Source organism: Sphingopyxis jiangsuensis, from assembly GCF_016734905.1.
Lineage (GTDB): Bacteria > Pseudomonadota > Alphaproteobacteria > Sphingomonadales > Sphingomonadaceae > Sphingopyxis > Sphingopyxis jiangsuensis.
This window is the reverse complement of the sequence record NZ_JAERPO010000002.1, coordinates 846,040-958,455: the sequence shown is the minus strand read 5'-3', so window position 1 is coordinate 958,455 and position 112,416 is coordinate 846,040. Positions and strand designations below refer to the sequence as shown.

General features: G+C 66.2%; 102 protein-coding genes, 2 tRNA genes and 1 pseudogene (2 of these 105 cut by a window edge). 41 read left to right on the top strand and 64 right to left on the bottom strand.

Translation table 11 applies throughout. The features are described 5' to 3' along the window. The 4 genes in view from recJ to JI743_RS11225 are tightly spaced (at most 25 nt apart) and all read right to left on the bottom strand, a layout consistent with a single transcriptional unit that may run on beyond the window. Positions 1-1,176 carry the 5' portion of a single-stranded-DNA-specific exonuclease RecJ gene (gene recJ / locus JI743_RS11235; protein ID WP_201928394.1) on the bottom strand. It extends 594 nt beyond the left edge of the window, so the window shows 1,176 of its 1,770 coding nt (coding positions 1-1,176); it begins with the start codon at positions 1,174-1,176; its stop codon lies beyond the left edge, outside the window. Beyond that, complete coding sequence (locus JI743_RS11230; RefSeq protein ID WP_227340112.1) at positions 1,173-2,702, bottom strand: PH domain-containing protein; 1,530 nt, start codon at positions 2,700-2,702, stop codon at positions 1,173-1,175. Before JI743_RS11230 ends, recJ begins: the two co-directional genes overlap by 4 nt. Then, positions 2,699-3,229 carry a PH domain-containing protein gene (locus JI743_RS15180; RefSeq protein ID WP_227340113.1) on the bottom strand — a complete coding sequence of 177 codons (531 nt, stop codon included), beginning with the start codon at positions 3,227-3,229 and terminating at the stop codon, positions 2,699-2,701. Before JI743_RS15180 ends, JI743_RS11230 begins: the two co-directional genes overlap by 4 nt. A 25-nt stretch (positions 3,230-3,254) precedes the next feature. Next, complete coding sequence (locus JI743_RS11225) at positions 3,255-5,216, bottom strand: alkyl/aryl-sulfatase (RefSeq protein ID WP_201928393.1); 1,962 nt, start codon at positions 5,214-5,216, stop codon at positions 3,255-3,257. A 61-nt stretch (positions 5,217-5,277) separates the two neighbouring features. Here JI743_RS11225 and JI743_RS11220 point away from each other — a divergent pair, with 61 nt between their 5' ends. After that, on the top strand, positions 5,278-5,766 hold the full coding sequence (locus JI743_RS11220) for a flavodoxin family protein (protein WP_201928392.1): 489 nt from the start codon (positions 5,278-5,280) through the stop codon (positions 5,764-5,766). Between the two features lie 63 nt (positions 5,767-5,829). Here the strand turns inward: JI743_RS11220 and JI743_RS11215 are convergent, their stop codons facing one another. Next, the gene (locus JI743_RS11215; RefSeq protein WP_201928391.1) at positions 5,830-6,600 is read right to left on the bottom strand and encodes a hypothetical protein; all 771 of its coding nucleotides are present in this window, start codon (positions 6,598-6,600) and stop codon (positions 5,830-5,832) included. Positions 6,601-6,663: 63 nt separating this feature from the next. Continuing rightward, on the bottom strand, positions 6,664-7,635 hold the full coding sequence (glpX, locus tag JI743_RS11210) for a class II fructose-bisphosphatase (protein ID WP_201928390.1): 972 nt from the start codon (positions 7,633-7,635) through the stop codon (positions 6,664-6,666). A 130-nt stretch (positions 7,636-7,765) separates the two neighbouring features. On the opposite strand from glpX, the gene JI743_RS11205 reads away from it, so the two are divergent. Next, a complete protein-coding gene (locus JI743_RS11205; RefSeq protein WP_227340114.1) occupies positions 7,766-8,146 on the top strand; it encodes a hypothetical protein in 381 nt (126 codons plus the stop codon). On the opposite strand, the gene JI743_RS11200 is transcribed toward JI743_RS11205, so the two are convergent. Both JI743_RS11200 and JI743_RS11195 read right to left on the bottom strand, forming a co-directional pair. After that, a complete protein-coding gene (locus JI743_RS11200) occupies positions 8,143-9,462 on the bottom strand; it encodes a homoserine dehydrogenase (protein WP_201928388.1) in 1,320 nt (439 codons plus the stop codon). The two genes, JI743_RS11205 and JI743_RS11200, sit on opposite strands and share 4 nt — an antisense overlap. A gap of 100 nt (positions 9,463-9,562) precedes the next feature. Beyond that, positions 9,563-10,360, bottom strand: coding sequence for a hypothetical protein (locus tag JI743_RS11195; protein ID WP_330902789.1), 798 nt, complete (start codon positions 10,358-10,360; stop codon positions 9,563-9,565). Between the two features lie 355 nt (positions 10,361-10,715). On the opposite strand from JI743_RS11195, the gene JI743_RS11190 reads away from it, so the two are divergent. The 5 genes from JI743_RS11190 to JI743_RS11170 all read left to right on the top strand — a co-directional run bounded on the left by JI743_RS11190 (position 10,716) and on the right by JI743_RS11170 (position 14,133). Next, on the top strand, positions 10,716-11,372 hold the full coding sequence (locus tag JI743_RS11190; protein ID WP_201928386.1) for an energy transducer TonB: 657 nt from the start codon (positions 10,716-10,718) through the stop codon (positions 11,370-11,372). A gap of 131 nt (positions 11,373-11,503) precedes the next feature. Further along, on the top strand, positions 11,504-12,253 hold the full coding sequence (locus tag JI743_RS11185; RefSeq protein ID WP_227340466.1) for a MotA/TolQ/ExbB proton channel family protein: 750 nt from the start codon (positions 11,504-11,506) through the stop codon (positions 12,251-12,253). A gap of 123 nt (positions 12,254-12,376) precedes the next feature. Continuing rightward, positions 12,377-12,898 carry an ExbD/TolR family protein gene (locus JI743_RS11180; RefSeq protein WP_201928384.1) on the top strand — a complete coding sequence of 174 codons (522 nt, stop codon included), beginning with the start codon at positions 12,377-12,379 and terminating at the stop codon, positions 12,896-12,898. A 35-nt stretch (positions 12,899-12,933) separates the two neighbouring features. Then, positions 12,934-13,359 (top strand): ExbD/TolR family protein, encoded by a 426-nt coding sequence (locus JI743_RS11175; protein ID WP_201928383.1) that lies wholly within the window; start codon positions 12,934-12,936, stop codon positions 13,357-13,359. 198 nt (positions 13,360-13,557) lie between these two features. Beyond that, on the top strand, positions 13,558-14,133 hold the full coding sequence (locus tag JI743_RS11170; protein ID WP_201928382.1) for a superoxide dismutase family protein: 576 nt from the start codon (positions 13,558-13,560) through the stop codon (positions 14,131-14,133). Positions 14,134-14,178: 45 nt separating this feature from the next. On the opposite strand, the gene JI743_RS11165 is transcribed toward JI743_RS11170, so the two are convergent. Beyond that, entirely contained in the window at positions 14,179-15,774 is a 1,596-nt protein-coding gene (locus tag JI743_RS11165; protein ID WP_201928381.1) for a spinster family MFS transporter, read from the bottom strand. 107 nt (positions 15,775-15,881) lie between these two features. Here JI743_RS11165 and JI743_RS11160 point away from each other — a divergent pair, with 107 nt between their 5' ends. Continuing rightward, on the top strand, positions 15,882-16,361 hold the full coding sequence (locus JI743_RS11160; RefSeq protein ID WP_201928380.1) for a low molecular weight protein-tyrosine-phosphatase: 480 nt from the start codon (positions 15,882-15,884) through the stop codon (positions 16,359-16,361). Here JI743_RS11160 and thpR read toward each other — a convergent pair. After that, positions 16,277-16,885 (bottom strand): RNA 2',3'-cyclic phosphodiesterase, encoded by a 609-nt coding sequence (gene thpR, locus JI743_RS11155; RefSeq protein ID WP_201928379.1) that lies wholly within the window; start codon positions 16,883-16,885, stop codon positions 16,277-16,279. The two genes, JI743_RS11160 and thpR, sit on opposite strands and share 85 nt — an antisense overlap. 134 nt (positions 16,886-17,019) lie before the next feature. Here thpR and JI743_RS11150 point away from each other — a divergent pair, with 134 nt between their 5' ends. After that, a complete protein-coding gene (locus tag JI743_RS11150; RefSeq protein WP_201928378.1) occupies positions 17,020-17,751 on the top strand; it encodes a Bax inhibitor-1/YccA family protein in 732 nt (243 codons plus the stop codon). A gap of 68 nt (positions 17,752-17,819) precedes the next feature. Here the strand turns inward: JI743_RS11150 and JI743_RS11145 are convergent, their stop codons facing one another. Then, positions 17,820-18,458, bottom strand: coding sequence for a glutathione S-transferase family protein (locus tag JI743_RS11145; protein ID WP_236659969.1), 639 nt, complete (start codon positions 18,456-18,458; stop codon positions 17,820-17,822). Positions 18,459-18,553: 95 nt separating this feature from the next. Here JI743_RS11145 and JI743_RS11140 point away from each other — a divergent pair, with 95 nt between their 5' ends. Continuing rightward, positions 18,554-19,312, top strand: coding sequence for a competence/damage-inducible protein A (locus JI743_RS11140; protein ID WP_201928376.1), 759 nt, complete (start codon positions 18,554-18,556; stop codon positions 19,310-19,312). Here the strand turns inward: JI743_RS11140 and JI743_RS11135 are convergent. From JI743_RS11135 to JI743_RS11125, 3 genes are all read right to left on the bottom strand, one after another. Continuing rightward, entirely contained in the window at positions 19,285-20,538 is a 1,254-nt protein-coding gene (locus JI743_RS11135; RefSeq protein ID WP_201928375.1) for an MFS transporter, read from the bottom strand. The two genes, JI743_RS11140 and JI743_RS11135, sit on opposite strands and share 28 nt — an antisense overlap. Positions 20,539-20,717: 179 nt before the next feature. Then, a tRNA-Gly gene (locus tag JI743_RS11130) sits at positions 20,718-20,791 on the bottom strand. A 51-nt stretch (positions 20,792-20,842) separates the two neighbouring features. Continuing rightward, entirely contained in the window at positions 20,843-21,793 is a 951-nt protein-coding gene (locus JI743_RS11125) for a tetratricopeptide repeat protein (protein ID WP_201928374.1), read from the bottom strand. A gap of 160 nt (positions 21,794-21,953) precedes the next feature. On the opposite strand from JI743_RS11125, the gene gdhA reads away from it, so the two are divergent. The 5 genes from gdhA (at position 21,954) to JI743_RS11100 (ending at position 33,124) form a co-directional block, all read left to right on the top strand. Then, a complete protein-coding gene (gdhA, locus tag JI743_RS11120) occupies positions 21,954-23,309 on the top strand; it encodes an NADP-specific glutamate dehydrogenase (protein ID WP_201928373.1) in 1,356 nt (451 codons plus the stop codon). 37 nt (positions 23,310-23,346) lie between these two features. Next, complete coding sequence (locus JI743_RS11115) at positions 23,347-24,816, top strand: multiheme c-type cytochrome (protein WP_201928372.1); 1,470 nt, start codon at positions 23,347-23,349, stop codon at positions 24,814-24,816. 5 nt (positions 24,817-24,821) lie between these two features. Next, entirely contained in the window at positions 24,822-26,804 is a 1,983-nt protein-coding gene (locus JI743_RS11110; protein ID WP_201928371.1) for a heme-binding protein, read from the top strand. Between the two features lie 3 nt (positions 26,805-26,807). Further along, positions 26,808-28,739, top strand: a complete 1,932-nt coding sequence (locus JI743_RS11105) for a hypothetical protein (RefSeq protein ID WP_201928370.1) — start codon at positions 26,808-26,810, stop codon at positions 28,737-28,739. 77 nt (positions 28,740-28,816) lie between these two features. Further along, positions 28,817-33,124, top strand: a complete 4,308-nt coding sequence (locus JI743_RS11100; protein WP_201928369.1) for a hypothetical protein — start codon at positions 28,817-28,819, stop codon at positions 33,122-33,124. A gap of 211 nt (positions 33,125-33,335) precedes the next feature. Here JI743_RS11100 and JI743_RS11095 read toward each other — a convergent pair whose 3' ends face one another. Beyond that, a complete protein-coding gene (locus tag JI743_RS11095; RefSeq protein ID WP_201928368.1) occupies positions 33,336-35,429 on the bottom strand; it encodes a RelA/SpoT family protein in 2,094 nt (697 codons plus the stop codon). Positions 35,430-35,597: 168 nt separating this feature from the next. On the opposite strand from JI743_RS11095, the gene JI743_RS11090 reads away from it, so the two are divergent. The 4 genes from JI743_RS11090 (at position 35,598) to JI743_RS11075 (ending at position 39,029) form a co-directional block, all read left to right on the top strand. Then, positions 35,598-36,464: a glycosyltransferase family 2 protein gene (locus JI743_RS11090; RefSeq protein WP_201928367.1), complete on the top strand. Its 867-nt coding sequence runs from the start codon at positions 35,598-35,600 to the stop codon at positions 36,462-36,464. Between the two features lie 69 nt (positions 36,465-36,533). Further along, entirely contained in the window at positions 36,534-37,043 is a 510-nt protein-coding gene (locus JI743_RS11085; protein WP_201928366.1) for a winged helix-turn-helix transcriptional regulator, read from the top strand. Positions 37,044-37,101: 58 nt separating this feature from the next. After that, positions 37,102-38,226, top strand: coding sequence for a sensor histidine kinase (locus JI743_RS11080; RefSeq protein WP_201928365.1), 1,125 nt, complete (start codon positions 37,102-37,104; stop codon positions 38,224-38,226). Continuing rightward, on the top strand, positions 38,223-39,029 hold the full coding sequence (locus tag JI743_RS11075) for a LytR/AlgR family response regulator transcription factor (RefSeq protein ID WP_201928364.1): 807 nt from the start codon (positions 38,223-38,225) through the stop codon (positions 39,027-39,029). Before JI743_RS11080 ends, JI743_RS11075 begins: the two co-directional genes overlap by 4 nt. Before the next feature lie 101 nt (positions 39,030-39,130). Here the strand turns inward: JI743_RS11075 and ribA are convergent, their stop codons facing one another. From ribA to JI743_RS11055, 4 genes are all read right to left on the bottom strand, one after another. After that, positions 39,131-40,198: a GTP cyclohydrolase II gene (gene ribA / locus JI743_RS11070; protein WP_201928363.1), complete on the bottom strand. Its 1,068-nt coding sequence runs from the start codon at positions 40,196-40,198 to the stop codon at positions 39,131-39,133. Next, on the bottom strand, positions 40,195-40,986 hold the full coding sequence (locus tag JI743_RS11065; RefSeq protein WP_201928362.1) for an exodeoxyribonuclease III: 792 nt from the start codon (positions 40,984-40,986) through the stop codon (positions 40,195-40,197). Before JI743_RS11065 ends, ribA begins: the two co-directional genes overlap by 4 nt. Before the next feature lie 372 nt (positions 40,987-41,358). Further along, entirely contained in the window at positions 41,359-42,006 is a 648-nt protein-coding gene (locus JI743_RS11060) for a LolA family protein (RefSeq protein ID WP_201928361.1), read from the bottom strand. Positions 42,007-42,111: 105 nt separating this feature from the next. Then, positions 42,112-44,430, bottom strand: coding sequence for an FtsK/SpoIIIE family DNA translocase (locus tag JI743_RS11055; RefSeq protein WP_201928360.1), 2,319 nt, complete (start codon positions 44,428-44,430; stop codon positions 42,112-42,114). A gap of 126 nt (positions 44,431-44,556) precedes the next feature. Here JI743_RS11055 and JI743_RS11050 point away from each other — a divergent pair, with 126 nt between their 5' ends. Further along, positions 44,557-45,786 (top strand): FAD-dependent monooxygenase, encoded by a 1,230-nt coding sequence (locus tag JI743_RS11050; protein WP_201928359.1) that lies wholly within the window; start codon positions 44,557-44,559, stop codon positions 45,784-45,786. A 97-nt stretch (positions 45,787-45,883) separates the two neighbouring features. Continuing rightward, positions 45,884-46,585 carry a sigma factor gene (locus JI743_RS11045; protein ID WP_201928358.1) on the top strand — a complete coding sequence of 234 codons (702 nt, stop codon included), beginning with the start codon at positions 45,884-45,886 and terminating at the stop codon, positions 46,583-46,585. A gap of 6 nt (positions 46,586-46,591) precedes the next feature. Here the strand turns inward: JI743_RS11045 and JI743_RS11040 are convergent, their stop codons facing one another. Together JI743_RS11040 and JI743_RS11035 are read right to left on the bottom strand one after the other, a co-directional pair. Then, on the bottom strand, positions 46,592-47,242 hold the full coding sequence (locus JI743_RS11040; RefSeq protein ID WP_201928357.1) for an LON peptidase substrate-binding domain-containing protein: 651 nt from the start codon (positions 47,240-47,242) through the stop codon (positions 46,592-46,594). Then, positions 47,242-48,153: a tetratricopeptide repeat protein gene (locus tag JI743_RS11035; protein ID WP_201928356.1), complete on the bottom strand. Its 912-nt coding sequence runs from the start codon at positions 48,151-48,153 to the stop codon at positions 47,242-47,244. The genes JI743_RS11040 and JI743_RS11035 overlap by 1 nt, the downstream gene beginning before the upstream one ends. Before the next feature lie 230 nt (positions 48,154-48,383). Between JI743_RS11035 and JI743_RS11030 the strand changes: the two genes are divergently transcribed. Next, positions 48,384-48,458: transfer RNA gene (locus JI743_RS11030), tRNA-Gly, on the top strand. A 116-nt stretch (positions 48,459-48,574) separates the two neighbouring features. On the opposite strand, the gene JI743_RS11025 is transcribed toward JI743_RS11030, so the two are convergent. The 13 genes from JI743_RS11025 to JI743_RS10965 all read right to left on the bottom strand — a co-directional run bounded on the left by JI743_RS11025 (position 48,575) and on the right by JI743_RS10965 (position 64,768). After that, the gene (locus JI743_RS11025) at positions 48,575-49,807 is read right to left on the bottom strand and encodes a DUF418 domain-containing protein (RefSeq protein WP_201928355.1); all 1,233 of its coding nucleotides are present in this window, start codon (positions 49,805-49,807) and stop codon (positions 48,575-48,577) included. 138 nt (positions 49,808-49,945) lie between these two features. Next, positions 49,946-50,746, bottom strand: coding sequence for a uroporphyrinogen-III C-methyltransferase (gene cobA / locus JI743_RS11020; RefSeq protein ID WP_201928354.1), 801 nt, complete (start codon positions 50,744-50,746; stop codon positions 49,946-49,948). Next, positions 50,736-53,333, bottom strand: a complete 2,598-nt coding sequence (locus JI743_RS11015) for a nitrate reductase (RefSeq protein WP_201928353.1) — start codon at positions 53,331-53,333, stop codon at positions 50,736-50,738. The genes cobA and JI743_RS11015 overlap by 11 nt, the downstream gene beginning before the upstream one ends. Further along, a complete protein-coding gene (gene nirD / locus JI743_RS11010; RefSeq protein WP_201928352.1) occupies positions 53,333-53,677 on the bottom strand; it encodes a nitrite reductase small subunit NirD in 345 nt (114 codons plus the stop codon). The genes JI743_RS11015 and nirD overlap by 1 nt, the downstream gene beginning before the upstream one ends. Beyond that, positions 53,674-56,151, bottom strand: coding sequence for a nitrite reductase large subunit NirB (nirB, locus tag JI743_RS11005; protein ID WP_201928351.1), 2,478 nt, complete (start codon positions 56,149-56,151; stop codon positions 53,674-53,676). The genes nirD and nirB overlap by 4 nt, the downstream gene beginning before the upstream one ends. Further along, positions 56,151-57,353, bottom strand: a complete 1,203-nt coding sequence (locus JI743_RS11000) for a hypothetical protein (RefSeq protein ID WP_201928350.1) — start codon at positions 57,351-57,353, stop codon at positions 56,151-56,153. The genes nirB and JI743_RS11000 overlap by 1 nt, the downstream gene beginning before the upstream one ends. Before the next feature lie 3 nt (positions 57,354-57,356). Beyond that, on the bottom strand, positions 57,357-58,589 hold the full coding sequence (locus tag JI743_RS10995) for a nitrate/nitrite transporter (protein ID WP_201928349.1): 1,233 nt from the start codon (positions 58,587-58,589) through the stop codon (positions 57,357-57,359). 259 nt (positions 58,590-58,848) lie between these two features. After that, a complete protein-coding gene (locus JI743_RS10990; protein WP_201928348.1) occupies positions 58,849-60,057 on the bottom strand; it encodes a CmpA/NrtA family ABC transporter substrate-binding protein in 1,209 nt (402 codons plus the stop codon). Further along, positions 60,054-60,635: an ANTAR domain-containing response regulator gene (locus tag JI743_RS10985; protein ID WP_201928347.1), complete on the bottom strand. Its 582-nt coding sequence runs from the start codon at positions 60,633-60,635 to the stop codon at positions 60,054-60,056. The genes JI743_RS10990 and JI743_RS10985 overlap by 4 nt, the downstream gene beginning before the upstream one ends. Positions 60,636-60,849: 214 nt before the next feature. After that, the gene (locus tag JI743_RS10980; protein ID WP_201928346.1) at positions 60,850-62,316 is read right to left on the bottom strand and encodes a S41 family peptidase; all 1,467 of its coding nucleotides are present in this window, start codon (positions 62,314-62,316) and stop codon (positions 60,850-60,852) included. A gap of 58 nt (positions 62,317-62,374) precedes the next feature. Further along, positions 62,375-63,088 (bottom strand): RlmE family RNA methyltransferase, encoded by a 714-nt coding sequence (locus JI743_RS10975; RefSeq protein ID WP_201928345.1) that lies wholly within the window; start codon positions 63,086-63,088, stop codon positions 62,375-62,377. Beyond that, positions 63,085-64,176: a Ppx/GppA phosphatase family protein gene (locus JI743_RS10970; RefSeq protein ID WP_201928344.1), complete on the bottom strand. Its 1,092-nt coding sequence runs from the start codon at positions 64,174-64,176 to the stop codon at positions 63,085-63,087. Before JI743_RS10970 ends, JI743_RS10975 begins: the two co-directional genes overlap by 4 nt. 190 nt (positions 64,177-64,366) lie before the next feature. Then, positions 64,367-64,768 carry a glycine zipper 2TM domain-containing protein gene (locus tag JI743_RS10965; protein WP_201928343.1) on the bottom strand — a complete coding sequence of 134 codons (402 nt, stop codon included), beginning with the start codon at positions 64,766-64,768 and terminating at the stop codon, positions 64,367-64,369. A gap of 171 nt (positions 64,769-64,939) precedes the next feature. Here JI743_RS10965 and JI743_RS10960 point away from each other — a divergent pair, with 171 nt between their 5' ends. Then, the gene (locus tag JI743_RS10960; protein ID WP_201928342.1) at positions 64,940-65,929 is read left to right on the top strand and encodes an esterase-like activity of phytase family protein; all 990 of its coding nucleotides are present in this window, start codon (positions 64,940-64,942) and stop codon (positions 65,927-65,929) included. 22 nt (positions 65,930-65,951) lie between these two features. Here JI743_RS10960 and rpmB read toward each other — a convergent pair whose 3' ends face one another. Continuing rightward, positions 65,952-66,245 carry a 50S ribosomal protein L28 gene (gene rpmB, locus JI743_RS10955; protein WP_201928341.1) on the bottom strand — a complete coding sequence of 98 codons (294 nt, stop codon included), beginning with the start codon at positions 66,243-66,245 and terminating at the stop codon, positions 65,952-65,954. Between the two features lie 129 nt (positions 66,246-66,374). Between rpmB and tadA the strand changes: the two genes are divergently transcribed. Beyond that, positions 66,375-66,830, top strand: a complete 456-nt coding sequence (gene tadA / locus JI743_RS10950; protein ID WP_201928340.1) for a tRNA adenosine(34) deaminase TadA — start codon at positions 66,375-66,377, stop codon at positions 66,828-66,830. Positions 66,831-66,955: 125 nt separating this feature from the next. Beyond that, positions 66,956-67,801, top strand: coding sequence for an amidohydrolase family protein (locus JI743_RS10945; protein ID WP_330902563.1), 846 nt, complete (start codon positions 66,956-66,958; stop codon positions 67,799-67,801). Positions 67,802-67,938: 137 nt separating this feature from the next. Here JI743_RS10945 and JI743_RS10940 read toward each other — a convergent pair whose 3' ends face one another. Together JI743_RS10940 and purD are read right to left on the bottom strand one after the other, a co-directional pair. Continuing rightward, a complete protein-coding gene (locus JI743_RS10940; RefSeq protein WP_201928338.1) occupies positions 67,939-68,478 on the bottom strand; it encodes a helix-hairpin-helix domain-containing protein in 540 nt (179 codons plus the stop codon). 36 nt (positions 68,479-68,514) lie between these two features. Beyond that, positions 68,515-69,792: a phosphoribosylamine--glycine ligase gene (purD, locus tag JI743_RS10935; RefSeq protein WP_201928337.1), complete on the bottom strand. Its 1,278-nt coding sequence runs from the start codon at positions 69,790-69,792 to the stop codon at positions 68,515-68,517. On the opposite strand from purD, the gene xseA reads away from it, so the two are divergent. The 5 genes from xseA to JI743_RS10910 all read left to right on the top strand — a co-directional run bounded on the left by xseA (position 69,791) and on the right by JI743_RS10910 (position 76,077). Next, entirely contained in the window at positions 69,791-71,227 is a 1,437-nt protein-coding gene (gene xseA, locus JI743_RS10930) for an exodeoxyribonuclease VII large subunit (protein ID WP_201928336.1), read from the top strand. The two genes, purD and xseA, sit on opposite strands and share 2 nt — an antisense overlap. A 76-nt stretch (positions 71,228-71,303) precedes the next feature. Beyond that, a complete protein-coding gene (locus JI743_RS10925) occupies positions 71,304-71,510 on the top strand; it encodes a DUF2093 domain-containing protein (RefSeq protein ID WP_201928335.1) in 207 nt (68 codons plus the stop codon). After that, positions 71,507-72,442, top strand: coding sequence for a M23 family metallopeptidase (locus JI743_RS10920; RefSeq protein WP_201928334.1), 936 nt, complete (start codon positions 71,507-71,509; stop codon positions 72,440-72,442). The genes JI743_RS10925 and JI743_RS10920 overlap by 4 nt, the downstream gene beginning before the upstream one ends. A 271-nt stretch (positions 72,443-72,713) precedes the next feature. Next, entirely contained in the window at positions 72,714-75,707 is a 2,994-nt protein-coding gene (locus tag JI743_RS10915) for a TonB-dependent receptor plug domain-containing protein (RefSeq protein ID WP_201928333.1), read from the top strand. Positions 75,708-75,816: 109 nt separating this feature from the next. Then, positions 75,817-76,077, top strand: coding sequence for a hypothetical protein (locus JI743_RS10910; protein WP_201928332.1), 261 nt, complete (start codon positions 75,817-75,819; stop codon positions 76,075-76,077). Positions 76,078-76,122: 45 nt separating this feature from the next. Here JI743_RS10910 and clpB read toward each other — a convergent pair whose 3' ends face one another. Further along, positions 76,123-78,702, bottom strand: coding sequence for an ATP-dependent chaperone ClpB (gene clpB / locus JI743_RS10905; protein WP_201928331.1), 2,580 nt, complete (start codon positions 78,700-78,702; stop codon positions 76,123-76,125). A gap of 190 nt (positions 78,703-78,892) precedes the next feature. On the opposite strand from clpB, the gene JI743_RS10900 reads away from it, so the two are divergent. The 3 genes from JI743_RS10900 (at position 78,893) to JI743_RS10890 (ending at position 83,332) form a co-directional block, all read left to right on the top strand. Next, the gene (locus tag JI743_RS10900; protein ID WP_201928330.1) at positions 78,893-81,409 is read left to right on the top strand and encodes a penicillin-binding protein 1A; all 2,517 of its coding nucleotides are present in this window, start codon (positions 78,893-78,895) and stop codon (positions 81,407-81,409) included. Between the two features lie 73 nt (positions 81,410-81,482). Continuing rightward, positions 81,483-82,610 carry a peptide chain release factor 2 gene (gene prfB / locus JI743_RS10895; protein WP_201928329.1) on the top strand — a complete coding sequence of 376 codons (1,128 nt, stop codon included), beginning with the start codon at positions 81,483-81,485 and terminating at the stop codon, positions 82,608-82,610. Beyond that, positions 82,610-83,332 carry a class I SAM-dependent methyltransferase gene (locus tag JI743_RS10890; RefSeq protein ID WP_201928328.1) on the top strand — a complete coding sequence of 241 codons (723 nt, stop codon included), beginning with the start codon at positions 82,610-82,612 and terminating at the stop codon, positions 83,330-83,332. The genes prfB and JI743_RS10890 overlap by 1 nt, the downstream gene beginning before the upstream one ends. Before the next feature lie 148 nt (positions 83,333-83,480). Here JI743_RS10890 and JI743_RS10885 read toward each other — a convergent pair whose 3' ends face one another. The 8 genes and pseudogenes from JI743_RS10885 to JI743_RS10850 all read right to left on the bottom strand — a co-directional run bounded on the left by JI743_RS10885 (position 83,481) and on the right by JI743_RS10850 (position 91,091). Then, positions 83,481-83,846, bottom strand: a complete 366-nt coding sequence (locus JI743_RS10885; RefSeq protein WP_201928327.1) for a DsrE family protein — start codon at positions 83,844-83,846, stop codon at positions 83,481-83,483. Next, positions 83,834-84,583 carry a HesA/MoeB/ThiF family protein gene (locus JI743_RS10880; protein WP_201928326.1) on the bottom strand — a complete coding sequence of 250 codons (750 nt, stop codon included), beginning with the start codon at positions 84,581-84,583 and terminating at the stop codon, positions 83,834-83,836. Before JI743_RS10880 ends, JI743_RS10885 begins: the two co-directional genes overlap by 13 nt. Before the next feature lie 101 nt (positions 84,584-84,684). Continuing rightward, a pseudogene (dut, locus tag JI743_RS10875) lies at positions 84,685-85,146 on the bottom strand (dUTP diphosphatase); the annotation flags it as partial. Beyond that, positions 85,109-86,365 (bottom strand): bifunctional phosphopantothenoylcysteine decarboxylase/phosphopantothenate--cysteine ligase CoaBC, encoded by a 1,257-nt coding sequence (gene coaBC, locus JI743_RS10870; RefSeq protein WP_201928324.1) that lies wholly within the window; start codon positions 86,363-86,365, stop codon positions 85,109-85,111. The pseudogene dut and the gene coaBC, both read right to left, overlap by 38 nt. Before the next feature lie 68 nt (positions 86,366-86,433). Next, a complete protein-coding gene (locus JI743_RS10865) occupies positions 86,434-87,555 on the bottom strand; it encodes a hypothetical protein (protein WP_201928323.1) in 1,122 nt (373 codons plus the stop codon). Next, a complete protein-coding gene (locus JI743_RS10860) occupies positions 87,543-88,670 on the bottom strand; it encodes a glycosyltransferase (protein WP_201928322.1) in 1,128 nt (375 codons plus the stop codon). The genes JI743_RS10865 and JI743_RS10860 overlap by 13 nt, the downstream gene beginning before the upstream one ends. Positions 88,671-88,771: 101 nt before the next feature. Beyond that, complete coding sequence (gene ubiB / locus JI743_RS10855; protein ID WP_201928321.1) at positions 88,772-90,316, bottom strand: 2-polyprenylphenol 6-hydroxylase; 1,545 nt, start codon at positions 90,314-90,316, stop codon at positions 88,772-88,774. 37 nt (positions 90,317-90,353) lie between these two features. After that, a complete protein-coding gene (locus JI743_RS10850) occupies positions 90,354-91,091 on the bottom strand; it encodes a class I SAM-dependent methyltransferase (RefSeq protein WP_201928320.1) in 738 nt (245 codons plus the stop codon). A gap of 91 nt (positions 91,092-91,182) precedes the next feature. Here JI743_RS10850 and mutM point away from each other — a divergent pair, with 91 nt between their 5' ends. The 3 genes from mutM to dnaA all read left to right on the top strand — a co-directional run bounded on the left by mutM (position 91,183) and on the right by dnaA (position 94,498). After that, positions 91,183-91,995, top strand: coding sequence for a bifunctional DNA-formamidopyrimidine glycosylase/DNA-(apurinic or apyrimidinic site) lyase (mutM, locus tag JI743_RS10845; RefSeq protein WP_201928751.1), 813 nt, complete (start codon positions 91,183-91,185; stop codon positions 91,993-91,995). Between the two features lie 395 nt (positions 91,996-92,390). Beyond that, a complete protein-coding gene (rpsT, locus tag JI743_RS10840) occupies positions 92,391-92,654 on the top strand; it encodes a 30S ribosomal protein S20 (RefSeq protein ID WP_201928319.1) in 264 nt (87 codons plus the stop codon). A 488-nt stretch (positions 92,655-93,142) separates the two neighbouring features. Then, positions 93,143-94,498, top strand: a complete 1,356-nt coding sequence (gene dnaA / locus JI743_RS10835; RefSeq protein WP_201928318.1) for a chromosomal replication initiator protein DnaA — start codon at positions 93,143-93,145, stop codon at positions 94,496-94,498. A 341-nt stretch (positions 94,499-94,839) separates the two neighbouring features. Here the strand turns inward: dnaA and JI743_RS10830 are convergent, their stop codons facing one another. The 4 genes from JI743_RS10830 to secB all read right to left on the bottom strand — a co-directional run bounded on the left by JI743_RS10830 (position 94,840) and on the right by secB (position 98,802). After that, positions 94,840-95,526, bottom strand: a complete 687-nt coding sequence (locus tag JI743_RS10830; protein WP_390881111.1) for a DUF4136 domain-containing protein — start codon at positions 95,524-95,526, stop codon at positions 94,840-94,842. A 134-nt stretch (positions 95,527-95,660) separates the two neighbouring features. Continuing rightward, positions 95,661-96,659, bottom strand: coding sequence for a tryptophan--tRNA ligase (trpS, locus tag JI743_RS10825; RefSeq protein WP_201928316.1), 999 nt, complete (start codon positions 96,657-96,659; stop codon positions 95,661-95,663). A gap of 22 nt (positions 96,660-96,681) precedes the next feature. Then, complete coding sequence (gene murJ, locus JI743_RS10820; protein ID WP_201928315.1) at positions 96,682-98,259, bottom strand: murein biosynthesis integral membrane protein MurJ; 1,578 nt, start codon at positions 98,257-98,259, stop codon at positions 96,682-96,684. Positions 98,260-98,286: 27 nt separating this feature from the next. Then, entirely contained in the window at positions 98,287-98,802 is a 516-nt protein-coding gene (secB, locus tag JI743_RS10815) for a protein-export chaperone SecB (protein ID WP_201928314.1), read from the bottom strand. A 248-nt stretch (positions 98,803-99,050) separates the two neighbouring features. On the opposite strand from secB, the gene JI743_RS10810 reads away from it, so the two are divergent. From JI743_RS10810 to JI743_RS10800, 3 genes are read left to right on the top strand one after another with little or no spacing between them, the layout of a single operon-like run. Next, positions 99,051-99,719, top strand: coding sequence for a Tim44/TimA family putative adaptor protein (locus tag JI743_RS10810; RefSeq protein ID WP_227340147.1), 669 nt, complete (start codon positions 99,051-99,053; stop codon positions 99,717-99,719). A gap of 5 nt (positions 99,720-99,724) precedes the next feature. Next, the gene (mltA, locus tag JI743_RS10805) at positions 99,725-101,062 is read left to right on the top strand and encodes a murein transglycosylase A (RefSeq protein ID WP_201928312.1); all 1,338 of its coding nucleotides are present in this window, start codon (positions 99,725-99,727) and stop codon (positions 101,060-101,062) included. 10 nt (positions 101,063-101,072) lie between these two features. Further along, positions 101,073-101,642 (top strand): Smr/MutS family protein, encoded by a 570-nt coding sequence (locus tag JI743_RS10800; protein ID WP_201928311.1) that lies wholly within the window; start codon positions 101,073-101,075, stop codon positions 101,640-101,642. Positions 101,643-101,841: 199 nt separating this feature from the next. On the opposite strand, the gene dapE is transcribed toward JI743_RS10800, so the two are convergent. Beyond that, positions 101,842-102,978 carry a succinyl-diaminopimelate desuccinylase gene (gene dapE, locus JI743_RS10795; protein ID WP_201928310.1) on the bottom strand — a complete coding sequence of 379 codons (1,137 nt, stop codon included), beginning with the start codon at positions 102,976-102,978 and terminating at the stop codon, positions 101,842-101,844. A 104-nt stretch (positions 102,979-103,082) separates the two neighbouring features. Here dapE and JI743_RS10790 point away from each other — a divergent pair, with 104 nt between their 5' ends. Further along, on the top strand, positions 103,083-103,553 hold the full coding sequence (locus JI743_RS10790) for a cupin domain-containing protein (RefSeq protein ID WP_201928309.1): 471 nt from the start codon (positions 103,083-103,085) through the stop codon (positions 103,551-103,553). Positions 103,554-103,625: 72 nt separating this feature from the next. Here JI743_RS10790 and JI743_RS10785 read toward each other — a convergent pair whose 3' ends face one another. The 7 genes from JI743_RS10785 to JI743_RS10755 form a co-directional block, all read right to left on the bottom strand. Continuing rightward, positions 103,626-104,297, bottom strand: a complete 672-nt coding sequence (locus tag JI743_RS10785; RefSeq protein WP_201928308.1) for a glutathione S-transferase family protein — start codon at positions 104,295-104,297, stop codon at positions 103,626-103,628. A 114-nt stretch (positions 104,298-104,411) separates the two neighbouring features. Next, the gene (gene yihA, locus JI743_RS10780) at positions 104,412-105,059 is read right to left on the bottom strand and encodes a ribosome biogenesis GTP-binding protein YihA/YsxC (protein ID WP_227340151.1); all 648 of its coding nucleotides are present in this window, start codon (positions 105,057-105,059) and stop codon (positions 104,412-104,414) included. Beyond that, on the bottom strand, positions 105,056-106,813 hold the full coding sequence (yidC, locus tag JI743_RS10775; RefSeq protein WP_201928307.1) for a membrane protein insertase YidC: 1,758 nt from the start codon (positions 106,811-106,813) through the stop codon (positions 105,056-105,058). Before yidC ends, yihA begins: the two co-directional genes overlap by 4 nt. A 42-nt stretch (positions 106,814-106,855) precedes the next feature. Further along, positions 106,856-107,068 (bottom strand): membrane protein insertion efficiency factor YidD, encoded by a 213-nt coding sequence (gene yidD, locus JI743_RS10770; protein WP_201928306.1) that lies wholly within the window; start codon positions 107,066-107,068, stop codon positions 106,856-106,858. Between the two features lie 151 nt (positions 107,069-107,219). Then, positions 107,220-107,558, bottom strand: a complete 339-nt coding sequence (gene rnpA / locus JI743_RS10765) for a ribonuclease P protein component (protein ID WP_201928305.1) — start codon at positions 107,556-107,558, stop codon at positions 107,220-107,222. Between the two features lie 29 nt (positions 107,559-107,587). Further along, positions 107,588-107,722: a 50S ribosomal protein L34 gene (gene rpmH / locus JI743_RS10760; protein ID WP_003046693.1), complete on the bottom strand. Its 135-nt coding sequence runs from the start codon at positions 107,720-107,722 to the stop codon at positions 107,588-107,590. 101 nt (positions 107,723-107,823) lie between these two features. After that, positions 107,824-108,135 (bottom strand): PGPGW domain-containing protein, encoded by a 312-nt coding sequence (locus JI743_RS10755; protein WP_201928304.1) that lies wholly within the window; start codon positions 108,133-108,135, stop codon positions 107,824-107,826. 216 nt (positions 108,136-108,351) lie between these two features. Between JI743_RS10755 and JI743_RS10750 the strand changes: the two genes are divergently transcribed. Beyond that, the gene (locus JI743_RS10750; protein WP_330902536.1) at positions 108,352-108,516 is read left to right on the top strand and encodes an entericidin A/B family lipoprotein; all 165 of its coding nucleotides are present in this window, start codon (positions 108,352-108,354) and stop codon (positions 108,514-108,516) included. Between the two features lie 87 nt (positions 108,517-108,603). Here JI743_RS10750 and JI743_RS10745 read toward each other — a convergent pair whose 3' ends face one another. The 6 genes from JI743_RS10745 to JI743_RS10720 all read right to left on the bottom strand — a co-directional run. Continuing rightward, positions 108,604-109,380, bottom strand: a complete 777-nt coding sequence (locus JI743_RS10745; RefSeq protein WP_201928302.1) for an alpha/beta hydrolase — start codon at positions 109,378-109,380, stop codon at positions 108,604-108,606. Positions 109,381-109,495: 115 nt separating this feature from the next. Continuing rightward, positions 109,496-109,957 carry an SRPBCC domain-containing protein gene (locus JI743_RS10740; protein WP_201928301.1) on the bottom strand — a complete coding sequence of 154 codons (462 nt, stop codon included), beginning with the start codon at positions 109,955-109,957 and terminating at the stop codon, positions 109,496-109,498. A gap of 33 nt (positions 109,958-109,990) precedes the next feature. Next, positions 109,991-110,491: a VOC family protein gene (locus JI743_RS10735; protein ID WP_201928300.1), complete on the bottom strand. Its 501-nt coding sequence runs from the start codon at positions 110,489-110,491 to the stop codon at positions 109,991-109,993. A gap of 48 nt (positions 110,492-110,539) precedes the next feature. After that, positions 110,540-111,340: a VOC family protein gene (locus JI743_RS10730; RefSeq protein WP_201928299.1), complete on the bottom strand. Its 801-nt coding sequence runs from the start codon at positions 111,338-111,340 to the stop codon at positions 110,540-110,542. 20 nt (positions 111,341-111,360) lie between these two features. Next, complete coding sequence (locus tag JI743_RS15395; RefSeq protein WP_201928298.1) at positions 111,361-112,083, bottom strand: DUF1428 domain-containing protein; 723 nt, start codon at positions 112,081-112,083, stop codon at positions 111,361-111,363. A gap of 40 nt (positions 112,084-112,123) precedes the next feature. Next, positions 112,124-112,416: the end of a glutathione S-transferase family protein gene (locus JI743_RS10720; RefSeq protein WP_201928297.1), read on the bottom strand. 376 nt of this gene lie beyond the right edge of the window; 293 of the gene's 669 nt are visible here — the last part of the coding sequence; the start codon falls outside the window, past its right edge — the gene reads right to left on this strand; it ends in the stop codon at positions 112,124-112,126.

The following is a 112,416-nucleotide window of genomic DNA, read 5'->3' as shown; positions in this document are numbered from 1 at the left end:
GGGGCGGTGGAGCCGCTCCTTGAGCCGTCCCGCGACGATACCGATGACGCCGGGATGCCAGCCCGCCCCCGCGACGAGCGCGACGGGCGCGTTGGCGCAGGCGGCGCTTGCGACGATCGCCTCGTCGAGCACGGCGGCCTCTATCGCGCGGCGTTCCTCGTTGAGGCGGTTGAGCTCCTGCGAAATGTCGGCGGCTTCCTGCGGATCGGTCGTCGTCAGCAGGCGCACGCCCAGGTCCGATTTTCCGACGCGCCCGCCCGCGTTGATCCGCGGGCCGAGCGCAAAACCCATGTCGCTCGCGCCGGGCGGCTTGGTCAGCCGTGCGGCGTCCATCAGCGCCGACAGGCCGATGTTGCCGCGGCGCGCCATCACCTTCAGCCCCTGCGTCACCAGCGCGCGGTTGAAACCGGTGAGCCGCGCGACATCGGCGACGGTGCCGAGCGCGACGAGATCGAGCAGGTCGATCAGCGCGGGCTCGTCGCGCTGCGCAAAAAAGCCGCGCGCGCGCAAGGTGCGGAGCAGCGCGGCGCCCAGCAGGAAGGCGACGCCGACTGCCGCCAGATTGCCGTGGATCGCCGCATCGACGGCCTCGTCGAGGCGGTTCGGGTTCACGACAGCAAAGGCCTGGGGCAGCGTCGTCGCGCATTGGTGATGGTCGACGACGATCACCTCGACCCCCGCCGCATTGGCTTCGGCAATCGCGTCGAACGCCTGCGCGCCGCAGTCGACCGTGACGATGAGCCGCGACCCCGCTTCGCCGATCTTGACGAGCGCGGCGCCCGACGGGCCATAACCCTCCATCAGCCGGTCGGGGATATAGGCGTCCACGGGGACGCCCAGCCCGCGCAGCAGGCGGACGAGCAGCGCCGCCGAGGTCGCGCCGTCGACGTCATAATCGCCGAAGATCGTCACCGCCTCCTTCGCCTCGACCGCATCGGCGAGCCGCGCCGCGGCGGCGTCCATGTCGCGAAAGATCGACGGATCGGGCATGAAGCCGCGCAGGGTCGGCGCGCGGTGGCGGTCGAGGTCGGCGCGCTCGACCCCGCGCGCGAGCAGCAGCTGGGTGACGAGATCGTCGGGGGCGAGCGTGTCGCCGCCCATCGCCGCGCTCGTCGCGCGCCAGCGCCACGGCTGGCCGGCGATCGAGCAGGTGATGCCGAGCGCGGCGTCGCTCATGCCCGGCCCCCCGCAGCGAGGATGCGCGCGCGCAGCGCCTGCGCGGTTTCGGCGGGGATCGCGGGAATTTCGTGCGCCGACAGCGCACTGCCGCCGGGGACGCCGAACGCGAGGCTCGCGAGGCCAAGTGGGCGCTGGACGAAATCGGTGCGCAGGTCGACGCTCTGGATCGACGCGAACGGGAGCAAGGTCACGCGCGGTTTCCAGATGCCGCGGCGGATCGCAAGCTGGTCGCCAAGGTCGGTCCAGCGGTGTGTGCGCGCGCCGACGATCGCGCCCGCGGCGATCAACGGGACGGCTGCGAATGCCAGCCATCCGAGCGGTTGGCCGAGCGCGAGCGCGATGATGCCGCCGACTGCCGCAAAGACCGCGCCCGCAAGCCCGCCCAATGCGATGATTCCGTGGCTGCGCTGCCATTCGGCCTGTTCGCCGGGTCGGCGGATCGCGATTTCGGCAAGCACCGGGTCGATTTCGTCATATTGTCCAAATGGCACAACCTGATGATCGGCTTCCTTTCCGCCATCGCTCGCAAGGCTTTGCAGACGCAGCTCGTGCCAGCCGAAGCGGCGGCGGAACCAGCCGGTCATGACTATCGCTGCCTGCACGCGGCGCACCGGGATGGCGACGTCGGTTCGCGTCGTCAGCCCGCGCGTGCGGCGCAGCGCGCGCGGCTCGCGCGTCAGACGGAAACCCCAATTGGCAAAGACCATCGTCACGACGCCGCTCGCAAAGCCGATGAAGATCAGCGACAGCGCCGCGCCCATGCCCGCAACCCAGCGGTGCGCGGCGACCCACGCGTCGAGGCCATAATCCTCGGCAATATCGATCCAGTCGCGCGGGTCAAAGATGTTGAAGTCGAAGGGCAGAAGATCGTCGAAAAACTGCATCGCCGCGCCGAAGACCGCGAGCGCGGCGAGCGAGAAGTTGAACAGCCCCGCGACGAAAAGCCGGCGCGGCCCCATCGCGAAGAGCAGCCGGTCTTCGGTCGCCTCCACGGGGGCGTCTGGCGCGCTGCCGGATACGGTCGGAACAGCGGGCACACTGCGATGCGTGCGGATCGTCGTGCGCAGCGCCTGCGCGGCGTCGAGCGCGATCGAATCGAGGCTGGCGTCATTCTCCTTGCCGCCCGCGCCCGTCTCGAACCCGACCTTGGCGATGCCGAGCGCGCGCGCGACGAGGCCCTGTTCGATGCTGACGTCCTGGATGCGGTCGAAGGGGATGGTGCGGTGTTGGCGCGCAAACACACCGCTTTCGATCACCACCTCGTCGGTGCCGACGTGGAAGCGAAAGCGCAGCCACGCCGCCCAGGCAAAGACGAGCGAGACGAGGAGGAAGACCAGCAACGCCGGAACGACATAGGCCCAGCGCCCCGCGATACCGATGGCGGCGAGTGCGGGAAGGAAGTTGAGCGAGCGCGGCCCGAGCTTGACCACCGCGAGCGCGAGCGTCGCGGCGTGCAGCCGCTGCCACGCCGGCTCGTCGGCGCCCGCATCGACGACGGGCAGCGGAACCGCGCCGTCGGTCATGCGAAATCGGTCTGGATATGCCGCCGAATCGTCTCGCGCATCGCGGCGGCGAGGTCGGCGGGAAGGCCGGGCAAGGTCACCGTGCTGTTGTGCGTCCCCGACGTGTGGACGATCAGGTGCGACAGGCCGAACCAGCGCTCGATCGGCCCCTGCCCGACATCGATGTGCTGGACGCGCACAAAGGGGACGATCGTATCGGTGCGAAACAGCCAGCCGCGCGCGACGCGGAGCTGCCCCTCGCCGATCTTGAACCCCCAGCGCTGCGCGCGCCGCGACGGAAAGACGAGCACTACCGCTGCGGCGACGAGCCAGGCGAGTGTCGTCACCAGCCCATAAGGACCGTCGATGGCGGGCATCAGCAGCCGGTCGGCGACGCTGAGTCCGATAGCAAGCGGCACCATGTTGAGAAGCGCGGTGACGCGCAGGACATGGGTGAAAGCGGGATCGACCGGATCGAGCCCTTCTGCCGCATTGATGGCGGCAGGGTCGAACGGGTCGGTCGGGTGCGCTGCGGCGATGTCGGTCATGGATCTCCGATTACGGGACAGCCTCCTAGGGCACAACAATATTGAAGGCGGGATCGGCGGTCGGGTGGAGTGCGAACCACGTCAGAAAGGCCATGCGGTCGCCGTCGATCCGTATCTTGCCCGCCTGCATCAGCGCAGGGAATTGCGCCGCGCCGAGCATGATGTCGTCGAGCGTCGCGCGGTCGATCGTCACCGTGGCGGTCGGCGCGGCGTCGGTGACGCCAAAGCGCGGAAACTCGACCCCGCCGCCGACGACCACCGCGACTGCCTCCTTGCTGTCGGGCAGGATGAACTGGAAGGTGCCGGTCAGCGCTGCGCCCTTTTCGGCGTCGAAGCGCGTCGCGAGCGCGTCGAAGAAGACCTCGGTCGGGATCGCGCGGACGAAGCTTCGGCTGCGGCCATTGTCGGTGCCTGCGGCGACCGCATTGCCGCGCAGCGTCGCGGCGGCGGCGAGATAATAGTTGCGCCACGCCCCCGATTCGGCCTGATAGCCGATCTGGTCATAGGCCGAGGCGAGCGCGTCGCGTGCCGCCGTGTTATCCGGCTCGGCGAACACCAGCTTGCCCAGAAGTTCGGCGGCCCAGCGATAGTCGCCTGCGGCAATCGCCGCCCTGCCCGCCGCGAGCAGCTTGTCGGCCCCGCCCGCGAGCGCGACATATTTGGGCGCGCTTTTTTCGGGCGGAATGGGATTGAAAGTGGCGGGGTTGCCGTCCCACCAGCCGAAATAGCGCTGATACACCGCCTTCAGATCGTGATTGAGCGTCCCATAATAGCCGCGCGTCGAAAAATCGCGGCTTTGCACCGGCGCTTCGGCTGTCGCCTCGGCGATCTCGTGCAAGGTCGCGCCGCGATTGGCGTGGAACAGTGCGCGGTCGTGGACATAGCGATAGGCGTCGCGCTGGTTCGCGAGCAGTTCGGACACCTCGTCCGCGCCCCAGGTCGGCCAATGGTGCGACGCGAGCGCGACTTCGGCCTTGCCGCCCCATTTGAGCAGCGCGGCGTCGATGACCTTCGACCAGCGCAGCGCGTCGCGGACCTGCGCGCCGCGCAAGGTGAGGACATTGTGGAGGTTGCGCGTCACGACCTCGGTCGTGTGGAGCGCCTTGAAGGCGGGCACGTAAAAGACGAATTCCGACGGCGCTTCGGTCCCGCCCGCGTCGAGAAATTCGAACGCCAGCCCGTCGATGCTCAACGTCGCGTCGGTGGCGGGCACGGTCTCGGTCGGCTCCATATAGCCGATCGTGCCCGCCGACAGCCGCGGCCCCAGCCCCGTATCGACCTGCCCCTGCGGCCCCGGCGGCAGGATCGACCCGAACATATAAAGCGCGCGGCGGCTCATCGCATTGCCCGCGAGGATATTCTCCGACGTTGCTTCCTCCGAAAAGCCGTGCGGCGCGATGATGCGGATCTTTTCGCGCGCAACCTGTTCGGGGGTGACGATGCCGCCCACGCCGCCGAAATGATCGCTGTGACTGTGCGAAAAGAGGATCGCCTTGATCGGGCGTTTGCCATCCTTCACCTCGACGGTGTCGCTGAACAGCTTCCAGCTTGCCGCCGCGGCCTCTTCGGACAGCAGGGGGTCGACGATGATCCAGCCCGACCTGCCGCGGATCACCGTCATCACCGACAGGTCATAGCCGCGCAGCTGCCAGATATGCCCCGGCACCACCTCGAACAGCCCGTGGACGGCGTTGAGCCGCGCCTGCCGCCAGAGCGACGGGTTGACGGTATCGGGCGCCGTTGCGGAATTCAGGAAGGCATAGGGGCGCCGGTCCCAAATGACGCGCCCGTCCCTTGCGACGATGACCCCGTCCGCGATCTCGGCAATCTTGCCGCGCGTCGCGTTCGCCATGTCGCGCGGGTCGTCGAGCGCGAGCCGCGCGGCAATGTCGGCTTGCGCGGCGCGCGTCGCCTCACTGGCGGCGTCCTGCGCGGCGGCGGTGCTGGCAATGCTGGCTGCGAGCAGCAGCGCGGTCAGTCGGTGCATGTCATCCTCCCCGTTTTGCGCGCAGCTTGCGCCGCGCACCCGCGCTTGGCAAGCAGGGGTGATGGAGGACGCGCCGCACCTGTTGATCGTCTGGCACAGCCGCACCGGCGGCAGCCGCGCGCTCGCCGAAGCCGCGGCGGAAGGCGCGGGCGACGCGGGGGGGCTGGTGCCCGCCGACGATGTGACGCCCGGTCTGATGTGCGCAGCGGGTGGCTATCTGTTCGTCGGCCCCGAAAATCTCGCCGCGCTTTCGGGCGCGATGAAGGAGATGTTCGACCGCTGCTATTATCCCTGCCTCGGCCGGATCGAGGGGCGCGCCTATGCGACGATCATCTGCGCGGGCTCCGACGGCGAAAATGCCCAGCGCCAGCTCGACCGCATCGCGACCGGCTGGCGGCTGCGGCGCGTCGCCGATCCGGTGATCGTCAATGTCGCGGCGCAAACGCCCGAGGCGATCCTCGCGCCCAAGACGATTGCGGCGGACCGTCTGGCCGAGGCGCGCGACCTGGGGGCGGCGCTGGCCGAAGGGCTCTCGGCGGGGATTTTCTAGGGGGCTGGGTTCGGACTGGTTGGAAACGATTCCATCTGGCCGCGACCGACTCCGAATTGCCCTTCATTCGGTGGCGGTAGGGCAGCCCTGCCAATGCTCGGCCAGCCGCGCATGCCAGCTCGCCGCGCCGCGCGTGGTGCGGACGAGCGTCAGGTGGAAATCGCGATACTCGCTGTGGTTGGGCAGCGGCAGCTTCGCCTCGACCAGCACCCCCGACCGCGCATCGAACCACATATAGCCCTTGGCATCGCCAAAGGCGGGGCCGGCCGCGCGATAGCGCAGCGCGCGGCGACCCGCGCGCACGACCTCGACCGGCCGGCTGAGCTCAAGCCGCCCGCGATTGGAGAGCGTCGGCTTGCCGTCCGCCATCAGGATCAGCGGCAGGTCGAACGAAAAGGGCGCGCGCTTCGCGATCTCGGCGAGCGGGTGCGCGATCAGGTCGGCGAAGTCGAAATCATAGATATGCCAGGGGCTGTCCACCGCCACCGCGGCCGAGGGCGGCGCGTCGGCCGTGCCCTCGTGAATCGCGATCCGGCCGCCGCCCTCGACGGGGCGCAGCCACAGAAAGGGCGCCTGTTCGGCCTGCGGGGTCAGCCGCCCGCCGACGAGCTCGATCGGCGCGCCGGTATCGGGGTCGAGCCGGCCGGTGACATAGGCGGCGGGCGTGCAGCGGTCGCGCGCCTTCATCACCGACAGCCGCCCTTCGCCCTCGACAAAGACGACGACATCCTCGCCCATCGTGCCGTCGCTGTTGGTGCGCTCATAATGATAGACGGGGCGCGCGTCGGGGGGCTGCGCGGCCGCGATCGCGGCGGCGAGAATCAGGCTGAGCATGGCATCCTCTTGCTGTATTGCCGATATAATACGACAATACAGCAAGACGTCAAGTCGCGCGCGTCAGCCGATGCGGTGCTCGCCCTTCACCCAGCGCACCGTGCCCGACGAGGCGCGCATCACAACGCTTTCGGTGGTCAGCACGCCGCCGCGGCGATGCTTGACGCCGCGCAGCAGCGAGCCGTCGGTGACCCCGGTCGCGGCGAAGATCACGTCGCCCTTGGCCAGGTCCTGAAGGTCATAGATGCGGTCGAGATCGTCGATCCCCCACTTCTTCGCGCGCAGCCGTTCGTCGTCGTTGCGGAAGAGCAGCCGTCCCTTGAACTGCCCGCCGACGCAGCGCAGCGCCGCGGCGGCGAGCACACCCTCGGGTGCGCCGCCCGAACCCATATAGATGTCGATATTGGTTTCGGGGTTGGTCGTTGCGATGACGCCGGCGACGTCGCCGTCGGGGATCAGCGCGACGCCGCAGCCGATCGCGCGCAGTTCGGCAATCTTGGCTTCGTGTCGCGGCCGGTCGAGGACGCAGACGATGATGTCGGAGGGCGCACAGCCCTTTTCGCGCGCTACCGCCTCGACATTCTCGCGCACGCTCTTGTCGAATCCGATGACGTCGGGCGAATATCCAGGGCCGACAGCAAGCTTGTCCATATAGACGTCGGGGGCGTTGAGGAGGCAGCCTTCCTCGGCGATCGCCAACACGGCGAGCGCGTTGGGCCCCGCTTTCGCCGTGATCGTCGTTCCTTCGAGGGGATCGACCGCAATGTCGATCTTCGGGCCCTTGCCGGGCGCATTGCCGACCTTTTCGCCGATATAGAGCATCGGCGCCTCGTCGCGCTCGCCCTCGCCGATCACGATGGTGCCGTCCATATAAAGGGTGTTGAAGGCGTTGCGCATCGCCTCGACCGCGGCGGCGTCGGCGGCCTTTTCGTCGCCGCGCCCGATCAGCTTGGCTGCGGCAATCGCTGCCGCTTCGGTCACGCGCACCATTTCGAGCACGAGGACCCGGTCGAGGTTGCTGCCGCTCGTCATCATTCCCTTATCCTTCCGCCCTTTACTTATATCGCCTTCCCGGCATGGTGGGCGCCATATGGCGCGCCGCACCGCTTGTCGAGGATACATCGCCCGATTCGCGGGCGCTTTCGGCGCTGGCTGTGTCATGGCGATGACCGCGGCGACCGCGCAGGTTCAGGGACCGCCCGCGCCCGACGCCGACAGCGCGATAGAGACCGCGAAGGAACTCGTCGATCCGGTCCGCCGCTGCCGCCCCGCCGACGACGGGTCGATCACCGTCTGCGGCAGCGACACCGACCGCCACCGCCTGTCGCCCGAACTGCGGGCGATAGCCAATGAGGATCGCGTGGCACCCCCCAAGTTGCCGCGCGCCGAGGCAAAGGCGATGAGCCTCGACCGCTTGCCCTATAATTGGGTGTCGATGGGCGGACGCTATCCGCCCGGCCCCGAATATAATCCGCTCTATGAAATGGCGAAGCGCGCGACCGATCCCGATACGGGCGTGCCGCCGCCGCCCGAGCCCGAGGATTAAAGTGCGAGAATCGGCATCAGCATCGGCTTTCCGACCAGATGGTCGGATGCCGAAAGCGCATCGAGCGCGGCGCCGATTGCGCGCGCCGGGCATTCGTGGGTGACGAGTGCGATAACGACATCGTCGCCCTCGTCATTGCCGCGCTGGATGAAACTTTCGATCGACACCGAGGCATCGCGCATTGCGGTCGCGATCTCGGCGAGCACGCCGACGCGGTCTTCGACGACGAGCCGCACATAATATTTGCCGATGCGCGCGCCCGCGTCGGCCGCGGGGGCGGCGTCGAGCGAATCGACCGGCATGGCAAAGGCCGGGCCATACTCGTCGCGGGCGATGTCGATGATGTCGGCGACGATCGCCGACGCGGTCGGCCCCGCGCCCGCGCCCGCGCCCTCAAAGAACAGGCGTCCGACGAAATTGCCCTCGGCAACGACGGCGTTGAGCGCGCCCGGAACATAAGCGAGCGGATGGTCGGCGGGGACGAGGCAGGGCTGCACATGCTGGTACAGCGCCTCTCCGCTACGCTCGGCCATGCCGATCAGACGGACGCGGTGGCCCAGCGCCTCGGCCTCGCGAATGTCGGCAGCGATAAGGTCGCGGATGCCGCTCGCCGTCACTGCGCCGATGTCGAGCCGCGTGCCGAAACAGAGTGCCGCGAGAATTGCCAGCTTGTGCGCCGCGTCGACGCCGTCGACGTCGAAACTCGGGTCGGCCTCGGCATAGCCTTCGGCCTGCGCCGAGGCGAGCGCGGCGGCGAAGCTCGCGCCTTCGCGCTCCATCAGCGTCAGGATATAATTGCAGGTGCCGTTGAGGATGCCATAGACGCGCGCGATCTCGTTCGCCGATGCGCCCTCGCGAATTGCCTTGATGACGGGAATCCCACCGGCGACTGCCGCTTCATATTTCAGCGGCGTGTCCTTCTCCTCGGCAATGCGCGCAAGGTCGAGGCCGTGGTGCGCGATCATCGCCTTGTTGGCGGTGACCAGCGCCTTCCCCGCGCTGAGCGCCTGGCGCGCGAGGGTCAGCGCGGGACCGTCGGCGCCGCCGACCATCTCGACGACGACATCGATGTCGTCGCCCGCGACCAGTGCGCCCATGTCGTCTTCCCAGCGATAGGCGCCGAGGTCCACGCCGCGGTCCTTGTGCCGGTCGCGCGCTGACACCGCGACGATTTCGATCGCGCGGCCCGCACGGCGCGCGATCAGATCGCGGTTCGCCTCGAGCAGCCGGACAACACCGCCGCCGACAACGCCAATACCCGCGAGCGCAACGCGAAGCGGCGGGCGGGCAGTGGACGGCGAAGGATGGGGCGACATGCGGCTACTTTCGTCATGGACGCGGGCAGGCGCCCGCCGATGGCGGTGCCCCTATCGCCTTTTTGTCCGGAAACAAAGCCGCCGCGGCGATATTGCCGACCTATTCAGCGCCGGGTGGCGGCGTCCGCGTCCGCGCGCATTCGCCGAGCGCGCCGAGCACGACGGCATAGTCAGACGCTGCCTTGCGCCGGTCGGTGGCCGTCGTGCCCTTGAGCCGATCAAGCGGCAGGGTGCGTGGCAGTCCGCACGCCAGCCGGTACCAGGCGAGCGTGTTTCGCGCCGGAATGGCGGCCGATTCGTCGACGATCTCGCCAAAGGCGGCCGCCCAGCGGCGCGTGCCGTCGGCGGCAGTCAGGATTGTGAGCGAAACGGGCTCGCCGGTCGCGGTATCGAAGAACAATTGCGTCTCGCCCTCGCCGGGCAAGGTGCCGGGTACATGGAATCCATTTGCGATCCCGGTGATCGCGGGCGGCGCGCCTGGTTTGACGAGTTCGGTCAATATCGCCCGGATGCGCGATTCGGTCTGCGGTTCCCAGTCGATCTGCGCGTCGGGCGCGACGAGTCGGACGCTGCCGGTGTCGGTCGTTCCGGCAGCCGCGCCGGACACCGGACGCGCAAAGAGCAGCACCGGCTGCTTCTTCTTGAGTTTCGGCGCCTTGCCATTTGCATTGAGCGGAAGGTCGACCAGATAGCTTATCCGCGACGCGAGGGGCCCGCCGCCGCGAATCAGGCTGACGACATCGGCCTCGACATAGAATCGGGCATGACCCGCCGCGAGTCCCGGTGCGCGTTCGGGCTTGAGCACGGCCGACGAAGATATTCGTGCATGGATCGTCATCGGCGCCGTCGTCGCCAGATCGGCAAGGTCGGCATAGCTAAAGCGATCGGCCAATGCCACCGGTGTCGCGGGCTGCATTGCGAAAACGCCGCTATTCCCGATAGTTGCTATCGCCAGTGCGGCACAAAGGGCGGGGAAGAGCACGCGCATGTTTGTTCCTCATCATGTTATCAAAGCGCCATACAGGCTGCCAAAGTCCCATCATGGCGCGGGGCACATTAACCGCTGATAAAGGGTTTGCGAACTTGCCGCCACCGCGATAGACGGGCGTGCAAGCGTCCGGCAAAAACAGAACAGGCCGGCTGCAAGACCGCCGGGTCTCCTCGTCGCATCGGAAAACATCCGGGCACAAGGCAACCAACCTGTCGGTTCGGAATTGGTGTCAGGATGATCTAGCAAGGAGCGTCGTCCCTGAATGGCTTATGGTGATAATGTCGACCCTAAAAACAGGGTAGTGGCAATTGTCTTGGTTGGTCTGTTTACAGCGGTTCTGGGTTACGGCCTGGTCAACGGCTTGAACATCAGCATCGTCAAGAAGATTGCCGAAAAACTGGACGTCGTGGACGTCGAAGAACCGCCGCCGCCGGAGGAGCCGCCGCCGCCGCCGCCGCCGGACAATGTCCTGCCGCCGCCTCCGCCGGTCGTGACGCCGCCGTCACCAATCCCGCCGCCGGTGACGACGAACACGGTGCAGTCGGTGCCGAAGGCGCCGCCGACGCCGCCTCCGCCGGTCTATATCCCGCCTGCGCCGCCGGCTCCGCCGCCGACGCCTGACCTCAGCCAGGAAGGTTCGCCGCGCGGCAACCCTGGGCGTTGGGCGACGAACGACGACTATCCGGCACGCGCCATGCGCGAGGATCGTGAAGGTACGACCGGTTTCCGCGTCACCTATGGTGCCGATGGCAAGGTCACGTCGTGCGACATCACGTCGTCGAGCGGTCACGCCGACCTTGATGCCGAAACGTGCAAGCTCATTTCGCGCCGCGCACGCTTTAACCCGGGCAAGGACCGGGCGGGCAATCCAAAGGGCGGAAGCTACAGCAATCGTATCCGCTGGCAGATCCCGCGCTGATCGGCGCGACGATTTCCATGCGGCCCAATGATCTGAATTTTTGATTTCGATTATTTTGAGAGGGAATAACCAACATGTTTAATCTGATCGCAACTGCCGCTGCCGGCGGCGCCAACTCCTGGCATGGCATGATGCCCCCGGGCATGTGCGTGATGGAAGAAGGGACGAACCCCTATGGTCTCGTTCCCGCGCTGTGCGAAGGCGGCATTGTGTCGCAGATGACCTTCCTGGTCCTGCTGATCATGTTCGTCGGCACGCTCTACATCCTTTTCACCAAATTGTTCGAGCAGAACAAGGTCATCAATCAGGGCAAGGCCGTCGACGCCAATTTCTGGCGCGCGCCGACGCTGGCTGACGGCATGAACAAGCTCGAGAAGAACAGCGCCTATCGTCAGGTTGTCGAAGACGGCCTGCGCGCGAACGAAGAGCACACCAAGCTCACCGACCCCGTCGAAGCCCATGACTGGATGCACGGCACGCTCGAGCGTTCGCAGAACCACATCAACTCGAAGCTCAACAGCGGCCTCGCCTTCCTCGCGACCGTCGGTTCGACTGCACCGTTCGTCGGCCTGTTCGGTACCGTCATCGGTATTCTTCGCGCCCTCGTGAAGATCGGTGCGTCGGGCCAGGCCTCGATCGACACCGTCGCCGGTCCGGTCGGTGAAGCGCTGATCATGACCGCCATTGGTCTGATCGTCGCGGTTCCCGCGGTGCTTGCGTTCAACTGGCTGCAGAGCCGCAACAAGGCGATCGCCCGCAGCCTGTCGACCTTCGCCAATGACGTTCTCGGTGCGATGATGTCGGGCGGCCAGGTCAAGCCGACCATCCCGTCGGCTCCGGCGAAAGCCGCTGCTCCGGCTGCGGCGCCGAAGAAGGCCTGATTGGTCTGTGGATTCCCGCTCGCCGCGCTACGGCAGCGAGCGGGGTCCGCTGGACTGGGTGGAACGCCCCCGGCGAACCTCTCCAGGTTCATGACAGAAATTTTGTGACAGGATGCTAATCCGATGGCGATGAGTGTAGGGGATAAGGGCGGCGAAGAAGCCCCAATGTCCGACATCAACACGACCCCGCTCGTGGACATCATGCTCGTGCTTTTGATCATCTTCCTCATCACGGTCCCCGTGGTGCTGGAAACGGTCGATCTCGAGCTTCCCGACGTGGTCTTCGAGCCGACGACGACAAAGCCCGAAAATGTGCTTCTGTCGGTGCGTTCGGCCGATACCGATGGTGACGGCCGGCCCAACGCCGACAGCACCGCATGCGAAGTTTATTGGGGCCAGACCCCCGTCGATTCGCGCGAGCTGCTGACGATGGGCCAGGACAAGCTCGAGAAATTGCTCGAGGATATTGGCGGCCCGGAAAATATCACCGAGGAAAATTTCCCCGAAGTGCACATTCGCGGCGACGTCAACACGCCGTACCAGTGCATCGGCGGCGTGATCTATACGATGCAATTTGCCGGTTTCCAGAAGATCGGATTCATTTCCGAACCTGCTGCGGGATCGGGCACGCTGGGACGCCTGTAAGGACTGCGCCCACATGAGAGTGAAGGAATAATCCTATGTCGATGGCCGTTGGCGATCGGGACGAAAATGAACCGATGATGGACATGAACACGACGCCGTTGATCGACGTCATGCTCGTGCTCCTCATCATGTTCATCATCACCATCCCGGTGCAAACCCACGCAGTGAAGATCGATTTGCCGGTTCCGAGCGACAATGAAAGCAATGTCGATCCGGAAAAGAACAAGGTGATGATCGACCAGGCCGGTACGATCAGCTGGAACGGCACGCCGGTCGACCTAGCGCAGCTCGCGGTTTACCTCGAGCAGACGAAGGCACTGCCCGTCGAGCCCGAACTGCAGGTCCAGCCGGACCCGTTCGCGCGTTATATCGTCGTCGATAATGTGATGGCGGTGGTCAAGCGCAGCGGCGTCGGCAAGCTCGGCTTTGTCGGAAACGAACAATATGCCCGCGTGTTCTGATCGCTGATCGAACCGCAGGACAAGAGGAGGCCGCGAAGCGATTCGCGGCCTCTTTGTTTGCGCGCCGCATGCGCGGGACAATTATCGGGCTTGGATCGCGAAAAACGGTTCGGCAAGGTAGGATGTTGGATCGAAAAGCGACTTTGCGGCGTTCGGTCGGCAGAGCGACGACGAAACAGGGCGAAAGGAATCAACTGCATGACGAAGACATTGCACTTCGGGCGCGTGGCTTTGCCGATTGCGACCGGCGCGGCGCTGCTTGCGATCGGCGGCTGCGCCAATATGGGCGGCAAGCCCGTATCGACGCTGCCCCCCGCCGACGCGCACGCGCAGCTCTATGACGCGCGCGGCGCCGACCGCGGACGCGCCGACATTTATCGCGAGGCGAACGGCCTGCGAATCGAACTCGTCGCGCGCGGCTTCGCTCCCGGCACCTATGGTATGCACGTCCACGCTGTCGGTCAGTGCACTCCGCCCGACTTCGCGAGCGCAGGTCCCCACTGGAACCCGACCGATGCGCAGCATGGCCGCGAAAATCCGATGGGCGCGCACCACGGCGATTTGCCGAACCTCGTGATCGAAGCCGAACAGATCGGCCGCGCTACGGTGACGATGGTCGGGTCGCGCTTCGAGGGCGCGGGCGCGCTGCTCGATGCCGACGGCGCGGCTTTCGTCATTCATGCCAGCCCCGACGACATGCGCACCGATCCCAGCGGCAACAGCGGCGCGCGCGTCGCCTGCGGCGTGGTCGTCAAAGGCAGCGGTGCGGACTGAGGCGGCTGAGGTCGCAAGGCCCTTTAAAAGTAACGCCGCGTCGAATCATGCGCCTTCGCGCGCGGCCCGCGCGCGTTCGACGAGCGTCGCTTCGGCGTGCGGCAGGGCGCGGTAAGCGTAGAACAACAGGATCAGCGCGATCGGTGCGACACCGATGAGCGACAAAATTCCGATGCGCAGATTGCCGACATAGGCTCCGTCGACCATTGTGCCGGTCAGGTCCGAAATCTGTCCGACCATATAGGGGCCGAAGGACAGGCCGACGAGCGTGGTCCCAAGGAAGAAGGCGGCGGTCGCGGTGCCGCGCATTTCGGGGAGCACCAGATCCTGCGTCGTCGCAGCGGCCGCGCCGAGGGCGGCCGCGCCGAAGAGCCCCGCCAGAAAGTTCATGGTATAGAATAGAACGGCGTTTTCGGTCGTGTATCCGATCCAGATCGGAATGATTGGGGCAACGACGCCAAAGATGATCATCCAGATGCGCCCCGCCGGATTGCGCGCGCGCAGGGCGTCGGCGACGCGGCCGCCGATAATCACGCCAACAAAGCCGCTGAGTGCACCGTTGGCGCCGAGGATCGAAGCGAGTTCCTGCTTTGGCAGGCCAAGCACGACTTCGGCATAGGGCGCCGACCAAAAGGCGAGCGCATAGGCCGCAAGGCTGACCAGACCATAGCCGAGCGTCGTGCAGATGAAGGCGGGCGTCCCCCAGATCAGGCGGAAGGTCGCGGGGTCGTTGGCCCGCAAGGTGCTCGCCCAGGAAAAAACCGCATAATAGCCGAACGCGACCGCCGACCATTGTGGGATGTTCCCGGTCAATTCGATCATCCACCAGGCGAATCCGGCGAATCCGGCGGCAGCGCCGATGTTGATTGCCAGCGCAGCCGGTCCGCGCTTCCATGCGCCATAAAGGGTGAAGGGGGGGACAATCATCGACAGGTCGCGGCCGAACTCGCGGAACGGGGTGGGCGAGCTTTTGGCGGGGGTTCCGTCCATCGCCCCGCGCACCGGCTCACGCAGCGATGCGACCCATAGCGCGAGAAGAATTCCGGGCACGCCGACCGCAAGGAACGCCGCCTGCCAGCCGACCAGCCCGAGCGGGCCGCCGCCCGGATAGGCGGCGTTCCATGTTTGGACAATCAACGCGCCGATGAACAGCGAGACACCGCCGCCGAGGTAGAGACCCGATGAATAGATGGCGAGCGCGGTCGCTTTCTGCCGTTTCGGAAAATAGTCGGAGATGAGCGAATAGGCGGTCGGACTCGCCGTCGCCTCGCCGACGCCGACTCCCATGCGCGCAAGCGTCAGGGTCAGCCGGTCATAGGCGAGCCCGGAAAAGGCCGTCATCGCCGACCACAGGGTAAGGCCGATCGACAGCAGCTTCACGCGGCTCCAATTGTCGGCCAGTCGTCCGAGCGGGATTCCGAAAAGCGCATAAAAAACCGCGAACGCAGCGCCGCCGAGGAATCCCATCTGCGAATCGGTGAGGCCGAGATCGGCCTTGATGTCGACTGCAAGGATGCTGATGATCTGACGGTCGATGAAATTCAGGATATAGACGATGACGAGCACGGAGAGGACGTACCAGCTGTACCCCGTGGCTTTCGGTTCCGCTGCCGATGCGCCACTCACATCCTTCTCGGTCATCTGGCAACCCTCTCCCGAACCCGTTATTCATTGGCGGACATGGCTAGCAGAGCGGCGAAGAGGTGCAAGTTGAAAGTCGGTTCAACTTTGAACGGTACGAGGGCCGCATGAGGGGCGACGCTACGGAAACACCCTCGATCCTGTTCCTCTGCCTTGGAAATATCTGTCGTTCTCCATTGGCCGAAGGGGCAGCGCGCGCGGCGTTCGACGCCCGTGGCGTCGCGGCACGGCTTGATTCGGCGGGGACCGGCGACTGGCATGTCGGACGCCCGCCCGACGCACGCGCGCAGGCCGAGGCGCGGCGGCGCGGGATCGACATTTCGGATCTGCGCGCGCGGCAGCTTGTTCCCGAGGATTTCCGCCGTTTCGACCTGATCCTTGCGGCCGACGCGCAGAATTTGCGCGACGCGCGCCGGATCGCGCCGCCCGATGCGACCGCGCGGCTCGCGTTGATGCTCGACATGGTGCCCGGGCGCGCTGGCGAAAGCGTCGCCGATCCCTATTATGGTGAGGAAGATGGTTTCGCGGCGACCTGGTCCGATGTGCGTGCGGTTGCCGAGGCGCTCGTGTCGGACGCGAGCGGATAGCGCGCGACCGGATGGTAGCGCGACCCGCCGTGCGCAAGCTCGCTTTCGTACAGCGTGACATGGTCGAATGTGAATGCCTCGCTCGCGAGGTCGCTGTGCAGCGCGACAAAGGGTGCGACCGGCCCCGACGAGCGGTTGAGCCGCGCGAGCGTGATATGCGGCACGAAGGCCCGCGTTTCGCCCGCGACACCGACCCGCGCGAGCAGCTGATCGACCTTGTGATGGAGAGCAGCAAGCGGCTCGGCGGGCGCGACCCCCGCCCACACCGTGTGCGGCTGCCCGCGCCGCTCGAACATCCCCACCCCGGCAATCCGCGCCGCGACCGACGGCGCATGGAGTGCACCGAGCGCAGCGGCGACATCCTCGGCGCGATGATGGTCGACCTCGCCGATAAAACGGAGCGTGAGATGGAGTTGATCGTCGCTCTGCCAGCGCGCGCCCGAAATCCCGTGCATCGCGGCCGTAAGCTGGGCGCGGATCGGACGCGGTGGCCGCAAAGCGACAAAGAGGCGGTGCGCGGACATGGTACGAAGAACATAGGGCGACCGTGCCCGCGCGCAACAATTTCGCCCCTGTCCGGTTTCGCTTGAATCTATACGGGAAAGACCCGATATTATGGTCACGGCCGGTATGGGCTGGCCGGTGATGGAGAATGACAATGGCGAATTGGAACGACCCCAATATGGCGGCTTCCGGTTTTGGCGCCGGCACGCGTGCAACGGACCAGGCCGTCGATGCCGGCCTGCGGTCGTACATGCTGTCGGTTTACAACTATATGGGCTCGGGCGTGCTGCTTACCGGCATCGTCGCGATGCTCGCCTTTCAGTCGGGCTTCACCGCCTCGATGATCGGCAGCCCGCTGATGTGGGTGGTGATGCTGGCTCCGCTGGCTTTCGTGATGGTGCTGAGCTTTGGCATCAACAAGCTGTCGACGGTCGCGGCGCAGACGATCTTCTGGGTCTATGCCGCCGTGATGGGCCTGTCGATGTCGACGATCTTTCTGGCGTTCACCAGCACGTCGATCGCACAGACCTTTTTCGCGACGGCCGCAGCCTTCCTCGGCCTCAGCCTCTATGGCTACACGACCAAAAAGGATCTGTCGGGTTTCGGCACTTTCCTGATCATGGGCGTCGTCGGCCTGCTCGTCGCGATGCTGCTTAACGCTTTCGTGTTCCAGTCGGGCGCGATGGCGCTGGCGATCAGCGTGATCGGCGTGCTGGTTTTCGCGGGTCTCACCGCCTATGACACGCAGAAGATCAAGAGCATGTATTTCTATGTTCGCGGCACCGATTTCGTCGGCAAGGCCGTGATCATGGGAGCGCTGAACCTCTATCTCGACTTCGTGAACATGTTCACCTTCCTGCTCCACCTGCTTGGAAGCCGCGAATAAGCGAGCGTAACAGGCACAGGTAAAAGGAAGGCCCGGCGGAGCGATTCGCCGGGCCTTCGCTTTAATCTTTACGCGGCAGGCGCCTGCATTTCGGCGATCAACGCATTGTCGATTTGCTTCGCGCGCTGGTAGGCTGCGCGTTCGCGCAGCGGCGCGACATAAGCTTCGAATGCGGGACGCGACGGGATCGACCCGAATTGCAGGCCCCAATCGATATGGCTCCCGACATAGACATCGGCAGCGCTGAAACGCTCGCCCGCGACAAAATTCTTGCCCGCAACCGCTGTTTCGAGCGTGTCGAGCGTTTGGTCGAGCGTTCCGAACCCCGCCATGCGCCGCTGCTCGCCCTCGGGTTCGAGGCCGAGATGCTTCGATACGACGGCTTGCTCGACAGGTCCCGCGGCGAAAAAGAGCCAGCGATAATAATCGGCGCGGTCGGCGGGCGCGGGAGCCAATCCGGCGCCGGCGAAGGCATCGGCGAGATAGGCGCAGATCGCGGCGCATTCGGTGACGACCCGCCCATTGTGGACGATCGCGGGAACCTTGCCCATCGGGTTGATCGCGAGATAATCGGGCGCCTTCATCGCCGTGTCATAGTCAAGAATGTGCGTTTCATAGGGGGCGCCAACCTCTTCGAGCATCCAGCGAACCATCTGTCCGCGCGACATCGGGTTGGTGTAAAAGATAAGATCGTCGGCCACGGTCATGCTCCCTTCGGCTTGAGTCGTCATCGAACATATCAGGAACACGCATCGCCGGCCAGCAGGCTTGTTTTGTCACCACAGGCAGGTAAGGCAGGGGAATGAGCGACGAACGCATCTGGACCGCCGCCGTGCTGGTGATCGGCGACGAAATCCTCTCGGGCCGCACGCAGGACAAGAATGTCGCGCAGATCGCGACCTGGCTCGACGTGCAGGGCATCCGACTGCGCGAGGTGCGGATCGTTCCCGATGTCGAGGAAGAGATTGTCGCGGCGCTGGTCGCACTGCGCGCGCGCTACGATTATCTGTTCACCACCGGTGGCATCGGTCCGACGCACGACGATATCACCGTCGATGCGGTCGCCAAGGCGCTGGGAGTCGATGTCGTCATCCACCCCACGGCGCGCGCAATCCTTGAGCGCTATTACGAAAGCCGCGGCGGACTGACCGAGGCGCGATTGCGCATGGCGCGCGTGCCCGAAGGCGCCGAGCTCATCCCCAACCGCATGTCGGGCGCGCCGGGAATCCGTATCGGCAATCTCTTCGTGATGGCCGGGGTGCCGCACATCACCGCCGGCATGCTCGATGCTCTCACCGGCGAACTCGAGGGCGGGGCGCCGCTCGTCGCGCACACAATCGGCGCATGGGCGGCCGAGAGCGAGGTCGCTGATCTCCTCCGCCAGGGCGAAAAGGATCATCCCGGCGTCGCGATCGGCAGTTATCCCTTTTTCCGCGAGGGCCGCGTCGGCGCCAATTTCGTCGTCCGCTCGACCGACGGCGCGTGCGTCGCCGCGTGCGTCGCCGCGCTTCGCGCTTCGATCGAGGCCGCGGGCTATGCGGTCACCGACGGCGGTATCTGATCGACGCCCTCGTCGTCGCTTCCGCGCGTGACGCGCGGAAGGCGGCGCAGCATCGCCATCGCCGCGAGGCCAAAGGCGGCCGCGACGATGAAGGCTGCGCCGGGAAAACGCGCTGGCGCGTCGTCTGCGGTGAAATAAGCCATCGTCCCGGTGAGCAGGATCGGCGCGGCGAGCGAGCCGAGTCCCATTGCCATCGCCGAAATCCCCTGCACCTCGCCCTGCGATTCGGCGGTCGCACGCCGTGACATCAGCGCCATCAGCGACGGCTGCACCGGCGCCTGGAGTGCGATCGGGACAAGCAGCAGGAAGGCGCCCCAGGTCGTCTCGACAAAGGCATAGCCGATGAAGATCGCGACCGCGACCGCGAGCCCCAGCGTCGCGGCATCGCGTTCTCCGAATCGCCTGACCGCGGGGCCGACAACGAACGTCTGCCCGATCGCGATCATCACGCCGACCGCGGCGAGGCTGGCGCCGATCATCGACGGCGTCCAGCCGAGCTGCGCGATGCAATAGAAGCTCCACGTCAGCGGATAGACGAGGCTCGCAATCTGCCACAGCACGATCACCGTCGCGACGCCGCCCATTCCGGGGAGCGCGCGCATCGCATTGAGCGCGCCGAGCGGGTTCGCGCGGCGCCAATCGAAGGCGCGCCGCCGCTCGGGTGCCAGCGTTTCGGGAAAGATAATCAGGCCATAGAACATGTTCGCCGCCGATAGCAGCGCCGCGGCGACAAAGGGCGCGCGCGGGCCGACCTCGCCCAGGAAACCGCCGATCGCAGGGCCCGCGACAAAGCCGACGCCAAATGCCGCGCCGACGAGGCCGAAGTTGCGCGCGCGCTCTTCGGGCTTCGTCACATCGGCGATCGCCGCCTGCGCTGCGGCATAGCTGCCGCCAAAAATGCCCGACAGCGCGCGGGCGATGAACAGCCATGGCAGCGTATCGACAAAGGTAAGCAGCAGATAGTCGAGCGTCAGCCCGCCGAGCGAAAGCAACAGCACGCGGCGGCGCCCATAGCGATCCGACAGATTGCCGAGCAGCGGCGAGGCAAAGAAGGTCGCCACCGCCATGACGAGTCCGATCCACGCGCCGATCTCGATCGCCTTGGGCAGGTCGACGCGGCCGATCTCCATCACCAGCTGCGGCAGCACCGGCATGATGATGCCGAACCCGACCGCGTCGATGAAGATGGTGACGACGATGAAGGGAATGGTCCGCGCGCGCGTCATGGCCGGTCTTGCGCCTGCAAAGCGCCGTACAGGCTTGGGGCGGCTGCAATCACGGTCGGTCCTTTCCGGTAAACGCCGATAGCCAATATCGATTCGTCGCGCGACGAGACAGTTTCCGTCACCACATAAGGCGGCGCCGTCGGGGCGACGACGTCATCGACGGCTCAGCAGTGTGGGGCTGGAGCGGGTGAAGGGAATCGAACCCTCGTCGTAAGCTTGGGAAGCTTCTGCTCTACCATTGAGCTACACCCGCACGGATTGCGCGATTGGCACAGCCGTGCGGGCGGGTCAATTGCCTTCGCCATCAGGCTCCGGGTACGCCGAGCAACTGCGCCTGCGCGCGGAGCCTTTCCGCCGAGCCCGGGTTCGCGGCGATCGCGTCTTTGAGCGCCTTTGCCGCCTTGGCGGTTTCTCCCAGCGTCATGCGGCTGCGCATCAGCATGATCCAGCGGTCGACATCGGACGGGTTCGCTTTCAGCTTCGCTTCCAGTCCGTCGACCATGCCGGCGATCATCGCGTCCTGTTGACCCTTTGGAAGCTGCGATGCCGCCTCCATGTCGGCGCGGCTCGGGCCGGGAATTGCGCGCGCTGCGACGGGCATTTCCGCGCCCGTCGGCGCGCGCGCCTGTGTTTGCGCCAGGCGCGGCGCGACGTCGATCGAATGGATCTTGCCCACCTGTTCGATCGTGCGCCGCAAATCGGCCTCCCACGGCGCGCCCCGCGGTGTGTCGGCGAGCAGTGCGAACCAGTCGTCGATGGCGCCGCGATGGTCGCCCGCCAGATCCTTTTCGACCGCCTTGAAATAGCGCGCTGGCGGGTCGCGCGGGTCGAGCGCGATCGCGCGATCGAATGCTTCGCGCGCGGCGGGGGGCAGAGGGTCGCGATCGCTGACATAGACGCGTGCCTCGCCGAGCGCCGACCAGAGCGCGGCGGTTTCGCCGTCGAGTGCGACCGCCTTTTCATACGCTGCAATCGCACCCCGATAGTCTTCGAGGTCGAAACGCGCGGCGCCGAGCGCGCGCCAGGCGTCGACGCTGTTCGGCTCGCGCTTCGTTCGCGCTTCGAGGTCGGCGATCTGGTCCGACGGTGCGAACGACTGTTGCATGCCGCCGTCGTTTCCCGCTGACGATGAGTCGCGCCACACCGTGTACCCGATCGCGGCGGCCAACAGGGCGCCTGCGGCGATCAGGACCGCGAGGTTCGTCCGCGTCATGCCGCGTTGCCGCTCGTCCACTATGTCCTTGGTCTCGCTCATCATTGCCCCTTTGTGCGCTCGCAATAAATTCGGTGCGCGCGGCGCGCTGCCCCATTGCCTTTGCCCCGCGATGGTGTAGCCTCGGTGGGGCAAGGTCGGTCAACGATTAATTCGTCAATGGGGTCGCACCGGCTTTCCCGCTATTCCAGGGGAGGGGTGCATGGCAGTATCGGACCACGTCGATTTTCCGACGTTCATGGAGGGCGTGAAGAAGCGCAATCCGGGGCAGGACGAATTTGTTCAGGCGGTGCAGGAAGTCGCCGAGGACATTTTCGACTTCATCGCCGACAAGGAAGAATATCATGCGCAGCAGATATTGCGGCGCATCGCCGAACCCGACCGCGTGGTGTCATTCCGCGTCTGCTGGGAGGACGACAACGGCAATATCCGCGTTCAGCGCGGCTGGCGCGTTCAGAACAACAATGCCATCGGCCCCTATAAGGGCGGCATCCGCTTTCACCCCAGCGTTACCGAAAGCGTGCTCAAATTCCTGGCGTTCGAACAGACGTTCAAGAACGCGCTGACCGGCCTGCCGATGGGCGGCGGCAAGGGCGGGTCGAATTTCAACCCCAAGGGCAAGAGCGTGCGCGAAATCATGCGCTTCTGCCAAAGCTTCATGACCGAGCTTTACCGTCACATCGGCGCCGACGTCGACGTGCCCGCGGGCGACATCGGCGTGGGCGGGCGCGAGATCGGCTTCATGTTCGGCCAGTACAAGCGCATCACCAACGAATTCACCGGCGTGCTCACGGGCAAGGGGCTCGAATGGGGCGGGTCGCTCATCCGTACCGAGGCGACGGGCTATGGCGCGGTCTATTTCCTTCAGAACATGCTTGCGGCCAAGGACATGGACCTTGTGGGGAAGACCGCGGTCATCTCCGGCTCGGGCAATGTCGCGACGCACGCGGCCGAAAAGATCGTCCAGCTCGGCGGCAAGGTGCTCACGCTTTCCGATTCGGGTGGCTTTGTTCACGACCCTGACGGCATCACCCAGGAAAAGATCGATTGGGTGAAGGCGCACAAGACGCACCGCCGCGGGCGAATTGAAGAATATTGCGAGGAGTTCAAATCGGCGACCTTCACCGCGGGCAAAACGCCTTGGGGCGTAAAATGCGACGTCGCGCTGCCCTGCGCGACGCAGAACGAGCTGCTCGGGGCCGATGCGAAGATGCTTGTGAGCAACGGCTGCATCGCGGTCAGCGAGGGCGCGAACATGCCCACCAATCTCGAAGGCGTGCACGTCTTCAAGGATGCCAAGATCATGTTCGCGCCGGGCAAGGCGGCCAATGCGGGCGGCGTCGCGGTTTCGGGGCTCGAAATGAGCCAGAACAGCGAGCGGCGCAGCTGGACCGAGGGTGAATTGCAACAGATGCTGAAGGACATCATGGCGGGTATCCACCAGCGCTGCCTGACCTATGGCGACCAGGGCGGCGGTTATGTCGACTATGTCAAGGGTGCCAATATCGCCGGATTCAAGAAAGTGGCCGACGCAATGCTGGCATTCGGGGTGGTTTAGGCGCTAAGGCGACGAGCGATTCTAAGGGGGTAGTCGGATGACCCACGCGGTATATCGGCGCGGCGGGCGGCTTTGGGCGGTTTTTGTTGCCTTTGTCGTGACGCTTGGCACGCTTGCCATCGCCGCACTGCTTGTCGCTCAACCCGCACGGTCGCAGGGCGAGACAGGCGCGCGCTATACCGGCGTCGCCTCTTGCGCGGGATCGACATGCCACGGCCGGATGGAGGGCGACGGCACCGTCGTCCGCCAGGACGAGCTGATGAAATGGCAGGAACCTTCGACCCCCGGCGGCGCGCACAGCCGCGCCTGGGCGGTGCTTTCGAACAATCGCAGCCGCTTCATTGCGAAAAATCTGGGTATCGGCGATCCGGCGACGGCGCCGATGTGCCTTGGCTGTCATAGCACCGCGGGTGCAGTCGCCGCGCGCGGAGCGATGCGCGGGACGGTGCCGCTTGAGGATGGCGTCGGCTGCGAATCGTGTCACGGCCCTGCGGGAAGCTGGATCGCGAGCCATTATGCGGGTGTCGGCACCAATGCCGACCCGGACGCCGAAATGCGCGAAAAGCATCTGTCGAACCTGCGCGCTGGCCTGTGGAAATTGGAAGATCCGGTGGTGCGCGCGGGCGTCTGCGTCGACTGCCATTTCGGCGCGGCGGGCGAAGGACAATTCGTCACGCACCGCATCATGGCCGCGGGGCATCCGCGCATAGCGTTCGAACTCGATCTTTTCTCCTCGCTCCAGGCGCATCATCAGGAGGATGCCGATTACGGCTGGCGCAAATTCGGCGCCGGACAAGCGCGCACCGACCATGTCCAGATGTGGGCGGTCGGGCAGGCGGCGGCGATTGAGCGCAGCCTGACGCTCTTCCAGTCGCGGCGTGGGGCCGACGGAATGTTTCCCGAATTCTATTTCCTCGACTGCCACAGCTGCCACCGCCGCATCTATGACCAGGCACAGGCGGTGCGCACCGGGGTCGACAATCCGGGCCGGTCGGTCGGGGGTGGCCAAGGCTGGCCCGAAGGCTTGCCGCCCTATAATGACGAGAATCTGATCATGCTGGCGGCGGCCGCGCGCCTCGCCTCGCCCGCGCTCGCCGATCAGCTCGCCGCGCGCACCGCCGCGTTCCACAAGGCGATGGTGACCGACCGCGCCGCCGCGACCGCCGCCGCCGCGCAACTGGCGCAGACGGTGGCGGCGCTCAAGGCGGCCTTTGCCTCGCGCCGCTTTTCGGGTGCCGACGCCTTCGCGATGGTCGATGCGATCGCGGCCAAGACGATCAACGATCGCTTCACCGACTATTCGGGCTCGCAGCAGGCGGTGATGGGTGTCGACACGCTGCTCGGCGCGATGGTCTCGTCGGGGCGCGTGACCGTTGGCGCGGCAGCGGGCATCCGCGCCGACATCGACCGCGCCTATGCCGCGGTCCAAGACCCCAATGCATACAAGCCCGCCGAATTCCAGGCGTCGCTCGGCCGGGCAGTGCGCGCGATCGGAGCGCTGCGATAGGCGCCATGCAGAAACGGTCCCATCTTTTCCGTTCGTCGGTCTGCGTCGCCATCGGCGCGCTGCTCCTCGCCTCGTGCGGCGGCGGGGGCGGTGGCGGAACGCCGACGCCTTCGCCCACCCCGACGCCAGCCCCGCCGCCGCCGCCGCCGGGCGGGCTCTATGCGCCGCCCGCGGCCGAGGCGCTCAGCGTCGCCGATGTGCAAACGATCCTCGCCAACGCAATCGCCGAGGCGCAGGCGCGCAATCTGCCGTCGGTGATTGCGGTGACCGACCGTGTCGGAAACGTGCTCGCCGTCTTTCGCATGACCGGCGCGCGCGCGACCGCAACGACGTCGGCGGCGCCGAACGGCAACAGCATCGACGCGCAGAACGTCACTTTTCCTGCGGAGGGCGGAGCGATCGCGAAGGCGATTACCGGCGCCTATCTGTCGAGCGGCGGCAACGCTTTTTCGACGCGCACGGCGAGCCAGATTGTCCAGGAACATTTCCCGCCCGCGCCGACAACTGTTGGTCTTGAAAGCGGGCCGTTGTTCGGGGTGCAGTTCAGCCAGCTTCCGTGCAGCGACCTTGTGTCGCGTTTCGGCGCTGGTGGCGCGGCGGCACTGATCGGACCGAAGCGCTCGCCGCTCGGCCTCGCGGCCGATCCCGGCGGGCTGCCGCTCTACAAAAATGGCGTGATCGTTGGCGGCATCGGGGTAATGGGCGACGGCGTCTATGGCAGCGACCCCAATATCCTCGACATCGACAACGATCCCGAGGAATTTATCGCGCTCGCCGGGACGCGTGGGTTCGAGCCGCCCTCGACGATCGTTGCCGACCGGATTGCGGTCGACGGCACGACCTTGCGCTTTTCCGACGCGACCTTCGCGGGGGTCATGTCGCCGGGCGGCGCAAGCTTCGCGAGCCTCAACGGCAGCGCGGGCAATCTGGTCGCGGTGACGGGCTATGCCGCCGCAACGGTCATCGCGGGCACTGCCTATGGCAGCGAAGCTTCAGGGATCCGCGCCTCGACCGCCGCTGAATTTTCGAACCGCGATGCTTTCGTGCTCTCCGACGGCAGCGGAGCGAACCGCTTTCCGATCCGCGCCGGAACCGATGGGGCGTCGAACAGCGCGCCGCTCACCGCTGCAGAGGCGCGCGCGGTGCTCGAGGAAGCTTTTGCGGTGATGAGCCGCGCGCGCGCGCAAATCCGCCGCCCGCTCGACAGCCGCGCGCAGGTGACGATCAGCCTCGTCGATACGCACGGGTCGGTGCTCGGCATCGTGCGCTCGCCCGACGCGCCGATTTTCGGTACCGACGTCAGCCTGCAAAAGGCGCGCACCGCCGCCTTTTTCTCGCACCCGCAGGCCGGGGCAGAGCTGTCGGCGAACGCCAGCGCCGACGTCCGCCAATTCGTTCCGGCGACGCGAGCCTTCCTGAACGATCCGGCGGCGCTCACCGGCACCATCGCCTTCGCCGACCGTTCGGGCGGCAATCTCTCGCGCCCCTATTTTCCCGACGGCGAGGTCGGGCGGCCGCACGGCCCGCTGTCGCGTCCGATCGCGCAGTTCAATCCCTTCTCGACCGGGCTCCAGTCAGCGCTGATTATCGGCAATCTCGGCGCGCATCTAGGGTTCGTTTCGGGCGCAAGTCCGACCGACACGCCCGCGCGCTGCACGACCTTGCCCGACGTCGCGCCGGGGCAGAACCGGCTGCAGAACGGTATCCAGATCTTCCCCGGCTCGGTCCCCATCTATCGCGGCAATACGCTCGTCGGCGCGATCGGCGTGTCGGGCGACGGCATTGATCAGGACGATATGATCAGTTTCCTTGGGCTCCATAATGCCGGTGCGCGCGTCGGCGGGATCGGAAATGCGCCGCCCGCGATCCGTGCAGACACCATCGTCGTCACGCTCGCCGACAACCGCACGGTCCGCCTGCGCTATATCAGCTGCCCCTTTGCGCCGTTCCTCGACACGGCGCAGCAGAATGTCTGTCAGGGGCTCTAGGCGATGAGCCTCGTGGGAAGCAGCCTTTTACCGATCGTCGCAAGCCTCGCGGCGCAGGGGGCGCCGGGCAGCGAAGCGCCGCCGCCCACGCCTTCGCCCGAACCCGCGGCAGCCGACCCCCATGCCGAAGCGGCCGCGCCGACCGACGAACTCACCCCACCGCCGCCGCCGGTCGACTGGCAGGATTCGGTTGGCGACGACCTGGTGACCCAGATCATCGAGGGCCGCCGCCGTCCGGGCTATCGCCCCGACCTTCCCGATGCGCTGAGCCAGGACAATGAAGGCGCGCTGCGCCCGCCGCCGCCCCAAGCCTTTCCGGGGATCGAGGACCAGCTTCCCGTTCCCGACCGCTGGCGACTGATTGAAACGCTGGGCGTGGTCAAGGAACGCTGGTTCGACCCTTATCACCAGAACACGCTCAAGGGTGATCGCGCGATCGACCGCAGCAAGGTGAAATGGCTGCCGATCAAGGGCGACGACTGGTTCTTCGTCGCCAATGCGGTGTCCGACACGGTGTTCGAGCCGCGCACCTTTCCGATTCCGGTCGGCGTCCAGACCACCGAGCGGCCGGGCAGCCTCGACGTGTTCGGCAAGAACCGCAGCTTCGTTGCTGCGCAGACCTTCATCGGCGGCGTCGCGCTGATCAAGGGATCGACCGCGTTCAAGCCACCCGATGTCGAATATCGCCTCACCCTCGCCTGGCAGGCCAATTATGTCGACGTGCCCGAGCGCCGCATCCTCGACGTGCGCCCGTCGAAGGCGAGCCATCGCTACGACAGTTTTCTCGGCGTGCAGGAATTGTTCGTCGACAAGCATCTTGGCAACACGTCGGACCGCTACGACTTCTATTCGGTCCGCGCTGGTATCCAGCCGTTCCAGAGCGATTTTCGCGGTTTCCTGTTCAACGACAGCCAGCTCGGCATCCGTCTGTTCGGCAACCGCGACAACAACCGATTCCAATATAATCTCGCGGCCTTCTGGCGGCTCGAAAAGGATACCAACAGCGGCCTCAACGACATCACGCAGACGCCGCGCAGCGACTTCATCTTCACCGGCAACCTTTATCGCCAGGATTTCCCCGTTGTCGGGCTGACCAGCCAGGTCAGTGTGACCTACAATATGAACCGCGAGAAGAACGACGTTCAGATCGACCATAATGGCTTTCCGGTGCGCCCCGCGCTGCTCGGCGATCTGCGCGGACGCGAATATGACGTCGTCTATCTGGGTTACAGCGCCGACGGGCGCATCGGGCGGATCAACCTGACCGCGAGCTTCTATGCCGCGCTCGGCGAGGACCGGAACAGCTTTTTCACCAGCAAGCCCGCGGAAATCCGTGCAGGGTTCGGCGCCGTCGAACTCAGCTACGACTATGACTGGATGCGCTTTCGCCTGTCGGGGCTTTATGCGACCGGCGACGGCGACCCCTATAACAAGACCGAGGGCGGCTTCGACGCGATCTTCGAAAACCCGATCTTCGGCGGCGCCGACACGAGCTACTGGATTCGCCAGACGATCCCCTTTGCCGGCGGCGGTCGCGTCATTTCGGTCAACGGCCGCAACGGCATTCTGAATTCGCTGCGCTCGTCGAAGGAAGAGGGGCAGTCGAATTTCAACAACCCCGGCACCGTCTTCATTGGTGCAGGCGCCGATTTCGACCTGTCGCCGCAGACGCGCGTCAGCGTCAACGCCAACCATCTGTGGTTCGAAAATACCTCGTCGCTGCAGGCGTTGCGCGTCGAAGGCTCGATTCCCAAGGACATCGGCTTCGATCTGTCGGTCGCGGCGATCTGGCGGCCCAAGGCAACGCAGAATATCGTCGGGCGATTGAGCGCCGCAGTGCTGCTCCCCGGCAAAGGGTTCAAGGATTTGTTCGAGAACAGACAGCGCGAAAACGCCTATGCCTCGATCCTCGCCAATGTGATTTTGAGCTTCTGATGCAGTGGACCCTTTGCCCTCTCGAAACCCGTTCGCTCGACGCGAACGGATTGTCTGCCGATGCCGGGGGGCGAACGATGACCCGTAACCTCCTCGCCCTTCTTGCCTTGCTGCTGATGAGCGTCGGCGTCGGCGTGAGCGTGACGCGCGCGGCCGAAGAGGAAAAGCCGCTCAAGATCGAATATCGCTTCACCCCCCCTGCGCCGCGCGAGCAGAGCGAGGCCGCAGTCGCCGAGAAATCGACGGGGTGTTACAGCTGCCACACGCAGACCGACCAGCCGTCGATGCACAAGACGCCCGCGGTGCGGCTCGGCTGCACCGACTGCCACGGCGGCGATTCAACCTCGCCCGCGGCGTTCGGCAGGCCCGAGCTCGGCTATAAGGACCCCTACAACATCGCCGCGATGAAGGTCGCGCACCCGCAGCCGACGCTGCCCGGCGCATGGCACGACAGCTCGGCGAATCCCGTGCGCAGCTATACTTTGCTCAACAAGGAAGCCCCCGAATTCATCCGCTTCGTCAACCCCAGCGACTATCGCGTCGCGCGCGAGGCGTGCGGGGCGTGTCATATGGAGGTGATCGAGGCGACCGAGCGTTCGCTGATGTCGACCGGCGCGATGCTGTGGGGCGGCGCGGCGTATAACAACGGCATCGTCCCCTATAAGAACTACATCTTCGGCGAGGCTTATACGCGCACCGGCGACCCCGCCTGCATCCTCTCGCCCTCGTCGAAGCTGACGCGCGAGGAATATGCCGAGGCGTGCAAGCCGAGTTTCGCGTCCGAAAAAATCCTGACCGACGACGAACGCAAGCGCGGTGCGCTCGCGAAGATGTACCCGCTCCCGCGCTGGAGCGTGATCCCGCCGGGCGACGTGTTCCGCGTGTTCGAACGCGGCGGGCGCAACATCAACACGCAATTCCCCGAAATCGGCCTGCCCAACCCGACGGGGCAGATCCAGCGGCTCGAGGAACCCGGCCGCCCAGACCTCAAACAGTCGAACCGCGGCCCCGGCACCGGCCTTCGCGTCGCGATCCCCGTCCTCAACATCCACAAGACGCGCCTCAACGACCCTTTCATGTGGTTCATGGGGACGAACGACCAGCCGGGCGATTACCGCCATTCGGGCTGCGCGGGCTGCCATGTCATCTATGCCAACGACCGCGAACCGCGCCACAGCCTGACCTATGCCCAATATGGCCGCGACGGCGAGACCGCGACGGTCGACCCGACGATCGCGGAAAAGAAATGGAAGCCCGCGGGCTATGGCGACACGCATGGCGAGGGTCATGCCGGCAAGCCCGACGACGGCCACGGTGCGGGCGGCGGGCATGGTGCGCTGATCGACCCCGAGCATGGCAAGGAAGGCAAGGAAGGTAAGGACGGCAAGCCGCGCCGCGAGGCGGGGCATCCGATCAGTCACGCCTTCACGCGCGCGATCCCGACGTCGCAGTGCATGACCTGTCACATGCACCAGCCGAACATCTTCCTGAACAGCTACCTCGGCTACACGATGTGGGATTATGAATCGGACGCGCCGCAGATGTGGCCCGGACCCGAAAATACCGCGCCGCGTCCGCCGGGGATGAGCGACGCGGATTACCAGAAACTTTTCAAGCAGCAGCGCTACCCGACCGCCGCCGAGGTGCATCAGGTGCTCGAACGCAATCCCGAGGCCGCCGCGCCGCGGGGCCTTTGGGCCGATGTCGAATTTCTGCGCGACGTCTATGACGTCAACGACAGCAACAAGGACACGCAGTTCGCCGACTATCACGGCCACGGCTGGAACTTCCGCGGCATTTTCAAGCGCGACCGCAACGGCAACCTTCTCACCGCCGACGGCAATATGGCGACCTGGGGGACCGACACCGCGCATATGGTCGACCCCGCCGACCCCGAAAAATGGCGTAAAAGCTGCTCGAGCTACAGCGACTCCAAGGAACGCGACCTCTGCCTGACCAGCGCGACCGCCGACGGGCGCGAGGGCAAGTTCGTCCCCGCGGGGCTCAACCCCGGCAAGACCGTCCATATGATGGACATCCACGCCGAAAAGGGGATGCAGTGCGCCGACTGCCACTTCGCGCAGGACGCGCATGGCAATGGCTATATCCAGGGCGAAGTCGCGAATGCCGTCGAGATTTCGTGCAAGGATTGCCACGGCACCGCCGACGCGCTGCCCAACCTCTTGACCTCGAACGTCGCCGCGCGGCCGCAGGGCACCAATCTCGCGCTGCTCCGCAACCCCGACGGACGCCGCCGCTTCGAATTCCAGTATAACGACAATGCCGAGGTGATCGGCCTCATCCAGCGCTCGATCGTCGATCCGAAGCTCGAATGGCAGGTCAGCCTCGTCAAACAGGCGGTGACGCCGGGCGAGCATTTCAACGCCAAGGCGGCGCGCGCCAAGCTGATGGCGCGTTCGGGCTCGGACAGCGGGACCTATGAATGGGGGCCGGGCATCGTAAAGCAGGACCGCGCGCACGGCGACGACAAGATGACCTGTTTCACCTGTCACCTGTCGTGGACGACGAGCTGCGGCGGCTGCCATTTGCCGATCGAGGCGAACTGGAAGACCAAGATGCACCATTTTGAGGGGGAGGAGACGCGCAACTTCGCGACCTACAACCCCCAGGTCGCGCGCGACGAAATGTTCCAGCTCGGCCGCCACCAGCTTACCAAGCCCGGCGAACCCGACGCCGACGGCAACCCGCGCGGCATCATCACTCCGGTGCGTTCGACCTCGGCGCTGATCCTCTCGTCGACCAATATCAACCGCGAGCGCATCTATATCCAGCAACCGCCGATCTCGTCGGCGGGCTATTCGAGCCAGGCCTTCGCGCCGCATTTCCCGCACACGGTCCGCAAACAGGAAACCAAGCAGTGCACCGACTGCCACCTGTCGGCCGCCGACGACAATAATGCGATCATGTCGCAGCTGCTGCTGCTCGGCACCAATTTCGTCAATTTCGTCGGGCTCAATGTCTGGTCGGGAATGGAGGACGGGTTTCAGGCGACGCGCGTCACCGAATGGGACGAGCCGCAGGCGGTGATCGGCTCATACCTCCACCGCTATTCCTACCCCGACTATTGGAAGCTCCACGTCGAACAAAATGGCCGTGAGCTCAAGAATTGGGTGCGCGGCAAGACCTTCGACGCAAAGGGATCGGGCGAGACCAGGGCGCTCGAGGAATTTGCCAATATCGTTCAGGACACCAGCGGCCGGGTGAACTGCCTGCAACAGCGCGGCGAATATATGTTCGTGGCGGAAGGGCGGGGCGGCTTCCGCGTCTATGACGTCGCGTCGATCGGCAACAAGGGCTTTTCCGAACGCATCGTCCGCGCGCCCTTCTCGCCGCTCGGCCATGACACGCATGTGCGGACGAAGAATGCGACCTGCATGGCGCTCGCGACGACGCAGCCGATCAGCGTCAGCCGCAACGAGAATATCGTCAAGAATTTCCCCGAAAATCTCGAACAGGAAATGCATCCCATCTATCGCTATGCGGTGATCACCGACAGCGTCGAGGGTCTGGTGCTCGTCGATGTCGACACGATGGCCGACGGCGAATTTCGCAACAACAAGCTGAAACGCGCGCTGACGTGGAACGAGGGCAATGTGCTGGCGGGCGCGCGGCATGTGACGCTCGCGGGCAGCTTTGCCTATATCACCACCGACGCGGGGCTCGTCGTGCTCGACCTGTCGACGCCGCTCGAACCGAAAGTCACAGCGCAAATCCCGCTCAGCGACGCGCGAGCAAGCGCGGTGCAGTTCCGCTACCTGTGGGTGACCGATGCCGAAGGCGTGAAGCTGTTCGACGTCACCGATATGGCGCACCCGGTCGCGGTGCCGTCGGGCACCGTGCGGCTCGCCGATGCGCGCAAAATCTACCTCGCGCGAACCTATATGTATGTCGCAGCGAAGCAGGACGGGCTCGTCATCGTCGATGTCACGCGCCCCGCCGCGCCGGTCGCATGGCCGGCGCTCACCTTCGACGGCGCGATGCGCGATGCCGAGGATGTGATCGTCGCGTCGACCAACGCGTCGCTCTTTGCCTATGTCGCCGACGGGCGCGGCGGCATCAAGGTGATCCAGCTCACCAGCCCCGACAACCCCGGCCTTTATGGCTTCTCTCCGAAGCCGACGCCGCAGCTTATCGCCTGGGCCAAAACCCCGTCGCCCGCGCTCGCGCTGTCAAAGGGCCTCGACCGCGACCGCGCGGTCGACGAGAGCGGCGGGCAGATGGCGGTCTTCGGCCGCCTCGGATCGCGCCCCTTCACGCGCGCGGAAATGGAGAAGCTGTTCCTGAACGGCAAGGGATTCGTCTACAAGGTGCGCGACGAGGTCGATCAGGCCGCATGGCGCCCGCCGCTGACCTTTGCGAACTGAGGGTAGCGGCGGGTTGCGACCGATTGCGAACATGATTTCCTCCCTGTGCCGGAGGCATGGGGAGGGGGACCGCCGCCGCAGGCGGTGGTGGAGGGGCCGTCACGCTGCACCATAGCCCCTCCGTCAGCGCTTCGCGCTGCCACCTCCCCATCGCTTCGCGACAGGGAGGATTCGAACGGCCGTTCCCCACCCCACAACAGACATCGCGAACCTAAAGCCGCTCTGCCTGCACCACGCTGTCGGACGCGCGCAGCGCCGACAGGATGCGCATCACATGGTGGACGTCGCGCACCTCGACGACGATGTCGTAGGTGTGAAAATCGCCCTCGCGGTTCGACAGCCGCAAATTGGTGATGTTCGCCATATTGGCGGCGAGGATGCCCGACATTTCGGCGAGCGTGCCGGGTTCGTTGAGGATGACGACGCACAGCCGCGCGTTGCCGCCCTCGCTATCCTCCTGCCATCGCAGATCGATCCAGTCGGCATCGACCCCGTCGGCAAGGCTCGGGCAGTCGATGACATGCACCTCTATCCCCTCGCCCTCGCGCGCAAGGCCGACGATGCGGTCGCCGGGGACGGGGTGGCAGCAATCGGCGAGCTTGTAGGCGACGCCGGGGGTCAGCCCCTCGATCGACACCGCCGCGCCTTGGCGCAGCTTGCCCGGTTTTGATTTCATCTCGGCGGTGATGCCGGGGACGAGCGCCTCGAGTAGCTGGTTGTCCGACAGCTGGCGTTTCCCGATCGCTACATAAAGCGCGGCATCGTCATCGAATTTCAGCCGTTCGCGCGCCGCGGCGCGTGCCTTGTCGCCGACCTTGTTCGGCAGCCGCTCGACGATTTCGTCGTACATCTTGCGCCCGAGCGCGGCGAGCTCGACCTTTTCCTTCGACCGCACATGACGCCGGATCGCCGCGCGCGCCTTGCCGGTGACGGCAAAGCCCAGCCACGCGGGCTGCGGCGTCTGTTTGTCCGACGACAATATCTCGACCGTATCGCCATTGGCGAGCTGCGTGCGGAGCGGGACGAGCCGGCCGTTGACCTTCGCGCCTACCGTCCGGTCGCCGAGCCCGGTGTGAACAGCATAGGCGAAATCGATCGGCGTCGCGCCCTTCGGCAGCTGGAACAGGCTGCCCTTTGGCGTGAAGGCAAAGATGCGATCCTGATACATCGCGATGCGCGTGTTTTCGAGCAGCTCGTCGGGATCGTGCGTCTGTTCGAGGATTTCGATGAGGTCGCGGATCCACCCCGCCTGTCCGTCGGGGCCGCTGCCGCCCTGCTTATAGGCCCAGTGCGCGGCGAAGCCGAATTCGGACTGCTGGTGCATCGCCTCGCTGCGGATCTGGATTTCGATCCGCATATTCTGCTGGTGCATGATCGTCGTGTGGAGCGAGCGATATCCGTTGCGCTTGGGCGTCGAGATATAGTCCTTAAACCGACCCGGCACCATTTTCCACTTGCGGTGGATCAGGCCGAGCGCGGCATAGCAATCGGCGTCGGTGGGGGTGACGATGCGAAAGGCGATGATGTCGGTCACCTGCTCGAAGCTGACGTGCCGTTCCTGCATCTTGCGCCAGATCGAATAGGGGTGCTTCTCGCGCCCCGACACGTCGGCCTCGATCCCGCTCTTGGCGAGCAGTTCCTTGAACTCGCGGCTGATCGCGGTGACCTTGTCCTTGCCGCCGGCGGTCAGTTTGGCGAGCCGTCCGGTGATCGTCGCATAGGCCTCGGGCTCAAGCTCGCGAAAGGCGAGCAGCTGCATTTCGCGCATATATTCGTACATGCCGATCCGCTCAGCAAGCGGGGCATAGATTTCCATCGTCTCCTTGGCGATGCGGCGGCGCTTGTCGGGATTCTGGATGAAATGCAGCGTGCGCATGTTGTGCAGCCGGTCGGCGAGCTTGACGAGCAGCACGCGGATATCGTCCGACATGGCGAGCAGGAATTTGCGCAGATTTTCGGCGGCGCGCTCATTTTCCGTCTGCGCCTCGATCTTCGAAAGCTTGGTCACCCCGTCGACGAGCCGTCCGACGTCGCTGCCGAACAGCCGCTCAATCTCTTCGGGGGTCGTCAGCGTATCCTCGAGCGTGTCGTGGAGCAGTGCGGTGACGATGGTTTCGCTGTCGAGGTGCAGGTCGGTCAGGATTCCCGCGACTTCGACCGGATGGCTGAAATAGGGGTCGCCCGATGCGCGCTTCTGGCTGCCGTGCTTCTGGACCGTGAAGACATAGGCGCGATTGAGCAACGCCTCGTCGACGTCGGGATCATAAGCGCGCACGCGCTCGACAAGTTCATATTGCCGCAGCATCGGTCCAATGTCGCCCTTGGCGTCATAATTGCAATGCGAAATTTGTGTGCGTGACCATCCAGACGTCAGCAACAATGGTAAAGCCGATTGGAAGCATTGTTCGCGCACAGTAGGGGCCATGGTCGATGGGGACCGAAGCGCCTGATTCGATGCCGCCGCGCGTATCGGATGCCGCCGCGCGTATCGATGGTGATGCCCGTGCACAATGGTGCGCGCTGGCTGGAAGAGGCGATCGATTCCGTCCTCGGACAGGACTTTGCCGATTTCGAGCTGATCCTCGTCGACGACGCCTCGACCGATGCCTCGACGGCGATCATGGCGGCCGCGGCGGCGCGCGATCCGCGCGTGCCGCTTCACCGGTTCGATACCAATACGGGGCTTCCGGCCGCGCTTAACCACGGCTTTGCCCACGCGCGGGGGGAGTTTCACAGCTGGACGTCGGACGACAATCTGCTGCGCCCTGCGATGCTATCGCGGCTTGTCGCGACGCTCGATGCCGATCCTTCCGCCGATATTGCCCACGCCGACTTCATGCTGGTCGACGAGCAGGGGCGAAATCTCGGCGTATCGCGCGTTGGGCCGACCGACCGGCTGCTCTATGGCAACAATGTCGGCGCCTGCTTCCTCTATCGCGCGCAGGTGACCGCGGCGCTCGGCGGCTATGATCCGCGCTATTTTGGGGTCGAGGATTACGACTTCTGGTTGCGCGCGGCCGGGCGGTTCAATTTCGTCACCGTGCGCGAAGATCTCTATTGCTATCGCAAGCATGGGGACAGCCTGACGAGCAGGCGTGCGCGGCGGATCCAGGCGCTCACCGCCGAGGTCGTCGAACGCGCCCTCCCCGCCGGGGCGCCGGCACGTCTGCGCGCCGAGATACTGCTCGGGCTGGCGCTCAAGAGCCAGTTCGACTGGCGATCCGACCTCGTTCTGCGCGCGGCGCGCGCCGATTCGGCCTATGTCGCCGCGCATCTGCCCGTGCTGGCGCGCTGGTCGCTGGTCGTCGCGCGGAACCGCCTTGCCGGGTGGGCCCGCTAGGTTGCGAAATGCAACGCAGCCTCTATATTTTTTTGGCGCCGACCCGGATTTTACGTTAGGGATTCGCCCATGGGAAAATTACGCGAAAAACTGAACGATCTCGATGGGGGGCAGTGTGCGCTGCCGAACGCGCTCGAGGCGATGGGCGAACGCTGGTCGTTCATGATCCTGCGTGCAGCCTTCAACGGTGTCCATCATTTCGAGGAATTCCAGCAGGAACTCAGCATCGCGCGCAATATATTGTCGAACCGGCTGTCGAAACTCGTCGATCATGGCATCATGGCGCGCGAGGTGATGGCCGAGGACCGGCGCAAGGTGCGCTATCAGCTCACCGACAAGGGCGTCGCGTTGCTCCCCGTGATGATCGCGCTGCGCCAATGGGGCGAAAAATGGGGCGCGGGCGTTCCCTCGACCCCGGTCCTCGTCGATACGCGCGACGAACAGCCGATCGGCCCGGTCGTCATCACCGCGCACGACGGTCGCCCGCTGAGCTACAAGGAACTGGTCTGGAAACATCGCTCCGAATTGCAGCCGCTCGGCCAGGCGCGCGTCCGGTTGGACACGGTCGCCGCCGAATGACCGGCATCGCCGGCGCCCGTCGGCGCATGCTTTGATTATCGCGACGATCTGACCGTACATGCAGCTGTTCGGAATCTCTTCGCCGGGACCATTTTTCAGCAACAAGGTCCGTGCCTTCTGGAATCTCCAGATCTTGGGATGGCTTGCCTGGTTCGGGCTGCGCGCGGTGTCGGGGCTCGCCAACGGGCAACCCTTCACCTTTCTGGTCCCCGTCGTCGTTCAGGCGATTACCGGCTTCTCGCTCTCGCTGATCCTGTCGGTCTGCTATCGCGCGCTGATCAACCGCCGCCCGCTGTTGATGTGGGGCGTCAGTTTCGGCCTCGCCGGTCTCGCGACCGCGCTCTGGGCGTTTATCGATGCCTGGGTGACGCAAATCCTCAACCCGAACAGCGAAGCGAGTTTTTCGAGCCTGCTCCTCGGCGCCATGTATATCGACGCGACTTCGCTCGGTGCCTGGTCGGCGCTCTATTTCGCGATCAACTATTTTCTTCAGCTCGAGGAGCAGAATGATCGCGTGTTGCGGCTCGAGGCGCAGGCCGCGTCGGCGCAGCTTGCGATGCTGCGCTATCAGCTCAACCCGCATTTCCTGTTCAACACGCTGAACAGCATCTCGACGCTCGTGCTCTTGAAACAGACCGAGCCTGCGAACGCGATGCTGTCGCGGCTGTCGGCCTTTTTGCGCTACACGCTTGCCAACGAGCCGACCGCGCAGGTCACGCTGGCGCAGGAGATCGAGACGCTGAAGCTCTATCTCGACATCGAAAAGATGCGTTTCGAGGACCGGCTGCGCCCGCATTTCGCGATTGACCCTGCGGTTGCGCGCGCGCGACTGCCCTCGCTTTTGCTCCAGCCGCTTATCGAAAATGCCATCAAATATGCGGTGACGCCGCAGGAAGAAGGCGCCGACATCACCCTCTCGGCTCAGCTTGCCGGTCAAAATGTTCGGATTACCGTGTCGGACACGGGCGCAGGATTGTCACCCGACGGCGGCGCCCCCACCACAAGGCCTGCAACGGAATCGACGGGCGTGGGTTTAGCCAATATAAGGGACCGCCTCGCGCAGGCCTTTGGCGACCAACACCGGTTCGATGCCCACCGCGGCGCCGATGGCGGCTTCACGGTGGTAATCGAGTTTCCGTTCCAGCCCGACGGGCAAGCAAGAATTGGAACCGACAGCAGATGACGATCAGAACCATCCTCGTGGATGACGAAAAATTGGCGACCCAGGGGCTGCAACTGCGGCTCGAGGCGCACAGCGATGTCGAGGTTGTCGACACCGCCCAGAACGGCCGCGAAGCCATCCGAAAGATCAAGACGCACAAGCCCGACCTTGTTTTCCTCGATATCCAGATGCCGGGATTCGACGGCTTTTCGGTGATCCAGGGGCTGATGGAGGTCGAGCCGCCGCTCGTCGTCTTCGTCACCGCCTATTCGGATCACGCGATCCGCGCGTTCGAGGCGCAGGCGGTCGACTATCTGGTAAAGCCGGTCGAACCCGAACGGCTCGCCGACGCGCTCGACCGGGTGCGCCAGCGGCTCGCAGAAAAGCGCGGTGTCGCCGAGGTCGAGCGGCTGAAGACGGTGCTCGCCGAAGTCGCCCCCGAAGCGGTCGAGGAGCTCGAAAGCGAAACCGCGGCCGAGGCACCCGCCGCCGACCGCTATGAAAAGATGATCAACATCAAGGATCGTGGCCAGATTTTCCGCGTCGACGTCGACAGCATCGAACGCATCGACGCGGCGGGCGACTATATGTGCATCTATACCGCCGACAACAGCCTGATCCTGCGCGAAACGATGAAGGATCTGGAAAAGCGGCTCGATCCGCGCAATTTCCAGCGCGTCCACCGTTCGACCATCGTCAACCTGTCGCAGGTGAAGCAAGTCAAGCCGCACACCAACGGCGAATGCTTCCTCGTGCTCGGCTCGGGCGCGCAGGTGAAGGTCAGCCGCAGCTACCGCGACGTGGTGGCAAGGTTCGTGCACTAAATCCCGCAGGGAAAACCGTCGCCCCCGCGAAAGCGGGGGCCGCTATCGAAGCGGCTCCAGCCTGCCAGCGGCTCCCGCCTCCGCGGGGGGGCGACGCATCTTTATAACTGATGCCCCGTCCGGTCGCGCTTCGTCGCGAGATATTGTTCGTTGTGCGGGTTGGTCGGCAGCGCCAGCGGCAGGCGCTCGACAACCTCGACGCCTTCCTTCTCGAGCCGCGCGACCTTTTCGGGATTGTTGGTCATCAGCCGGATGCGCGGAACGCCGAGCAGGTCCAGCATGCGCGCTGCGATCGCAAAATCGCGCGCCTCGACCGGAAAGCCGAGCCGCAGGTTGGCGTCGACGGTGTCATAGCCCTGGTCCTGCAGCGCATAGGCGCGCAGCTTGTTGACGAGTCCGATTCCGCGTCCCTCCTGCCGCAGATAGAGGAGCACCCCCCATGGGGCATCGGCCATCGCGTGGAGCGCGGCGTGGAGTTGCGGCCCGCAATCGCATTTGAGGCTGCCGAGCACGTCGCCAGTCAGGCATTCGCTGTGCAACCGCACGACTGGCGGTCCCGCATCGCGCTTGCCGATGACCAGCGCAACATGGTCCGACGCCTCCTCGGGCGTGCGAAAGGCGACGATTTCGGCGGTTTCGCTCGCCGCGACGGGAAGCCGCGCGCGCGCCGCGATCGCGAGGCGCGCCGGGTCGAGCAGTGCCGCGACATCGTCCGCCGAACATTCGGTCTCTGCTTCGCCCGCCGCCGCGCGCACGAAAAAGGCCGGGAGCAGCCCCGCGTGGCGCGCCATCGTCATCGCCGCCGCCGCCGCGTCCTCGGCGCCGGTCGCCACGGTGCAAAACGGCCCTTTGAGCGGATTGGCAAGGTCGAGCGCCGGATCGGCGATCGCCAGCGCTGCCGCTACGCTGTCCGCTGCCGCCTCGATCCGCACGGGTCCCGGCGTCGCCGCCGCGCGCTGGTTGGTGAGCTTGAGCGTCACCGCGCGCTCGCCCGAGATCAATATGTCGCCGCCGCCGAACGCCGCCAGCGCCGCGTCGCTGGCGCTTTCGACCGCGAGCAGGTCGAGCGCTCCGCCCGCGCCCGCAATCCGCAGCGGCCAGCCGCGCCGCAGCGCGTCGATCGCGCGCGCTGCATTGCGTGCGCCCCGACCGGCGGGCGCGTCGCTCAAAAGGCGAACTCCGTGACCAGCGGGATATGGTCCGACGGACGCTCCCAACTGCGCGCGGGCTGGACGACGCGGTGCGCCTTCGCGCTCTCCTTGATGTCGGGTGTCACCCACATATGGTCGAGACGGCGACCGCGGTTCGATGCTTCCCAATCCTTCGCGCGATAGCTCCACCAGGTGTAGAGCGGCGTCGGCTCAGGCGTGAATTGGCGCCCGAGGTCGATCCAGTCGGACGCCGCCTGCAACCGCGCCAGCGTTTCGACCTCGACCGGCGTATGGCTGACGACGTCGAGCAGCGCCTTGTGGTTCCACACATCGCTTTCGAGCGGCGCGACGTTGAAATCGCCCGTGAGCACGGTCGCGTCGCGAAGCTCGGCCGACCAGTCGGTCATCCGTCCGAAGAAATCGAGCTTCTGCCCGAATTTGGGATTGAGATCGCGGTCGGGAACGTCGCCGCCTGCGGGAATATAGACATTGTCGAGCCGCACCCCCGATGGCAGCGTCACGCCAATATGACGCGCCTCGCCGTTCGCCTGCCAGTCATATTTGCGCACATCGGCGAGCGGCAGCTTGCTGACGATCGCAACACCGTGGTGCATCCGCTGGCCGTGGGTGACGATATGTTTGTAACCGAGCGCCTCGAACATCGCCTTCGGGAACAGGCCGCATTCGACCTTGATCTCCTGCAGGCACAAAATGTCCGGCGCCTCTTCGCGCAGGAATTTCTCGACGATGCCGATACGGGCGCGGACGCTGTTGATGTTCCACGAAGCAATGCTGGTGCTTGTCATGCCGGAGGCTCTATCGGGGCGCGTCAACGCGTGCAACGGCATGAAGCCGGTTCACATGCGCAAAATACACTAAACCCCCGTCCCAGGGGCGGTGGAACGGGGGTTCAAGGTCAGCGTTCGTCACGCTCTTGAAAGAAGGTGCCTGGCGGTCCGGATGGGGCAACAGGGGGAAACCCAAGTCCGGATGCCTTGGTGGCGCCTTCGAGGGTTGAAATAGCCCTTTTTCCCTGTCGCCAAGCTGAACGAGAAGGGGCTTCTTCGAGGGGCTCCTGTCGTTCGTCGACGTTGGTTGTCGGTTCGCCGGAAAAAGGGTGGCGGCTCCGGCTGTTGCCGAGCCGCCACCCTTTGCGCGACGAAGGAAATGTCGGTGTGTCAGCGGCGCTTGCGCGGGCGCGGATCGGTCCAGCGGAACGTCGAATCGGCGACCGCGACGTTGAACTTCTGGTTCGACAGGTCGATTCGCGTGCGATTATTCTGCGAATCGAGCGCGACCCAGCCGCGCAGTCGCAGCCCGCCCGGCGCGCCGCCATCGCGGACGAAAACCATCGTGATCGTCCCATATTCGGGGCGCTTCGCGTCCTTCACCTCGACGCTCAACACATCCTTGTTCCCGGTCGGGACGAGCTTTGCATATTTGGACAGATCGCGGTCGGGGTCCAGCAATGCTCCGAGCGGCGAATTCTTCACCGGCCAGCTTTGCACCTGCTTGACCTCATAATCGATCATCGTCAGGCGGCTGCCGTCGCCGACGATCAGCAACGGGACATCCTTCTGATATTGGAAGCGAATCTTGCCCGGCCGCTTGAGCGTCAGCTTCCCGGACAGGCGCTGGCCATTGCGATCGGTCTGCACGAAATCGGCGACCATCGAGTTCGTCGATTTAAGGTGCTGCTGGACGGCGGATAGCGTGCCCGAGGTTTGCGCAATTGCCGGGACCGTCAGCGCAAGGCCGCCGGCCGCGACGGGCGCAAGCGCCCAAGTTGCGGCGCGAAGGGGGAATCGAAAGCGTTTCGGTTTCATCAAATTCTCGTTCTGCATGGGGCGGAAATGCCATGTGGCGATTGAATAGGCGGTGAACCCGCCGGTTCGCCAGCGTTCAACTTTTGGAGTGCCGCCCGGGTTGCATCAACGCGGCTGGCCATATTGGTCGGTCAGCACGTCGCGCCGCCCGACATGGTTGGGCGGACTCACCAGCCCTTCCTCCTCCATCCGCTCGATCAGCCGCGCCGCGCTGTTGTACCCGATGCGCAATTGGCGCTGGAGCCAGCTCGTCGACGCCTTCTGGCTTTCGACAACGATCTGGCACGCCTTGGCATACATGCGGTCCTCGGCGCTGTCGCCGCCGGCGGGCGCGCCCTCCATCGCAAAGCCGCCGTCCTCGGGGTCTTCGGTGACGCTTTCGACATAGTCGGGGCGCCCCTGCCCGCGCCAATGATCGGCGACCTTGCGCACCTCGTCGTCCGACACGAACGGTCCGTGGATACGCGTGATCTGCTTGCCGCCGGGGACATAGAGCATGTCGCCCTTGCCGAGCAGTTGTTCGGCGCCCGCCTCGCCCAAAATCGTGCGACTGTCGATTTTCGACGTGACGTTGAAGCTGATGCGCGTCGGGAGGTTCGCCTTGATGACGCCGGTGATGACATCGACCGACGGCCGCTGCGTCGCAAGGATCAGGTGAATGCCCGCGGCGCGCGCCTTTTGCGCGAGCCGCTGGATCAGGAACTCGACTTCCTTGCCCGCGGTCATCATCAGATCGGCGAGCTCGTCGACGACGATCACGATCTGCGGCAGCGGCGCATAGTCGAGCGTCTCTTCCTCATAGACCGGCTGGCCGGTCTCGGGGTCGTATCCGGTCTGGACGCGGCGGCCCAAGGATTTGCCCTTGGCGAGCGCCGCGCGCACCTTGTCGTTGTAGGACGCAAGGTTGCGCACCGACAGCGACGACATCATGCGATAGCGGTCCTCCATCTGCTCGACCGCCCATTTGAGCGCGCGGATCGCCTTTTTCGGCTCGGTCACTACCGGTGCGAGCAGGTGAGGGATGTCGTCATAGACGCTGAGCTCGAGCATCTTCGGGTCGATCATGATCAGCTTCACCTGATCGGGACCGAGCCGATAGAGCAGCGACAGGATCATCGCGTTGAGACCCACCGACTTGCCCGACCCGGTCGTGCCCGCGATCAGCAGGTGCGGCATCGGCGCGAGATCGGCGATTACCGCGTCGCCGCTTATATTCTTGCCGAGGATGATCGGCAGCGCACCGCTTTGATCGTGAAACAGGCTGCTGCCGATAATCTCGTGCAGCACCACCGCTTCGCGCTTCGCATTGGGCAGCTCGATGCCGATGACCGTGCGTCCGGGGATCGGCGCGATACGCGCCGACAGCGCCGACATGTTGCGCGCGATGTCGTCGGCCAGGTTCGACACGCGGCTCGCTTTGGTGCCCGGTGCGGGCTCGAGCTCGTACATGGTGACGACGGGGCCGGGGCGTACCGCGGTGATCACGCCCTTGACCTGGAAATCCTCGAGCACCGATTCGAGCAGCCGCGCATTGCGTTCGAGCGCCGCCTTGTCGATCTGCCCCGCCGGGCGCTCGGGCGCGGGGGCGAGCAGGTCGATCGACGGCAGCTGGTAATTGGCGAACAATTCGCTTTGCGGTTTGGACTTGGGCTTCGACGGCGCCGAGCGTTCGACGGGGTCGGCGATCTCGGGCGGTGCGCGGTCGCTCGGTTCGGCGCGCGGGCGCGGGCGGATGACGCGCTCCATCAAATTGGGCGCGCGCGGCGTATCATCGGCGGCTGCGGGCGCGGCCGGTTCGACGACGCGGCTGGCCTCGGCGGCGGGCAGGCGGAGCCGCTGCGCCCACCCTTTTTCGAGGCGCAATGCGCGCCACGCGAGCCAGAATCCGATACCGGCCAGCGCGAGAATCGTACCGATGCGGATCAACGCCGCCGCCGGATCGCCTGCACGTTCGAACAAGGGAGTGATCGCGCCGCCGACGATCAGCGCGATGATGCCGCCCCATCCCGCAGGCATCGCGGCGGTACTCGCCGGCGCCCACAGTTCGGCGCCGAGCCCGATGAGCAAGATGCCGGCGAGGCTATAGGCAAGCTGACGCTTCCAATAGGGCTGCGGATCCCCCTTCCAAAGTCGCCACGCGAGAATGCCGAGCAGCGGCAGAAGCAGCACGACCGGCGCCCCTGCGATCGACAGGCCTAGGTCGGCGAACCACGCCCCCGCGCGCCCCATCCAATTGGCGGCATCGCCGCCCGCTGCGGTGTTGAGCGCCGAATCGGTGCTGTCATAGGTGACGAGGGCGAGTGTCAGGAACAGCGTGAAGGCGCCGAGAAGGGCGGCAGCCGCGATCACCAGCGACCGGGCGATGCTCGCCTTGAAAACGGAGCGCCAATCGGCCTTGGTCGAAGCGGCCCTGCGGCTAGCCATGCGTATTGCGGTCCCGAAAAAGAAGAGGTGCGACGATATGCGCACGCGGCGGAGTCGCCGTCAAGCACGCGCCCAAGAACGTCGCTGCGACTTTCCAATCACGCCGCCGCGGGCTAGGGCAAGGCCATGAGCGAAACCTTGCGCAGCGATGTCCTGATTTCGGGCGGCGGACTTGTCGGCCAGACGCTCGCGCTCGCGCTCGCGCATCATGGGCTGACGTCGCGGATTGTCGACCCCGCCGATCCGCTCGCGACGATCGCGCCCGGCTTCGATGGCCGCGCTTCGGCAATCGCCAGCGCTACATGGCAGATGTTCGGCGTGCTCGGTCTCGCCGACCGGCTCGCGGGGCATGGCTGCCCGATCCACGCGATCAAGGTCAGCGATGGTGGACAGAAGGGCGAGCTCGACTTCGTGACCGTGCCGGAGGATCGCGCGCTCGGGACGATGATCGAGAATCGCCAGCTTCGGCTTGCGCTCGCCGATGCCATCGCCGACGCGTCGCTCGTCTCGCGCCACATGCCGGCAAAGGTGACGCGGCGCGACATCGACGGTCATGGCGTCACGCTCACGCTTGCCGACGGCACGCGGCTCGCCGCGCCGCTGTTGATTGTTGCCGAGGGACGACGCTCGCCGACGCGCGACGCGACTGGCTTCAGCATCGCCAACTGGTCCTACCACCATCATGCGATGATCGGCGCGGTCGCGCACGAAAAGCCGCATGGCGGCGTCGCGCACGAAATCTTCTTCCCGTCGGGGCCGTTCGCGCTGTTGCCGCTCGTCGACGACGCCGAAGGGCGTCACCGCTCTGCCTTCGTCTGGACCGTGGCGGAAAAGGATGGCCCCGGTTTCGCCAAGCTCGGCGACCGCGGCTTTACCGCCGAACTCGAAAAGCGCGCAGGGGGGCTGCTCGGGTCGATGGAGCTTGTCGCGCCGCGCATGACCTATCCGCTCGGTTTCCACCACAGCGCCCGGATTGTCGGCGATCGCGTGGTGCTCGTCGGCGATGCCGCTCACGGTATTCATCCGATCGCGGGGCAGGGGCTCAACCTCGGCCTGCGCGACGCTGCGGCGCTTGCCGAAGTGCTCGTCGATGGCGCGCGCCTGGGTCTCGACCTTGGCGATGCAGCGCTGCTCGCGCGCTACCAGCGCTGGCGCGGGCTCGACAGCCTGATGGTCAGCCTCGCGACCGACGGGCTGACGCGGCTGTTCGGTATTCCGGGACGCACCGCATCGGCCGTCCGGCGGGCCGGCCTCGGCGCTGTGCAGCGGCTGCCCGCGCTCAAGCGTTTCTTTATGGACGAAGCGCGCGGCGAGGCCGGCGATCTGCCGCGCCTGCTCGCCGGGACCGAAATCTAGGTATTTCTACGTAAGCGCCACGAAAGCTGGCGCCAAGCATCCTTGCCTATCCCTGTCCGCGCGGCACCGACGCCGCGAAGCGATGGGGACCGAAGCCATGCCCTCCAAGAACGAAGCTCTCGAGAACGCTGTGAACGAACTGCTACAGGCGCGCACCGCGATCGACGCCGCGCCCGGACTGCGCGCGCAGGTCCGTGCCGACCGCTGTTTCGCGCGGCTCGCTGCACTGCTCGCCCCGCGCGTCCGTTATTTCACGCGGCGCTATGGTCTGTCCGATGTCGCCGAAGATGCCGAACAGGCGTGCGCGATCGCGCTCCACCGCGCCGTCGGCCAATATGATCCTTGCCGCGCGCGCTTTACCACCTTCATCGACTGGCAGATTCGCGCCGAGCTTCAGGCCTTGCGCACGCGGCTCTACGGCGACAGGCGCTCGGCGGGGCGCCGTCGTGTCGGCGCCTGGCTCTCGCTCGATGCATTGCGCGCCGACGGCGCCGACGACTGGCTGGCCGATGAAGAGGCCGAGGACGCGACCGAGGCCGCGGCGAGCGACTGCCTGGCGCAATGCGTGACCGATCGCCTCGTCGACGATTGGGCGCGCCGCCGCCATGCTGCCCTTTCGCGCGGAACGGGGCGCGGGGCTGCGCAGGTCGAGGCGCGCGTCGCTGCCGAACGCGCGCTGGTGCTACGCCGCCTGAGTGACAGCGAGGCCGCAAGCGAGCGCCTGCGCGAAAGCGACCGCCATATCGTCCGCCGCGCGGTCGCCGACATCATTCGGCATACGCGGTCGAAGCCGCACTAGAGGAATTTACTGGAGCGTTGCGCGTCCGTCGTCGCCGTCGAAGCGTCCGAAAAACTGCATCATCTGCACGACCAGTTCGGCGCGGGCGTCGATCGAGGCGGTTTCGAGCAGCGCCTGTTTCGCCGCCGCGTCGAAGGGTGCGACCTGCGCGATGCCGTTGACCAATGTCGCATCGTCGAGCTGGCCGACCGAATCCCAGTCGACGACATAGCCTTGCCGCGCCGCGAAGCGTTTGGCTTCGCGCTCGAGGCTCGCGCGCTCGATGCTCGACAGTACCGCGCCGTCTTCGGCCTCGATCTCGAGCTCGGCCTCGACCTGGCGAAAGGGCGTCGTGACGTCGAGTTCGCGGCGCACGCGGAACCGCGCGACGCCTTCGAGGACGAGGTTGAAGCGCCCTTCGTCGAGCGCCTCGACATCGACGACACGCCCGACGCAGCCGACGTCATAGAGCGCCGGCGGCTCGCGATCCTCCTCGCCGGGCAATTGGCGCGGCTGGATCATCCCGATCTGACGGTCGCGTGCGAGCACTTCGTGCACCATCGCCTTGTAGCGCGGTTCGAAGATATGGAGCGGCAGGTGCAGCCCCGGAAACAGCACCGCGCCGGGAAGCGGAAAGATTGCGATCCGCTGGATGGTCAAGGGCGCTGCTTCGGACATCAGCCGAACAGGATCAGCGAGAGGCGGCGGCGCTGCGCCGATACCCACGGATCTTCGAGGCCGACGGCTTCGAACAGTTCGAGCAGTTTGGCGCGCGCCGCACCCTCGTTCCATTCGCGGTCGGCCTCGACGATGTGGAGCAGATTGTCGGCAGCGGCGTCGCGCTGGCCCGCGCCGATCTGCGCGGTGGCCAGGTCGAAGCGCACCTGATGATCGTCGGGGTTCGCCGCAACTGCATCCTCGAACGCCTTGAGCTCGCCCGCGTCGGGGGCGTCCGCAGCGAGCGCGAGCGCGCTTTTGGCCTGCGCAATCGCCGCGTCATTCGCAATGTCGGCAGGTACTGCGTCGAGCGCCGCCTGCGCGGCTTCGGTGTCGCCGACCAAAATGAGCGCGCGGACAAGGCCGCCGTGCGCGGCGGCGCTGTCGGGTGCCATTTCGACGATCTGGCCGAAAATCCCGGCAGCGCGTGCTCCGTCGCCCTCGGCGAGCACCGATTCGCCCATTTCGATGAGCGGCGCGATCTCGACCGCGCGGTCCTTCGCCTCGCTTTCGATGGGAAGCTGACCGAGCAGCTGGTCGAGAATCGCCTTGAGCTGGCTTTCGCTACGCGCGTTGGTCAGGTTGGCGACCGGCTGGCCCTGGAAAATCGCATAGACGGTCGGGATCGACTGCACCTGGAACTGCGACGCGATGAACTTGTTCGCATCGACATCGACCTTGGCGAGCACCACGCCCTTGTCGGCATAATCGGCCGCGACCTTTTCGAGCACGGGGGTAAGCTGCTTGCACGGGCCGCACCATTCGGCCCAGAAATCGAGGATGACGAGTTTCGACATCGACGGTTCGACGACGTCACGGCGGAAATCCTCGACGGCTTGCTTGTCGGCGGGGTTCAGTCCCAGGGTGGCCACGGGCGATTGCTCCTTCAATTGTCGCTGTTGCGCCGGACGGCGGCGCAAGCCGGAACCGCTTCCGCGCCGGCGGGACAGACTCATCGGACGCTTATGTGGGAATTGACGGCGATATGCCAACCCTTCGGGATGCTTCGACAGGAAAAGCACAAACAGGGCTTGCCGACTCCAAAAGCCGGTGCTAATCGCGCGCCTCACCCGCTGGCACCACCCGGTCGCCAGCCGCCAGAGCGGGCGTAGCTCAGGGGTAGAGCACAACCTTGCCAAGGTTGGGGTCGAGGGTTCGAATCCCTTCGCCCGCTCCATCGTCGTTCATTCGACAGACCTTTCGAAACTAATCGCTCTTATGGTTGGCATCGGCCAGCTGTCGCCGGCCATTTCGACGTCGTCGAGGTGCCCTCGGTCATTTGCGATAGAATGGTCAGCCGACAGTAACCGTTCCGGGAGGGTCAATATTCGCGGAGCGCGCAGGATAGGTCAGCCGCCGCCACAGCCATTCCAACGGTCCCTGACGATGCGAGCCCAGCCACCAGCGGCTCCAAGCCAACATCAGCGCGAAGAAGGCGAGTCCAATCGCATAGGTTTCGGGCACGCGAAGCGTACCCATCATCCCCAACCCGATCCCGTAAAACAGAAAGCTCATCACCACGCTGGTCGCAACATAGTTTGTTAGCGCCATTCTCCCCGCGTCCGCCAGTGCGCGCTCGACCCGCGGCAAACGGGAGATCGCCAGGAGAAAGGTCGCCGCATATGCGAGCCCCAACGGCGCGGTTCCGGCGAGCGAAGACCAGTGGGATTGCTGGTGGGGCATCTGTTGCGCGTAAACGATCGCGCACGGAACCCCGATGACGGCCCCGCCAAGCGCGACCTGCCAAAGCAGGCGACGATTGCCGATCAGTTGCCCGCGCAGGAGCAGCCGACCCGCCCACATGCCGAGGAGCATCGTCCCCAACACCTTGATAAAGCGCCAGTCCTCGATCCGGGATATGATCCCGAACGCCCACTCGGATGCCGCACGCGGCACGAACTCGGCGAAGCCTCCGGTGGCGAGGTCGTTGAAATAGGCATCGTTCGAGGTAGCGGTGCCGCCGGCGCCGACATAGATCGCCATGGCGGCGTCCCACATCGGTTTCGTCCAGTCCGGATGCGGCACGGTGACCAGCCATACCAGCAGTGCGGGTACCACGAAAATTAGGAGTGCCGATACAAGCAGCAACGCCCGGTCCGACAAGCGTCGGAAGAGGGGCAGGGTAAATCCCATGAGCGCGTAGAGCATCAGGATATCGCCCGGCCAGATCAGGCAGATATGGATCAGACCGAACATGAGCAGGACCGCCATTCGGCGACGGAAGATACGGATGCCTTTGGCGCCACGCGCTTCCAGCCGCTCGAGCTGCAAGGAAAAGCCGAGCCCGAAGAGCGCGGAAAAGATCGTGTAAAATTTGCCGTCGAGCAATCCGTTGAAGACAGCGGCAAACTGCTGCAGCGTAATGCCTCCCAACAGATCGGCGGTACGATCACCGGCGAACGGGATTCCGATCCACACGGGCAGATTTGCGAGCAGGATGCCGAAAAGGGCAAAGCCGCGCAAAGCATCGATCTCGGTAAATCGATCGCCGGGGTCCGCCGGGGCAATGAGACTCGCGGTCTTCATCTCGCGTGATGCCTTTTTGGATCGGTTGACCCTAACAGGCTATCGTCATCCGTCCAGTCGCCATCGACATCCGCATGAGTTCTGAGAATCTAGGACGGACATCGCTGACCGGAATCGGGCCAACTGATCGTCTGCGTCCTATGGCGGTTCCGATTGTCCGACAATTGGCGTGGCATGACGCATTGTCGCCCCGATTCGGTCGCTCCCGGCCTGCACCGCTTCGCCTACCAAGATCAGGGTTGGCGCCGTTGCGGCGAGCGCGCGGGTCGCCAGTCCGAGAAGGTCGAGGCGCGTCGACAATATCATTTCGTGCGGCAGGCTGACATTGCAGGCGATGAGGACCGGCGTGCCGCCCGGCATGCCGTTGGCGATCAATTGCCGGGAAATTTCGGACGCCGCGTCGCGTCCCATATAGAAGGCGAGCGTGGCGCCTGCGCGCGCGAGATCGTGCCAGTCGAGATCGAGCGCCGCGCCCCTGCGGCTGTGCGCGGTGACAAACCGGACTTCGCGTGCCACGCCGCGCAGCGACAGCGAAACGCCTGCGGAAGCCGCCGCCGCGCTTGCGGCCGTGACGCCGGGGCAGACATGGACCGCGCATCGCGCCGTGCGGAGAGCTTCCATTTCCTCGTTCGAGCGGCCGAACAGCGAAGGATCGCCGCCCTTGAGCCGGACGACGCGTCGGCCCGCGGTCGCGGCGGCGACGAGCATCGCGTCGATCGTCCGCTGGTCCTGCGAATGGCGGCCCGAACGTTTGCCGACCGGGACGCGTTCCGTTCCGGCTGGAATGAGGTTGAGGATCTCGGGCCCCACGAGCGCGTCGTAAAAGACGATGTCGGCGCGTTCGATCAGCCGCACCGCCTTCATCGTCAGATATTCGGGATCGCCCGGCCCCGCACCGACGAGCCATACCGTGCCGGGGGCGAAGTCGTCAGGCTGCATGGCTGGTCTCCTCGGTCAGGATGCGGGCGAGCGCGGGGCGGCACGAGCCGCAGTTGGTTCCCGCGCCGATGGCGTTGCCGATAGCGGCGACATCGGCGAGGCCTTGATCGCGGATCGCCGCGACGATCGTCTTCAATCCCACATCGAAGCAGCTGCAGATGATCGGCCCGCGGTCGGCCTGCACGCCCGGCGCGCGCCCCGCGAGCAGCGTCGGCGCAACCTGTGGCGACGAAAGTTGCGCGATCAGCCAGTCGCGGGGCGGCAATTCGCCGCTTTCGGTCAGGAACAGCGCGGCGGCCAGCCGGTCGTTGGCGATCACTGCGACGCGGCGCGTCCCGCGACCCGCATCGACCGCTTCGATGCGCTGTCCTGCAGGAAGCAGCGTTTCGAGCCGCTTGGGATCGCCATTGCCCGCGACCTCCCACATCACCCCCGACGGCACGGCGACACGCGTCGCCCACAGGCACGGCGGGCGTTCGGCAAGTTCGTCCCTCGACAGGATGAAGCCGCGCCAGCGCACCGCGACCGGCTCGATTGCTGCGGGCGTCCGCTTGAACCCCGGCTGGCCCGAGATGGGATCGACGAGCGGGCGGGGGAGAAGGCCGGTGCGCCCGCCGCTCGACGTGCGATCGGTCCAATGGATCGGCACGAAGAGTTCGCCGCGGCGCTGGCCATCGTGGAGTGCGACGCGAAAGATGCTGTCGCCTTGCGGCGTCGAAACGCGCGCGAGGCCGCCGTCTGCAAGGCCGAGCCGCTCCGCATCGGCGGGATGCACCTCGACCAGCGGTTCCTCGCGATGGCGCGCGAGCTTGGGCGCAAGGCCGGTACGCGTCATCGTGTGCCACTGGTCGCGGTAGCGCCCGGTGTTGAGCGTGAGCGGCCATTTTTCGAGCGGTTCGGGCAGCGGCTTTTGCGCAACCGCGATCAGGCGCGCGCGTCCGTCCTCGGTTGGATAGCGGCCGTCGGCAAACATCTGCTCGCCGCCCCAGCGAAAGGGTTCCATTGCATCATAGGCGGCGTTGCCGCCATGCGCTGCGCCGGGGAGGGCGAAAAAGCGCGCGCCGTCATTCTCATAGGTCGAAAGGCGGCAATGCTCGCGCCAGATGTCGGCTGGGCGGTCATAGGCGAAGGCGTTCTTCCACCCCATCCGCCGTGCGACTTCCTTGACGATCCACCAGTCGGGCATCGCTTCGCCGGGCAGGGGGAAGAGCGCGCGCTGGCGGCTCACCGTGCGGTCGCTGTTGGTGACCGTTCCGTCCTTTTCGCCCCATGCGGCGGCGGGCAGGCGGACATGGGCGAAGGCGCCCGTGTCGGTTTCCTCGATCACATCGCTGACGACGACGAAGGGGCAGGCGGCGAGCGCCTCGCGCACGCGGCCCGCGTCGGGCATCGATACGGCGGGATTGGTCGCCATCACCCACAGTGCCTTGATGCGGCCCTCGCCGATGCTGCGAAACAGGTCGACCGCCTTCAGCCCCGGCTTTTCGGCCACCGCGGGCGCAGCCCAGAAGCGCGCGATGCGTTCGCGATTGTCGTCCGCGAAATCCATATGCGCGGCGAGCGTCGAGGCGAGCCCGCCAACCTCGCGCCCGCCCATCGCATTGGGCTGGCCCGTGATTGAAAAAGGCGCGGCACCGGGCTTGCCGATGCGCCCCGTCGCGAGATGCAGGTTGAGGATGGCATTGCCCTGATCGGTGCCGCTTGTCGACTGGTTCACCCCTTGGCTGAACAGGGTGATGGTGCGCGGCGTCGCGGCGAACAGCTCATAGAAATGCCTGAGGTCGGCGACGGGCACGTCGCAAGTGCGCGCGACCGACCACAGGTCATTCCCCTCTCCAAGCTGATCCCAGAAATCTTGCGGAACGGCTACATGCGCGGCGAGATAAGCGTCGTCGACCACACCCGCCTCGCGGCAATGCTGGAGCAACCCGTTCATCAACGCGACGTCGCTGCCGGGGCGGAGCGCAAGATGCAGGTCGGCCTCTTCGGCGGTCTCGGTGCGGCGCGGGTCGATGACGACAAGCTTCGCGCCCGCATCGCAACGTGCGCGGATGCGCTGATAGACGATCGGGTGGCACCAGGCGGTGTTGCTGCCGACGAGAACGATCAGGTCGGCGGCATCAAGGTCGTCATAGGTCGCAGGGACGATGTCTTCGCCGAATGCGCGCGTGTGCGCGGCGACGGCGCTCGACATGCAAAGGCGCGAATTGGTGTCGATGTTCGCCGAGCCGATGAAACCCTTCATCAGCTTGTTGGCGACATAATAATCCTCGGTCAGCAACTGCCCCGACACGTAAAAGGCAACGCTGTTCGGGCCGTGGCGCGCGATGGTGTCGCGAAACTTCTTCGCGACGAGGTCGAGCGCCTTGTCCCAGCTCGCGCGCTTCTTGCCGATCATCGGATGGAGCAGGCGGCCTTCGAGTCCGACTGTCTCGCCGAGATGCGTGCCTTTGGAACAGAGCCGGCCGTGGTTCGCGGGGTGGTCGGGTTCTCCCGCGATTTCCAGCGAGCGCTCGCCCGTCACCGTCGCGCGAATGCCGCAGCCGACGCCGCAATAGGCGCAGGTGGTGCGGATGGCATCGGCCATCAGGCAGCGGCCTTCAGCGTGCTGGCGCGGCATATCAGCACGCGCCCGCCGTCGATCTTGACCGGCACCGTCGGCGTGCAGCCCTTGTCATCGCCGAGCGCCTCGCCGGTCGACAGGCTGATCCGCCAATTGTGCAGCGGACAGGCGACCGCCCCGCCATGGACGATGCCCTGCGACAGGCGGCCGTGCTTGTGCGGACAGCGGTCGAGCAGCGCGAAGACCTTGCCCTCCGCCGTGCGGAAGACGGCGATGTCGTCGCCGCCCTCGACCTGCACCGTGCGGCTGCCGCGAACGGGGATCTGGTCGACCCAGCCGATGTCGAGCCATTCTGCGGTCGTCGTCATGCGATTTCCTTTTGGGGCGTGAATCGCGCCATCGGCGCATGATGTTCGGCCTCGGCGCCCTCGGCACGCTGTGCCCATGGGTCGTCCTGGCTGAAGCTTTGCGAGTAGAGGAAGCGCGCGCGCAGCGCCTCGCGGCCTGCCTCGTCGTCGACGATGCGCGCCTTGATATGCTCGAGCCCAACGCGCTCGATCCACGGCGCGGTCCGCTCGAGATAGCGCGCTTCCTCGCGATAGAGCTGGATGAAGGCAGCGCAATGGTCCATCGCTTCCTGCTCGGTCGCAACCTTGCAGAGCAGGTCGGTCGCGCGGACATGGATGCCGCCATTGCCGCCAACATGCAGTTCATAGCCGCTGTCGACGCAGACGACCCCGAAGTCCTTGATCGTCGCCTCGGCGCAGTTGCGCGGACAGCCCGACACCGCGATCTTGAACTTGTGCGGCATCCAGCTGCCCCAGCTCATCCGTTCGAGCTTGACGCCGAGCCCGGTCGAATCCTGCGTGCCGAAGCGGCACCATTCGGACCCGACGCAGGTCTTCACGGTGCGCAGCGCCTTGCCATAGGCGTGGCCCGAGACCATCCCCGCGGCATTGAGGTCGGCCCATACCGCGGGCAGGTCTTCCTTCTTGATCCCGAAGATGTCGAGCCGCTGGCCGCCGGTCACCTTGACCATCGGCGCTTCATATTTCTCGACGACATCGGCGATCGCGCGCAACTCCCTGGGGTTGGTGAGCCCGCCCCACATGCGCGGGACGACCGAGTAAGTGCCATCCTTCTGGATATTGGCGTGGAGCCGCTCGTTGACGAAGCGGCTTTGCTGGTCGTCGACATATTCGCCGGGCAGCGCGCAGAGCAGATAATAATTGAGTGCGGGGCGGCACGCGGAACAGCCATCGGGGGTCGACCAGTGGAGCTTCTGCATCACCTCGGGGATCGAGCGCATATCTTGCGCGACAATCTCGCGGCGGACGTCGTCGTGGCCGAAGCTCGTGCATTTGCACATCGTCTTGGGGCCGCTCTGCACATCGTCGCCCAGCGTCAGCGCGAGGAGATTTTCGACGAGGCCGGTGCAGCTTCCGCAGCTTGCCGAGGCCTTGCAGCTGCCGCGCACGGCGTCGAGGCTGTGCGCGCCCTTGGCGATGCACGAGACGACCTGGCCCTTGGAGACGCCGTTGCAGCCGCAGATTTCCGCATCGTCGGAAAGCGCCGCAACGGCCGCCTTAGGGTCCGCCTGCCCACCCCCGGAGGCGAAGGCCTGGCCAAAGATCAGCACGTCGCGCAGGTCGGACACGTCCTCCTGCTTCTTGAGCAGATCGAAATACCAATTGCCGTCGGCGGTATCGCCATAGAGCACCGCGCCGACGATGCGGTCGTCCTTGACGATGACGCGCTTGTAGACGCCGCGGCTGGCGTCGCGCAGGACGATATCCTCGCACCCGTCGCCGCCCGAAAAATCGCCCGCCGAAAAGACATCGATACCCGACACCTTGAGCTTGGTCGAGGTGACCGAGCCGCGATAGCCCGTCGGCGTTTCGACCAGCCCGTCGGCGAGGCTGCGGCACATATCCCACAAGGGTGCGACGAGGCCATAAACCTGCCCGTCATGCTCGACGCATTCGCCGACGGCGAGGATATCGGCATCGCTCGTCACCATATGATCGTCGACCTGGATGCCGCGCCCGATCGCGAGCCCCGCTTCGCGCGCAAGCGCGGTCGAGGGGCGGATGCCGACCGCCATGACGACGATGTCGGCGGGGATCAGCGTTCCATCCTTGAGCTTCACGCCTTCGACCTTGCCGTTGCCAATAATCTCGGCGGTGTCGGCGCCGGTCAGGATCGTTTGGCCGCGTGCTTCGAGCGCCTGTTTGAGCAGCCATCCCGCCGCCTCGTCGAGCTGGCGTTCCATCAAGGTCGGCATCAGGTGCAGCACCGTGACCTTCATGCCGCGCAGGGAGAGGCCGTGCGCGGCTTCGAGTCCCAGCAGGCCGCCGCCGATCACCACCGCGCTGCCTCCCCTTTCGGCGGCACTCAGCATCGCGCCGACATCGTCCATGTCGCGAAAGGCAATGACGCCGGGCAGGTCCTTGCCGGGGACGGGGATGATGAAGGGGTCGGAGCCGGTCGCGATGAGCAGCTTGTCATAGCTCTCGCTGACCCCGCCGCGCGTCGTCACCGTCTTCGCTTCGCGATCGATCGTGACCACCGGGTCGCCCGCGACGAGCGCTATGCCGTTTGCCGCATACCAGTCGGCATCGTTGATCACGATATCGTCGAAGCATTTTTCCCCTGCGAGCACGGGGGAGAGCATGATGCGGTTGTAATTGACGCGCGGTTCGGCGCCGAAAATCGTCACGCGGTAGCGCGCCGCGTCGCGCGCAAGCAGTTCCTCGACCGCGCGGCAGCCGGCCATGCCGTTGCCGATGACGACGAGGTGCTCGCGCGTGTCGCTTTCGGCCTTGATCGGGCGATGTTCCATCAAAGTATCCAGTCCAGTTGAAGCCAGAATTTGTCGGTGTCGGTCGCGAAGCCGTCGGCACGGTAGCGGGCATAGCGCGCCGAACCCGTCACCTTGCCAAGCTTGCCGCTCGCGAGCAGGTCGATTTCGTCGCCATAGGCGCGGTGCGCGCGGTCGCTGCGATAGTCGTGATAGACGGCCTGCAGTGTCACGGCCTTGAGCGGGCCGACCGCCTTCCAGCTCCAGCCCGCGGTCGCATAGAGGTCGCGCACTCCATCGGGCGGGGTGACGAGGAATTTGTCGGCCCAGCCCTGGAATTTGAACCCGGTCGCGAGCGGAGTCTGGAAGCTGGTCAGCGCGGCCCCGTTGTCGGCGCCGAGTATTTCATACCCGACGCCGACCCGGGGTCCGCCGAGGTCGAGAGCGACGTCGGCGATCCAATAGTCGGAAGAATAGTTGTTCGGATTGCGGTCCCAATCGGACTGGCGCGCATAGCTGAATTGATAGGCGATTTTCGCTTTGCCGATGGGCTGGTTGCCATCGAGCCGCAGGCCATAGCTTTGGCTCGACAGCCGAAAACCCTGAACCGCTGCTTCGTCCTGATCGACGAGATAGGCGAAGGCCGTGACTTTTCCGACGGGCGTCTGCGTGCTCAGATTGGCAAGGACATTGTCCCCCGACACCGCCTGCTGCCGCGTACCCGCGCCGTCGATGCCCCAGATGGTGCGCACGCTCCACGCATAGGCGATGTCGGCCTTCACGCCCTGCGCGGGCACGATTTCGGCACGCACCGCGTCGTAACTCTGGCCATTCTGGCGAAAGCCGACACCGCCAACGAAGCGTTCGTCGTCAAAGCCCAGCTTTTGCCGCCCGGCGGTGATCGCAAAGCCCGGCGAAGCATAGCGGAGCTGCGCGCGGGCAAGGGCGATATTCTGGGGATCGGCGACCAGCGGCAGCGTTGCCGGGCCGTGGAGGCCATCGAAATAGTCGTCGACGATCGCGAGGTTCCCCTGGCCCTCGACGAGGGCCGACCAGCGCCCCGCCTTTGCCTCGACCCCGGCGCGGACGCGCAGGGTCAGCGCGTCGGCGTCGGCGGCGACTCCGTCCTGATCGACGGTTTCATAGCGCAGCCGCGCCTCGCCGAGCGGCTTCAGCCCGATGGCCTGGGCGTGAGCCGCCCCGGCCGGCGCGAGCGCCAGCAGCAGGATGAGCGTGCGGTTCATGGGTCAGATCCGCACGCCTTCGGCCGCGCCCCAGGTGCGACGCCATTGGCCCTTGACGAGCGTCAGCGCGACGAGCGCCGCGACCGCGAGTCCGGCGAAGATATAAAATCCGGGTGCGAAGCTGCCCGTCCACTGCTTGGCGAAGCCGAGCGAGGAGGCGAGATAGAAGCCGCCGACCCCGCCCGCCATGCCGACGAGTCCTGTCATCACGCCGATCTCTGCCGAAAAGCGCTGCGGAACGAGCTGGAACACCGAGCCATTGCCCGTGCCGAGCGCGAGCATCGCGACCACGAACAGTCCGAGCGCGGCCGGCAGGCTGTCCGCCTGCGGCACCCCGGCGAGCGCCAGTGCCGCGACGACGAACACCATCATCAGCGCCTTGACCCCGCCAATGCGGTCGGCGAGCGCGCCGCCGAAGGGGCGCACGAGCGACCCGGCAAATACGCAGCCCGCAGTGCAATAGCCCGCAAGCACCGGCGTCAAATCGAACTGGTCGGTGAAATAGATGGTGAGCGATGCGGCGAGGCCGACGAAGCCGCCGAAAGTCACCGAATAAAAGGCCATCAGCCACCAGGCATCGGCGCTTTTGAGCGGCTGGAAATAGTCGACCAGCTTCTTGGGCGCGGGCGCATTCGGCGCATCCTTCGCCATGAAGAGATAGAGGACGAAGACGATCGACAGCGGGATGCAGGCGAGGCCGAGCACGGCATTCCAGCCGAACAGCTTGGCGAGACCCGGAGCGAAGAGCGCGGCGAGCACCGTGCCCGAATTGCCCATGCCGGCAAGCCCCATCGCCTTGCCCTGATGTTCGGGCGGATACCAGCGGCTCGCGAGCGGCAGCGCGATCGCGAAACTCGCCCCGGCAAAGCCGAGGATAACGCCCAGCGCGAGTGTGCCCTCGAAGCTGTTCACGCCGGCGACCCATGCGGTGAACAGGCCAGCTATGACGATCGCCTGACTGATCGCGCCCGAACGCTTCGGCCCGATGCGATCGACAAGCAGGCCGTTGACGACGCGCAGCAGCGCCCCCGCGAGCGTGGGAACTGCGACCATCAGCCCCTTTTGCGCCGGGGTCAGCCCCAATGTTTCGGAAATTTGCGGCGCGAGCGGGCCGAGCACCACCCACACCATGAAGGCGAGATCGAAATAGAGAAAGGCGGCAATCAGCGTGGGCAAATGCCCGCTCGACCAAAAGCTCGTCTTTCCACCCGCTGCACTATCACCCGTGTTTGCCATCGTCCGTCCCCTTGTGTGACGGGCAATAAAAAAGCCGCCAGGACGGCGGCCATGCGGGCGCATCCTGACGGCTTCATTGCCTGTGGGATAACGGGGAAAAGGCTCCCCGTCCGCCTGCGGTCCGGCCCCGGCGCTGGAGCCTCTTCCGCCTTATCCTGCCCCGGCAGCCCTGCCGAGTGCGATTAACCTGCCTGATTCGCGTGTTCGCCGCAAGCGGTTATTTCGCAGGTGCAGCATAAAATTCGAGACGGGGAATTTGTCAGGGCAATTCCGAAAGATAGCTTTCGATATCGTCCGGATCGAAGGCGCGGCCGTCGAAAAAGCGGTCGCTGCCGAGCATCAACCGCCCCTGCACCGACCCCGCACCGGTGGGGCCTTCGAGGCCTCCTTCGAGCTTCGAACTCGCACCCGGAAGCGGCGCGGCGGAGCCCGCAAGCGCGGCGCGATAAAGGTCGGGCCGGAACACGTCGGTCGCCGTCGCGGCGTCGCGCGGCGAATAGGAAAGCCCGTCCCAGCGCGTCATCTGCGAGTAGAGCCAGGCCGCCTGGCTGCGCCAGGGGAAGTTCGCCGCCTCGCGGTACTGGAACATGAAATCGGGATAGTGAAGGGGATTGCCGCCGGGAACGATGCGGATACGGTCGGTGATCGCGCGCAGCACCGCGTCCTTCGGCGCGTCGAGATATTCGCTCCGTGCGAGGATCGCGGCGCATTCCTCGGCGGCCTCGGGATCGACGAAATGCGCCGCCGCCTTGTGGAGCGCGCGGATCAGCGCGAGCACGGCATCGCGGCGATCGTCGGCGATCGCCGTCCGCATCGCGAGCACCTTTTCGACGCCGCGCCGCCAGATTTGCGCAGTGGCGAGTGCAATATGGCCGACACCGCGGTCGACAGCGATCGAGTTCCACGGCTCGCCGACGCAGATGCCGTCGACCTCGCCCGCCGCGAGTGCGTCGGCGGCAAAGGGCGGGCTGGTGACGACGATCTCGACATCCTCATCGGGACGGATGCCGACGCCCGCGAGCCAATAGCGCAGCATATAATTATGGCTCGAATAGCGGTGGACGACGCCGAAGCGCAGCGGCCGCGCCGGCTTTCTCGCGACGGCGATCGAGCGCAGCGCGGCACCGATCGCCGCCGGGTCGCCCAACGTGGCTCCCAGTCCGACTTCCTTTGCCAGCGTGGTCGAAAAGGTCACGGCATTGCCATTGAGTCCGAGGACAAAGGGGACGGCGAGCTCGACCGGCGGCCGATCGCGGCCCAAGGCTGTCGCTATGGCGAGCGGTGCAATCAGATGCGCTGCGTCGGTGTGACCATAGAGCAGCCGGTCGCGCACCGTCGCCCATGTCATATCGCGCACCGGCTGGACCTCGACACCTGCTTCGGCTGCAAAGCCCAGCTCGTGCGCAAGGATTGGCAGCGCTGCATCGACGAGCGGAAGGAAGCCGATACGGAAAGTTTCGCGGCTCACGGCTGGTCCCCCATCAATTCTTCGCTCGTGATGATCGCCTCGGCGATTTCGGCGATCCGGCGGTTTGTGCGCATCGCCTGCCCGCGCAGCAGCGCATAGGCCGCCGGCTCGTCGATCTGGCGGCGCTTCATCAAAATGGCCTTGGCGCGGTCGATCGCCGTACGGTCGGCGAGCGCGCCCTTTGCCTCGTCCAGCTCGCGCTGAAGGCGCGAAAAGGCCTGAAAACGGCGCACCGCCAGATCGACGACGGGCTTGATCCGTTGCTTCGACAGCCCGTCGACGACATAGGCCGACACGCCCGCATCGATCGCTGCGCCGGTCGCCTCGGCATCGCTCTGATCGACGAACATCGCGATCGGCTTTGCGAGCGCGCGCGACACGGTAAAGAAATCCTCGAGTTGGTCGCGGCTTGGATTTTCGAGATTGATCAGCACGACCTCGGGGGCTGCCGCTTCGATCTGTGCGGCGAGGGGGCCTGCGGGCTCGATGATCACCAGATCGTCGAGCCCCGCTTCGCGCAGGCCGTCGGATATGACGGCTGCTCGTCCTGCGCTGGTGTCGATAATCGCGATCCTCATGATCGGGCCTTTACGCTGCAGCGCACAAATCGACCAGTAGGTTTCTCTCCAAAGTGCCGGTTCAAGAGCGAATGCATGATGTTGCGTAATTATCTTACGCGTTGGGGCGCAGAGAATGCGGCTGTGCGTTCGTCAGCCCCGCGTTCCGTCAGCCTTGCATCACAGGTCGCGCGGCGACTTGGCGTCCGATTGGCTTCGGCTGCCTGTTCGCGCGTCAGAAGAGCCCGGGAAGCTCGCGCTGGGCGACGCTGGGTTTTTCCGGAACCAACATTTCGGGTTGGCGCACGGGCGTCGCAGAGCGTGCCGACGCGGCTCCCGCCTCGGCTCCTGCAATCCGCGCCGCGCACCCGCGACCGGCGAGGAAGTCGATCGCCGTGCTTACCGACGCTTCGCGCGGGTCGCCGAGCGGGAACGACATATCGTCGGCTGCGGCGCAGTTGTTCGCAATCTTGGGCGCCAGCCCGTCATAATAGTCGCCCTGACCGGCCCCGTTCGCGGTCGCAAAAGCGACGACGCGCATCCGGTCGTCGCACTCGGCCTTGTCGAGCGCAATCTGCCCAACCGGCTTGCCATAGGTATTGGCGCCGACCAGCGTCATGTTGGTGCCCAGCCACGGCAGCATCCCGTTGATGACGAGTTCGCTCGCCGACGCGGTCGAACCGGTACCGATGAAGGCGATGCGTGTCGGCGCGATCGATTCGGGCTGCACGGTAAAGAAGTGCCGATCATTCTCCGCCGATTTCGACGAGCGGAAGACCGTTTGCGAGAAAATCTCGGACGATGTGCGGTTGCGGCCGATCAAATCGCCCATCAGTTCGGCGGTCGAAACCAGCCCGCCGCCATTATAGCGGAAATCGATGATGACGTCGGTCACGCCCTGCGCGCGGAAATCGGCAAAGGCGGTGCGAAGCTGCGCATTGGCCGAGGTGATAAAGGTGCGCAGGTTGAGATAGCCGTAGTTGCGTCCGCCATCGCTGATGATCTTGGCGCCATAGCGGTCGGAAACGGGGTCGAGCGAATAGTTGGCCTTGGTCACCGTCACGTCGCGCGTGCCGCTTGCGTCGCTGATGCGCAACACGCGCGCGACGCCGGGGTCGCTCGGGCCGAGCGCGGCGGTGATGCCGGCGGTGCCTTCGGTTGCGACGATGTTGGCGATCGTGCGCAAATTGCTGCTGTTCGTCCCGATCGCGAGGATGCGCGTGCCGCGGTCGATCCCTGCGGCAAAGGCGGGGGCGTTTTCGTAAGCTTCGGCGATGACCACCTGCTGCGTGCCCGCATCATAGGAGAGGCGCACGCCAAAACCGGCGCTCGATCCGCTCGCATAATAGGCATTTTCTTCGGCGATAGAGGTAATGTAGGTGAAATAGCGGTCCTTGCCCAATGCGCGCGCGGGCGCGACGAGCGCGTCGATATAGGCCTGGACATTGGCGTAGCTCGCCGGATTGACGCTGCTCGCGACATCGCCGGGGAACAGATACCATTCGTCGATTACCGCCTTGGCAAAGCTCTGGCGCGCCGAAAGCGAGCAATTGGCAGTCGGCGTGGGCGTCGGTGTTGGCGTCGGTGCGGCGCCGATCGGGCCGCTGCCGCCGCCTCCATTGCCGCCTCCCCCGCACGATGCGAGCATCAGCGCCGCAAGCGAAACGGCCGTCACCGATTGCCTGTATCGATTCAAAGGCATTCTCCCGGTTCCCCCCAACATACGCGAGCCGACATAAATCGGCGATGAATTGCGCGCGTCACCGTTCGCCGTCCTCGGGCGTGCCGCGTCCCTTGAAGCCTTGCGCAATCACATAAAGCTCGGGCGATCCCTTGCGGCTCGCCGGCGGCTTCGCATGTTTGACGGTCGCGAAATTCGTCTTGAGCAACGCCAGCAGTTCGCGGTCGGCGCCGCCCGCGAAGACCTTGGCGACAAAGGCGCCGCCGGGCTGCAGCGTCTGCACCGCGAAATCGGCGGCGGTTTCGGCGAGCGCAATCGTGCGGAGGTGGTCGGTTTGCGGGTGGCCGACCGTGTTCGCCGCCATGTCCGATACGACAAGGTCGGGCGCGCTGCCGAGCGCATCGATCAGCGCATCCGGGGCCGCATCGTCCATGAAATCCATTTCGAGGATCGCGACCCCCTCGATCGGCTCGCATGCCAGCAGGTCGATACCGGCGACGCGGGCGCGCGGGTTGGTCTTGCGCACGACCTGCGACCAGCCGCCGGGCGTGATGCCAAGGTCGACGACCGCTCGCGCCTTTTTCAGAAAGCCGAATTTCTCGTCGAGTTCGATCAGCTTGTACGCGGCGCGCGAGCGATAGCCTTCGGCCTGCGCGCGTCGCACATAGGGATCGTTGAGCTGGCGTTGCAGCCAGCGCGTCGACGATGCGGTGCGTCGCCGCGCGGTCTTGACGCGCTCGTGCAGACCACCGCGACCGCTGGCGCCGCCACTTCCCCCTTTGCGCTGACTCATTTGCGGAACTCGCGCCGCGTCACGGGGATGTCGCGGCCCTGTCGCGCGAGCGTGCGCAAGATGCCTTCGCGAATGCCGCGGTCGGCAACGCCGACGCGCGCCGCGGGCCACAGGTCGATGATGCTTTCGAGGATCGCGCAGCCCGCGACGACCAGATCGGCGCGTTCGCGTCCGATGCATGCGATCTCGGCGCGGTCGGCAAGGCTCGCCTCGGCCAGACGGCGGCTGATCCCGCGCATCGCTTCGGCGGGAACCGCGAGGCCATCGACCGCGCGGCGGTCGTAGCGCGGCAGGTCGAGGAAAACGCTGGCAAGCGTCGTCACCGTCCCGCTGGTGCCCAGGAGGCGCAGCGGTTGCCCGGCAAAGCGTTCGGCGCGCCCGGCGAAATCGGCAAAGGCGCTGCGCGTCACCTCCCGCATCCGGGCATAGCTTGCCTGCCGTGCGGCGAGGCTGTCTTCGGTCAGCGGGCTATATTCGGTCAGCGAAACGACGCCCCACGGGACGCTGATCCAGTCGCGGATGTCGACATCATTGTCGGAAATATCGACGTGCATCAATTCGGTCGATCCCCCGCCAATGTCGAAAATCAGCGCCGGGCCGTCTCCGGGCTCCATCAGATTGTGGCAGCCGAGCGCCGCGAGGCGCGCTTCCTCGGCCGCCGAGATGATGTCGAGCGCGATTCCCGTCTCGCGCTTGACGCGTTCGGCAAGTTCGGCGCCGTTCGACGCGCGGCGGCACGCTTCGGTCGCAACCGCGCGCGACAGGGTAACGTGGCGGCGACGCAACTTGTCGGCGCAGATCGACAGCGCGGCGACCGTGCGATCCATCGCTGCTTCGCTGATTCGGCCGCTATGGTGCAATCCCTCGCCCAGGCGCACGATACGCGAAAAAGCATCGATGACGACAAGTTCGCCGTCCTGCGGTCGGGCGATGAGGAGGCGGCAATTGTTGGTGCCGAGATCGATGGCGGCATAGGTCCGCGGCCGGTCGAAAGGCAGGGGGCGCGTGCCCGCACCCGTCCTGATCCGTCCTTTTGCCGCCGACCCGGGCCGCGGCGGTCGCCCCGATGGCGCTGCCATTTGCCGCATGGCTATTCTAACCTGTCCAATCACGCGCCCGCGCGAAGCCGCGAGCGTGCACTTGCCGCCAGCCTAGGCCTCGCCGCGCGCGAAGGCAAGCCCGGCTCCCGGCGGGCCGAAGCGACGCAAAAACCCCGCCCGGTGCGGGACCGGACGGGGGCAAGGGACTACAGAAATTTATTGGGGGTCGGGTCTGCGCTTAGCGGCGGCAGCCGTCATTCCCCTTGTCGATCGCGCGGCCCGCGATGGCGCCGACGGCGCCGCCGATGATCGTGCCGACGGTCTTGTCGCCGCGGCCTGCGATCTCGTGACCGGCAAGGCCGCCCGCGATCGCGCCGATGATGGTGCCGCCCGTGCCATTGTCGCACTGGCGATAGTGGCGGCGGTCGCCACGATAATAGCGACGGTCGCTCCGGTAATCGCGGCGGTCATAGCGGCGATTGTCGCGACGGTCATAGCGACGGTCGTCGCGGTCGTAGCCGCTGTAATAGGTGTCATAGCCGCCGTTGTAATAGCCGTGCTGGGCTGCGGCAGGGGTTGCGACGCCGAGTGCCGAAACCGACATCAGGGCGGCGAGGGGGAGGGTCAGTTTCTTGATCATTGTCATACTCCAGCTTCGTCGGTGTGCCCTTTATGGGGCGGGGTTGGGTCGTTGATGGTCTTTTGCCCGATTCGTTTTGAGCGAACCCTGAACGCCGCGGTTGGCTGGCGTTCAGATTGGCGTGCGCTTGCGACTTGCGCAGCGGGGGCATCGCGCCCTATCGCGGCGCCGATGCGCCGCATTCTGCTCGCCGCCCTCCTTTTCCTTCTCCTCGGCCCCGTCCCGTGGAGCGCGCAGCGTCGGGTCCAGATGATCGAGAGCGATTTGGCGAAGGCCGTACCGCTTGCCGCCCCGCGCGCTGCGGCCGGCGCTCTCCGCTATGTCCGCGGCTGGCGCCTCGAAAGCCGCGACAGCCGCTTCGGCGGCTTTTCGGCGTTGGCCGAAGTGGCGCCGCGGCAGTTTCTGGCGGTCGCCGACAATGGCCGCTGGGTGCGGATCGATCTGCGCGGCGACAAGCCGCGCCTGGACCTTGGCGGCCTTCCCGACATGGGTGACGAACGACGCAGCAAGGGGCTCCGCGATGTCGAGGCGATGGCAACCGATCCTTACGGCGACCGGGTCTGGCTCGCGCTCGAAGGCGATCATCAGCTATGGCGGCTCGACAAGGGGCTTGGCCGCATCGCGGCGCGGCGTCGGCTTCCGTCGGAAAACTGGGGCGCAAATCGCGGCGCCGAGGCGATGGCGCGGCTTCCCGACGGACGCTTCATAATATTTGCCGAGAGCCGCGCAGGCGGCGGAGCGACCGAGGCGCTGCTTTATGCGGGCGATCCCGTCGAAGGCGGTATGCCGCTACGCTTTCGATACGATGCCGAAGGCAAGGGCGCGGTCGCCGATGCCGCCGCGCTTCCCGACGGGCGAATCCTGCTCGTTCACCGCAAGCTCGGCTGGAACCCCGTGTTCACGACGATCGTCGCGGTCGCCGACCCCGCCGCAATCCGAGCCGACAGCATCTTGCGCTCGCGCGCGGTCGGAACGGTCCCGGCGGCGATTGCCGACAATTATGAAGGCGCCGCCGTCACCGAGGCGTCGGGGCGCACCTATCTGTGGCTTGTGTCCGACGATAATTTCCAGCGCTGGCAACGCAGCCTGCTCGTGCAGTTCGAACTCGTCGGCCTGTCATCCGGACAGCAAAAAGGCGGCGCCGTTTCCGGGCCGCCTTGATGCAGTTCAGCGGAGGCTGGGCTTAGGCGGCCTTTTCGGCCAGCTTCTTTGCCACTTCCTTCTTCAGCTTGCGGGCATTGGTCGAAAGCTGATCGTCGCCGGCCTTCATCAGCCAGTTGTCGAGGCCGCCATTATGCTCGACCGAGCGCAGGCCGTGCGTCGACACGCGCAGCTTGACGCCCTTGCCGAGCGCGTCCGACAGCAGCGTCACATTCTGCAGGTTCGGCAGGAAAGTGCGCTTCGTCTTGTTGTTGGCGTGGCTGACGTTGTGGCCAACCTGGCGGCCCTTGCCGGTCAGTTCGCAAATGCGCGACATTGTCTTCGTCCTCACAAAATCTGGGCGGCGCGCCGGTTGGCGCGGAAAGCGCCGAAAAGACCGGTTGGGCCGGGAAAGGCGCGCGCTTACCGGCTTGCAGGAGATTCGTCAAGCGCATAGGCCGTCATCATGGCCTCCTTCCCGCTGCCCTCCCATATGCGCCGCGCGCTCGATCTGGCGCGGATTGCCGCCGAATGGGGCGAGGTGCCCGTCGGCGCGGTGATCGTCAAGGACGGCGTGATCGTTGCCGAAGGGCATAATGCCCCGCGCGAATCGCACGACCCGACCGCGCATGCCGAAATCGTCGCGATGCGCCGCGCCGCTGCCAGGCTCGGCAACGAGCGGCTCGATGGCTGCGACCTTTATGTCACGCTCGAACCCTGCGCGATGTGTGCAGGCGCCATTGCCCATGCACGGATCGCGCGGCTTTATTATGGCGCCGACGATCCCAAGGGCGGCGCGGTCGCGCACGGCCCGCGCCTTTTCGCGCAGCCGACGATCCACCACCGGCCGGAAATTTTCGACGGCATCGGCGCGGGCGAGGCGGCGGCGCTGCTGAGGGATTTTTTTGCCGCACGGCGGTGAGTATGGCGCGGTCCGGTTTGGGGGTGTTAGCGGACTTTACCTGTATACTGTTACACTTAATATAGCACGGCCTGTTGGAGCATAATCTCGTGTCTACCCTTCTTGCAATCGGCCTCGCCTCTTCAGTGCCCCTGATCGACGTTCACCGTCATGCCGGATGGCCGGACAGCGATGGCGATGCAGTGCAACGCGGGCAACTGGAGGAGCTTGAGAGGAACGAGGTCGAAGTGGCCGTTGTGGCCGTCACGAACGAGGCAGACGTCGAGCGCTGGCAGCGCAAAGGCATCATCGTCGGCACCTGGATTGTCTGCCCGCGCAACCAAGGCGAGCCTCGCTACCACTGCTTCCCGGATAACGAGGGTTGGGCGGACCCCGTTTGGCTGGAGGAAGAACTCGCGGCCGGAAGAGTTCATGCCTTCCACGAACTCACTCCAAGCTATTCTGGCATTTCGCCTGCCAATCCGCGTCTGGAGCAGTATTGGGCGCTTGCGGAAGCATACGACGTGCCTGTAGGCGTCCACACGCAGAGGGGTCCTCCGCCGGGAGCAAGGAACAGTATCCGATCCGAACCTGACTGCTGCCCAAATTACGATCCGGAGATGGGTAATCCGGCACTCCTTCGACCGGTTCTTGCGAGACATCCGGACCTTCGCATCTGGCTGCAACACGTTGGCGCGGGACGTGGAGACCACCAGGCGTTCTGGCCGGAAACGCTGGCTCTCCTGAACGACTATCCGAACGTGTATGTGGATCTGTCGATTACGAACGGAGCAATGCCACTCGAAGAGTACGAGGCAACGCTGCGAAGGTTGATCGATGAAGGCTTCGGCGACAGGATCATGTTCGGAAGCGACAATCTACCAATCGGCCCCATCCTCCAGCGGATCGAGGGCTTCACGTGGCTGGATGACAATCAAAAGCAGGCAATGCTGCACGGCAACGCCACGAAGTTCTTTCGATTGACCGAGTAAGTCCGCAATCGGTCCATTTCAGACATTCGTCATCCCGGACCTGATCCGGGATCCACGGCCGCGCTGAAATCATGGACCCCGGGTCAAGTCCGGGGTGACGACGAACCGGGATTGCGACTTTTGGTGCGAAGCAGCCTTTAAAGCTCGCCGCCCAGCGCGCCATATTTTGCCTCGAAGCCCGCCTTGTCGCCGCGTGCGAGATAGCCTGCCTGGTCGACCAGATTGTCGCGCGCGATGCGGCCAGTGAACGCGCCGAGTTGATCGTCGATGCGCGCGATGTCGGCGTCGGTCCAGTCGGCGATCTGCTGGAAGCGCGTCACGCCCATGCCCGCCAGCATCGCCGCGAGCTTGGGGCCGACGCCCTTCAGCAGCTGGAGATTGTCGGCGCCCGCAGCCGGTGCAGCGGTCGGTGCCTCGGGAACGGGGGCGGCTGCGGGGGGCGGGGGAGGCGGCGGTGCGGCGGGTTGCGGTTGCGGCTCGACGGGTTTGAAGCGCGCGGGTTCGGCGGCCACGATCTCGGGCCGGGCGGGTTCGAGCGGCTTGCGCGGCTCGGCGGGCGGCGCGACCGGCGGCGCGGCGCTGTCCGCCTTGCCGCGTCCGCGCAACCACCACAGCAAAAGGAGCGCGACAACGACGCCGACCGCCGCGATGATCCAGTTTTCCTGAAGCCAAGTCATGATCTATCTCCCTGCCTTTCGTTGGGTCGCTGAGAATTATTGCGCCTCGCGCGCCACCTCGCGCCAGCCGATGTCGCGGCGGCAGAAGCCGCTTGCGAAATCGAGCTTGTCGACCGCCGCATAGGCGCGCGCCTGCGCCTCGGCGACGCTTTTGCCCGTTGCCGTCACATTGAGCACGCGCCCGCCCGCCGCGACGATCGCGCCGTCGGCGCGCGCGGTGCCGGCATGAAAGACGCGCACGCCCCCCGCTTCGGCCGCGGCGATGTTGCGGATCGCGCCGCCCTTTTCGGGGGTGCCGGGATAGCCGTTCGCCGCCATCACGACGGTCAGCGCATAATCGTGCGAAAAGGCGGGCGGCTCGGCATTCGCAAGGCTGCCCGTTGCGGCTGCATGGAGCAGCGCGGCGAAATCGCCCTTGAAGCGCATCATCAGCACCTGGCATTCGGGATCGCCGAAGCGGCAATTATATTCGATGAGCTTTGGCCCCGCATCGGTGAGCATCAGCCCCGCGAACAGCACGCCGACATATGGCGTGCCTTCGGCGGCGAGCGTTGCCACCGTCGGGCGGACGATGCGGTCCATCACCTGCGCCTCGAGCGCGGCGGTCAGAACCGGCGCGGGGCTGTACGCGCCCATGCCGCCGGTATTGGGGCCGGTGTCGCCGTCGCCGACGCGCTTGTGGTCCTGCGCGCTGCCAAAGGCGATGACGTCGGCGCCGTCGGAGAGCGCGAAGAAGCTCGCTTCCTCGCCGGTCATGAATTCCTCGATCACCAGCTCGGCCCCTGCGCCGCCGAACGCGCCGTCGAACATGTCGGCGATCGCCGCCTCGGCTTCGGCGCGCGTTTCGGCGATGATCACGCCCTTGCCCGCGGCGAGACCGTCGGCCTTGATGACGACGGGAATGTCGAAGCCATCGAGCGCGGCGAGCGCCTCGTCGGCGGAGGTGCAGCGGACATAGGCGGCGGTCGGGATGCCGGCGCGCGCGCACAGATCCTTGGTAAAGCCTTTCGATCCCTCGAGCTGCGCCGCTGCGGCGCCGGGGCCGAAGGTCGCGACGCCCAGCTCGCGCAGCCGGTCGGCGAGCCCCGCGACGAGCGGCGCTTCGGGGCCGACGACGACGAATTCGATGGCGTGCGCGCGCACCAGCGCGACCAGCGCGTCGACGTCGTCGGCGGCGACGGGAAGGCATTCGGCGTGGAGCTCGACCCCCGGATTGCCGGGCGCGGCATAGAGCTTGTCGCAGCTCGGCGATTGCGCGAGCTGCCACGCCAGTGCATGTTCGCGGCCCCCCGAGCCCACAAGCAGGATATTCATGTCAGTCCCTTTTCCCGATACGGCCTCCGACACGGACACCGCCGCGCGGCTGTTAGCCGAGGATGCGCCTGGCGACAATGCGCCAGCCCTGTCGGTCAGCCAATTGTCGGCGGCGATCAAGCGTACCGTAGAGGATGGCTTCGCGCGCGTGCGCGTGCGCGGCGAGCTGTCGGGGGCGAAGCGTGCGGCGTCGGGGCATTTCTATGCTGCGCTCAAGGACGATAATGCGCTGATCGACATGGTGATGTGGAAGGGGCAGGCGAGCCGCCTCGCCTTCCGCCCCGAGGACGGGATCGAGGTGATCGCCACGGGCAAGCTCACCACCTATCCGGGGCGCTCCAAATATCAGCTCGTCGTCGACAGCCTCGAGGTCGCGGGCGAGGGCGCGCTGATGCTGCTGTTCGAAAAGCTCAAGGCGCGGCTCGGCGCCGAGGGGCTGTTCGACCAGGGGCGCAAGCAGCCGCTTCCCTATCTGCCGCGCACCATCGGCGTCGTCACCTCGCCGACCGGCGCGGTGATCCGCGACATCCTCCACCGCCTCGCCGACCGCTGCCCGACGCATGTGATCGTCTGGCCGGTGCTCGTGCAGGGCGAGGGCGCGGCGGCGCAGGTTGCGAACGCCGTGCGCGGTTTCGACGCGCTGGCGCCCGGCGGCCCGGTGCCGCGCCCCGACCTCGTCATCGTCGCGCGCGGCGGCGGGTCGATCGAGGATCTGTGGGCGTTCAACGAAGAGGTGGTCGTGCGCGCGATCGCCGACTGCCGCATCCCGACGATCAGCGCGGTCGGGCACGAAACCGACGTCACGCTCGCCGACTATGCCGCCGACCGCCGCGCGCCGACGCCGACCGCCGCGGCCGAGATGGCGGTGCCGGTGCGCGCCGAACTGCAGGCGCAGCTGGCGACGTGGAACGGGCGGATCATCGGCGCGGCGAACCGCCACCAGGCGCTCGGCGCCGAACGGCTTGCCGCGCTCGCGCGCCACCTGCCCAGGCGCGAGGCGCTTTATGCGCCGCAGCGCCAGCGGCTCGACGATGCGCACGGGCGGCTCGACCGCTGCCAGCAGCACCGCGTCGCGGTGGCGGCCGAGCGGCTCGCGACGCGCGGCGCGGCGCTGCGCCCGTCGCTGCTCGCGCGCGGCTGGGACCGCGACCGGGCGAAGCTCGAGGGGCTGGCACGGCTGCTCGTCTCGCTCGACCCGCGTGCGCTGCTTGCGCGCGGCTATGCGATGGTGCGCGATTCGGCGGGGGCGATCGTGACGACCGCGGCGGGGGCGAGGGCTGCGGGAACGCTGCGGCTGCAATTCGCCGACGGCGAGGTCGCGGCCGAGGTCGGTGGGGGCGCGGTTCCTGCACCCGGGCCGGCGCCGCAATCGGCACCGAAAGCTGCGCGCAAGCCTCCCGCAGCGCCGGGGCGCGGGCAGGGCGAGCTGTTCTGACGGCGGAAGGGGTGGCCGCGGCGCGCATCGCTGCTATAGTTGCGGCAATGACCTCTACCCGAACGGATTTCGACCGATGCTGATCGCCAGCCGCAACCGCCTCGCCCGCCTCCATTATGGCCCCAACGGCTTTCGCGTGCTGTCGCCGGGCGACCATGTGCTCTGCGCGGTGAGCGGTGCGCCGATCGGGCTTGACGAGCTGCGCTATTGGTCGGTCGCGCGGCAGGAACCCTATGCGAGTGCCGCCATTTCGGTGCAGGCGGCGCTCGACGCCAAGGAATGACGCGCGCCGCGCGGACCGCGCTTTTCTGGACCGCGCTGCCGCTGCTGGTCGCGGGCTGCGTCCCGCCGCCGGGCGAGCCGGCGCCGCAACCGACCGCTTCGCCCCAGCCCGCCCCTGCCGAGGCGCCGCGCCCAGCGCCGGCGCCCGCGCCCCCCGTGCCCGAGGGGCCGCGTGATTTCGAACTGCAGGGCAGCGCCGTCCAGGGCGGCTCAATGCTCGGCCGCGCGCCCGGCGGCACGCGCGCGCTGACCTTCGACGGCGAGGCGGTGCCGCTCGGCGGCGACGGGCGCTTCTTCATCGCTTTCGATCGCGACGCGCCGACGACCGCGCGGCTCGCCGCGACGCTCGCCGACGGGCGGACGGTCGAGCGAACGCTGATGGTCGCGCCGGGAATTTGGCGGATCGAGCATATCAACGCGCCGTATCGCGGCAGCGCGTCGAGCGACGCCGACTTCCGCCGCCGCCGCCCCGCCGAACTTGAACAGATCGCCGTGGCGCGCGCCATCGCGGCCGATGCGGAGGGGTGGCGGCAGCGCTTCATCTGGCCCGTGCAGGGGCGTTTGTCGGGCTTCTTCGGGTCGCAGCGCGTCTATCAGGGCAAGCCCGGCAGCTATCATGGCGGCACCGACGTCGCCGTGCCGCGCGGCACGCCCTTCGTCGCGCCCGCCGACGGCGTCGTGGTGCTCGCCGCGCACCAGCCCTTCACGCTCGAGGGCAGGCTCCTCATTGTCGATCATGGCATGGGATTGAACAGCGCCTTCCTCCACTGCGACACTCTCGACGTCGCAGTGGGCGAGCGCGTCGTGCAGGGGCAGAGGCTGGGCACCGTGGGGTCGACCGGGCGCGCGACGGGGCCGCATCTCCACTGGGGAATCAAGTGGCGCGACGCGCGGCTCGACCCCGGCACGCTGGCCGGCCCGATGGTACGATGATGGACGAAAACAAGGTCCGGAATTCGTAACCAATGTAACAAAATGTCGCAGATGCGCCGCTACGAAAGCATAGAATTTCGCGGATTCTCAGGCATGTTGCAAATACGTCACAATCGCCGACGAAACCGAATGGCGCGCCGGGATTTTCCTTTACTCGGCCCAGCATAGCGGTCATCCCGCACGCTATCGGGGTGTCTGTGGGCGGCAATTATTGCCGTTCTGCGACAGGGGCCCGGGTATCTTGAAACACTCAGTAGCAAGGGACTGCACTGTGAAGAAAACCCAATTTTCGATGCTGAAACTGAGCGCCGCTCCCATTGTCTTGGGCGCCGCTCTGCTTTCGGCTCCCGCCTATGCGCAAGGGGCTCCGGCCGATGACGAAGCGTCGAACGATGACGCTATTATCGTCGTGACCGGCTCGATTCTGCGCCGGACCAACACCGAAACCGCCTCGCCGGTTACCGTGCTCAGCGCGCAGACGCTCGAAGAACGCGGTCTCAACACCGTTTCGGAAGCGGTGCAGCGCCTGTCGGCCAACGGCGCCGGCACGATCACTCAGGGCTGGAACACCGGCTTCAACTTCGCCAGCGGCGCGAACGCCCCGGCGCTTCGCGGCCTGACCGTCCAGTCGACGCTTTCGATCTCCGACGGCCTGCGCATGGCGCCCTATCCGCTCGCGGATGACGGCCAGCGTAACTTCGTCGACCTCAACACCATCCCCGACGCTGTCGTCGAGCGCATCGAAGTGCTGCGCGACGGTGCGTCGTCGACCTATGGTGCCGATGCGATCGCGGGCGTTATCAACGTCATCACCAAGAAGGAAATCCAGGGCCTCCACCTTGGTGGCTCGCTCGGCATCTCGCAGAAGGGTGATGCCGGCGAACAGCGCATCGACGCGACCTGGGGCTATGGCGACCTCGCCAACGACGGGTTCAACTTCTACGTCAGCGGCGAATATCGTCGCCAGGACGCGCTTTATGCGCGTGATCGCGGCTATCCGTTCAACAACAAGGACTGGACTTCGATCTGCGGCGCCAGCGGCAGCTGTATGTCGAACCAGAACTGGAATGGCTTCACTCCCGAAAATGGTCTCTTTAACGGCCTGATCAGCATTCCTGGCGTTACCCTCGTCCGTCCGGTTTCGGCGACCAACCCCAACACGGGCGCTGGCCGTTTTGAATTCCTGAATCCGGCGGCCGGCTGCCGCGGATACAAGATGCACCAGAACATTGGCACCTCGGCGACGGCGCCGCTTGCGGGGGTCTGCGAGATCAACTGGCAGGGTGATCACATCATGCTGCAGCCGGAGATCGAGCGTCAGGGGCTGACCGCGCGCTTTACCGCCAATGTCGGCGATCGCGCACAGGTCTATGCAATTGCCAACTATTATAACACCAAGACGCATGCGACCTTCACTCCGCTGGGTCTGAACGGCACGCCCACGTCGCCGAACAACGGTGCTGCCGCATATAATGTGATGCTGCCCGTCTATGTCTGCGCCAACGGTGTGGGGACGCTGTCGGGCCAGAACACGGGCTGTACGGCGGCCAATGGCACGTTGAACCCGTATAACCCTTATGCTGCGTCGGGACAGACGGCACAGGCGTTCGTGCGTTCGACGCGTGACCGTACGGTCGATACGAGCTCGCGCTCGCTGCGCGGTGTTCTCGGCATCGAAGGTAGCTTCGGCGACGATTGGCGCTATTCGGCCAACTTTACTGCCTCCGAAGTTCGTCTGAAGCGCACCCAGGCAAATTACTTCATTCCGCAGCGCATCATGGACGTTGTCGCACGCGGCACGCTCAATCTGAACGACCTTGAAGCCAATTCGCAGGAAATCTGGGATTATATTGCTCCGGTCAACACGACCACCTCGGTGTCGGAGCTGTGGCAGTTCCAGGCGACGTTGGCCAAGGATCTGTTCCAGCTTCCGGGCGGTCCGCTCCAGGCGGCGGTCGGTGTGTCGTACCGCGACGAATCGATCGACGCGCCGAGCGCCAACCCCGGCACGCTGGGCAACCAGTATGATCGCTATTACAGCATCAATGCCGTCGGTACGGCGGGTAGCCGCGATGTGAAATCGGCGTTCTTCGAACTGAGCGCGCCAGTCATCGAGCAGATCGAGCTGACCGCTTCGGGTCGTTACGACGATTATTCGACGGGTCAGTCGAACTTCTCGCCGAAGCTTGGCGTCAAGTTCACGCCGATCCCGCAGGTTGCGGTTCGCGGTACCTTCTCGAAGGGCTTCCGTATCCCGAGCTTCAACGAATCCTTCGGTCTTCCGACCACCGGCTTCGTGACGCGTACGGTCAACTGCACCACCTTTGCGGCGTTCTGCGCAGCGCACGGCAACAACGCCTACGCGACGCAGAGCTATTCGCTGGGTCTGACGCAGGTCGGCAATCCGGACCTCGATCCTGAAAAGTCGACGGCTTTCACCGCCGGCATTATCGTCGAGCCCATCCGCAATGTCAGCCTGACGGTCGATTTCTGGCACATCAAGGTCAACGACCTCATCACCGGCGTGACCTCGACGGCAGCGGCTGAAGCGGCCTATTATTCGAACAACGGCGTCGTGAACATCCCGGGCATAACCGTGCTTCCGGGCCAGCCGGACCCCGCATTCCCGAATGCGCTTCCGCTGCTCGGCTTCATCCAGTCGTCGTACACCAACCAGGACTCGCAGGTCGTCAGCGGCCTCGACTTCGGTGCCAACCTCAGCCTGCCGATCGGCAGCAACCTGACGTGGCGCAGCAACTTCGACGCGTCGTACATGATCAAATATGAACTGACGACCGACGCTGGTGACAAGCTGCGCTATGATGGCACGCTCAGCCCCTGCAACATCACGTCCTGCTCGGGTTCGCCCAAGTGGCGCGCGTCGTGGCAGAACACGCTGGCTTTCGGCGACACCACGCTCAGCCTGACGGCCTATTACACCAAGGGCTATGACACGGCGTCGATCGACTTCGGCGGCATCAAGGGCGATTGCCAGTTCAACGCTGACAATGGCGTCTCGACGCACAGCTATGTCGATGGCAGCCCGGTCAACTGCAAGACCAAGGATATCTGGAACGTCGACTTCACGGCGAGCCAGAAGATCGGTGACAAGTTCACCATCTATGCAAACGTCCTGAACGTATTCGGCATCAAGCCGCCGTTCGATCCCGACGCTGCCTATGGCATCTTCGGCTTCAACCCGGCGTGGGCCGGCCCGAACATCATGGGTCGTTACTTCCGCCTTGGTGCGAAAGTCAGCTTCTAAGACTGGCCAATATGGAATAGATGGGCGGCCCCTCGCGGGCCGCCCATTTTTTTTGGGAAGGCTGGCCGACACAGTCAGGCTGGTTATTGAAAAGAAAGGAAGTTATTGCATGATCAGAATTCTCTCCCTTGCTGCGGCCCTCGCCGCTGCACCGACGGCAGTTCATGCAAAGGCCGAAGCGCCGCAAGGTGAAAAGCCCGCCGCCGAAAAGAAAATCTGCAAGCGGGAAACCGCAACCGGTTCGATCATGGCGCGCGTGACTTGCCGTACCAAGGCCGAATGGGAAGCCATCACGGCGCAAAGCCAGGCCGACCGTGATCTTGCCAACGACGCCGCCCGTTCGCGGTCGCTCGTCGGGCAGTCGCGCTAATCAATCCGGACTGCAACGCCGTACCGGGGCGGCGTTGCCATTCCTTCACCCCGCCGCCAGCGCCAGCGCGCCGTCGCCCTCGTCGACCTTGATCGTCGACCCGTCCTTCACCTCACCCTTCAAAATCAGGTCGGCGAGCGGGTCCTGCAGATATTTCTGCACCGCGCGCTTGAGCGGCCGGGCGCCATAGACGGGATCGTAACCGACGCGGCCGAGCCACGCGCGCGCGGCATCGCTGAGGTCGAGCGTGATCTTGCGGTCGGCGAGCAGCTTCTGCACGCGCGCGACCTGAATATCGACGATCCCCGCCATATGCTGCTGCGCGAGGCGGTTGAAGAGCACGATCTCGTCGAGCCGGTTCAGGAATTCGGGGCGGAAATGGCCGCGGACGATCTCCATCACCGCGGGCTCGGCCTGCTCGACCGGCGCGTCGTCGGGGAGCGCGGCGATCGCCTGGCTGCCGAGGTTCGAGGTCAGGATGATCAGCGTGTTGGTGAAATCGACCGTACGCCCCTGCCCGTCGGTCAGCCGCCCGTCGTCGAGCACCTGGAGCAGGATGTTGAACACGTCGCCGTGTGCCTTTTCGACCTCGTCGAAGAGCACCACCTGATAGGGGCGTCGCCGCACCGCTTCGGTGAGCACGCCGCCCTCCTCATAGCCGACATAGCCCGGCGGCGCGCCGACGAGCCGCGCGACGCTGTGCTTTTCCATGAACTCGGACATGTCGATGCGCACCATCGCATGATCGTCGTCGAACAGGAATCGCGCGAGCGCCTTGGTGAGCTCGGTCTTGCCGACCCCCGTGGGGCCAAGGAAGAGGAAGCTGCCGAGCGGGCGGTTCGGGTCCTGCAGCCCGGCGCGTGCGCGGCGCACCGCGGTCGACACGGCGCGCACCGCCTCGTCCTGCCCGATCACGCGCTGGGCGAGCGTTCCTTCCATGGCGAGCAGCTTTTCGCGCTCGCCCTCCATCATCCGGTCGACGGGGATGCCGGTCCAGCGGCTGACCACCGCGGCGATGTCGTCGGCGGTCACTTCTTCGCGCAGCATCGCGTTGCCCGCGACCGCCTCGGCGTCGGCGAGCTGCTTTTCGAGCGCGGGGATGGTGCCGTAGCTGAGCTCGCCCGCGCGTCCGAGATCGCCGGCGCGCTGCGCCTGTTCGAGCGCGCCGCGCGCGGCGTCGAGCTGCTCCTTGATCTTCGCCTCGGCGTGGATCTTGTCCTTTTCGGCCTGCCATTTTTGCGTGAGTTCGGCCGACTGCTGTTCGAGGTTGGCGAGTTCGGCGCGCAGCGCGGCGAGGCGATCCTTCGATGCCGCGTCGCTTTCCTTGCCGAGCGCCGATTCCTCGATCTTCATCTGGATGATCCGCCGGTCGAGGCTTTCGATCTCGTCGGGCTTCGATTCGACTTCCATGCGGATACGGCTTGCGGCCTCGTCCATCAGGTCGATCGCCTTGTCGGGCAGGAAGCGGTCGGAAATATAGCGGTTCGACAGCGTCGCCGCGGCGACGATCGCGCCGTCGGTGATCCGCACGCCGTGGTGCAGTTCATATTTTTCCTTGAGCCCGCGCAGGATCGAGATCGAATCCTCGACGGTCGGCTCGCCGACGAACACCGGCTGAAAACGCCGCTGGAGTGCCGGGTCCTTTTCGACATGCTTGCGATATTCGTCGAGCGTCGTCGCACCGATGCAGTGCAGTTCGCCGCGCGCCAGGGCCGGCTTCAAAAGGTTCGACGCGTCCATCGCGCCTTCGGACTTCCCCGCGCCGACGAGCGTGTGCATCTCGTCGATAAACAGGATGATCTCGCCCTCCGCCGACTTCACTTCGTCGAGCACGCTTTTCAGCCGCTCCTCGAACTCGCCGCGATATTTGGCGCCCGCGATCAGCGACCCCATGTCGAGCGACAGCAGGCGGCGATCCTTCAAGCTGTCGGGGACGTCGCCATTGGCGATGCGCAGCGCGAGCCCTTCGGCGATCGCGGTCTTGCCGACGCCGGGCTCGCCGATGAGCACGGGGTTGTTCTTGGTGCGCCGTGCGAGGATCTGGACGGTGCGGCGGATTTCCTCGTCGCGGCCGATCACGGGGTCGAGCTTGCCCTCGCGCGCGACGTCGGTGAGGTCGCGGGCATATTTCTTGAGCGCTTCATAGCTGTCCTCGGCGCCCGCGGTGTCGGCGGTGCGCCCGCCGCGCAGCGCGTTGATCGCTTCGTTCAGTGCCTCGGCTCGTATGCCGGCATCGGCGAAGGCCTTGCCGACCGGGCTCGACGCGGCGAGCGCCATCGCGAGCAGCAGCCGCTCGACCGTGACATAGCCGTCGCCCGCCTTGGTCGCGACCTGTTCGGCCTGGTCGAGCAGCCGCACCGCATCATTGTCGAGCCCCGGCGTCGCCTGCGCGCCCGATCCCGATACGGCGGGCACTTTCGCCAGCAGCGCGTCGATGCCTGCCACTGCGCGCGCCGCGTCGCCGCCGGCGCGCTGGATCAGGCCGGCGGCCATGCCTTCCTTGTCCTCGAGCAGCGCTTTCGCAATATGTTCGGGGCTGATCCGCTGGTGGTTCATGCGGATCGCGATCGTCTGCGCGGCCTGCAGGAATCCCTTGGCGCGGTCGGTGAATTTCTCGAGGTTCATGCGGTCTAAGCCCCTTTCGTCCCTCGCAAGATAGTGTTGCCATTTTACAACACAAGAGGGGCTGGCACGCCTCGTCGCGTGCGGCAATCGGGCGGGCCGTTGTCGCCGTCCGACGGGTCGTCCGCGGGCCGCCCTTGCTGCCGCAACCGCGCTTCCCTTTCGGCGGCACAGGCTCTAGAGGCTTGGCAATATGGCCGAAGACACTTTGTCCCATTTTCGCATGCGCATCCGCCGCGACACGAGCGCCGTCGCCGACTGGCTGCGCGAGATGTGGACGCGGCGCTGGTTCCGCTGGCTCGGCTATCTGGCGCTCGCCGGGCTCGCGGGGCTGCTGCTGATCTGGGCGGTTTTCGCGCGCGACCTGCCGTCGGTCGACCAGTTGCGCGACTATGAGCCGCCGCTGCCGACGATGGTGCGCGATGCCGAGGGCAAGCCCGTCCACAGCTATGCGCGCGAGCGGCGCGTCCAGCTTGCGTACAGTGAATATCCGCCGCTGCTCGTCCGCGCCTTCCTCGCTGCCGAGGACAAGACCTTTTTCGAACATGGCGGGATCGACTATCCGGGCATTGCGTCCGCGATCGTCACCAATTTGACCAACAGCGGACGCCCGGTCGGCGCATCGACGATCACGCAGCAGGTCGCGAAGAACCTGCTGCTGACCAACGAGCTCAGCTATCGCCGCAAGATTCGCGAGGCGATCCTTGCGATGCGGATCGAGGATGCGCTGACCAAGGAGCAGATTCTCGAGCTCTACCTCAACGAAATCCCGCTCGGACGCCGTGCCTTCGGCGTCCAGGCGGCGGCGCGCGCCTATTTCGACAAGGATGTCGACGAGCTCGACCTTCACGAAATGGCGTTCCTCGCGATCCTGCCCAAAGCGCCCGAGCGCTACGGTCGCGCGCGGTTCGAAGACGATGCGGTCGCGCGGCGCAATTTCGTGCTCGGATCGATGGAGAATAATGGCTGGATTACCGCCGCGCAGCGCGACGCCGCGCGCGCGATGCCGCTCGGCCTCAGCGAGAGCGGCAACCGCGCGGTCGCGCAGGTCGGCGGCTATTACATGGAAGAGGTGCGGCGCCAGCTGATCGCAGAGTTCGGCGAAACCGCCGAGGACGGCCCGCTCAGCGTCTATGCCGGCGGGCTGTGGGTGCGCACGCCCTATGATACCAAGATGCAGGACGCGACGACGCGCGCGCTGCGCCGCGGCCTCATCCGTTATGACGCGGGCAAGGGCTGGTCGGGGCCGATCGCGACGATCGAGGCCGACGACCAATGGGCGAGCCGCCTTGCTTCGAGCTTTATCGGCATCGACTATGACGGGTGGCGGATCGCTGCGGTAGTCTCCAAATCGGCGGGCGAGGCGCGCATCGGCTTTTCGAACGGTGAGACGGGGCGCCTCCCCGCGAGCGCCGCGTCGATGCGCTATCGCAAGACAGGCGGGAGCGCGTTCGACGCGCTGCGCCCCGGCGACCTGATCGCCGTGAAGGCGACCGGCGGCGGCAGCTATGCACTCAAGAATATTCCCGAGGTGTCGGGCGGCATGGTGGTCGAAAGCCCCCATTCGGGCCGCATCTATGCGATGCAGGGCGGGTTCGACGTGCGCCTGTCGCCGTTCAACCGCGCGACGCAGGCCGAGCGCCAGCCGGGCTCGACGATCAAGCCCTTTGTTTACGCCGCCGCGCTCGACAACGGCATGACCCCCGCGACGATGATCGTCGACGGCAGCTTCTGTGTCTATCAGGGCGCGCGCTTCGGCAACAAATGCTTCCGCAACTTCGGCGGTGCGGGCGGCAGCGGCGAACATACGATGCGCTGGGGCCTCGAACAGTCGCGCAACCTGATGACGGTGCGCGCGGCGAGCCAGATCGGCATGGAGCCGGTCGTCGAAACGATCAGGACGATGGGGATCGGCGAGCACGAACCCTATTTGTCGACCGCGCTCGGCGCCGGATCGACGACGGTGGAGAAAATCACCAACGCCTATGCGATGCTCGCGAACCACGGCCGCGAACTCAAGCCGCGGGTGATCGACTATGCGCAGGACCGGCGCGGCAAGGTGATCTTCCCGCGCAACTGGCGCGCGTGCGACGGCTGCAACATGAAGGATTGGGACGGCAAGCCGATGCCGCGCTTTGCGCCGTCGGGCGAGCAGCTGATGGACCCGATGACCGCCTATCAGGTCGTTCACATGCTCGAGGGCGTGGTCCAGCGCGGAACCGCAGTGCGGCTGCGCGACCTCGGCATCCCGCTCTTCGGCAAGACGGGGACGACCTCGGGGCCCAACGACGTCTGGTTCGTCGGCGGCACGCCCGACGTGATCGCGGGCGTCTATATCGGTTTCGACCAGCCGCGCAGCATGGGCGGCTATGCGCAGGGCGGCAGCCTCGCCGCGCCGATCTTCAAGGACTTCGCGCTCGTCGCGCTCGCCGACCGCCAGCCGATTCCCTTCGCCGCGCCCAAGGGCGTGCGCATGGTGCGCATCGATCGCCGGTCGGGGCGCCGCGTCTATGGCAGCTGGCCGACGTCGGACCCCAAGGCGTCGATTATCTGGGAGGCGTTCAAACCCGAAAGCGAACCGCGCCGCACGATTCGCGAAGAGGAGATCACGCCCGCGCGTCCCGCGCCGCGTCAGGATGCGCCGGTGCGCCAGGATTCGGGCCGCCGGACCGACAGCGAGTTTCTCGAGGATCGCGGCGGGATCATCTGACCCCCGCCGCCACCTTTCCCTGAAGCGCGCGAGCGCCTAAGGGCATGACGGATATTTTTCAGGAGCATCAGACATGCGCGCCGAAGCGCAGGATCATTTGGACAAGATTGGCGCGGCGCTCGCGCTGCTGCGGCGATTCCTCGATTGGGATCGCGCGGTGCGACGGCTCGACGAGCTCAACGCCAAGGTCGAGGACCCGACGCTGTGGGACAATCCCAAGGCAGCGCAGGAGGTGATGCGCGAACGCCGCCGCCTCGACGAGGCGATCACCGCGACCCGCGCGATCGAACAGGAAGCGGCCGACACCGCCGAGCTCATCGAGCTGGCCGAGATGGAGGGCGACGAGGCGCTCGTCGACGATGCGGTGGCAAGCCTTGCCGCGCTCGCGGCGCGCGCCGAGGAGGACAAGGTCAAGGCGCTGCTCGCGGGCGAGGCCGACGGCAACGACTGCTATGTCGAGGTTCACGCGGGCGCGGGCGGCACCGAAAGCCAGGACTGGGCCGAGATGCTCCAGCGCATGTATATGCGCTGGGCCGAAAAGCGCGGGATGAAGGTCGAACTCGTCGAATATCAGGCGGGCGAACAGGCGGGCATCAAATCGGCGACGATGCTCGTGAAGGGCGAAAACGCCTATGGCTATGCCAAGACCGAAAGCGGCGTCCACCGGCTCGTCCGCATCTCGCCCTATGACAGTTCGGCGCGGCGCCACACGAGCTTTTCGAGCGTCTGGGTCTATCCGGTCATCGACGACGACATCAATATCGAGGTCAACGAAAGCGACCTCAAGATCGATACCTATCGCGCCTCGGGCGCGGGCGGGCAGCACGTCAATACGACCGACTCGGCCGTCCGCATCACGCACGTCCCGACGGGCATCGTCGTCGCGAGCCAGAACGACCGCTCGCAGCACAAGAACCGCGCGACCGCGATGGGGATGCTCAAGGCGCGGCTCTACGAAGCCGAGCTGCAAAAGCGCGAGGCCGAGGCATCGGGCGAATATCAGGCGAAGACCGAGATCGGCTGGGGCCACCAGATCCGCTCGTACGTCCTCCAGCCCTATCAGCTGGTGAAGGATTTGCGCACCGGCGTCACATCGACCGCACCCGGCGACGTGCTCGATGGCGCGCTCGACCCGTTCATGGCGGCGGCGCTGTCGCAGAAGGTGACGGGCGAGAAGGTCGAGGTGGAGGACATCGACTGATGCGCCGCGCGGTCCTGATCGCCGCGCTCGTCGCGCTGCCGCTGCTCGGCGGGTGCGATAGCCTGTGGGAGGATGGCGGCGACCGTATCGACACCGCGCGCGAATTCCCGCCCGCCGACCGGCCCGTTGCGCCGATCACCTCGACCAAATGGTCGACCGAGGAGGCGCGCGACCGCGTCAACGAGGCCGAGGATGTGATGGACTCGGCCGATGTCCGCCCCGGCATGACCGTCGCGGACATCGGCGCGGGCGACGGCTATTATACCGTGCGCCTCGCGCCGCGCGTCGGCGCCAGCGGACGCGTGCTCGCGCAGGACATCATCCCCGAGGTCATCGACCGCCTCGCCGACCGCGTGACGCGCGAACGGCTCGACAATGTGTCGCTCAAGCTTGGCGCGGTCGACGATCCGCGGCTGCCGTCGAACAGCTTCGACCGCGTGTTCATGGTCCATATGTACCACGAGATCGAGGAACCCTATGCCTTCCTCTGGCGGCTGCGTCCCGCGCTGCGCGCCGGCGGGCAGGTGATCGTCGTCGACGGCGACCGTCCGATCGCCGAGCACGGCACCCCCTTCCGCCTGCTCGTCTGCGAGTTCGAGGCGGTGGGCTACAAGCTCGTCTCCTATGACGACAAGCAGCATGCGGGCGGCTATCTCGCGCGCTTCGTCCCCGATGGCCAAAGGCCCGAACCGGACGACATCAAGGTGTGCAAGAACCCCTGAACGATTGATCCTCGCTGTCGCGAAGCGATGGGAGGGGGACCGCGCGCGAAGCGGTAGTGGAGGGGCCGCGACGCGGCGCCATTAAGCCCCTCCGTCAGCGCTGCGCGCTGCCGCCTCCCCCTGCCTTCGGCACGGAGAGGAGCGACTTTCAATAGACGATCAGCCGTTCGTCCGGCGTGATACCCGCAAACAGGCTCACCAGCCCGCCCGCCTTCACCTGCGGCGGAAGGTCGGGCGCCGTCAGTCCCGCGAGCGCCATCCCCGACTGGCAGACGACGAGTTCGACCTCCATCGCGGCGGCTTCGTCGAGCATCGCGGCAAGGTCGAGCTGCCCCGCGGCGCGGCGTGCGGCGTCGCCGTCGAACGCCAGCGGCGCGCGCAGCAGCGCCACCGCCTCGCCCTGCGCGAAAATCCGCGCCCGCCGCCCGAGCGCCGCCCACGCCATCGCAGCCTCAAGCGCGGCATAGAGCCGTGCGCTGTCGGCGCTTGCGACGATGATCGTCAGCCGTTGCATGCGGGGCACCCGGGGTCTTTCGCGACGGCAATTTCGCGCCAGCGCCGTTCGAGCATGTCGACAATCGCCAGACGGCCGGTGAGCGCGCGGCCCCAGCCGGTCAGCGCGCGCACCGCTTCGAGCGCCGCCATCGTCCCCACCATCCCGGCGAGCGCGCCCATCACCCCCGCCTCGGCGCAATTGATGCCGGGGCGGTCGGGGTCGTCGCCGACGAGACAGGCGTAGCAGGGGCTGTCGCCGCGCCAGCCTTCGTAGAGCGCAACCTGCCCCTCGAACGCCCCGATCGCCGCCGAGAGCAGCGGAATCCGCTGCGCGACGGCGGTACGGTTGACCGCAAGCCGGGTCGCGAAATTGTCGCAGCCGTCGAGGATCAGGCTCGCCCCGGCGAGCAAGGTCGCGGCATTGTCGGGGCCCAGCCGCTCGGCCATCGAAACGGCCTCGACATGCGGGTTGATCCGCCGGGCCGCGTCGGCGGCAACGATTGCCTTCGATTGGCCGATATCGGCGTCGGTGAACAGCGGCTGGCGCTGCAGGTTGGACAGTTCGACCACGTCATTGTCGATGATCGTCAGCCTGCCGACCCCCGCAGCGGCGAGATAGGTGATCGCCGGACAGCCGATCCCGCCCGCGCCGATGACGGCGACGTGCGCCGCTTTCAGCTTCGCCTGCCCCGCTCCGCCGAACTGCGGCAGGATGATCTGGCGGGCATAGCGGTCGAGTTCGGCGTCGGAGAGCAAGGTCAGTCGTTCTGGCGGCGCGTCTTGATCGCCGACAGCGAGCCGACATTGTCGGGGATATTATCGTCCTCTGCCTCTTCCTCGGCGCTGCCGCTCGCAACACCGGTCGATCCGAAGCCGCCCGCACCGCGCACGGTCTCGTCAAGACTCTCTACTTCGGCGAAGCTGGCGCGCTGGACCGGGGCGGGAACGATCTGCGCGATCCGGTCGCCGCGCTTGATCTCGAAATTGTCGTCGGACAGGTTGGCGAGGATCACCTTCACCTCGCCGCGATAGTCGCTGTCGATCGTCCCCGGCGTGTTGAGGCAGGTGATGCCATGCTTGAGCGCGAGCCCCGATCGCGGGCGCACCTGCACCTCATAACCCGGCGGAATCGCCATCGCAAAGCCGGTCGCGACTGCGTGACGCGCGCCGGGGCGCAGCGTCAGCGTCTCGGCGGCGACGACGTCCATCCCCGCCGCGCCATCGCTTGCATAAGCGGGCAGGGGCAGGCCGCCGCCGTTGGGCAGGCGCTGGATGGCGATTTCAATCGGCTTCAATGGGTGCGCGGGTTTCGAGGGCATCGGCGATCTTTTCCATCAATTTGCGGGCGACGGCCGGCTTGGGCAGCCGATCCCAGCTTTCTACGCCCGCGTTGCTAACAATATGTACGCGGTTCGTCTCGCCCCCCATCGGGTCGGCGGCGACGTCGTTGGCGACAATCCAGTCGCATCCCTTGCGCGCAAGCTTGGCCTCGGCGTGCGCGACGACATCGTTGGTCTCGGCGGCAAAGCCGATCAGCAGCGGCGGGCGGCGGTCGCTTTTCGCGACGTTCGCCAATATGTCGGGGTTCTCGGCAAGCGCGAGCGGGGGAACCTCGCCGCTGCCGTCCTTCTTGATCTTTTGCGCGCGCGTGTCGGCGGCGCGCCAGTCGGCGACCGCGGCGACCATGATTGCGGCATCGACCGGCAGCCCCGCGGCGACCTCCCTTTCCATTTCGACCGCGGTCTCGACATCGACGCGGATCACGCCCGCGGGGGTCGGCAGCGCAACGGGGCCGGCGATCAGCAGCACTTCGGCGCCCGCTTCGGCGGCGGCGGCGGCGATGGCAAAGCCCTGCTTGCCGCTCGACCGGTTGGCGATGTAGCGCACCGGGTCGATCGGCTCGTGCGTCGGCCCCGCGGTGACGAGGATGCGGCGGCCGTGGAGCGGGCGGTGGTTCGCGGGCGCGAAATCGGGCTGGCCGGTGAGCGGCGAGGGCGCGCTGGCGAGCGCCGCCTTGATCGCGGCAAAGATCGCCTCGGGCTCGGGCAGGCGGCCGGGGCCATATTCGCCGCACGCCATCTCGCCCTCGTCGGGCTCCATCACGCTGACGCCGTCGCCTCGCAAGGTGGCGATGTTGCGCTGCGTCGCGGGGTGCAGCCACATGCGGACGTTCATCGCGGGCGCGGCCAGCACCGGCTTGTCGGTCGCGAGGAGCAGCGTCGTTGCAAGATCGTCGGCGATTCCCGCCGCCATCTTGGCCATCAGATCGGCGGTCGCGGGCGCAACGACGACCAGGTCGGCCTCGCGGCTGAGCTGGATATGCCCCATCTCGACCTCGTCCTTCAGGTCGAAGAGGCTGGTATAGACCTTGTTCTCGCTGAGCGCAGCGAGCGTCAGCGGCGTCACGAACTGCTCGCCCGCGCGCGTGAGCACGCAGCGCACGACGTGCCCCGATTTGCGAAGCAAGCGGACAAGCTCGATGCTCTTATAGGCCGCGATGCCGCCACCGATGATCAGCAATATACGCGGGGCGGGCATCGGTCGGGGTCTCCTTTCGCCCTAGTTATGCGTCCGCGCCCCCCAGTTCAAGCGAGGTGGCGTTTCGGTCAGGCGGCGGTCCGCGCGACCAGCCGGGGCGGCGCCAGCGCGCGCCACAGGGCGACAACGGCCGTTGGCGCAAAGACCAGCCCCGCAAACAGCGTCGGAACGACCAGCATCCCCCAATAATCATTGTCGACGCGGGCAAAGACCATGAAGGCCGTCGCATAGCCAAGATGGAACAACAGGCCGAAGGTGCCGAGGCGGCCGCGCCACGCGAGCCAGCCGAGAAGCGCGAGCGGGACAAGCAGCGCCGTCAGCCAATAGGGCGCGATGAATCGCAGGATCGAAGTCTTGTGAACAAAGGACAGATAATTGTTCCAACCGCCGAGCGCGAGCCATCCACCCCCGGCGCTGTCCGATGCCCGCGCGACTTCGGCAACGGCGCTTGCGTGGAGCGCCAGCCCGGCGAAAAATGCGACGCCGATTGCACTCCAGCCCAGCGCGGCGCGCCAGTTGCGATCGATCAGCGCAAACAGGCCGAACAGAGCCGCGACAGGCAGTATCGTTTCCCGAATCGCGAGCGCGGCTGCGACTATCGCCATCGCGCCCCATGGACGCTCTGGCCGGTGAATGGCGAGCGCGAGCGCGACCAGCACGCCGGCGACCACTTCGTGCATCAGCACCCATTGGCCCGACATCACCTGGCCCAGATTGACGGCGATCAGCAGGACGGCAAATCGGCCATATGGCGGAAGCGCGGGGTCGCTCGTCAGGCGGCGACGCCATGCCCAGAGCGTCGCGAGCGCGAGAAGGCTCGCGAGCGCGATGCCGGCGGGCAGGCCGATCGCCGCCAGTATCGTCGCGAGGGTCGGCAGCCGCATCACCGCAAAGGGACGGAGCGGATAGCCGTTGGCGCGATGTTCCGCAGCGGCGGCCTCATAATAGGGGGTGCCGGCTTCCATGCGCCGCACGATTTTCACATAAAGCGCGTGGTCGCCGATCATCCCTTCGGCCCGGGCGATTCGCGGCGCGTCGAGATTGGGGTTGACCGTCTTGTGCCCGCCCGCGACGCCCAGCAGCATCAGTGCGGCGAGGATCGCGAGCAGCAGGGCGGCGACCGGGCGCGGTGCGGTCGACAGCCGGTTCCACTGTTTTGCCGGGGCGAGGGGGAGGTCTATTTGCGCCATGTCAGCGCCGCCGACATGGCGAAATTCCAGATCGCGCCGACGAGGACGCCCGCAACGCCGGCGACCCACCAGCGCTCCTGCTGCCCGGCGACCCACGTGCCGATGCCGATGTTGGCGAGCGCACCGATCGCGGAAATTGCATAGAAGCTCGCCAAACCCGCGACGATAGCGCCTCCTCTCAGCTTGCGGTCGGCATAGGTGAAGCTGTTGTTGAGGAAGAAGTTGAAGGCGATGGCGGTCATCACAGCAGCAGTCTGCGCGGCGACGAAGCCGCTTCCCGCGCCGAGCACGCTGCGCAGCACCGCCAGGTGGACGAAGACGCCGAGTCCGCCGACCATCAGGAACTTGATCAGCCGGACGGGCACGAAACGTCCGATCGTCTTGTCGGCGATCAGTTCGGCATAGTCGGCGATCGCCCGCGCACCGAGCTTGCTTTCGCCTGCCTCGCGCGTGCGAAACCGATAGGGGATTTCGGCCACCTTCATCGGCTCGGGGCTCGACGCCAGAAGGTCGAGCAAGATCTTGAACCCGATGGCGGACAGCCGGGGCAATGCCCGCTCGAACGCCTCGCGGCGTATCGCGAAAAAGCCGCTCATCGGGTCGCTGACATGGGTGCCGAGCGCGAGCTGCCCGGCGCGCGTCGCGAACCGGCTCATCCGTGCCCGCCCTTCGTCCCAGTCGCCGATGCCGCCTCCCGCCATATAGCGCGTGCCGACGGCGATATCGGCGTCGCCCCCCTCGATCGCTGCGATCAGATTGGGCAGCGCGTCCTCGCTGTGCTGCAGATCGCCGTCCATCACCGCGATGATCGGCGCTGCGGTCGCGAGCATGCCTTCGACCACCGCCGACGACAGGCCGCGCCGTCCGACGCGCTGGACGATGCGGACGTGCCGCGACGTGCGGCCGATGCGGCGTACGAGATCGCTCGTGCCGTCGGCCGAATCGTCATCGACGAAGATCACTTCCCAGCCGCGCCCCGCGAGGACGAGCGACAGTCTTTCGATCAACCGCTCGACATTCGCGGCCTCGTTGAGCGTCGGCACCACGACCGCCACTTCGAGCGGCAGGCTGGACGTATCGAGAATCGCGGGGGAGGCGAGGTTGTCGTGGCGCATATTGCCTCGGTCTGCCCGGACAAAGGCGTCCGGTTCGGTCGAGAGCAATGGCTAGAGAAACAAGGTAAATGTTCGGTAACTATGGCCGCGGCAGCGCAGCTTCAACCGAGCCAGTGCAGCAATCCCGCGCCCGCAATGGCGCCCGCCACCGCCGCCAGCGCATAGCTCCACCAGCCGCGCCGCTCGCCGCTTTCCCACATCAGCGGGATTTCGGGGAGCGGCGGGCTCGGCGGGGCGGCGCCCTTGCGCGGCAATTGCTCGTCGAGGCGGCGGATGATGTCGGGGATCAGCGCGAGCGTCCCCGCCTGCTCGCGGAGGCCGTCGGCGAGCGCGGCTTCGGGGCCAAGCTCGTCGCGGATCCAGTTCTTCACGAACGGGCCCGACACGTCCCACATGTTGATCTGGGGGTTGAGCATCGTCGCGACGCCCTCGACCATCACCATCGTCTTTTGCAGCAGCAGCAGGTGCGGCTGCGTTTGCATGTCGAAATCGCGCGTGATCGCGAACAGCCCGTCGAGCATCTGGCCGACGCTGAGCTCGCTCACCGGCTTGCCGCGCATCGGCTCGCCGACCGCGCGCAGCGCCGTCGCGAACTCCTCGACGCTGTGATAATCGGGCACATATTGCGCCTCGAAATGGATTTCGGCGACGCGGCGGTAATTGCCCGTGGTCAGGCCATAGAGGATCTCGGCGAGCCAGAAGCGCGCCTTGCGGTTGATCCGCCCCATGATGCCGAAATCGACGGCGGCGATCGTCCCGTCGGCCTTCACGAACAGATTGCCCTGGTGCATGTCGGCGTGGAAAAAGCCCTCGGCGATCGCCTGGCGCAAAAAGGCGTGGACGAGGTTCGAGGCAAGCGCCTCCATGTCGTGCCCCGCCGCGACCAGCTTGTCGCGGTGCGAAATCTTGACCCCGTCGATCCAGCTTTGCGTCATCACGCGGCTTGCGGTGCGGTCCCAGTCGATCGCGGGGACTTCATAGGTCGGCTCGGCCGCCATCGCGTCGGCAAGCTCCGACGCCGACGCCGCCTCGCGCCGAAGATCAAGCTCGCGCAGCGTCCAGCGCCGGAAGTTGGCGATCACCTGCCGCGGGCGCAGCCGCGCCGCTTCGCCGCCAAACGCCTCGAGATGCGCGGCCGCCCATTCATAGGTTTCGATGTCGCGCGCGAACTGCTTGTCGATGCCGGGACGGCGCACCTTGACCGCGACCTTGCGCCCGTCGGTCGTCACCGCGCGGTGAACCTGCGCGATCGACGCCGACCCGACCGGCTCGGGGTCGAATTCGGCATAGAGGTGTTCGAGCGGCGCCTCGAACGTCTGCTCGATCTCGGCGCGGATACGCTCGAAGGCGACGGGGGGCAGCGCGTCCTGCAAGGTGAGCAGGTTGCGCACCGCCTCTTCGCCGACAAGGTCGGGCCGCGTCGCGAGCGTCTGGCCAAGCTTCACCGCGGCGGGGCCGATCGCCTGAAAGGCGGCGGCATAGTCCGGATATTTGGGCTGGATCGTGCCGAACCGCGCGAGGCGGCACAGCCGCTTGACCCCCATCGGCGTCGCCGGCGCGCTCTCGATCCCGCGCAGCGCGCCGTGGCGCGCGAGGATGCGGCCCCATTTCAGCAGCCGGAAAATATGGGTGACGGGGCGGGTCATATCTGAAAGCCCCTCCCCTTCAGGTGTGTCAGGTCGTTCACGCCTTCCACCCGCTGTGGATCGCGACCAGCCCGCCCATGATCGGTTCGGCCTTCACCGCGGTAAAGCCCGCGTCGCGGATCATCTGCGCGAACTGGGGCATCGGCGGAAAGCGGCGGATCGATTCGATCAGATAGCGATAGCTGTCCTCGTCCTGTGCAATGAGCTTGCCGAGCCTGGGGACGACATGATGCGAATAGGCGTCATAAACCTGCGCAAATCCGGGCCATTCGTTGGTCGAAAACTCGAGGCAGAAAAAGCGGCCGCCAAAGCGGAGCACGCGGTGCGCCTCGGCCAGCGCGGCGGGGATGTCGGTGACGTTTCGGATGCCGAAGGCGATCGTATAGGCGTCGAAAAAGCGGTCGGGAAAGCTCAGCCGCTCGGCATTCTGCTCGCTCCAGACGAGGCTGTCGATGCCGCGCTGCGCCGCGCGGTCCATGCCGACGGCGAGCATGTCGGGGTTGATGTCGGCGACGGTGATGCTTGCGCCCGAAGGCTCCATGCGAAAGGCGATGTCGCCGGTGCCGCCCGCCATGTCGAGGATCGCCTCGCCCTCACGCGGCTTGACGCGCCGGACGAAGCGGTCCTTCCACAGCCGGTGCATCCCGCCCGACATCGCGTCGTTCATGATGTCATACTTGCGCGCGACGCGGCTGAACACCTCGCCGACCATCGCGGTCTTGCGGCCTGCGGGGACCTGGTCATAGCCGAAACTGACGGTATCGGGGGTGGGCATCGAGGGGCGCCTTCGGGACGATGTGCGGAAGTGGATATGCGCCTTTAGCCAAGGCTTGTGGCGCAGGCAAATGCCAGTTACCGCCGCGCAAATGCCCGAGCTTCCCGAAGTCGAAACCACCGTGCGCGGTCTCGCTCCCTTTCTGGAGGGGCAGCGGCTGGTGACGGTGACGACCTTTCGCCCCGACCTGCGGCGGCCCTTTCCCGTCGATCTGGCGCAGCGGCTGACCGGCGCGGCGGTCACGCAGCTGTCGCGGCGCGCCAAATATGGCATCGTGTCGACCGATCGCGACGACCATCTGATCTTCCATCTCGGCATGTCGGGGCGCTGGCGCACCGAGGGCGGCGAGGCGGGCAAGCACGACCATCTGCTGCTCGAAACCGCGGCCGGACACCGGCTTTTCCTCCACGATCCCCGGCGCTTCGGGTCGGTCGACCTCGTCAGCGGCGACCCGCTGACGGCCTTTCCGGCTTTCGTGACGCTCGGCCCCGAGCCGCTGTCGGACGCATTCGACGCCGGCTGTCTCGCGCGCGCGCTTGCGGGGCGAAAGGCGCCGGTGAAGGCGTTGCTGCTCGACCAGACGGTCGTCGCGGGGCTCGGCAATATCTATGTGTGCGAGGCGCTCAACATGGCGCGCATCTCGCCGCTGCGCGCCGCCGCCGACGTCCCGAAGGCAAAGATTGCCGCGCTCGTTCCCGCGATCAAGGAGGTGCTGGTGGCGGCGATTGCCGCGGGCGGGTCGACGCTGCGCGACTTCCTCGGTCCCGAGGGCGACCTCGGCTATTTCGCGAAGGATTGGCGCGTCTATGGCCGCGAAGGCGCGGCGTGCCAATGCGGCGGGACGATCCGGCGGACCGTGCAGTCGGGGCGCTCGACCTTTCATTGCCCCAAATGCCAGCGCTGAGGGTGGCGGGGAAACCAAAGCTGGAAATCGGAAGGCGGCGTTTTCTCCCCTCCCGCAGGCGGGAGGGGCAGCGAGACTTGCGAACCTCGTTCGTTAGTCGCAGCGGGGTGGGCAATAGCACCGCTGCTGGCCCACCCCCGTCCCCTCCCGCCTGCGGGAGGGGAACCCTATGCTGTTCTTCGAGGCCCGCCCCGCAAAGCCTGCATTTCCCGCATGGATCGGCCGAAAACCATTGACCTTCACCTGCATGCTGGCTATGGGCCCACCCTTCGAGCAGGGTCCGGTCTTCCGGAACCGGCCGTATCCGGACATTGATTCGCCGCCCGCGCGCGATTCGGCTGCTCCGCTTTCGGCTGTGCTCCGACCGTTGAACCGATTGGATATTTGAGGAACTTATGGCCAATACGCCGCAGGCAAAGAAGCGCATCCGCCGCAACACGGCGCGCACCGTCGTGAACAAGAATCGCGTCTCGCGCATCCGCACGCTGGTCAAGAAGGTCGAAGCCGCGGTCGCCGCGGGCGACAAGGACGCTGCCGCTGCAGCGCTCAAGGCCGCACAGCCCGAAATGGCGCGCGGCGTCGCGAAGGGCGTGCTTCACAAGAACACCGTCGCGCGCAAATACTCGCGCCTGACGAAAAGCGTGAACGCGATCGCCTAAATCGCTCCGTCCCGAAAGGGCACAAAAGAACCCGCCGCGCTTCGAGCCGGCGGGTTCTTTTTTGTGACTCTGCGATGGCAATTACATTGCAACGCGGTAAGTCGCGGATTTCTCGCGATTCGTTTTCTGGCAACATTAATGTCACAATAAAAATGTTTAAAAACAACAACTAAAGTGCAGTGGCGCGGGTTTCTGCGGGCCGCGACGAGTCAAGATTTTTATTTCAATATTTTTACATCAACCGGTCTTGATCGACTCGGCCCGGTCTGACTAGACAAGGGTGTCGTCGGCCTTCGCTGGCGGCCGCCACATCGACATGTTTCACGCTTTTTCGGGCGCTTTGCCCGGGACAGGACGCTTGCGCCCTGCCGAAGCGGGGATTCGGCGTGCAGCGGCCGCGCGAGGCGTCCGGGACGGGGGACGAGAGGGGGCGGCATCGCGTGAAGAGGGACGGGGATCGGCATGACTTTGACGCGCGGGATGTGGATGTGAGCAGCGATGCCGTGACACTCTGGCCCCGCGTTGCCGAAGGACTGCGCCGTGACCTTGGCGCGCGCACCTTCGACCATTGGCTGAAGCCCGTCCGCTTTGCCGACTTCTGCACCCTGTCGGGCGTGGTGACGCTCGAGACCGCCAGCCGCTTTTCGGCCAACTGGATCAACGAGCGATTCGGCGAGCGCCTCGCGCTGGCGTGGCGGCACCATCTTCCCGCCGTGCGCAGCGTTACGGTGCGCGGCGGCGCGGCGGCCGCCGAACGCGCCGCGGCGCTGACGACGCCGGAGCTTCCGGTCATCGCCGACGCGCCGACCGCACCCGTCGTGCTCGCGGGCTTCGATCGCCGGCTGACCTTCGAACGCTTCGTCGTCGCGCGCAGCAATATCCTTGCCGCCAATGCCGCGCGGCGGATGGCGATGGCCGAGGCGCCGCAGTTCAACCCGCTTTACCTCTGTTCGGGCACCGGGCAGGGCAAGACGCACCTGTTGCAGGCGATCGCGCAGGATTATGCCGCGACCTATCCGGGCGCGGCGATCATCCTGATGTCGGCCGAAAAATTCATGCTCGAATTCGTCAGCGCGATGCGCGGCGGCGACATGATGGCGTTCAAGGCGCGGCTGCGCGCCGCCGACCTGCTGCTGCTCGACGATCTGCAGTTCGTGATCGGCAAGAATTCGACGCAGGAGGAATTGCTCCACACGATCGACGACCTGATGTGCTCGGGCAAGCGCCTCGTCGTCACCGCCGACCGCCCGCCCGCGATGCTCGACGGGGTCGAGGCACGGCTGTTGTCGCGGTTGTCGGGCGGGCTCGTCGCCGATATCGAGGCGCCCGAAGACGGCCTGCGCGAACGCATCATCCGCCAGCGGCTCGCCGCGATGCCGATGATCGAGGTGCCCGACGCGGTCGTCGCGTGGCTGGTCAAGCATTTCACGCGCAATATCCGCGAACTCGAAGGCGCGCTCAACAAGCTGCTCGCCTATGCCGCGCTCACCGGAACGCCGATCGACCTGACGCTTGCCGAAGACCGGCTCGCCGAAAATGTCCGCAGCGCGCGCCCGCGCATCACGATCGACGAGATCCAGCGCGCGGTGTGCGCGCACTACCGGCTCGACAAGTCCGAAATGTCGTCGAAGCGCCGCGTCCGCGCGATCGCCCGCCCGCGGCAGGTCGCCATGTATCTGGCGAAGGAGCTGACGCCGCGCTCCTATCCCGAGATCGGACGCCGTTTTGGCGGGCGCGACCATTCGACGGTGATCCATGCCGTGCGGACGGTCGAGGCGCTGCGCGTCGCCGACAGCGAACTCGATGCCGAGATCGCCGCCATCCGGCGCAGCCTCAACAGTTGATGGGTCGCACCACAGCGAAAAGGCCCGGTGTCCTTGCGGAGACCGGGCCTTTTTGTTGGTGACGAAACCTCGTGCCTAGGGTCAGGACCCATTAATTGCGCGTTCGAGGCGTCGAAATGGCGAAGATATCGGGTCCGGGCGGGTGCAGCGGGTAGCATCGCTACCCGCAAGGCCGCGCGGGCGCGAGATCGAAGCCATTTCGGCGTCCCTCCGGGATTTGACCGATTTTGTCCATTGCTTCGTCGGCAAGCCTAGAAATATCGACATATTCCGGCGTCTTGCCTCCTCGCACTGAACAAAATCGCTTCAAACCTCGAACGCGTAATTAATGGGTCCTGACCCTAGCCCTTTTCGGGCGGTGCGACGGTGATCCGCACGCGCTCGCCCGAATTGCCGGGGAAGCCCGTGAACATCGCTTCGACGAGGTTCGGCACCAGCGTCTGGAGGTTGTTGTCGCGCGACTGCGCCTCGGCCTGTCCTTCGAACAGCCGCGCACCGTCGGCGGTGCGGTCGATCTGCAGCTTCAGTCCGCTCGTATAGACGGTGTAGCTGCTGACGTCGTTATAGCCCCAGCCCGGACCGAACCCGCCCCACAGAAAGGGGTCGCGATAGCCATAGACATAGCGGCGTCCGCCCGGACCGCGCACGACGACGGGGCGATAATAGCCCGGCCCCCAGCCGCGATACCAGGGATCGCCGAAGCCGGGGCTCGACACGACCTTCTCGCGGCCCTTGTCGACGCCATAGTCCATGCGGACGAGCAGGTCGGGGCTTTCGCCGGGCGCGACGGGGCGATAGCCGAATTGCGTCAGTTCGCTGGCGACAATATTGGCATACCGCCCAAACTCAATCCCGCCTTCGAGCGCGGGGTTGCTCGCCTCGACCGCGAAGGTCTGGCCCTGCGGTGCGGGAAGCTGCGACTGGAAGCGCGCGACATCGGCCTTGAAGGGCGTCGCGCAGCCCGCGAGCGCGAGGGCTGCCGCCGCTATGGCGGAGAGGCCCAGTCGCCGGGAAATCTTGTTGCTCATCGTCATGCTCCGTGATTCGGGTGCACCATATGGGCGCTTTCTATAGCATGACTATACCACAGCGACTTAACCTTGGTTGAACCCGCTTCGTCGCACTTTTGTTCGCGACAAGTTCGCAGTGGCGCCGCGGCGGCTCAGCGGCAGAGCCCGAGCGCGGCATAAGCCGCGTCGAGCGTCGGCCGCGCGAGCGCCGATGCACGCGCCGCCCCTGCCTCGAGCGCGGCGTCGATTGCCGCCGGATCGGCCTTGAGTTCGGTCAGCCGCGTCGCGATCGGGCGCAGCGTTTCGACGAGCAGCTCGCCAAGCGCGGGCTTGAACGCACCGAACCCCTGCCCCGCAAAGCGCGCGAGCACGGCGTCGACGCTCTCGTCGGCCATCGCGGCATAGATCGACACCAGATTCTTCGCCTCGGGCCGCCCGTCGAGCCCCGGAGCCTCCGACGGCAGCGGTTCGGGGTCGGTCTTCGCCTTGCGGATTTTCGCCATGATCGTGTCGGCATCGTCGACCAGGTTGATCCGGCTCATGTCGCTCGGGTCCGATTTCGACATTTTCGCGCTGCCGTCGCGCAGGCTCATGATCCGCGCCGCGGTCGGCGGGATCGTCGGTTCGGGAAGGGTGAAGGTCTCGGTCCCGGTGTCGAGGTTGAACTTGGTCGCGATGTCGCGCGCGAGTTCGAGATGCTGTTTCTGGTCGCCGCCGACCGGCACGTGCGTCGTCTGATAGATGAGCACGTCGGCGGCCTGCAGCACCGGATAGGCATAGAGCCCGACGCTCGCGCCCTCGCGGTTCTTGCCCGACTTTTCCTTGAACTGCGTCATGCGGTTGAGCCAGCCGATGCGCGCGGTGCAGAAAAGCAGCCACGCCAGCTCGGCGTGCGCGGGAACGCGCGCCTGGTTGAACAGGATCGCCTTTGCCGGGTCGATCCCCGCCGCCATCAGCGCCGCCGCCATTTCGCGCGTGTTCGCGGTCAGTTCGGCGGGGTCGTTGTGGACGGTGATCGCGTGCAGGTCGGCCAGGAAATAGAGCTTCTCGCCGGGCATCTCGTCCTGCATCCGCACCCAGTTGCGGATCGCGCCCAGATAATTGCCGAGGTGCAAATTTCCGGTGGGCTGGATGCCCGATAGCGTCCGCATATGATCTTTCCCGTCAGAGTTGTCAGAGTTGGCGCCGGCGCAGCTGGCCGACGGTTTCGCGATTGACCACGCCAAGAAGGAAGGCGCAACCGAAGAATATCGTCGCGCCCGCCGCCACCAGCGCCGATAGCGCGGCGATTCGTTCGAACACGCCGCCGACGAAGGCATCGCCCGCGAGCGGGATCAGATAGTGGAGGGCAATCGCCATGGCGGCGGCGGCGACGACGATCCGCACGATCCGTCCCGCGACGCGCGGCGACAGGCGATAGCGTCCGCTGCGGTGCAGGATCGTATAGAGCATCGCGACATTGCTCCACGCCGCGATTGATCCCGCGAGCGCGAGCCCGACGATCCCGAAGCGCGGGATGAGCAGCAGGTTGAGCGCGATGTTGAGCAACAGCGACGCCCCCGCGGTCCACACCGGCGTGCGCGTGTCCTTGCGCGCGAAGAAATTGGGGACGAGCACCTTGACCAGCACATAGGCGGGCAGGCCGACGACGAGCCCGCCGACGACCGCGCCGGTCGCCAGCCCGTCGGCGACGCTGTAATTGCCGCCGACGTAAAAGGCGCTGGTGATCGCCGGTCCCGCGACGAACAGCGCGACGGCGGCCGGTACGGTGAGCAGCATCGCAAGCTCGACCGCATTGCTCTGCAGGCGCGCCGCACCGTCATCGTCGCTCGCCGCGATGAAGCGCGAGAGTGCGGGGAGGATCGCGGTGCCGAGCGCGATGCCGATAATGCCAAGCGGAAGCTGGTTGAGCCGGTCGGCCATCGCGAGATAGGTGATGCTCTTGTCGGGCAGCGTCGCGATGAAGAACAGGTCGATGAAGCGGCTGATCTGATAGATTCCCGCGCCGAACACGGCGGGAAGGATCAGCACCCCCATCTCGCGCACCCCCGCGGTCATCCGCGGACGGCGCAGCGCCGGGGCAAAGCCCGCGCGGCGCACCCAGAAGAACAGCCAGCCAAGCTGGAACAGCCCTGACAGCGTGACCGCGATGGCGAGGTACAGTCCCGTCGCGGTGCGCGCCGCCTCGCTGCCGTCGCCCTGCACCATGCCGAGCAGCAGCGCGGCGATCAGGCAGATGTTGAGCATGATCGGCGCCGCGGCGGCGGCGGCGAAGCGCGACAGGCTGTTGAGGATCGCGGCGAACAAGGTCGCGACGCTCATGAAGGCAAGATAGGGAAAGGCGATGCGCGCCATCAGCACGGCATGGCCGAACATCGGCGGGTCGCCCTCCAGCCGGTCGCTCGCGAACAGCCCCATCACCCACGGCATGACGACAAGCAGCAGCGCCGAAAAGACGATCAGGATCGGGATCAGCACCGCGAGCACCGATTCGGCGAAGCGCCGCGCCTCGCTCGCGTCGCCCTCCTTCGTCATGCGCTGGTTGAACAGCGGGACGAAGGCGGCGGCAAAGGCGCCTTCGGCGAACAGGCGCCGGAAGATATTGGGAAGCTGGAAAGCGAGCTGCCAGGCATCGGCGACGCCGCCGGCGCCAAGGATGCGCGACAGCAGCATGTCGCGCACGAACCCGAACAGGCGGCTCACCATCGTGAGCCCGCCGATCGTACCGACGCTTTTGATCAGGCTGCTCATGTCGCGAGCCTGCCCTTCGTGACGGGCCTAGGCTTCGCCAACCGGGGCCGGCATTTCGCCTTCCGCCGCATTGCGTTCCTGCAACTGCTGCATGAACAGGCCGTGGAAATCGATCGGTTCGAGCAGCAGCGGCGGGAAACCGCCGTCGCGCACGGCGTCGGCGACGACGCGGCGCGCGAAGGGGAAGAGGATGCGCGGCGCTTCGGCGAGGAAGAAGGGCTGAAGCTGGTCGTCGGGGACGTTGCGGACGCCGAAAAGGCCAGCATATTGCAGCTCGATGACAAAGGCGGTGCCTTCGTCGAACTTCGACGTGACGTCGATTTTCAGCGTGACCTCGAACAGATTTTCGCCGACGCCGTCGGCGCCGATGTTGAACTGGACGTCGATCTGCGGTGCCGACTGCCACTGATAGACGGCCGGGGCGTTCGGGTTCTCGAACGACAGATCCTTCACATATTGCGAGATCAGGCCGATGGCCGGGCCATTGTCTTCGCCATTGGGCTGCGGGGCGGGATTGATGTCGGCGCTGGTCTCGTCGGCCATGATGTGATGCTTTCGTTCGCTTGAATGACGGGAAAAGTCCCTGCCGCTCGCCCGTGCGGGAGACGCGGTGGACGGTTGCCGCGGCGCTTAGCAGCGGCGGGCGCCAAGCACAATGGGGCGGGGCGTGCCGGGGCCGCGGCGGCGAATCGTTGACCGGCCGGACGCCCCGCGCCAAGGAGATTTGAAACATGGCGGTGCATCGCCTATGTATTATGCTATTCTCCACCGCCCTAATTGGACAAAAATCTGTGACAGCCTTTACGATCGTCCTGCTTGCCATGATTGCCGCCTTCCTCGGCATGCGGCTCTATTCTGTGCTCGGCAAGCGCACGGGGCACGAGCAGGAGCCGGTGCTGCCGCGTCGCGACGAGCGCGCCGCACCCGCGCCGCGCCGCGTCGACGATGGCGACACGCTCGCAGCATCGGCAACGCCCGCGCCCGACGCGTCGGGGCTCGTTTACGAGCCCGCGGCCGAAATCGGGCTGCGCGAACTGCTCGCGACCGACCGCGATTTCGATGCCGGGCGCTTCATGGAGGGCGCCGAGGCGGCCTATCGCATGATCCTCGAGGCTTTTTGGGCGGGCGACCGCGAAACGCTGCGCGACCTGTGCGACGACGACAGCTACGAAGCCTTCGCCGCCGCGATCGATGCCCGCGAAAAAAGCGGCGAAACGCTCGAAAACCGGCTCGTCGGCATCAATTCGGCAAAGATTACCGCGGTCGACGTCGGCCGCAAGGAAGCGCGCATCACCGTGCGTTACCAGGCCGATATCAGCGCGGTGACGCGCGACGCCGACGGCAAGCTTATCGGCGGATCGATGAGCGACGCCGCGCCGACCGACGATCTTTGGACCTTCCGCCGCCAGATCGGGAGCAGCGATCCCAACTGGCTGCTCGACGAAGCCGAATCCGCCTGACGCCGATGCGCGGCACGGCGACAGGCGCAGCGCATCGCGCGCGCCGCACGCGACTCGCTTTCCTGCTGGCCCTCCCGCTGCTCGCGGGCTGTGCGTCGGTGATCCCCGAAACCGCGCCGCGCCCCGGCGGGCCGGGGGCGATGCCCGCGCCGACACCGGCGCCCACGGCCGCGCCGCGTCCCTATCAACCGCGCCCGTCCGAAAGCGGCAGCGTTGCGGCAACTCCCATCCCCGCGACGCCGAAACCGCCGCTCGCAGCGGCGCCCGCGCCCGCCGACGCGGCGACGGCGGCGCAAAGCGGCGTGATCGCCGGTCCCGAATATAACGAGCTTGGCGTCTCGGCCGAACAGGCGACCGCCGCGCTCAAGGCCTTCCGTTTGAGCTGCCCCTCGGTGCAGCGCCGCCCCGATGCCAGTGGGCTGACGCAGGCGGGCGAGTGGACCGAAAGCTGCGCCGCGGCGACCGGCTGGCCCGACCGCGACGCGTCGAACTTCTTCAGCCGCTATTTCGGCACGGTGCAGGTCGGTGCGGGCACCGCCTTCGTCACCGGCTATTACGAGCCCGAAATCGCCGGATCGCGCACGCGCGCGCCGGGTTACGACGTTCCCATCTATCGCCGTCCGCCCGATCTGGTCGAAATCGACCTCGGCGAATTTGCCGACGACCTCAAGGGGCGCCGTATCCGTGGCCGCGTCGACGGACAGAAATTCGCGCGCTATCACGACCGTGCGGCGATCGAGGCCGGCGCGCTCGCGGGGCGCGGACTCGAAATCGCCTGGGCCGCCGACGCCGCCGAATTCTTCTTCCTGCAGATCCAGGGATCGGGACGGCTGCGGCTTCCCGACGGGCAGATCATGCGTATCGGCTACGACACGCAGAACGGCCGCGATTATGTCGGTATCGGCAAGCTGCTGCTCGACCGCGGCGAGCTTCAGCGCGGGCAGGCGTCGATGCAGGGCATTCTCGACTATCTGCGCGCCGACCCCGTGCGCGGTGCGGCGGTGATGAACGAAAATCCCAGTTGGGTCTTTTTCCGCGAACTCACCGGACCCGGCCCGCTTGGCGCGCTCGGCGTTCCGGTGACGGGCCGCGCCAGCGTCGCCGCCGATCCCAAATATGTGCCGCTCGGCGCCCCCGTCTTTCTCTCGCTCGACCGCGCCGAACCGAACGGATTGTGGATTGCGCAGGACACCGGCGGCGCGATCAAGGGCGCGAACCGCTTCGACAGCTTCTGGGGCGCGGGCGACCAGGCGCGCGCGATCGCGGGGGGCATGGCGGCGCGCGGTTCGGCGCTGATCCTGCTGCCGCGCGCGAGCGTCGCGCGCCTCACCGCGGCGCGCTGAGGCGCGCGCCGTGCCGCGGCGCCTCGCCCCCGACGAAGCGGCGCTCTGGAAAAAGGTCGCCGCGACGGTCGAGCCGCTCGCGAAGCCGCAGCCTTCACCGCTCGAACCCGCCGCGCCGCCGACGGTGCGTCCGCCCACATCCTTGCCAAAGGGCCACGCCCGGCCCGCCGCGCGCCCTCCCGCGCCGCTGCCGCCGCCGCGCCGCGCGCATCAGGCGGCGACGCTCGACAGCCATTGGGACCGGCGGTTGCGCAAGGGACTCGTCCGTCCCGACATGAGCATCGACCTCCACGGCCACAGCCTCGCCTCGGCGCAGGCGCTGCTCGACGAGACGATCGGGATCGCGCTGCTGCGCGGCGCGCGCGTGCTCCTCGTCGTTGCGGGACGGCTGCGCCCCGGCGCCGACCGGCTGCCGCAGATGCACGGGCTGCCGCGCCCGCGCGGGGCGATCCGCGCCGCGCTGCCCGACTGGCTCGCCGTTTCGCCGCACGCCGACAGCATCGTCGCGCTGCGCCCCGCGCATATCAGCCACGGCGGCGCGGGTGCGGTCTATCTGATCCTCCGCCGCGCGCGCGATTGACGGATTAGCTCACGCAAAGGCGCAAAGGCGCGAAGAGATAGCAAAAGAGTCTCACACAAAGACACAAAGAGGGCGGGTTTCGCTCGCGCCATTACTTCAACTTTGCGCGAAGCGCTCTTTACCGATCGCTTGCGGAGACGGGCAACCGCGCGCCAGAGAGCGCTATCTTCGCGCCTTTGCGCCTTCGCGTGAGATTCAGTCAGTCCACCAGCGCCCGCATCAGCACCCCGCGATAGATGGCGGTGAGCGTGTGCAGGTCCTCGACCGCAACCGCCTCGTCCAGCTTGTGCATCGTCGCATTGGTCAGCCCGAATTCGACCACCGGGCACAGCGCGTGGAGGAAGCGTGCGTCGGAGGTGCCGCCGCTCGTCGACATTTCGGCGACGACGTCGGTTTCGGCGTGGATCGCCTCGGCGACGAGGCTCGACAGCTCGCCCGGCGGGGTGAGGAAGGCTTCGCCCGAAATCTTGCCCATCACCTTCGCGCGCGGTTCGACATCGTGCGCAAGCCGTTCGACCATCGCGACCAGCTCGGCGCCGCTGTGGCGGTCGTTGAAGCGGATCGACAGCCGCGCGCGCGCCGATGCGGGGATGACGTTGGTTGCGCCGTTGCCGACCTCGATATCGGTGAATTCGATGTTCGACGGCTGGAACCAGTCGGTCCCGGCGTCGAGGCTGACCGCGTCGATCGCGGCCAATATCTTGACGAGCTTGGGGATCGGATTGTCGGCAAGGTGCGGATAGGCGACATGCCCCTGCGTCCCCGGCACGTCGATCCAGATGTTGACCGAACCGCGGCGGCCGATCTTCACCATGTCGCCCAGCCGGTTGACCGATGTCGGCTCGCCGACGACGATCATGTCGGGGCGAATGCCGCGCGCGTCCATATGCTCCATCAGCGCGCGCGTGCCGAAAATCGCTGCGCCCTCCTCGTCGCCGGTGATGATCAGGCTGACCGTGCCGCATTCGGTGGGCGTCGCGGCGACGGCGGCGACAAAGGCGGCGATCGCGCCCTTCATGTCGACCGCGCCGCGCCCATAGAGCAGGTCGCCGCGCACTTCGGGGACAAAGGCGTCGCCGGTCCAGCCGACGCCCGGCGGCACGACGTCGAGGTGCCCGGCAAAGCCGAAATGGCGCGGCCCCTTGCCCTTGCGCACCGCGAGCAGATTTTCGACCGGCCCGTCGGGCTCGATCCCGTCGATGAAACGCTCGACGGTGAAACCGAGCGGGACGAGCGCTTCTTCGAGCACATCGAACACCGCGCCCGTCGCCGGGGTGATGGACGGCGCGGCGATCAGCGCCCTGGCGAGGTTCACGGGGTCGATAGCGTGGGTCATCGCGCCTCCATACCCGTTCGCATCGCGCGAAGTCGAGATGCGTTGGCGCGGGGCATCTCGACTTCGCGCGATGCGGCCGGCAAAGAGGGAAGGGAGGAACGCCCATGCCCAAGCTCGACCTCGATTCGATTCCGCAGACCAACGCCACCGGCTATCCGCCGCCGTTCGACGAACCCGTGCAGGGGCGCTGGTACCGCCGCCTCGCGCCCGTTGCGGGCCTTTCCGACTTCGCCGCGAGCCATGTCGTGCTCAAACCCGGCGCCTGGTCGTCGCAGCGCCACTGGCACGATGGCGAGGACGAAATGGTGGTGATGATATCGGGCGAGGCGGTGCTCGTCGAGGACGACGGGCGCACGGTGATGCGCGCGGGCGACATTGCGGTTTGGCCCAAGGGCAGCACCAACGGCCATCATCTGGTCAACGAATCGGACGCCGACTGCGTCTTCGTCGCGCTCGGTGGCGGCGCAAAATATAACAGCGGCGGCGGCTATTCGGACATCGACATGCTGTTCAACGCCGATGGCGGCTACACGAAAAAGGACGGCACGCCCTATCCGGCGAAGCGGACGGCGTGAGTCGGGCGCGGCGCGGCCCGCAGCGGGTCCCCGGGTCAAGCCCGGGGTGACGAAGTAAGAAAAGAGCGCCCCCTACGCCCCGCCCGGTCCTTCGAACTGCTCGATCACCCAGTCCTCGGCCTGCGCGCCGCCGATCCAGTCCTGCATGCACGGGTGGCTGATCACCGCCTGGCAATAGGGCAGGGCAAAGCGCGGCAGCGGGATCGAGTAGGTGACGAACCGCGTCACCACCGGCGCGAACATCATGTCGACCGCCGACCAGTCGCCGAACAGATAGTCGCCCTCGCCGCCGAAGCGCGCGCGCGCCTCGGCCCAGATGTTCAGGATGCGCGCGACGTCGGCCGAAACCTCGGGCGACAGGTCGGCGGCCGGATAGATGCGGCGGATGTTCATGCTGTGCTCGCGGCGCAGCGCGGCAAAGCCCGAATGCATTTCGGCGGCCATCGACCGCGCCATCGCGCGCGCCGCCATATCCTCGGGCCAATAGCCGCGCGTCCCGCCGGTCTTTTCGTTGAGATAGTCGACGATCGCCAGGCTGTCCCACACGACGATATCGTCGCCGTCCCACAGGATCGGAACCTTGCCGCCCGACGGCGCGAATTCGTCGCCCTCGCGCCGGTTCGACCAGTCCTCGTCATAGAGCGGGACGGTGACTTCCTCGAACGGCAGCCCGCTATGCTTGACCGCCAGCCAGCCGCGCAGGCTCCAGCTCGAATAGGCCTTGTTGCCGATGAAGAGTTTCATTGTGTCTCCAGTTGCCCTCCCGCTTGCGGGAGGGGCTAGGGGAGGGCCTGTCATCGGCCCGTCGGAAGGCAACATGCCCTCCCCCGACCCCTCCCGCAAGCGGGAGGGGAGCGATCAACTCTCCACCGCCTCCAGCACCGCGGTGCGAAGCTCGGCAATCCCCATGCCCTTTTCGCTGCTCGTCGCGATCACCTCGGGGTGCGCGGCGGGGTGTTTGCGCGCCTCGGCCTCGGTCGCGGCGTGGACCGCGGCGAGGTCGGTGGCCTTGATCTTGTCGGCCTTGGTCAGCACGAGGCGATAGCTCACCGCGGCGGTGTCGAGCATCTCGAGCACCTCGCGGTCGACGTCCTTGATCCCGTGGCGGCTGTCGATCAGCACCAGGGTGCGCTTCAGCACCGCGCGCCCGCGCAGATAATCGTTGATCAGGAAGCGCCATTTCCTGACGACATCCTTCGGCGCCTTGGCAAAGCCATAGCCCGGCATGTCGACCAGCCGGAACACCAGCGGGTTGCCGACATCGAAATAGTTGAGCTCCTGCGTCCGCCCCGGCGTGACCGAGGTGCGGGCAAGCCCGCCCCGGTTCGTCAGCGCGTTGAGCAGCGACGACTTGCCGACGTTCGACCGCCCGGCAAAGGCGATCTCGGGCACGCCCGGGCTCGGCAGATGCTCGAGCGCGGGCGCCGATTTCAGAAAGGCGATCGGCCCCGCGAACAGCTTGCGCGCGCGTTCGGGCAGCGCCGGGTCCAGATTGTCCTCGCTCACTTTGCCGCCGCGGCCTTCAGCGCTGGATATTTGCGGTACATCCACTGCTGCTGGCCGATCGAGAGGATATTGTTGGTGATCCAGTAGAGCAGCAGGCCCGCCGCGAACGGCGCCATGATGAACATGAACAGCCACGGCATCAGTTTGAACACCTGTTCCTGCACCGGGTCGGTCGGCGGCGGGTTCAGGCGGAACTGCAGCCACATCGTCACGCCCAGGATCACCGCGAGCAGGCCGATGCTGAGCAGCGACGGCGGGGTGAAGGGCAACAGGCCGAACAGGTTCAGGATCATCGCGGGGTCCTGCGCCGACAGATCCTTGATCCACAGCGCGAACGGCTGGTGACGCATTTCGATCGTCAGCATCAGCACCTTGTAGAGCGCGTAAAAGATCGGGATCTGGATCAGGATCGGCAGGCAGCCCGCGAGCGGGTTGATCTTTTCGTCCTTGTAAAGCTTCATCAGCTCTTGCTGCATCCGCGGCTTGTCTTCCTTGTACCGCTCCTGCAGCGCCTTCATCTTCGGCTGGACGACGCGCATCTGCGCCATCGACGCGAACTGCTTCTGCGCGATCGGGAACATCAGCAGGCGGATGATCAGCGTCAGGATCATGATCGCGACGCCGAAATTGCTCACCTGCTTGAACAGCCAGTCGAGCAGCTTGAAGATCGGCACCTCGAAAAATTCGAACCAGCCCCAGTCGATCGCATTCGACAGGCGCGTGATGCCGAGGTCGTCCTGATAGCGCTGCAGCGTGTAGAATTCTTTGGCGCCGGCGAAGATGCGGCTGGTGGTCGTCACCTGTTTGCCGGGCGCAATCTGGGTGAAATCGCGCGCGAACAGGCTCTGATAGTTGTTTGCCGCCGGCGAGCTGATCGCCGCGGTGACGCGCTCGCCGCTCGACGGCACGATCGCCGCGAGCCAATATTTGTCGGTAAAGCCCAGCCAGCCTGCCGAATTGTACCGGACGCTGCGCCCCTCGGCCTCCTCGACGTCGTCATAATCGATGTCGAACACCGACTTGCCGCTCAGATAGCCCGTCGGGCCAACGTGGATCGTCCAGCTGTCGGCCTCGTGCGGGTCGGACGGCTTGCCGAAGCGGTCGATCAGCGCAAAGCTGCTCGTGCTGACCGGCGCGTCACCGCCATTGGCGATCGTCTGCTTCGCGGTGATCAGATAATTGTCGTCGATCGCGTATTCGATGCGGAACGTCTGGCCCGTGCCGTTCGCCCAGCTCAGCGTCACCGGGGTCGCGGGGGTCAGCTTGTCGCCGCTCGCGGTCCAGACCGTGTTCGGTCCCGGAACCTCGATCCCCTGCGCCGACCAGCCGAGGCTCGCGAAATAAGCGGCCTTGGTCCCGCCGGGCGCGAACAGGCGCACCGGCGGCGCGTCCTTCTTGATCGACTGGCGATATTTGGTGAGCGTGATGTCGTCGACGCGCGCGCCGACGAGGTTGATCGAGCCTGCAAGCTTGGGCGTCTCGATCGGGATGCGGTTTCCTTCCGCCAGCACCGCCTCGACCGGGCGGATCGCCTGCGCGACCCCGGTCGCCGCGGTCACGCCGGGTGCGGGCAGTCCGCTCGGCTGGCCCTGCGCTGCGGGCGCGGTGGCCGGGGCGCCGTTGGCGCCGGCGACCGTCGTCGTCACGTCGGGCTTTTCGGGGGTCGGGAAGAATTTCTCGGCCACGAAATTCCAGCCGATCAGAATCGCCACCGACAATAAAATTGCCGCGATCAGGTTCCGCTTGTCGTCCACGCTTCTCGGTCTCTCTTCGTTTCGATGTCGGGAAAGGCGCCGCTACGGCACCGGGTCATAGCCATGCCCGCCCCAAGGATGGCAGCGCATTAGCCGCTTTGTCGCGATCCAGCCACCCTTGATCGCGCCATGGCGTTGGATCGCGATGATCGCATATTCGCTGCACGAGGGCGCATAGCGGCACGTCGGCGGCAGGATGCGCGACGGCCCCAATTGCCACGCGCGCGCGATCAGGATGAGGAGGCGGGCGATCATGGGAAAACCCCGGAAATCCGCCGAACTTCACACGAGATGTCCCCAATATCGTCACCCCGGGCTTGACCCGGGGTCCCGCTGTTCCCCGTCGCAGAGCGGGGCCCCGGGTCGAGCCCGGGGTGACGGGGAAGGGCAGCGGGGGGGCAAGGCTTCATCGCGCGACCTTCTTCGCCGCGCGCGCGAGCGCCGAATCGAGCTGTTCGGCCAGTTCGGCAAAGACGATGTCGTTGCCGCCCGGCCGTCCGATCAGCACATGGTCGGCGCCGCCGATCCCGCGGTCGGGAATCGCGGCGCGGGCAAGCGCGCGCAACCGCCGCTTCATGCGGTTGCGCGCGACGGCGTTGCCGACCTTCTTGCTGACGGTAAAGCCGACGCCCGGCGTGTCGTCGCCGTCGCCGCGCGGGCGGACGAGCAGGACAAAGCCGGGCATGGGAAAGCGAAGGCCGCGATTCGCGGCCAGGAATTCGCTGCGTTTGTTAAGCGTTCGCACCAGACGCGCTGGCGCAGAAGCGTCGGCGATCAGGCCGACAGCTTCTTGCGGCCGCGGGCGCGGCGCGCGGCCAGGACCTTGCGGCCGCCGACGGTTGCCTTGCGGGCGCGGAAGCCGTGACGGCGCTTGCGCACGAGGCGGCTCGGTTGGTAGGTGCGCTTCATCGCGGTATCCCCAAAATCTCTTTGTTCGATCTAACGAAAAATGGCCGCCAAACGCGGGCGGCCGCCAATGGAGGGCCGGATAAGGGAGTCGCGGATGAAAGTCAATCATCATCCAGTGCGCTTTCGATACGCTGGCGCGCGCGCCGCCGCGCCGCGCTCATCCGCCGCATCACGCGGTCGGTCCACGCGCCATAGCGCGGGTGCCGCCGCTTGAACGCGACATAGCGGCGCTTCGCCCACGCGCTGTTCTGAAGGCACAGCATCAGCCCGAGCGGAAAGAGAATCACGAATCCCGGTCCCGGCAGCGGCCCGATCACGATGCCGGTCAGCATCAACAGCAGGCCGAGCAGGAACAGGCCAAAGCGCACCTGCGCATTCGCCCGCAATCGATGATAAAGGCTTCGCTTCGCCATGGGGGCGATGTGGGGGACGCGGCGCCGTGTTGCAAGGCTAACGCAGCGCGGCGCGGCGCGCGAAGCCCCGGCCGGCGGCGTCGGCACTTTCGATGCCGTGCGAACCGCTCCATCCGTCCCCGGCCCGGCGATCTTTTGGAACGCTTCGGCCAACGCGACGCCGGCTAACGGAACAATCGATGCAAGCGGCCGTTGTCGGAATATTGAACCCCAAAGATGGTTCACCCCCGCTGTCGGAGAGAGAGAATGAAAAAGATTCTGACAATGTTCGCAATTAGCGGTTCGATATTCTTCCTGTCTGCTTGCAACACCATCGAAGGTGCAGGGAAGGATATTGAATCCGTCGGAGAATGCGCTGACGGAGTCGAAGGCAACTGCTAGGGTCCTGACCCTAGTTTGCGCGGCCATGGGTGACTGGCGCTCGCATATTGCCGATACTGGCGTTCGCGAACGCCGCGGCGACGCGATTCAGTTGAGCGCCACGAACCGCGCCATGTCGTCGCGCGTCAGATAGCGGACCTCGTCGAACGGCGTCGCGTTGGTCATCGCGTAAAAGGCGCGCGCCTTGGCGTCGTCCATCCCCATTTCGCGGTAAAGCGAAAGATATTCGGCGTGCACCGGGTCGCTTTCGGGATAGTCGCGCGCCTCGCGGCCATATTCGTCGGCCCAGCTATGGACGCCGAACTCGGCGTCGGCGGCGGCGCTGCGCCTGACCCCCGCGAGCCACAACTCGACCGCGCCCGACCGCACCGACCCGCCGCCCGGCACATGCGTTTCCAGCCCCGCGCGGCGAATTGCGCGCGCGAGGATCAGGTTCGCCTCTTCGTCGAGGCTGCCGGGGCAATCGACCATCTCGAGCCGCTGCAATCGCGGAAAGGCCGCCATCATCTGCGCGAACTGGCGCGGCGTCGCGCCGTCGACATCGCCCGCCATCCGCGCGGTGCTGCCGTCGACGACCGCGAACGGACCGAAACGCGCGAGCGCGCCCGCCGGCTGGACGAGCGCCGGGGCGGGGGCAAAGCGGCGCGCGGGCATCGCGTCGGCCATGCCTTCGACCTCGACGTCATCCGCGAAAATATCGTCGTCGAAATCGGCCGCGCCGAAATCGCCGTCGTCGACCTCGATCCATGTCGTCGTCGTGGTGGTGATCGTCACGACCTGCTGCGCTTGCGCGGGCGCAAAGGCGATCGCCGCAGCGAACAGTGCGGCGATGGCGGTGCGCAGAAGGGCGGTCGGCCAAGGCATGCCCCCGTCCTCGCGCGCGCGCGGCTACCAAAAGGCAAAGCGGCAGGGTCAGCACAGCGTTAACCGCGATACGGGACACGCGCCCGGCGCTGCGAGCGCATCGTACTTCGCCCCGCTATTGCTCGCACAGCGCCTTCAGTTGCTCGGCCACCGTGGTCCAGCCGGGGGTGAAGCCCATCGCCTCATGCTGTTTCAGCGCCTCGTCGCTCCAGTGGCGCGCCCAGCCGGTGTAGCGCGTGCTTTCGCCCTCGGGCTCGATTTCCCAGCCGCCGATCATGAACGGACCCGCGGGCGCGAGCCGCCCGTCGGCGCCGCGCAGCACCGCGTCGGTCGACACCATGCGGCGTCCCGGCACGACCTCCAGGAAAATCCCGTCGCTCGGGTGCGTCTCGCCCTCGGGGCCGTGCATCGTCATCGCGCAGCGGCCGCCGGTGCGAAGGTCGAACGCGTCGAGCGTCACGGTCCACGGCTTCGGGCACCACCATTCGGCGGCGCGCTCGGTCATCACCTGCCACACTTTTTCGGGGCTGGCGTCGATCAGGATCGAAACCGACAATTCGCGGGGGGATTCGGTCATGTCATTCTCCTTGGGGATAGGGCGGGGCGCGGACTAGGCCGCGCCAACGGCTTCGCCGCGTACCGCCGCCTCGATCGCCGCAATGTCGATCTTTTTCATCTGCATCATCGCGTCGAACGCGCGCTTCGCGGCGGCCTTGTCGCTGCTCGTCGTCGCCTCGAGCAGCGCGCGCGGCGTGATCTGCCACGACACGCCCCATTTGTCCTTGCACCAGCCGCACACGCTTTCCTCGCCGCCATTGCCGGTGATCGCGTCCCACAGCCGGTCGGTCTCTTCCTGCGTTTCGGTGTGGACGATGAAGGAAAAGGCCTCGCTATGCTTGAAAACCGGCGGGCCGTTGAGGCCGAGGCACGGGGTTCCCATCAGCGTGAATTCGACCGTCAGCACATCGCCTTCCTTGCCGCCGGGGGTGTCGGTCGGCGAGTGATGCACCGCGCCGACGCGGCTGTCGGGAAAGGTGTCGGCGTAAAATTTCGCGGCCTCTTCGGCATCGCCCTCGTACCAGAGGCACAAGGTCATGGGTGTCTTGCTCATCGTCTCTCTCCATCCTTGTTCGTCCCTCGGCCGAGGGATTTGCGCCGCCTATTTGCGCGGCCCGACGAGGCCAAAGGCCGCGCCTTGCGGGTCGATGCCGCTCACTGCAAATTCGCCGCCGGGGATCTCCATCGGATCGTGGAGCAGCTTGCCGCCCGCTCCGGCCACCGCGCCGACCGCGCGGTCGATATCGTCGACGCCGATATAGAAATGCCAGGCGGGTGCCGGGGTCTCGGGCGTCATCGGCATCACCGCGCCGATCCCCGTCGCGCCATGCTGGATGAAGCGATAGGCGCCCATCTCGCCCATATCCATTTCGCCTTCCTGCCCCCAACCGAAATGCTTTTGATAAAAGGCGATCGCGGCGTCGGGGTCGGTGGTCGACAGCTCGTTCCAGCGCACATGCTGCGCCTCGGTCACCGAAAACACGTCGCTTTCGGCGCCTTCCTTGCCTTCGGGCGGAACGGGCTTCATCACGTAAAAGGGCGCGCCCTGCGGGTCGGCGACCATCGCCATCCGCCCGACGGGCAGGCCGTGCGGCTCCATAAGGACGGCGCCGCCGTCGGCGGCGATCGCCGCGACCGCCGCATCGACATCGTCGACGTACAGATAGGCCAGCCAGCCGGGGCGCGCGCCGCCCGCGATCATTTCGGCGCCGAGGCGCAGCGCGCCCCCGGCGTTGCCGCCGTCGCTCCGCACGATCATGCGGTAATCGACGCCGCCGGGCGCGGCGGGATCGCTACGCGCGGCGATCGTCCAGCCGACGACCGCGCCATAGAAGCGCGCGGCGGCGTCGGGGTCGGGGGTCATCAGTTCGTACCAGATGAACTGGCCGGTCGCGTCGGTCATCGCTCTTTCCTTTCCTGGCATCAGGCTTCGACGATCGGCGCAAAGCCGCCATAGATCATGCGCTTGCCGTCGAAGGGGCGCTCTTCTTCGGGGCCGGGGTTCATCCGTTCGTCGGCCATCACCTTTTTCCAGCCCCCGTCACGCGCGTCCTTGCTCGGCCATTCGACCCAGCTGAACACGACCGTCTCGCCATCTTTTTTATGCGCGGCGCGGGCATAGTCGGTGACCTCGCCGTCAGGCACATCGTCACCCCAATTTTCGACGACGCGCGTGGCGCCATGCTCGATGAAAACATCCGACGCCATTTTCGCCAACGCGCGATAGCGGTCCTTGTTGACATCGGGCACGGGGGCGACAAAGCCGTCGACATATCCCATCGCGCCGGTGCCGCGATCGTCGAGGATCGACGCGAAACCGCCGACCAGCATCCGCTTGCCGTCGAACGGCATGGTGGCGCCCATTTCCTTCATCCTGGGATCGGACATGATCTTTTCGTTCGCGGCATCGCGCGTCGCCTTGTCGGGATATTCGAACCAGCTGAACACGACGGTCTCGTCATCCTTGGCCTTAACCGCGCCCTTGAAATCGTTGATCTTGCCGTCGGGAACATCGTCGCCCCAGCATTCGACCATGCGCGTCGCGCCGAACTCCCTGAATAACGGCGCCGCATCGGCGGCATGCTTGCGATAGGCTTCCTTGTTCGCGGTCGGCACCGCGACCACAAATCCTTCAACATAGGTCATCGTTTCTCTCCTTCGGGGGGGGGATGGAGTCCGCTCGGGTTCACGCCGCCGCGGGTTCGTCGGCGAACGAGGCGAGCTGCGCCGCGAGTGCGCGGCCAAAGGCCGGGCGCGCGAGGCAGCGTTCGAGATAGGCGGCAAGCCGCGGCTGCTCGCCGACCAGCCCCGCCTCGACCGCCTCGCGCAGCACCGTCGCCATCGCGATGTCGGCGACGCTGAAATCGCCCGCCAGATAGGGATTGTCGCCCAGCGCATCGGCAAGGCGCGACAGCCGCCCGCGAATATGCTCGATCAGCCCGGGGCGGCGCAGCCTGGCCCATTCCTCGTCCTTGGCGA

Excerpts from the sequence above, each read along its gene's own strand:
- JI743_RS10745 (WP_201928302.1), bottom strand. The coding sequence starts at position 109,380 with ATGCCTTGGCCGACCGCCCTTCTGCGCACCGCCATCGCCGCACTGTTC.
- cobA (WP_201928354.1), bottom strand. The coding sequence starts at position 50,746 with ATGCAGCCTGACGACTTCGCCCCCGGCACGGTATGGCTCGTCGGTGCG.
- JI743_RS11115 (WP_201928372.1), top strand. The coding sequence starts at position 23,347 with ATGACCCACGCGGTATATCGGCGCGGCGGGCGGCTTTGGGCGGTTTTT.
- JI743_RS11025 (WP_201928355.1), bottom strand. The coding sequence starts at position 49,807 with ATGAAGACCGCGAGTCTCATTGCCCCGGCGGACCCCGGCGATCGATTT.
- JI743_RS11230 (WP_227340112.1), bottom strand. The coding sequence starts at position 2,702 with ATGACCGACGGCGCGGTTCCGCTGCCCGTCGTCGATGCGGGCGCCGAC.
- JI743_RS10755 (WP_201928304.1), bottom strand. The coding sequence starts at position 108,135 with ATGGCGAAGCGAAGCCTTTATCATCGATTGCGGGCGAATGCGCAGGTG.
- JI743_RS10850 (WP_201928320.1), bottom strand. The coding sequence starts at position 91,091 with ATGCCCACCCCCGATACCGTCAGTTTCGGCTATGACCAGGTCCCCGCA.
- JI743_RS11050 (WP_201928359.1), top strand. The coding sequence starts at position 44,557 with ATGAGCGAAACCTTGCGCAGCGATGTCCTGATTTCGGGCGGCGGACTT.
- ubiB (WP_201928321.1), bottom strand. The coding sequence starts at position 90,316 with ATGACCCGCCCCGTCACCCATATTTTCCGGCTGCTGAAATGGGGCCGC.
- JI743_RS11145 (WP_236659969.1), bottom strand. The coding sequence starts at position 18,458 with ATGACCGTGGCCGACGATCTTATCTTTTACACCAACCCGATGTCGCGC.
- xseA (WP_201928336.1), top strand. The coding sequence starts at position 69,791 with ATGTCAGTCCCTTTTCCCGATACGGCCTCCGACACGGACACCGCCGCG.
- JI743_RS10830 (WP_390881111.1), bottom strand. The coding sequence starts at position 95,526 with ATGAGCAACAAGATTTCCCGGCGACTGGGCCTCTCCGCCATAGCGGCG.
- mltA (WP_201928312.1), top strand. The coding sequence starts at position 99,725 with ATGCGCGGCACGGCGACAGGCGCAGCGCATCGCGCGCGCCGCACGCGA.
- gdhA (WP_201928373.1), top strand. The coding sequence starts at position 21,954 with ATGGCAGTATCGGACCACGTCGATTTTCCGACGTTCATGGAGGGCGTG.
- JI743_RS11075 (WP_201928364.1), top strand. The coding sequence starts at position 38,223 with ATGACGATCAGAACCATCCTCGTGGATGACGAAAAATTGGCGACCCAG.
- JI743_RS10790 (WP_201928309.1), top strand. The coding sequence starts at position 103,083 with ATGCCCAAGCTCGACCTCGATTCGATTCCGCAGACCAACGCCACCGGC.
- secB (WP_201928314.1), bottom strand. The coding sequence starts at position 98,802 with ATGGCCGACGAGACCAGCGCCGACATCAATCCCGCCCCGCAGCCCAAT.
- JI743_RS10860 (WP_201928322.1), bottom strand. The coding sequence starts at position 88,670 with ATGCGCCACGACAACCTCGCCTCCCCCGCGATTCTCGATACGTCCAGC.
- JI743_RS11095 (WP_201928368.1), bottom strand. The coding sequence starts at position 35,429 with ATGCTGCGGCAATATGAACTTGTCGAGCGCGTGCGCGCTTATGATCCC.
- coaBC (WP_201928324.1), bottom strand. The coding sequence starts at position 86,365 with ATGCCCGCCCCGCGTATATTGCTGATCATCGGTGGCGGCATCGCGGCC.
- JI743_RS10740 (WP_201928301.1), bottom strand. The coding sequence starts at position 109,957 with ATGACCGAATCCCCCCGCGAATTGTCGGTTTCGATCCTGATCGACGCC.
- JI743_RS10980 (WP_201928346.1), bottom strand. The coding sequence starts at position 62,316 with ATGCCTTTGAATCGATACAGGCAATCGGTGACGGCCGTTTCGCTTGCG.
- JI743_RS11000 (WP_201928350.1), bottom strand. The coding sequence starts at position 57,353 with ATGAACCGCACGCTCATCCTGCTGCTGGCGCTCGCGCCGGCCGGGGCG.
- JI743_RS11190 (WP_201928386.1), top strand. The coding sequence starts at position 10,716 with ATGGCTTATGGTGATAATGTCGACCCTAAAAACAGGGTAGTGGCAATT.
- rpmB (WP_201928341.1), bottom strand. The coding sequence starts at position 66,245 with ATGTCGCGCATTTGCGAACTGACCGGCAAGGGCCGCCAGGTTGGCCAC.
- JI743_RS10885 (WP_201928327.1), bottom strand. The coding sequence starts at position 83,846 with ATGCAACGGCTGACGATCATCGTCGCAAGCGCCGACAGCGCACGGCTC.
- glpX (WP_201928390.1), bottom strand. The coding sequence starts at position 7,635 with ATGATGACGAGCGGCAGCAACCTCGACCGGGTCCTCGTGCTCGAAATG.
- JI743_RS11125 (WP_201928374.1), bottom strand. The coding sequence starts at position 21,793 with ATGAGCGAGACCAAGGACATAGTGGACGAGCGGCAACGCGGCATGACG.
- JI743_RS11055 (WP_201928360.1), bottom strand. The coding sequence starts at position 44,430 with ATGGCTAGCCGCAGGGCCGCTTCGACCAAGGCCGATTGGCGCTCCGTT.
- JI743_RS11100 (WP_201928369.1), top strand. The coding sequence starts at position 28,817 with ATGACCCGTAACCTCCTCGCCCTTCTTGCCTTGCTGCTGATGAGCGTC.
- JI743_RS11170 (WP_201928382.1), top strand. The coding sequence starts at position 13,558 with ATGACGAAGACATTGCACTTCGGGCGCGTGGCTTTGCCGATTGCGACC.
- JI743_RS10965 (WP_201928343.1), bottom strand. The coding sequence starts at position 64,768 with ATGATCAAGAAACTGACCCTCCCCCTCGCCGCCCTGATGTCGGTTTCG.
- clpB (WP_201928331.1), bottom strand. The coding sequence starts at position 78,702 with ATGAACCTCGAGAAATTCACCGACCGCGCCAAGGGATTCCTGCAGGCC.
- JI743_RS10925 (WP_201928335.1), top strand. The coding sequence starts at position 71,304 with ATGCTGATCGCCAGCCGCAACCGCCTCGCCCGCCTCCATTATGGCCCC.
- JI743_RS10900 (WP_201928330.1), top strand. The coding sequence starts at position 78,893 with ATGGCCGAAGACACTTTGTCCCATTTTCGCATGCGCATCCGCCGCGAC.
- JI743_RS10995 (WP_201928349.1), bottom strand. The coding sequence starts at position 58,589 with ATGGCAAACACGGGTGATAGTGCAGCGGGTGGAAAGACGAGCTTTTGG.
- JI743_RS15395 (WP_201928298.1), bottom strand. The coding sequence starts at position 112,083 with ATGACCTATGTTGAAGGATTTGTGGTCGCGGTGCCGACCGCGAACAAG.
- JI743_RS11150 (WP_201928378.1), top strand. The coding sequence starts at position 17,020 with ATGGCGAATTGGAACGACCCCAATATGGCGGCTTCCGGTTTTGGCGCC.
- JI743_RS11140 (WP_201928376.1), top strand. The coding sequence starts at position 18,554 with ATGAGCGACGAACGCATCTGGACCGCCGCCGTGCTGGTGATCGGCGAC.
- JI743_RS10910 (WP_201928332.1), top strand. The coding sequence starts at position 75,817 with ATGATCAGAATTCTCTCCCTTGCTGCGGCCCTCGCCGCTGCACCGACG.
- JI743_RS10920 (WP_201928334.1), top strand. The coding sequence starts at position 71,507 with ATGACGCGCGCCGCGCGGACCGCGCTTTTCTGGACCGCGCTGCCGCTG.
- JI743_RS11045 (WP_201928358.1), top strand. The coding sequence starts at position 45,884 with ATGCCCTCCAAGAACGAAGCTCTCGAGAACGCTGTGAACGAACTGCTA.
- trpS (WP_201928316.1), bottom strand. The coding sequence starts at position 96,659 with ATGCGGACGCTATCGGGCATCCAGCCCACCGGAAATTTGCACCTCGGC.
- yidD (WP_201928306.1), bottom strand. The coding sequence starts at position 107,068 with ATGATCGCCCGCCTCCTCATCCTGATCGCGCGCGCGTGGCAATTGGGG.
- JI743_RS10970 (WP_201928344.1), bottom strand. The coding sequence starts at position 64,176 with ATGCGGCAAATGGCAGCGCCATCGGGGCGACCGCCGCGGCCCGGGTCG.
- JI743_RS11205 (WP_227340114.1), top strand. The coding sequence starts at position 7,766 with ATGACCGCGGCGACCGCGCAGGTTCAGGGACCGCCCGCGCCCGACGCC.
- mutM (WP_201928751.1), top strand. The coding sequence starts at position 91,183 with ATGCCCGAGCTTCCCGAAGTCGAAACCACCGTGCGCGGTCTCGCTCCC.
- JI743_RS11185 (WP_227340466.1), top strand. The coding sequence starts at position 11,504 with ATGCCCCCGGGCATGTGCGTGATGGAAGAAGGGACGAACCCCTATGGT.
- rpmH (WP_003046693.1), bottom strand. The coding sequence starts at position 107,722 with ATGAAGCGCACCTACCAACCGAGCCGCCTCGTGCGCAAGCGCCGTCAC.
- JI743_RS15180 (WP_227340113.1), bottom strand. The coding sequence starts at position 3,229 with ATGACCGACATCGCCGCAGCGCACCCGACCGACCCGTTCGACCCTGCC.
- thpR (WP_201928379.1), bottom strand. The coding sequence starts at position 16,885 with ATGTCCGCGCACCGCCTCTTTGTCGCTTTGCGGCCACCGCGTCCGATC.
- JI743_RS11110 (WP_201928371.1), top strand. The coding sequence starts at position 24,822 with ATGCAGAAACGGTCCCATCTTTTCCGTTCGTCGGTCTGCGTCGCCATC.
- JI743_RS11105 (WP_201928370.1), top strand. The coding sequence starts at position 26,808 with ATGAGCCTCGTGGGAAGCAGCCTTTTACCGATCGTCGCAAGCCTCGCG.
- JI743_RS11040 (WP_201928357.1), bottom strand. The coding sequence starts at position 47,242 with ATGTCCGAAGCAGCGCCCTTGACCATCCAGCGGATCGCAATCTTTCCG.
- nirB (WP_201928351.1), bottom strand. The coding sequence starts at position 56,151 with ATGGAACATCGCCCGATCAAGGCCGAAAGCGACACGCGCGAGCACCTC.
- JI743_RS11065 (WP_201928362.1), bottom strand. The coding sequence starts at position 40,986 with ATGACAAGCACCAGCATTGCTTCGTGGAACATCAACAGCGTCCGCGCC.
- nirD (WP_201928352.1), bottom strand. The coding sequence starts at position 53,677 with ATGACGACGACCGCAGAATGGCTCGACATCGGCTGGGTCGACCAGATC.
- tadA (WP_201928340.1), top strand. The coding sequence starts at position 66,375 with ATGGCCTCCTTCCCGCTGCCCTCCCATATGCGCCGCGCGCTCGATCTG.
- JI743_RS11180 (WP_201928384.1), top strand. The coding sequence starts at position 12,377 with ATGGCGATGAGTGTAGGGGATAAGGGCGGCGAAGAAGCCCCAATGTCC.
- JI743_RS10785 (WP_201928308.1), bottom strand. The coding sequence starts at position 104,297 with ATGAAACTCTTCATCGGCAACAAGGCCTATTCGAGCTGGAGCCTGCGC.
- JI743_RS10865 (WP_201928323.1), bottom strand. The coding sequence starts at position 87,555 with ATGGCGCAAATAGACCTCCCCCTCGCCCCGGCAAAACAGTGGAACCGG.
- rpsT (WP_201928319.1), top strand. The coding sequence starts at position 92,391 with ATGGCCAATACGCCGCAGGCAAAGAAGCGCATCCGCCGCAACACGGCG.
- JI743_RS11060 (WP_201928361.1), bottom strand. The coding sequence starts at position 42,006 with ATGAAACCGAAACGCTTTCGATTCCCCCTTCGCGCCGCAACTTGGGCG.
- murJ (WP_201928315.1), bottom strand. The coding sequence starts at position 98,259 with ATGAGCAGCCTGATCAAAAGCGTCGGTACGATCGGCGGGCTCACGATG.
- JI743_RS10960 (WP_201928342.1), top strand. The coding sequence starts at position 64,940 with ATGCGCCGCATTCTGCTCGCCGCCCTCCTTTTCCTTCTCCTCGGCCCC.
- JI743_RS10750 (WP_330902536.1), top strand. The coding sequence starts at position 108,352 with ATGGTTCACCCCCGCTGTCGGAGAGAGAGAATGAAAAAGATTCTGACA.
- JI743_RS11085 (WP_201928366.1), top strand. The coding sequence starts at position 36,534 with ATGGGAAAATTACGCGAAAAACTGAACGATCTCGATGGGGGGCAGTGT.
- prfB (WP_201928329.1), top strand. The coding sequence starts at position 81,483 with ATGCGCGCCGAAGCGCAGGATCATTTGGACAAGATTGGCGCGGCGCTC.
- JI743_RS11080 (WP_201928365.1), top strand. The coding sequence starts at position 37,102 with ATGCAGCTGTTCGGAATCTCTTCGCCGGGACCATTTTTCAGCAACAAG.
- JI743_RS11165 (WP_201928381.1), bottom strand. The coding sequence starts at position 15,774 with ATGACCGAGAAGGATGTGAGTGGCGCATCGGCAGCGGAACCGAAAGCC.
- JI743_RS11175 (WP_201928383.1), top strand. The coding sequence starts at position 12,934 with ATGTCGATGGCCGTTGGCGATCGGGACGAAAATGAACCGATGATGGAC.
- JI743_RS10940 (WP_201928338.1), bottom strand. The coding sequence starts at position 68,478 with ATGACTTGGCTTCAGGAAAACTGGATCATCGCGGCGGTCGGCGTCGTT.
- JI743_RS11090 (WP_201928367.1), top strand. The coding sequence starts at position 35,598 with ATGCCGCCGCGCGTATCGATGGTGATGCCCGTGCACAATGGTGCGCGC.
- JI743_RS10890 (WP_201928328.1), top strand. The coding sequence starts at position 82,610 with ATGCGCCGCGCGGTCCTGATCGCCGCGCTCGTCGCGCTGCCGCTGCTC.
- purD (WP_201928337.1), bottom strand. The coding sequence starts at position 69,792 with ATGAATATCCTGCTTGTGGGCTCGGGGGGCCGCGAACATGCACTGGCG.
- JI743_RS11215 (WP_201928391.1), bottom strand. The coding sequence starts at position 6,600 with ATGCTCAGCCTGATTCTCGCCGCCGCGATCGCGGCCGCGCAGCCCCCC.
- dapE (WP_201928310.1), bottom strand. The coding sequence starts at position 102,978 with ATGACCCACGCTATCGACCCCGTGAACCTCGCCAGGGCGCTGATCGCC.
- JI743_RS10730 (WP_201928299.1), bottom strand. The coding sequence starts at position 111,340 with ATGACCGACGCGACCGGCCAGTTCATCTGGTACGAACTGATGACCCCC.
- JI743_RS11015 (WP_201928353.1), bottom strand. The coding sequence starts at position 53,333 with ATGGCCGATGCCATCCGCACCACCTGCGCCTATTGCGGCGTCGGCTGC.
- JI743_RS11135 (WP_201928375.1), bottom strand. The coding sequence starts at position 20,538 with ATGACGCGCGCGCGGACCATTCCCTTCATCGTCGTCACCATCTTCATC.
- JI743_RS10985 (WP_201928347.1), bottom strand. The coding sequence starts at position 60,635 with ATGAGGATCGCGATTATCGACACCAGCGCAGGACGAGCAGCCGTCATA.
- JI743_RS11220 (WP_201928392.1), top strand. The coding sequence starts at position 5,278 with ATGGAGGACGCGCCGCACCTGTTGATCGTCTGGCACAGCCGCACCGGC.
- JI743_RS11200 (WP_201928388.1), bottom strand. The coding sequence starts at position 9,462 with ATGTCGCCCCATCCTTCGCCGTCCACTGCCCGCCCGCCGCTTCGCGTT.
- JI743_RS10975 (WP_201928345.1), bottom strand. The coding sequence starts at position 63,088 with ATGAGTCAGCGCAAAGGGGGAAGTGGCGGCGCCAGCGGTCGCGGTGGT.
- JI743_RS11225 (WP_201928393.1), bottom strand. The coding sequence starts at position 5,216 with ATGCACCGACTGACCGCGCTGCTGCTCGCAGCCAGCATTGCCAGCACC.
- JI743_RS11160 (WP_201928380.1), top strand. The coding sequence starts at position 15,882 with ATGAGGGGCGACGCTACGGAAACACCCTCGATCCTGTTCCTCTGCCTT.
- JI743_RS10735 (WP_201928300.1), bottom strand. The coding sequence starts at position 110,491 with ATGAGCAAGACACCCATGACCTTGTGCCTCTGGTACGAGGGCGATGCC.